This window comes from Niabella pedocola, from assembly GCF_021044425.1.
Taxonomy (GTDB): domain Bacteria; phylum Bacteroidota; class Bacteroidia; order Chitinophagales; family Chitinophagaceae; genus Niabella; species Niabella pedocola.
In genome coordinates this window covers 518870-634212 of record NZ_JAJNEC010000007.1, presented here as the reverse complement: position 1 = coordinate 634212, position 115343 = coordinate 518870, and the positions used below count along the sequence as shown (strand labels likewise).

Genomic DNA, 115343 nt, shown 5'->3' with positions numbered 1-115343 from the left:
GGATCCGATATTGAGAAGAAGGCAGATTGCAGCCGGTACGCCTGCAGGTGAGGCCATTGGCTTCAGTGATCCGCGAAGGATTTTGTGGCCCGTAAACCGGAGTGTGTTAAATGCCAACAAAAAACTGGTTCAAAACCCGGGCTACGGCGGATAAACAATCTGAAAATGGCCATGGGGTGCAGATGACGCCTGGTCTTTGACAATAATCAAAACATCAACAGATGAAAATATTCAAAATTACAATCAATAGCATCCTGCTATTTGCAGCGATCGCAACTGTTCTTCCCGGGTGTAAAAAACTGCTGGGACTGGAACGGCAAAAGAATTATGATTATCAAAAGAAAACACTCGATCCGAATATCAACATGAGTGCTAAGGAGTTCTTGTTAAAAAGAGCCGACGGCACACCGGAAGCGCCCAATGATACCGTATTCCGGTGGATGAAGAAGGGCCTGGATTATTGCGGTTTTGACCTTTCGGAATATGAAAAGCAGGGTAGAACATTTATATTCCTGCATAATGATGCGGTACGGGGCTTTAACAGCTCGGGGGTAATGGATAAAGGCCTGTTCTTTACATTTCCGATCGTAGTCCTCGATGGAAGTGGAAACCCGGTCATCAACCCGACCACAGGGTTGCCGCAAACCCGTCCTGCTACGCAATGGGAAGATTATTCAAAACAAACGGTGAAGAATTTTTTCTTGTATCTGATCGGAGAGGGCATATTCAATTATTACGATCTGGGGGCTGATAGTAAATCCCTGCAGTCCTTGTTACCGCCCAATAGCGTTACCACAAAGGAATCGCTGCTGGGATATTGGGATCCTTCCCTGCCCGGATTTAACGCGGCAGGAGGCAATGGATTTGACCCGCAGGGGAAATTTACATTACGTATTCAAAACAACGCGGATATTGCACCCATCGTATTCAATGAACGCAGTAACAGCCGTTCGATCGGTTTTGTGGCCACCAATGGCGTGATTCATGTGTATGGAACAGCGTTGTATCCATCCAAATAATGTTTTGGCAGCATGCTTTTTTTAAGAGAGAAAAGGTTTATGTTTATAACGAAGTGTAAAGGTCTAATAACGGGTTGCCGGGCGCTTTTACCGGTGTATATGGCCATCGCAGTACTTTGCAGTACCAGTGCCACTGCCCAGCAACGTACCCGGCTAACCAATCAATGGCAGTTTTTAAAGCAGGACCTGGGCGGTGTATGGGAAGCCGTTCGGCCGGTGAAAGAAGGAAACCCGGAAAGTGTTCCGTTGTGGACAAATGTTACATTGCCGCATTGCGTGAATGCCCGGGATGCGGTGGACCCCGATGAAAATTATTACCAGGGCCCTGCCTGGTACCGCACACAGCTTGTTGTTAAGAATCCTTATCCCAGGGGGCGCACCCTGCTGCATTTTGAAGGTGCCGGGCAAAAAACGGAAGTGTATGTGTATACAACCCGGGTGGCTACCCACGTAGGAGGATATGATGAATGGGCGGCCGACATTACGGAGGCCGTAAATGCCTTTATGAAGCAGGATAGCCTGGTAAAGCAATTTAAAGGAAAGGTACCGGTAGCGATCCGCTGCGATAATTCGCGCGACCTGGAAATGATCCCTTCCGATCTTTCGGATTTTAATCTTTACGGAGGCTTGTACCGGTATCTGAACCTGGTATATACACCGGAGGTTTCCCTGGACAAGGTCTTTGCAGAAGCGGTAACAGGCAAAGATGGTAAATCCGGTAGCGTAAATGTGCGCACCCGCTTGTACAACCCCTCGTCCGTGAATGGTGGTGCGGAAATGACCCTGCAGCTGCTGGATCCGAACGGAAAGGAACTGCAGCAGATCCGTAAAAAAGGCGTTATCGACAATGCGTACCGCTTTGACGAATTGAAAGTGAACCGGCTTCAATTGTGGTCGCCCGAAGCACCCGCATTGTATACATTGGTTACTACCATCCGTACGGCGGGTGGTGCTTGTGAGGAGCGAACCAAAATAGGCTTCCGGAATGTTGAATTTGTAAAACACGGGCCGTTCCTGCTGAATGGTAAACGGTTGTTGCTACGAGGTACGCACCGGCATGAAGATCACGCCGGCGTAGCCGCCGCTATGACGGAAGAGATGATGCGTGATGAAATGATTTCCATGAAAGAGATGGGAGTGAATTTTATCCGGCTGGGCCATTACCAGCAATCGCGGATCATTCTGAATTTATGCGACAGCCTGGGAATCCTGGTATGGGAAGAAATTCCCTGGTGCCGGGGTGGTTTAGGCGGAGATGTATATAAGGATCAGGCGCGGCGCATGCTCACCAATATGATCGAACAGCATTATAACCACCCTTCGGTGATCATCTGGGGGCTGGGTAATGAAAATGACTGGCCGGGTGATTTCCCTGAATTTGATAAGGAAAAGATCCGGCAGTTTATGAAGGAGCTGAACGACCTTTCGCATCGCCTGGATCCATCCCGTAAAACGGCCATTCGTCGTTGCGATTTTTGTAAGGATATAGTAGATGTGTACTCTCCGTCGATCTGGGCTGGCTGGTACCGGGGTATCTATACAGAGTATAAGGAAGTAACCAAAGCTGAGTTTGATAATGTAGATCATTTCCTGCATGTGGAATGGGGCGGCGATAGTCATGCCGGAAGACATTCTGAAAATCCGGATAAGTCTTTACAGAATATTAAGGCCGCCGGCGCTGCCGATGAACGTGCAGGAGATGCCTCGTTATACGGCGGTGCCGCCCGTGCATCCAAAGACGGCGATTGGAGTGAAACCTATCTTTGCAACCTGGTAGACTGGCATCTTAAAGAACAGGAAACCATGCCCTGGCTCACCGGTACGGCACAGTGGCCGTTCAAAGATTTTTCAACACCGGTACGTCCGGATAATCCCATTCCGTATATGAATCAGAAAGGCGTGGTGGAACGGGATCTTACTAAAAAAGAAGCCTATTATGTGTTTCAGTCTTACTGGACCAACAAGCCCATGGCGCATATTTATGGACATAGCTGGCCGGTGCGCTGGGGCAACGAGGATGAAGAAAAAATGATCAAGGTGTATTCCAATTGTGATGTTGCGGAACTGTTTGTGAACGGCAGATCGCTGGGCACAAAAAAACGGAACAGCCAGGATTTCCCTGCCGCCGGTCTGCGCTGGAATGTGTTGTTGAAAAAAGGACAGTATGAGGTTAAGGTAGTGGCCAAAAAAGGAAAGGAAACGGTTACCGATGAGATCCGCTTTGAATACCAGACCGAGAAATGGACAAAGCCCGCGCGTTTGGAGCTGAAGAAAATAAAAGAAGCGGGCGGTATCGTTACCCTTCAGGCGCAACTCCTGGATGATAAAGGTGTACGCTGCCTGGATGCAACGGACTGGATTCGTTTTGGATTAACGGGAGATGGCCGTTTGCTGGATGACCTGGGCACCGCTTCAGGATCCAGATATGTACAGTTTTATAACGGCCGGGCACTTATCAGTATAGAAAAAGGGAAGGAGCGGGTAGTGGTAAACGCCAGATCGGGTAAGTTGCCCATGGCTTTCTTGGATCTGTAGCACAAACATAGTTTTTATACAACCGTTAAGAAGGAACGTTTCGTTCGGCCGGATATGATGCGATGGTGCTTCATGTACCTTCTGTCTTAATGGTTGGGTTATATTGAATACAATGAAAAAAATTTTGATCTTTTTGTCAATGGCGATGCCGGGGTGGACCCTGAATGCGCAAACCGGCAGCTCCGGAAATGCCCTCAAACTCTGGTATACCCAACCCGCTACTATTTGGGAGGAAGCACTGCCATTGGGCAATGCAAAAACCGGTGCCATGGTGTTTGGAGGTGTTGTAAAGGAACGCTACCAGTTAAATGACAATACGCTTTGGTCCGGTGCGCCTAACCCGGGCAATCAGCCGGAAGGCCCGGCGATACTGGAAAAGGTAAGGCGGCTTGTCGCTGCCGGTAACTATGATAGTGCAGCGGTTGTATGGAAAAAGATGCATGGTCCTTATTCGGCCCGCTACCTGCCGCTGGCAGATCTCTGGCTCAATCTTTCATTAAAAGATACACAGGCCGCGGAATATTACCGGGATCTGGACCTGGCCAATGCTACAGCCACGGTGCGTTATAAAGCCGGCGGCGTGCAGTATACAAGGGAAACCTTTATCAGTCATCCGGATAAGATCATGATGATCCGCATTACGGCGGATAAAAAAAATGCCATCAGTTTTCAGGCGGGGCTGACCAGTAAACTGAAATACCGTACGGAAAATGGCGGCAAGGACCTGCTGGTGCTGAAAGGAAAAGCTCCGAAGTTTGTGGCGAATCGCGAGTATGAACCGCAGCAGGTTGTATACGACGACTGGAATGGGGAAGGTATGAATTTTGAAGTGCGCGCAAAAATTATCACCGAAGGCGGATCTGTAAACCGCAGGGATACCGCCCTGGTGGTATCCGGGGCCAATGCCGTGACCATTTATCTTTCGGAAGCAACCAGTTTTAACGGCTTCGATAAATCGCCGGGAAAGGAGGGCAAAGATCCATCTGTTGAGGCAACGGCTAATCTGAATAAAGCCTTGCAAAAGAAATATGCAGCGTTGCGGGCTGCTCATATAAACGATTATCAATCCTTGTTTAACCGGGTGTCGATCAACCTGGGTGCCGATGCCGCCAGGCTGAATATGCCCACAGACGAACGGTTGAAGCGCTTTGCAAAAGCGCCGGATGATTTTGCGCTGCAGAGCCTGTATTACCAGTTTGGACGCTACCTTATGATTGCGGCTTCCCGCCCGGGCGCGCGGCCCACCAATCTCCAGGGCATCTGGAATGATCATGTGCAGCCGCCCTGGGGCAGTAACTATACCACCAATATCAACACAGAGATGAACTATTGGCTGGCGGAGAATACCAATCTATCTGAATGCCATCAGCCCTTGTTTGATTTTATGAAGGAACTGGCGGTAAATGGTGCCGTTACAGCAAAAACGAATTATGGCATTACAGAAGGCTGGGTAACACATCATAATTCGGATCTCTGGGCTAAAACCTCACCGCCCGGCGGGCAGGGATGGGATGACCCGCGGGGAATGCCACGCTGGAGTTGCTGGCCCATGGCAGGCGGTTGGTTCTCCACCCATTTGTGGGAACATTATCTTTTTACCGGAGATAAACAATTCCTCCAAAAAGAGGCATACCCCCTGATGAAAGGGGCGGCCCAATTCTTACTGCACTGGCTGGTGAAAGACCCGGCTTCGGGCTATTGGGTTACCAACCCGTCCACATCGCCGGAAAATACCATAAAAATAAAAGAAAAAGAATACCAGCTGACGATGGCCAGTACTATGGACATGTCTATTATACGCGAACTGTTTACGGCGGTGATCAAATCTGCAAAGATACTGGGCACGGATGCTGCGTTTGCAAAAGAGCTGGAAGCGGTAACGCACCAACTATACCCTTATCATATTGGTCAGTATGGCCAGTTGCAGGAGTGGTTTAAAGACTGGGATGATCCCAAAGATAAGCACCGGCATTTATCGCACCTGTTCGGATTGTATCCCGGCAGCCAGATCAATGTAGGTGAGACGCCGGAACTGGCTGCTGCTGCCAAACAATCATTAATTTTCAGGGGCGATGTAAGCACCGGCTGGAGCATGGCCTGGAAGATCAATTGGTGGGCACGGCTGCAGGATGGGGATCATGCCTATAAGATACTCAGCGATGCGTTTACCTATATTGATCCCAGGCAATCAAGAGAAACCATGGGCGGAGGCGGTACCTACCCCAACCTGTTTGATGCCCATCCTCCGTTTCAGATCGATGGCAATTTTGGAGCTACAGCCGGCATCACCGAGATGTTGTTGCAAAGTCATGACGGATCGATCGCGTTATTACCGGCATTGCCTGCTGTTTGGGAAAAAGGATCGATAAAGGGTATCAAGGCCCGCGGAAACTTTCAATGGAATATTGAATGGGCCGGTGGCCGCCTTGTGCAGGCCACGGTAATCTCCGGATCCGGTGGCGCCTGCCGGGTACGCACATCGATTCCTGTAAGAGTAGCGGAAGTAAAAGCTGCAGCTGCAGCGGATGTCGATTCCAACCCTTTGCTTACCGCTTATGGTCAACCGCCCTATAAAAAAAATCAGGAAGCGAAGCTGGCAGACCTGCCTGCGGAAAAAGGCTACACCATCGATTTTAAAACGGTTAAAGGAAAACAATACACACTTGTACCATTATAAACGAGTTATGTTCTATAGACTAATCAATCTTTTGCTGCTGGTTGCAGTATGGAATGGAGTGGCAGCACAATCCATTCGCTGGAGCGCTGTGGCGCCCGGGGTGTGGAAAGGTGTGGTGGGCAGGCCAGAAGCCTATGATCTTTTAAAAGCATCCGGCGCAACACCGGCGCCCGCTCTGAAAACGATGAGTGAGCAGCCATTCCCCTTTTCAGAGGACGAAGTTTCCGGTACGGTTACCGATGGTAAAACCAACCTGCGCTTTCCGCTGGAAAAGGACGAACAGTTATTTGGTTTCGGGCTGAATTTTCAAACGGTACATCAGCGGGGTAAAATACTGCAATTGCATATGGATCATTACGGCGGTAAGGACAATGGCCGTACCCATGCCCCGGTGCCTTTTTATGTATCTTCCAAAGGCTATGGCGTGTTTGTAAATGCGGCACGGTATATCAATGTTTACGCAGGTACCGGCGTGCGTAAGGACAGCAAATATCCGCCGGTGGAGAAGGACCGGAATACTGACAAAAGCTGGAGCTCCCGTCCCTATTCGGATGCGGTGGAGTTGCTGGTGCCGGCGCCGGGTACAGAGGTATATGTTTTTGCAGGCCCCACTGCGCTGGATGCGGTGCGCCGTTACAACCTGTTTAACGGTGGAGGAGTATTGCCGCCGCGTTGGGGACTGGGTTTTACACAACGGGTGCGTTCGTTGTTTAAGGCGGATGAAGTAAAACAGGAAGCCGATTCCTTTTCTGTAAAGGGATATCCGCTCGATTTTATCGGACTGGAACCTGGCTGGCAAAGCCGTTCTTACCCGGGTACCTTTGAATGGGACAAGAGCCGGTATCCTGATCCTGCGGCGTTTGTAAAAGAGATGCTGAATAAGCAGATCCGGCTGAATCTTTGGATCAACCCCTATGTATCAAAATCGGCCCCCTTTTACAAGGCGATCACACCTTACACCGGCTCCCATACGGTTTGGACGGGAGAAGTACCGGATTTTACCATTCCAAAAGCCCGGGATATTTTCTTCGGCCAGTTAAAGAAGGACCAGGTGGATATTGGTGTAAGCGGGTATAAGATCGATGAAGTGGACGGATATGATTATTACCTGTGGCCGGACGTAGCCACTTTTCCGTCTGGACTTTCGGGAGAGCAGATGCGTCAGACCTATGGTGTACTGGCAATGAAAAACAGTATCGATCTGTTTAAAAATAAAAACCAGCGCACCTATGGCCTGGTGAGGGCTTCCAATGCCGGAGCCAATAGTTACCCGTATGTGTTGTACAATGATTATTATAACCACGAGGACTTCATCACGGCCCTGATCAATAGCGGGTATATCGGGGTGTTGTGGACTCCGGAGGTACGCGCTTCAAAAACTGCAGAAGAATGGCTGCGCCGTTTCCAGACAGTGGTCTTTTCTCCAATGGCCATGATCAATGCCTGGTCAAGCGGTACCAAACCCTGGTCGTACCCGGAGGTGGCAGCACAGGTAAAAGAGCTGTCATTGCTGCGGATGCGGATGATGCCCTACTGGTATTCGGAATTTGCCAAATATCATTTTGAAGGCACACCGGTTTTTCGCGGAATGAGCCTGGAACCTGGATACCAGGTGAACAGTAGTAGCGCTGTAAAAAACAACCTGGAAGATAATCCTTACCTGGAAGCCGTAACCCGGGAGGTAAAGGATCAGTATATGGGAGGGGAATACCTGCTGGTAGCGCCTTTGTTTGCCGGTCAAACATCAAGAAAAGTAGTATTGCCGAAAGGACGCTGGTATGATTTCTATACAGGTGCCTTTGCCGGCGACGGGGAAGTGATTACGGTTACGCCAGGATTGGATAAGATCCCGGTATATGTAAAAGACGGAGGTGTAATTCCAATGATGCCGCCGTTGCTGCATGCGCCGAGGGCGGGTGAAAAAGTAGACCTTGAGATCCGCGTGTATGGCGAAAAAGCTGGCAGTTATCGGTTGTATGATGATGACGGGGAGACCTTTGATTATGAAAAAGGAAACTACGACTGGCGATCCATTCGCATAGAAAAAGATGCCAGCGGAAAATTAAAGGGCAGCATTGAACCTCCGCATAAAAAAGCAGTCCAATCATATGGTAAGATCACATGGAAGTTTATGACGGAGAAATAAAAGATGTTGCTTGGCGTATTGGTGCCTTACGAAAGACCCACGAAGACAGGAAGGCACGAAGACCCGCGAAGAATAGTGTTTTAGATGGATCATTGAAAAATCTTGGTGTTACTTAGCGTCTTGGTGCCTTTGTGGCGAAAGGAACCAAGAAGACAGGAAGGCACGAAGACCCACGAAGGACTGGATTGTATGAAAAGCCAACGACACAAAGAGCAGGGGGTGTTAAAAAAATCTTAGTGCTACTTAGTGCTTTAGCGTCTTGGTGGCCAATTAAAAAATAACAAATATGAAGTTCTTATTGTCATATATCACGTTGCTGCTCCTTATAACGACAGCACAGCTTCATGCCCAGGATATCGGCCAGGTAAAAATAGCTTTAAAAAAACAGGTGCTTCAAAAAGCGGCCTGGGCCCTGCAACAACAACCGGAAACCGTAACGGCACACCGGGCATCCCGCAGTGCCGGCGGAATACATGATTTTTACAGTGAGGGCGATTACTGGTGGCCGAACCCCGCCAGTGTGGATAGTCCGTATATTCAAAAAGACGGACAAACAAATCCGGACAATTTTGTGGCGCACCGGCATGCGATGATTCGCTTCAGCCAGATCGTAGGCGCCCTGGCATCGGCATACCGGATCCGTCCGCAGCAGTCATATGTAAAACAGGTGCTCGCCCATTGCAAAGCCTGGTTTGCAGATACTGCCACGCGGATGAATCCGGATTTATTGTATGCACAAGCCATAAAAGGAAGGGCCACCGGGCGTGGCATCGGCATTATCGATGCCATACAGCTGATGGAAGTGGTACAGGGTATATCCGTGATGGAAAAGGATGCGGCAATGGACCCGGAAGTATTGGCGGCGACAAAAAAATGGTTTGCCGGCTTTTTGCAATGGCTCACCACCCATTCCTATGGTAAAGATGAAATGAATGCCGCCAATAACCACGGCACCTGCTGGGTAATGCAGGTAGCGGTTTTTGCAAAATTTACCGGTAACAGGGAACTCATGCAATTTTGCAGCAACCGGTATAAAACGGTATTGCTGCCCAATCAGATGGCTCCGGATGGAAGTTTTCCCAAGGAACTGGCACGCACCAAGCCTTATGGATATTCGTTGTTTAATTTAGATGCGATGACAACCATCTGCCAGGTATTGTCCACAAAATCGGATGATCTGTGGAACTATCAAACCCCGGATGGGCGTTCCATAAAAAAAGGCATCGCCTTTCTTTATCCGTTCATCGCCGATAAACAGAAATGGCCTTACAAACAGGATGTAATGTACTGGGATAACTGGCCTGTGGCCCAGCCGGCGCTGGTGTTTGGCGCCGTTGAATTCAAAAAAATGGATTGGCTCAATACCTGGAAAAAGCTGGATCATGCACCGGAAACGGAGGAAGTGATCCGCAACCTTCCGGTTAGAAATCCATTGATCTGGATGAACCGGTAAAACGAATAGCGATCAAACCCCGGGGGGGTAACAGGATTATAGCCGGATTATGCACAAATGCACAAGTGTGCGACGCAACGAAGATGCCATTTGTATTGCAGTTGGATTAATAAAATGAAATGAAACGATTTTTTATTTATGTATTGTTTTGTACGGCCACCGCTACGGCGGCCGCACAGGTAACGGGAGACGAGGACAAGGACATGTACAATAAAGGGCAGCAGCGCGATCAGCAGACCATTGATGAAGCGGTAAACGGCTGGTGGACGCAGTCTATGAAAACACATGAAGCGCGGATTGCATGGTGGCAACAGGCTAAGTTTGGGATGTTCATCCACTGGGGCGTGTATTCCCTGCCCGGCGGCGAATGGAAGGGACAGAAAGTAGGGGGGTATGCAGAGCACCTGATGCGTGTGAAAAAGATCACCCGCAGCGAATACCTGCAACTGGCACACGGCTTTAACCCGGTGTTGTTTAATGCAGACGAATGGGCCCGTACGGCCCGTGATGCCGGTATGCGTTACATGATCATTACGGCCAAGCATCACGATGGATTTGCCATATATCCATCCGCTGTTTCAGATTTTAATATCCATGATCAAACACCCTTTAAACGCGATCCCCTGGCAGCGTTGTCTGCCGCCTGCAAAAAATATGGCATCAAATTCGGGTTCTATTATTCGCATGCATTTGACTGGGAGCACCCGGATGCGCCGGGAAACGACTGGGAATACAACAACCCGGGCGGTGATAAGAACCTGTTTGGCGGACGCGAATGGTTTGATCACCACCCCGAACTGCTGCCAAAGGCCGTGAAATATGTCAACGAAAAAGCCATCCCGCAAATAAAAGAGTTACTTACAAAATATCACCCGGATATTATCTGGTTTGATACGCCGCATAAGCTGCCCTTTTCGGAGAACCTGCGCATTTTAAAAGCGATACGGGAAACGGATCCCAATGTAGTGGTGAACGGCCGTCTGGCAAGAAATGCGACCCGCAACTATGGCGATTACCTGAATACGGCGGACCGTCCCGCAGAGTTTGCACCGGTTCCGGGTACCCCTGGAAGTACAGACTGGGAAGCGATCCCCACCACCAATGAAAGCTATGGCTATTCCCGCTACGACAATAGTCACAAGTCTGTTCCTTTTTTCATACAGCTGCTGGCCAAAGCGGCTTCAAAAGGGGGCAACCTGTTGATGAATATTGGTCCGAAAGGGGATGGCGCTATTGATACAAGGGACCTTGCCATTTTGAAAGGGATCGGTAGCTGGATCCGTCAAAACGGTGAAAGTATTTATGGGGTAAAACAAAGCCCGCTGCCCCTGCAGAACTGGGGTGTAATCACGATGCGGGAAAATAAGGTCTATCTGCATGTATTTAACTTCCCGGCTGACCGGAAACTATACGTAGGCGGGTTACAGGCTGCTGTGGGCAAGGCCTACACCCTGGCCGGTAAAAAAATGCTGAACACAAAACGTATGGGACCGGATGATGTGCAGATCGATTTGACGGGTGTTGCCGAAGATGCTGCGAATACCGTAGTGGTGCTGGAAGTAGAAGAGCAACCAAAGGCCGGTCAGGCATTCTTTGTGGCGCCGAATATACCCATCACCCGGCTATTGGCTTTTGATGCGCAGTTACAGGGAAAAGGGTTTGGTTTTGGAGACGGAAAGGCCGACCGGTATTATGTGGATGGCTGGAAGTTGCCGGCACAGCAATTGGTATGGAACCTGCGCACAATGGAGGCGCGCAGCTATGATGTGGTGATCAAATATGTGACAGGGACGGAATGCGGCGGTAATTATAAATTATTGCTGAATCATGCTGCCGCGATTGAGGGAAAGGTACAGCAAACGAAAGGGGGTGTAATTACAGAAAAAATTGGTGAGCTGAAGCTGAAACAGGGCCTGAATACCCTGCAACTTAGCCCGGTAACCATTACCGGTACGGAACTCATGAAATTGCTGGAGGTACAGCTGGTATTGCCGGCAACAGGCAAATAAATAAGGGACTATCGGAGGTTGATAGTAGGGCGTAATCAGATCCGGGATGTGGCAGCAGTCATGGTACATGCTGGTTGATGACGGCCGGAACATTGGGATCACAGGGAGGGGCGTCAGACTTTTTGCTATTACCGGGTATCGATCGCAGAAGAATAAATTATTTAACCCCCAAAAGGGGGAACCATTTTATAAATCATGAAGAAAACAGGAATCATCATCGCTATTATTGCCGGCACATTAACGGGTGCTGCGCAAAAAACAAATATGCCGGCAGCGGTAAAAGATGCGGAGCGCCAAACAGCCGTGATGCTGCGGGAAATTGCAGCAGCAAAGCAAACGGATAAGAAAGGCGTGTCTCCGAGAACGCTGGAAGATGGCAAATTAAAACTGGTGGCTTCCCGCGACTGGACCAGCGGGTTCTTTCCCGGTGAACTCTGGTACCTGTATGATCTTTCCGGGAATAAAAAATGGGAAACCACCGCGCGGGCATATACGGCAGATATCGAGCAGGAAAAGACCAATGGTACCACACACGACATGGGATTCAAAGTGTATTGCAGCGTGGGGAATGGCTACCGGCTCACAAAAGACCCGCACTATAAAGACGTGATCATCCAGGCGGCAAAAACCTTGAGTAAACGGTTCAACCCGGTTGCAGGCGTATTGCGGTCCTGGGACCATAGCAAGAATAAATGGGATTTTCCGGTGATCATCGATAATATGATGAACCTGGAATTGTTATTTGAAGCGTACAAACTTTCCGGCGACCGGTCGCTGTACCAGGTTGCGGTAAGTCATGCAGACCAAACGATGAAAAACCATTTCCGCCCGGACTACAGCTCTTACCACGTAGTGGATTATGATACCGTTACCGGAAAAGTAAATAAGAAAACAACCCACCAGGGCTATGCCAATGAATCTGCCTGGTCGCGCGGGCAATCCTGGGGATTATATGGTTATACGCTATGCTACCGTGAAACAAAGGATCTGAAATATTTAAAGATGGCGGAAAACATTGCCGGCTTTATCCTCAATCATCCTAACCTGCCCAAAGACGGTGTGCCTTACTGGGATTTCAATGCACCGGGTATTCCGGACGAGCCCAGGGATGCTTCCGCTGCCGCCGTCATTGCATCGGCTTTATATGAATTGAGTACGTATAGCAAAAATGCAAAAACGTACCGGGCTGCGGCCGACCGCATCCTGGGCAGTCTTACCAAAAGTTACCGGGCTCCCCTTGGTACCGCAAGTGGTTTTTTGCTGCTGCACAGTACAGGTACAAAACTCACCAATACTGAAGTAGATGAACCGCTGAGTTATGCCGATTATTATTACCTGGAAGCCCTACAGCGGCTGAAAAGATTACAGTCTGGTAAAAAGTTATTCTAACGGACCGGTTTTAAACAGGACACCGGCTTATTAAATGCATTTGGGGAGGTATGGATGATGCTGAAACCTGTTCAAAAATAACCTGTTTGTAAAGCAATTGTTGAATCATTGCCGCAGAATCGGTTAAAATCGCTGAACAGAAAGCAAATTCAAGGCAGTTGGTTTTTAAAATAATGTGGGTTATTTGTAAATAGCCATCAGCATGTACTTTAAAAAATGCGTATGAAAAAAATTAAAAAGTCGGCGATCGCATTGATTCCTTTGGCGCTATTGGTAATCGCCTGCACTACCCGTAATGGCGTACAGGAACCCGAGAAGGGAGCTCCTTCCAAAACGGGAACGCAGGAACCGGCCAATGAGTATCAGCAAACCGCCGCCCTGGATGCATCCGCATCATTAACGGGGAAAGCATACGAAGATATTAATACCTATATGAAAACCTATGGGTTTGATTATTCTGAACATGCCAACTGCAACGGCGGTTATGGCGGACACCCGGATGGTGTCCATTGTACGGTGGAGCTGGATCCGTATTTTAATAAACAGGTTTTCCGCTTCACCATACATATAGATCCGGTGATTGACGGCGACCGTTGTAATGAAAGTACAGTAGACCGGCAGCGGAATGAAATGAAATCTGCTACCAATAATACTACCTGGGCCAAGGTTCAGGGCAACTGGGATGAATGGCAGGTACTGGAATGGAAATTCAGATTACCGAAAGGCTTTCAGCCCACTTCCAGCTTTTGCCATATCCATCAGTTAAAAGCGCAGGACGGGCCCAATAACGGAAGCCCGCTGATCACCATCACGCCGCGTGCCAGCAGCAATGGCGGCAATAAAAGGATACAGATCATTCACACGGTAGACGGCGCCAGTACGGGTAAGGGCACCATTGTTGACAATATACCACTGGCAGATTTTGAAGACGAATGGGTGCAGGTACGGGAGGAAATGCATTATACCCATACGGGATATTATGCCTGCAAAATAACCCGGGTAAGGGATGGCAAGGTTCTGTTGGATTTTAAAGACGAAAATATTGACATGTGGCGGACCGGTAGTTCGTATATCCGCAACAAATATGGTATTTACCGGAGTCTTGCAGGTGGGCAGCTGGATCATACCCCGGTTGGGCAAAGTCCGTTGTTAAAGAATGAATCGCTGTGGCTGACGGATTTTAAAGTGTACGAGAAACATCCGAACCCGAACCCGGGGCAGGCACATGATTAGCAGTAGCATCAATGATTTAAAACAGATAAAGATGAAAAAGTATATACTGGTGTTGGTATTGTTACAGTTTTCGATGCGGATCTGGGCCGGTACGGTTACGGTTGCATCCATTGAAGCGCTGCAAAACGCCATCGACCGGGCGGCTCCCGGTGATGTGATCATTCTCAAAAACGGTGTTTATAAAACCACCGGCGACATCCGGGTCGCGCAGCAGGGCACAGCCCAACATCCCATCACCATCCGTGCGGAAAGTACCGGTGGTGCTGAAATAGGCGGAAGCGGGGGTGTCAGTATAGTAAGTCCAGCAGCGTATATCATTATTGCCGGATTTAAGTTTACACATACGGCATCAAAGGCCCGTTCAGGTGCCGGTACACGGTTTTGCCGCTGGACGCATAATATTTTTGAAACACCGGGCAAAGGAGAATACCTCACCATTGCAGGAAACGATCATGAAATTGACTACAATACCTTCCAGAATAAAACTGAAATGGGACGTATCCTGGCGATTCGCGGAGAAGGAAAACAGATCGCCGAGCGCCTGCACATCCATCACAATTACTTTTACAATTTTCCCGATCAGGGTGGGGCCAATGGTGCGGAAACATTTCAGTTTGGTTTAAGCGGATTTAGTTTGTCTACCAGCAACAGCATCGTGGAGTATAACCTTTTTGAAAAATGTCATGGCGAAAATGAACTCATTTCAGTAAAGGCCTCGGGTGTAACGTTGCGGTATAATACCATCCGCGATTGCCCGGCGCAGTTCACGTTGCGGCATGGTAATAAATGCGAAGTGTATGGCAATTATTTTTTCAATACACCAGGGATCCGCATTTTTGGAGATGATCATTCCATTTTCAGTAACTATTTTGAAAACTGTGCGCAGGCCATAACGGTGGGCAACGGTGGCGGGGAAGTAGCAGATGGGGCCGCACTTACCGAGCATGACCGGCCAGACCGGGTGCTGATCGCGTTTAATACAATGGTGAACAATAAGAAGAATATTGAACAACCAGGAAGGAAGAACGGATTGGGTGCCACGGCTATCGCCATTGTTAATAATATCATCCAGGGCGGAGATGTAGCTGCATCTATTGCCGGACCTTATACGTCACCACAATGGAAAGGGAATATTATTTTTAAAACAAAGGGGGCGGGTGATATGCCTGCAACCGGGTACCGGGAGCTGGATCCCATGCTGGTAAAAAGCGCAGACGGAATCTGGCATTTGGAAAAAAACAGCCCGGCCATTGGTGCCGGCGAAAGTAGCTACCCGGTGGTACAGGTAGATATGGACGGCCAGGCACGCAGCGGGAAATGGGATACGGGTGCCGATCAGTACAGCACGGCAAAAGCGACCGCTCATGCATTAAAGGCGGATGAAGTAGGCGCGCTGGCAAAATGAAAGGGAAGTATGTGAAGCGGGATGCTTCGCATAACAAAGGGACGCTTCGCATAATAAGGGGCATGGCAAAATAACCGTGCGCTCCGTCAGGAGCGCCCCATTTGTAGAACAGGATTACCGGAGGATGAAGGGAGTGACACAACCGGTGCTGATGGTAACCCTGAAGCCCGTAACATAAAAAAGAACCACATATAAAACAGATATGAAAAGAATCGGAATTGTACTATTTATATGCCTGCTTACAGGCATGGCAAATGGCCAGTCGGCAGACAAGGATACCCGCATGAAATGGTGGCGGGAAGCCCGTTTTGGGATGTTCATCCACTGGGGCGTGTATGCGCAATGGGGCGGTGTATATCACGGCCATCAGCAGGCAAGAGGTGGTGCGGAGTGGATCATGAACCGAAGTAAGATACCGGTAGCCGAGTACCAGGAACGCGCCAAATCTTTTAACCCGGTAAAATATGATCCGGATGCCTGGGTAAAAATGGCGAAGGATGCAGGGATGAAATACATCATCATTACATCCAAGCACCACGATGGGTTTGCGTTGTTTAAATCCAATGCCAGTAAATGGAATGTGGCGGATGCCACGGTTTATGGTAAGGACCTCTTAAAACCACTGGCGGATGCTTGTCGCAAATACGGGATAAAACTGGGCTTTTATTATTCCCAGGCACAGGACTGGAATAACCCGGGCGGATCGGCTGCGCGTAAGGAAATGCGGGAGGGCTGGGCCAACCCGGACTCTGCAAAGATCGATGCATATACCCTGGCGCATAAGGGGCATTGGGATCCGGTACAGGAAACAAAAACCTTTGACCAGTATATTAAGGATGTATCGGTGCCGCAGGTAAAAGAAATTTTATCCAACTATGGCGATATCGCTGTATTGTGGTGGGATACACCAACCAATATGACCGATGAGGCGGCACAGCAACTGCAGGATGCATTGAAACTGCAGCCGAATATCATCACCAACGACCGGTTAAAACGTCCGAACTTCCCGGGCGATACCAAAACGCCGGAGCAAAAGATTCCCACACAGGCGGAACTGGACGGGCTGGATTGGGAAACCTGTATGACCATGAACGGTAGCTGGGGTTATAAGAGCTGGGATCATAACTGGAAGCCAACCGAGACGCTGATCCGGAACCTGGTAGATATTGCTTCCAAGGGAGGCAACTACCTGCTGAACATCGGCCCAAAGGATGATGGATCGGTACCGGAGGAAAGCATTGAACGCCTGGCCCAGATCGGCAAATGGATGAAAGTGAACAGCAGTGCCGTATACGCTACACATGCCAGCCCGTTACAGGATCTGCCCTGGGGAAGATGTACCATGAAGCCGGCGGGCGGCAATACCGTACTGAACCTGTTTGTATTCGACTGGCCGAAGGATGGGAAGCTGGTGGTGCCTGGTCTTTCCAACAAAGTGATCAATGCCGTACTCCTGGCCGGAAATAAAGTGGTAAAGGCACGCAATCAAAACGGGACCGTTGTAATCGATGTGCCCGCAGCTGCTCCGGATGCCATTGCTTCCGTGATCCGGCTGCAGGTAAAAGGCACGGTCGCCAATGTAAATACCAAGGGCGGTAAGAAGATGAAGACGGGTGAGCTGGATTAGGAAGGGGTTACTTCACGCAGCGATTATTGACAAACGCTTGGTGCTTTGCGTTCTTAGCGGTTAAATTTCGCGCAGCGATGCGGAGGAGCGGCGGACGCAGTGATTATGAGTACGTGCTTTAATCCTTGCGGCCTTAGCGGTTGAATTGCCCACAGCAAAAAGGACAGTGATTACGAATAGGAGCATATGTGCTTTACGTTCTTAGCGGTTAAATTTCACGCAGTGGTGCGGAGGAGCGGCGGACGCAGTGATCATGAGTACGTGCTTTACTCCTTGCGGCCTTAGCGGTTAAATTGCACTCAGCAATAAGGACAGTGATTACGAATAGGAGCATATGTGCTTTGCGTTCTTAGCGGTTAAATTTCGCACAGCGGTGCGGAGGAGCGGCGGACGCAGTGATCATGAGTAAACACTTTACTCCTTGCGTTCTTAGCGGTTAAATTTCGCGCAGCGGTGCGGAGGAGCGGCGGACGCAGTGATCTGAGTAAACACTTTACTCCTTGCGTTCTTAGCGGTTAAATTTCGCGCAGCGGTGCGGGGGAGCAGCGGACACAGCGATCATGAGTAAACGCTTTATTCCTTGCGTTCTTAGCGGTTAAATTTCGCGCAGCGGTGCGGAGGAGCAGTGGACACAGCGATCATGAGTAAACGCTTTACTCCTTGCGTTCTTAGCGGTTAAATTTCGCGCAGCGGTGCGGAGGAGCAGTGGACACAGCGATCATGAGTAAACGCTTTACTCCTTGCGTTCTTAGCGGTTAAATTTCACGCGGCGGTGCGGAGGAGCAGCGGACACAGCGATCATGAGTAAACGCTTTACTCCTTGCGTTCTTAGCGGTTAAATTTCGCGCAGCGGTGCGGAGGAGCGGCGGACACAGCGATCATGAGTAAACGCTTTACTCCTTGCGTTCTTAGCGGTTAAATTTCACGCAGCGGTGCGGAGGAGCAGTGGACACAGCGATCATGAGTAAACGCTTTACTCCTTGCGTTCTTAGCGGTTAAATTTCGCGCAGCGGTGCGGAGGAGCAGTGGACACAGCGATCATGAGTAAACGCTTTACTCCTTGCGTTCTTAGCGGTTAAATTTCACGCAGCGATGCCGGGGAGCTGCGAGCATAGCAAGCAAGGCCGGGGGGCCTGCAACAACAGTCAACAATCAGGGTTAAAAAAACTTACCGGAGATGCAACATACGATCCTTTATAAGAACGCGGCAACACTGCTGGCGCTGGTACTGTTTACAGGTACCGCCGGCGCCCAGAAAACAACACAGGCGGTGCCGGGCAACAATAAAAGTCACTGGGTACAGATGAATACCCGCGAACAACTGGAGTACACAACTACATCGCGGGGCGACCGGATCATGGATTTTTCTTATGCGGGATATGAAGGAGGGGGCGTAAAGCTGCCGGAGGTGAAGGTTGCTGCCAGGGTTTATCCTGTTGCAGGAGATAACACGCCCAATATTCAAAAAGCCATTGATTCGGTAGCAAAACTGCCGCTTGAAAATGGCTTCAGGGGCGCGGTAGTACTGGCTGCCGGTGATTTTGAATGCATGCAAACCATTAGCATTGCGCATAGCGGTATCGTGCTACGCGGCAGTGGCATTGCTACAAGGATCCGGATGACCGGGGCTCCGCATGTAGCCATCCGGCTGGAAGCCCCGGTACAAACAAGGCCCATGAGCAGCAAGGTGCCGGTTACGGATGTCTATATCCCATCAGGAACGGATGTAATGACGGTGGCCGATGACAAAGAATTTACAGCAGGAGATCTTGTCGTCATCACAAAACCGGTAACCCCGGAATGGGTACAGTTCATGGGAATGGATCGCCTGGTGCGCGATGGCAAAAAACAAACCTGGATCACCGGCGAGCTGTCGCTAGAGCGGACTGTAAAAACGGTGAGGGGAAACAGGATAACCATTGATGTGCCGTTTACGGATAACTATGATGCGGCGTTTACAAAACCGGCAGTCACTGTGCAAAAGATCGTAAAAACCGGCGGGCTTCAACATGCGGGTGTGGAAGATTTGCTGATCGATGCACCGGAACAGTCCGTTACCATCAGCCAGGGGCATCATTCGGCCATACGAACGCGCGGTTTAACCGATGGCTGGATCCGCAATGTACAGATCCGGAATACGGTGAACAGTGTAGGTATCGGGGGGCGGCGGATCACGGTTGCAGACCTTGATATCCGGCATACCGTACCAACGGTCGGTGCTGCCAAACCAGCGGATCTTTCGGCCGATGGGGCACAATTGTTATTTAACCGCTGCGCTATCCAGGGCGATAACGTTTTTTTCCTGGCAACAGGTGCAAAAGTGAGTGGCCCCATTGTGTTGCTGCATTGTACGTTTACCGGAAACGGCTGGATACAGCCGCACCAGCGCTGGGCTACCGGTTTGCTGGTCGATGGTTGCAATGTGCCCGACGGTGGCATTGACTTTATGAACCGGGGTGAAATGGGATCGGGGCACGGTTGGGCCATCGGCTGGGCCGTAGCATGGAACTGCAGGGCAAAAACGTATCTGAACCAGCAGCCGCCAGGTGCGTATAATTGGGTCATCGGCTGTGTGGGCCTGCCGCAGCAGCGTGCAATGCCGTTTGATAAAGAACCGCTGCTGCCCGAAGGCATCTATGATGCGCACGGAGCTGCCGTTATTCCGGCAAGTTTGTACCTGGCACAGTTAAAAAGCCGGCTTGGCGGGCAGGCAACGGAAGCTACCGGTTATACCGGCACAAAATGATAATCCGGTTGAGCATTTTGCAAATAAAGCATACAATTTTTAACGTTCTTTGTGGTTATGTATAAGGGCCTGAGGTGCAGCAACGCATAAGATATAAGCGCTCCGGGCAACGATCAATAGTTTGCACATATGAGCGATATGATAAAAGAATGGCTGGAGCAAACCGCGGCAAATGACTGCCATGCGTCCTTTGAAAAATTATACCTGCATTTTGCGCCGGGAATGCAGTCTTTTGCGTTATCCATGGTAGGCGACAAAGAGGTGGCCCTGGACCTGGTACAAGATCTTTTTGTAACCCTCTGGTCAAACCGCAAAAGCATGGCGGCCATCGAGCATCCGGCAAATTATCTTTACTGTGCGTTGAAGAATAATGCAGTTCATTACCTGAAATCCCGTAAACGCGTAACGCCATTTGTGGAAGCAGAAAACGAACGCATCACGCTTGTGGGGGAAGGTCCGGAAGCCGATGTGGCTGCCAAAGAAATAAAACAGCTGCTGGAAACCGCCATCAACGGTTTGCCCTACAAATGCCGGCTGGTTTTCCGGCTCATTAAGGACGATGGCCTTCGGTACAAAGAAGTAGCGCACCTGCTGGATATTTCCATTAAAACGGTAGAAGCCCATATGCGGCTGGCCTACACCCGTATCGTGGAATGCCTGGAAGCCGTACTGCCGCAGCACACAACGGTTTACAAGCCGGGGAAACGTTCCGGCATATAATTATAATATGGTGCCTGTATTAAGTGATAGGAAACCGCCCCGCCATCATGCGCAGCAACTGCCTCTAAAAATTGCTGATTTTTTTAATCCTGCTAAGGGTTTTTACCGGTAAGGCCCTCTTTATTTTAAGCGCAGGCTTTATGAAAAGAAACAGGCTTAGTGAGCTTCAAAGAGCGGCTTCTGATGTGATCGTAACAAACAAGGGCGCGCATATCAATCATATGCTGCCCAACGGGAGCAAGGTGTGGGTAAATGTAAGCAGCCGGCTTACGTATGATCATACGTCTGACGCAAAAAAATAAGAACGGGGTATTGATCAGGGAAGCTTATTTTGAAGGAGTGAAAGACAGGAAGCATCCTTTACAACTACCATGATAATTCCTGAAATAAATGAATCGGTATGAGAAAAATGACTATGGTAATAATCGGGTTGGCTTTCTTTTTGGTGGCTCAAAGCCAGGGAGCAATCCATCCGCCGGCTACAATGTTTAAGGTGGGTTATCAAAAACTGGTTTCAAGGGCCGACCTGGTATATGACCGGCCGGCATCCCGGAGCGAAGCCGGGCAACCCATCGGCAACGGACGCATGGGAAGCCTGGTATGGACCACGCCTTCCCAGCTAAGCATGCAGATCAACCGGGTGGATGTATTTGCCAGTAACTCGGCTTCCAATAATTTTTTTGAACGGAACACGGACTATTGCGGGGGTACCGGTTATGTAGATCTCGATTTCGGAGCGCCGGTATTTGAAGGAAAAGATTTCCGGCAGCAGTTGTCCTGTTTCAATGCCATATCAACGATATCCGGTAAAGCCGTGCAGGCACGGGTACTGGCCTGGAATGAAGCCGATGTGATGGCCGTAGATGTAAAAGACCAGCGGGCTATGGCAAGGCCGTTGCTGGTAAACCTGCGAATGTTGCGAATGCCGGTTTCGCTAAGGGGCAATCATTCGGCCGTTTCCACCATCGAAACCCTGGGAGACCGCATCCTGTTGAAACAGGTGTTTAAAGAAGATAAGTATTATTGCAGTTCAGCTGTGGTGATCGGACTTACAGGCGGCAAGGCGATTGCGGAAAAAATAAATACTTCTGCGGTGCGTTTAAACATTGTCCCGGGTACGGAGCATTCCAGCATTTTTATTGCAAGTGCCGCTTCTTTTGATTCAACAGCCGATGTGGTGGCAGCGGCCATGAGGAAGCTGGAAGCAGCGCAGCAAAAAGGGTATGATGGCATCGAAGCATCCAACCGGCAATGGTGGAGCAATTTCTGGCAACAGTCTTTTATACACCTGGGCAGTAGGGATGGAGTAGCGGATGAAATTGAAAAGAATTATACCTATTTCCTGTATGTGATGGGATCCAGTTCCCGCGGCGATTTTCCGACCAAGTTTAATGGTATGCTATGGACCACCGGTGGCGATGCACGTCAATGGGGCGGGGCGTTCTGGGGCGCCAATCAAAGTTGTTATTATGAGGCCCTGTATCCGACCAACCACCCGGAGTTGATGGATCCCCTTTTCAGGATGTATACCCATGCGTATCCGACATTTGAGCAGGCGGCTGTACAGCAATGGGGATCAAAGGGCATCTTTATACCGGAAACAGTGGGGTTCGACGGTGTTCCGGCCTTGCCCGAGGACATCGCTGCAGAAATGCGCGACCTCTACCTGATCCGGAAGCCCTGGGAACAGCGCTCAAAAAAATTTATGGACTATGCATTTGCCAAACAACCCTTTCTCAGCCGGTGGAACTGGAAACACACCGGCAGATGGAAAGCAGGATTGTGGACGTATACAGAGCGCGGCGACGGGCCTTACGGACCGGTGAATCACATCTTCTCACGCGGCGCCAAGATCGCCTACCAGTACTGGCAGAAGTATGAATATACAAAGGACCTCAACTGGCTGCGCGAGAAAGCGTATCCCATGTTAAAAGGTATGGCGGAGTTCTACCGCAACTTTCCGAATGTAAAAAAGGAAAAGGACGGGAAGTATCATATCCGGCATGTAAATGACAATGAATCTATCTGGGGTGGTCATAATACCGTGGAAGAGATTTCGTCGATGATGGGTATTTTCCCGGTGGTGATCAAAGCCTCGGAACTATTGAATACCGATGCCGGCATGCGGCCTGTATGGAAGGAATTTATCAGCAATCTTTCACCGCTGACCACCACAAAAGATTATCCGGATATGGCCCTGCAACCGGAAGCCTGGCTAGGGTCACTGCCACCCACCAGCCCGGTACGCGGAAATGGGAAACGCCTTCCGGACGGCAATACCATGCCGGTATGGTTCTTCGACCTTTGCAATCCCGGAGGTAACCCCTCGATGCTGGCCATTGCCAACAATACCTTTAACGGGTACTTCCGGAATACCTCTTTTGAAGAAACCTTTCCGCACGTATTGTCGAAGATACCGGCAGCAGCGGCCGTACTTGGCAGGGCCGATGCCGTTCGCTTTTTAATCCCCAACCAGCTGAAGGGTGCACCGCGGAACCCCATCCTTGAAAACCGGATGGATCTGAGCGAGGGGTTTTACACCACCAATATCCAGCGCATCGGCCGGGCTTCAGATGCCCTGCACCTGGCCTTGTGCCAGAGCGCTCCATCCGCTCCGGGTGAAGATCCCGTCATCCGGGTGTTTCCGGCCTGGCCCAAAAACTGGGACGCACAATTTACTTTGCTGTGCCGCGGAAATGTTATGACTTCGGCTTCGGTAAAGAGCGGGCATATAGAATTTGTAGCATTGGTATCAAACGCAGGGGAAACCTGCCGGGTGCAGAACCCATGGCCGGGGCAGGCAGTTACTGTTTATAAAAACGGGCGGCGGAGCCAAACGGTAAAAGAACCGGTGTTGGTTATCCCAACAAAGACAACGGATCGGATCCTGCTGATACCTTCCGGTGTAGACCCGGCAAAGCTTGCCCTGGATGTGTTGTGAGAAAATACAAACGGAGCACAAAACCCCGGAAGCGGTTGCATACAGCGGGGAATGAAAAAATAGTTTACAGGAATGCCAAAAACGATCAATGAAATCCCGCAATCATCAAGGGTAGTGTGTAAAACTTCGTTTATTTTGTAACGCGCTTGACTTGATCTTGCCGGAATAAATGCTGTGCATGAAATATAAAAAATGGTTGTTGCTGTTGTTTGCCGCCGGAATCGGCTTGTGTAAAGGCGGCGCCCAAACCATTACCGACCTGAAGGAAGTTACCTGGAAAGGATTTAAACGGCTCACCTTTAAGCTGGATGGTAATGAAGCCTGGTATACGGTGCCTCCCGTACCGCTGGAAGGTAAACCATGGGTATGGCGTGCTTATTTTCCGGAATGGCATACAGATATGGACAGTTTGTTATTGCAGCGCGGCGTGCATATTGCATACATCAATGCCAGCGACCGTTTCGGGCATGCCAGTGCCATGAACCGGTGGGATGATCTGTATCATTATCTCACAACACAACTGCATTTTGCCGCCAGGCCGGCATTGGAGGCGGTAAGCCGCGGCGGATTATATGCGTATGGCTGGGCAAAACGGAACCCTTCAAAAGTAAGCTGCATTTATGCGGAGGCTCCGGTTTGCGATTTTACCAGCTGGCCTGCGGGAAAAGGCAAGGGCAAAGGCGCCCCTGCAGAATGGCAGAAATTACTGAAGGTATACTGCCTTACAGAAACTGAGGCCTTGCAATATGCCGATCAGCCGAAGGACAATCTTGAAGCACTGGCAGCGTACAAGGTTCCTATTGTGCATGTGATCGGGCTGCAGGACCAGATCGTTCCGGCGGAAGAAAATACGCTGGTGCTGGTTCAAAACTATATACGCAAGGGCGGGCCGGCTACCGTTATCCCCATGACCCGTGGCAGGCAGGACCTGGAAGGGCACCATTTCCCTATAGAAAACACAGCGGCCCTCGCAGATTTTATTTATGAAAATGTGCGGAAGCAGCCAACGCCATTGCCCGCAGATAGTTTTATCCATACTTATGGAAAACTGGAGAACCTGTTGTTCCGCATCCGGCATAAAAAAGAAGTGACCGTGGCATTCCTGGGCGGATCCATTACCAATATGACGGGCTGGCGCAATAAGGTGGAACAATATTTCGCGGAGCGGTACCCCGAAACACATTTTCGCTTTTTAAATGCCGGTATTCCCTCTCTGGGAAGTCTGCCTCATGCATTCCGCTTACAGAATGATGTACTGGATCGGGGGCGGGTAGACCTGCTCTTTATTGAAGCGGCGGTGAACGACCGGGTAAACGGCACACCGGAAATGCAGCAGCAACGGGCACTGGAAGGCATTGTGCGGCATGCGCTAAACAGCAATCCGGCCATGGACATCGTATTGATGGGCTTTGCCGACGAGTTCAAACTGGCCGATCTTCAGGCCGATCATATTCCTGCGGAAATTGCCGTACATGATGCCGTAGCCCGGCATTACCGGTTACCCTTTATCAACCTGGCAGCAGAAGTACATGCAAGGATCGCGCATAAAGAATTTAACTGGGAATACGACTTCAAGAACCTGCATCCCTCGCCATTCGGTCAGGAAATATATTTTAATAGTATAAAGACCTTGCTGCAAACACAGCTGGGTGGCAACCAACCCAAAGCGATGGTTGTAAAAAAAATGCCGGAGGCCATGGATCCGCTTCATTATGGCGGCGGAAGGTATGTTCCGGTAAAAGAAGCTTCGGTTAAAAATGGCTTTGTGTTACATCCATCCTGGCAACCGGCAGATGGCATTGGCACCCGCCCGGGCTTTGTAAAAGTGCCGGTACTGGAAGGTATAACTGCGGGTGCCTCAACCAATCTTTCATTCCAGGGGAGCGCAGTAGGGATTGCGGTCGTTTCGGGTCCGGATGCCGGCGTGATCCGTTATTCGATCGATGGCGGGCCCGAAAAGACGGTGGATCTATATACCCAATGGAGCAAGGGGCTGCACCTGCCCTGGTACCTGTTATTGGGCGACGGGTTAAAAAAAGGAAGGCATCTGCTGAGCATTACCATCGCAGATCAGCAGCATCCGCAATCAAAAGGTCATGCCGTGCGGATCGTATATTTTTTAGTGAATGGAAAATAGGTGTGTGACAGGGATTTTTTTTAGTTCTTTAAATAATAAAGGTATAGAGCTGTACACGGCTATCACGTTGTATAAAAAAGGCGAAGGAAGTTCTTATACACAATGCGATCTGTGATTGCCCGTCTTTTAATATCCGATTCATCTTCGCTATTAAAAGCTGCGGAGCAGCGTTGATGTCGTTAGTAAACAGTGGCAATGGTAAAGAAGGTGCAGCGCACCGGTAATAGAAAAACGTTGTACAGGCCCGGTGTATGGGATTGCAGCCCTGCTGCTGGTCAGTCTTTATGAATAAATCGCATTAATATAAATAGAAATGAAATTACGTTTAGCAGTGCTTGCTTTAGCAATAACCGGTTATTGCTATGCACAGCAGGGAATGGAGGAAATGTGGGATAAGTCGTCCATGGCCAAGGAACATCCCAATATTCAATGGTTCAAAGAAGCCAAGTTCGGATTGTTCATCCACTGGGGACTGTATTCCCAGCTGGCCGGTACCTGGGATGGAAAGCATTATTATGGCAGCGGGGAATGGATCATGCACCAGGCTAAGATCCCCGTAAATCGCTATCGCGAAGTGGCCGGAAGCTTCAATCCCGTAAATTTTAACGCTGATGAATGGGCGCAGCTCGCAAAGGATGCCGGTATAAAATATATGGTGATCACGGCCAAGCATCATGAGGGCTTTTCGATGTTTGATTCCAGGGTAACCGATTTTGATATTATGGATGCAACCCCATATAAAAAAGATCCCATGAAGGCGCTGGCGGCAGCAACCAGGAAGCGCGGGATACAATTCGGATTTTACTATTCGCAGTTCCAGGATTGGTATGAGCCCAACGGCGGAAGGAATACCTGGGATTTTGATGAATCGAAAAAAGATTACCAGCAGTACTACCGTCAAAAAGCCATACCCCAGCTAAAGGAACTGCTGACCAATTACGGACCGCTGGGGATCGTTTGGTTTGATACGCCGGGCGGTATGACAAAGGAACAGACACAAGCCTTTATTGATGAATTGCGGGTACTACAGCCGCAAAGTTTGTTTAGCAGCAGGGTGGGGCAGGGCCTGGGTGATTACAAGGATTTTGGGGATTCGGAAGTGCCGCCGGTGCCCATCAAAGGTGCCTGGGAATCGATCTATACGCATAATGATTCCTGGGGATATATTGCGCATGATATGAATTTTAAATCCGCGCATGAAATCATCCGTTTGCTTTCCAATGTAGCGTCTAAAGGCGGTAACCTGATGCTGAATGTAGGACCGGACGGGAAAGGAAACATTCCTTATTATTCGATAAAGTACCTCAAGGAAACCGGTGTGTGGCTTCAGAAAAACGGGGAAAGCATTTATGCTTCTACCGCGGGCTGGATACCGGCGCAACCCTGGGGCGTAACTACTTCCAAGCCAGGCAAGCTGTTCCTGCATGTATGGGACCGTCCGGAAAACGAGCTGTTGCTGGTGCCGGGCTTTTCCAATGCCATCACCAAAGTATATGCGTTAACGGATAAGAAGCCCCTTTCCTTTCAGCAGCGGGACGGTGACCTGATCGTAAATATGAACGCGCTCCCGGAAACACATACACCCGATAAGGTACTGGTGGTAGAATACAAGGGAACACCGCCGGCTTATAATGCTGCAGCACCGGTAACCGTTTCAGCACAGTATGCGGCAAATAACGTTGAAGCCATATTTGCAAAAACAGGCGGTGCATCAAAAATAGAGTCGCTTACCTATAGCCATTACTTTGGCGACTGGAAACATACTACCTGTGTTACCGGTATGCAATCACCGGAAGATGCGGCCACGTTTACGGTACGGATTGCCGACCCCGGCGATTACAAACTGATCCTGGAATACGCCTGCCCGCAGGAAAGCGCCAAACAGGAGGGGCGGCTGGAGGTAGATGGGGAAACGTATATGTTCCGCACATTAAGAACTTCGGAATTTGATAAATCGGCACCGCTGCTGTTTATCAAACACCCCGTTACGATTTTCAGGGCAAAAAAAGCGGGTGTGTATACCATCAGGGTTAGTCCGTACCGGCAGGGAAAGGAATTGTTTAAACTGAAGGGGATGATTGCGGAGCCGCTGAAATGAAAAAATCCTAAGTTCCATAGGAGCGCAATATTTGTAAATGGTATCATCAATGAAAAAGAAATCTGTTTTTTATCTGCTGTTCTTATGCGTCAGCAGTAGCATAAATGCGGCTGTAAAACTACCGGCGGTGATTGCCGATCACATGGTGTTGCAGCAAAAAACAACCGTAGCGTTATGGGGATGGGCAAATGCGGGAGAACGGATTACCATCCAATGCAGCTGGAACCGGAAGCCGGTTACGGTTACCGCCGGTGCCGACGGACGCTGGCTGACCCATGTAAAAACCATCGCGGCAGGAGGCCCGTATCGTATCCGTTTCAATGGTACAAATACCATCGAGGTAAGTGATGTGTTGTTGGGAGAAGTTTGGCTTTGCTCGGGTCAATCGAATATGGAATTTCCGATGGCCAAACAAAAGGCCTGGCGTACCGGTGTCATCGATTATGAAAAAGAAGTGGCAAAAGCTACAGATCCGCGCCTGCGCCTCTTTACCGTACGGCAGCAAGTGGCCGCAACACCACAGCCGGATGTACAAGGAAACTGGGCTGCCTGTACGCCTGCAACAGCGGCCACCTTTTCGGCAGTGGCTTATTATTTTGGCAAAGAGATCCGGGAGGCAACAGGTGTACCGGTAGGATTGATCCATTCTTCCTGGGGCGGAACACCCGCAGAATCCTGGACGCGCAGGGAAGTGCTGGATACCAGCAGGGAATTTCGCCGGATACTCGATCGTTATGAAACGGCTGTAAAAACATACCCGGAGGACCTGGCGAAATACGAACAGGAACTGGATCAATGGTTGAAAGATTCGGCCGCCCGTTCTGAGGGACTCCGTAAAAAACCGGCACGTCCCGTGGAGCCTGAACAGAATTCCAAATCGCCCACAAAACTCTACAACGCCATGATCCACCCCCTCATCCCGTTTACACTGAAAGGCGTGATCTGGTACCAGGGAGAATCCAATGCCGGAAGGGCTTACCAGTACCGTGAGCTGTTTCCGGCCATGATCCGCAGCTGGAGAACGGAGTGGAAGGCGGATTTCCCTTTTTATTTTGTGCAGATCGCACCGCATTACCAGCAAAGTCCGGAGATCCGGGAAGCACAGCTGCTCACCTATAAAACAGTGCCCGGTACCGGTATGGCGGTAATCACCGATGCGGGTGATTCGCTCGACATCCATCCCCGGGGCAAGGCCGTGGTAGGGCACCGGCTGGCTTTATGGGCGCTGGCTAAAAATTATGGAAAACAGCACCTGGTTTATTCCGGTCCCCTTTATCAATCGGCCCAACAGGAGGGCAATCAAATGCGCATCCGGTTTTCTTTTGCGGATAACGGACTGGTTGCAAAAGATGGCCTGTTAACCGGTTTTACTATCGCCGGTGCCAACCGGCAGTTTGTTCCCGCCAGGGCCAAAATAGAAGGAAATTCCATTGTGGTGATGAGCGATGCTGTAACACAGCCGGTAGCTGTACGGTTTGGCTGGAGCACAGTGCCTCACGCAGTATTGTTTAATAACGCGGGTTTGCCGGCATCACCCTTCCGCACTGATAACTGGCCGGGCGAAACCATTAACAACCATTAAAAAAATAAAAACGTTTCAATGAAATCTATTTTTCTTTTATCTGCAACGGCTGCTGTACTGTTCTTGAGCACCGGCACTTATGCGCAACCCAAAAACGCGGCGGCTGATTTTAAAAACTGGCCGGCGGGTAGCGCACCCGGGGATATTGGTAATATCATTGCCAACCGGTTTGTGGCCACACCGCATACCAACTTTAACCGCCCGGGCCCGCCCAAGGTTATTACCTACCCGGAAACCTGTACCTGGTACGGAGCCCTGACGTTTGCAAAAGTGACGGGAAATAAAAAGCTCACACAGCAACTGGCCGCCCGTTTTGAGCCGCTGCTGGGAAGCCGCGACACCCTGGTGCCTATACCCGATCATGTAGACTATACCGTGTTTGGATCAGTGCCGTTTGAATTGTATATGCAAACAAAGGATGCCCGCTATCTGAAGCTGGGACAACATTTTGCCGATAAACAATGGGGCCCGCCCGAAGGGAAAAGGGTAACGGCGGAATCACACCGCTTTTATAACAAAGGGCTTACCTGGCAAACCCGCTTATGGATCGATGATATGTTTATGATCACGGCGGTACAGTCGCAGGCCTATCGTGCTACGGGCGACCGCAGGTATATTGATAAGGCGGCGAATGAAATGGTGTTTTACCTGGATTCCTTACAACAACCCAACGGATTGTTTTATCACGCGCCGGATGTACCCTATTTCTGGGGCCGGGGCGATGGATGGATGGCGGTTGGCATGAGCGAACTGCTGCGCTCGCTTCCGAAAGACAATCCTAACAGATCCCGCATTATGAACGGGTATAAAAAGATGATGGCCACGCTGCTGAAGTACCAGGCCGAAGACGGTATGTGGCGCCAATTGATCGATGATCCGGCATCCTGGAAGGAAACCTCCTGCACCGGCATGTTCACCTGTGCATTTATTACCGGTGTAAAAGAGGGATGGCTGGATCCAAAAGTGTACGGACCTGCTGCGCGGAAGGCCTGGTTATCCCTTATTAAATACATCAATGCCGATGGCGATATTACGGATGTATGCGAAGGTACCAATAAGAAAAATGACCACCAGTATTACCTGGACCGTAAAAGGAATACCGGTGACCTTCATGGTCAGGCGCCGCTGCTTTGGTGCGCTACGGCGTTATTGCGGTAGGCTGGTATGGCAACCCATATACAGGCGCTCAGGTCCGTAGTGTAAATATCCGGATCTTTGCGCCTGTATTTATGCGTGACCATACCTATCATCTTTTGCAGGAGCACATTCAAAAACATATTTCGGTAACACCGGATGAGCTGAGTTTTTTCCTGATGTTGCTGAAACGGGTTACCTATCACAAAAACCAGGTGCTGCTGCGCGAGGGAGAAAACTGTCTCAATTTTGCATTCATATTGAGCGGCTGCATCAAAAGTTATCTGATCGATAAAAAAGGAGAGGAGCACATTCTTACCATTGCTCCCGAAGGCTGGTGGGTGGCGGATGTAAAAAGTTTTATTACCAATGAAGCCGGCAACCTCTTTTTAGAAGCCATCGAACCCACACAGGCTGCGCTGCTTTCCCGGGCCAACCAGGCATTGCTTTTAGAGAAAACTCCCAGATTTGAACGTTATTTCCGGGTACTTACCGAACGTGCTTTTGCCATGAGCCAGCAACGGATCCTGGATGCGATGAGCCTCACGGCCTCGGAACGGTTTGATAAATTCCGGCTACAATACCCCTCTTTAACCAACCGGCTCACCCATCGCCAGATTGCTTCCTATATCGGCGTAACGCCCTCTTTTTTCAGCCGCATGCTGAAACAGCGAAAATAACCCCCGGCAATTTTAACATCCGGATTGACCTATGTCATTGGCAAGGGGCGCAGGGCGCTGCAATTTTGCGTTTAACAGGATCCGTTTAAAACAAGTATATGAAAAGAAACTACATGCTCCTTTTGGTGCTCATCGTATTTTTTATGAAAACAAATGCACAACAAAAACAAAATTCAAATCAAATGAAAGAAGGATTGATCATTATTGATGTTCAGCAAGACTATTTTAAAGGCGGACGTATGGAGCTTTCCGGAGCAAGGGAAGCTGCAGATAACGCCGGCCGTATCCTCGACCATTTCCGGCAGAAGCAACTGCCCGTTATTCATGTCCGGCATATTGCAAATGATCCGGCTGCCGGTTTCTTCCTGCCCGGTACAACGGGTATTGAAATAGACCCGCGGGTAAAACCGGCACACGGTGAAAAATTGATTACCAAGCATTATCCCAACAGTTTCCGGGAAACGGACCTGCGCGACTACTTGCAGCAGCACCACATTACAAAGCTGGTGGTTACAGGAATGATGACCCATGTATGTGTGGATGCCACGGTAAAAGCTGCAAAGGATTATGGCATCGAGTGCGTAGTAATTACCGATGCTACCGCTACGCGCGATCTTGAGGTGCAGGGGAAAAAGGTTGCTGCGGCAAATGTTCAGACCGCTCTGCTGGGAGCAATGGGATTTTATTACGCGGAGCTGAAGAGCACAGCTGCCTTCCTGGATGGGTCATCGGGCAATAAGAAAACCGGTCAGTGATGAAGACCGGTTTGTTTTTTTCGCGGGGTCTCTCGCAGAGGACCCTGCGTATGGAGATCATTCAAATCCCGGCGTCCCTTTCAGGAGACACCGGGATGAAGGGATAATTGTTCTTCTGTGATCTGTTCAGATAACGACTGTATATGTGTAAGGTTAGTGTTGTCGTCAGAAGCTGCAGCGCAGTATTAATCCTGCTAGCCAACGACAATAAATGACATGGTGGTGCAGCGCACCGGTAACCGTGCAGGGTTGATGAAGGAAGCGTGAAATATTACCGCCGCTCTGCGGCTGAGAAGATCTTTACGCATTTCTGGTTATGGAGAGGAGCGGCGCGCTGCGCCTTTTTTCCGCGGGGTCTCTCGCAGAGGGCCCTGCGGATGGAGATCATTTAAATCCCGGCGCCCCTTTCAGGAGACTCCGGGATGAAGGGGATAGCCTGTTTTTGTTGTGATAAAAAAATGTAATGTTTTTCGTTTTCCGCGATCGCACATGGGTTAAGTTAATATTGTCATTAGAAGCTGCAGGGCAGCGTTAATCCTGCTAGCCAACGGCAGTAAATGCCCGTGGAGGTGCAGCGCACCGGTAACCGTGCAGGGTTGATGAGGGCAGCGTAAAATATTACCGCCGCGCTGCGGCTGGAAAGCCTTCACGCATTCCAGGTTATAGAGAGGAGCGGCGCGCTGCGCCTTTTCTCCGCGAGGGTCTCTCGCAGAGGACCCTGCGTATGAAGATCATTTAAGTCCCGGCTCCCCTTTCAGGAAACACGGGGATGAAGGGTAAATTGTTCTTCTGTGATCTGTTCAGATAACGACTGTATATGTGTAAGGTTAGTGTTGTCGCCAGAAGCTGCAGGGCAGCGTTAATCCCGCCAGCCAACGGCAGTAAATGCCCGTGGAGGTGCAGCGCACCGGTAACCGTGCAAGATGGTGAAGAAGATCCCCTGTTCCTTTTGTAATAAAAAATTTGTAATATTTTTTTTAATCACAAAATCTTTATTACAATTTGTAATAATTAATCTGTGATATTTTTTCTTATTACAAATAAATTATCACAAAAACTGTCAGGCAGGGATCAACGCTGTTACCGGGGAGGGCTTTGATCCGGTGCATCACTGTTAATGGATGCCTGATGTCCAGCGGGTTAGGGGTGCTGTATCCCCCGCGCTTTAAGTTGTGCCATATAAAGAGAAGCTGGTTCAAGGCCCGGTTTGTTTTGGCCTTCCCACTCGCCGTCCGGACGCTGTGAAAGTCTTCCTGTTGATTTTTCGCCTTTTAACCCGATACAGTAATTTTTGCCGGATACCCAGGGGCTTTGTACGGTAGCGCGTTTTGCAGTACAATTCCATACAACCTGGTTTACGCCAGACCAGCCATGGCCGCTTCCCCAGTTGCCGCGGTCCTGTATATTGATTTCGCCGTCGGTGGTAATATTGTCGTATAAAGTGCCCATGGCCCAGCGGTGGTGCGGTCCGATATCTGCATGTGTGCGCACTGCCGTACAATTGTAAAAGACATTGGGCCCGCATACCCGGGCCCCGGTTACATAGTCATGACGGCCGTCGCTGGCCGCGCAATTCATAAACAGGTTCATTTGCCCGGTATTGTTAAACGAATAGCGGCGTCCGCCGGTGATAATGGATTTATGATCGGAGATGGAACAACCGAGCACGGAGATGTTGCGGGATAAAGCGCCCAGGTTTACACAGGAATAAGCAAAATACCGGGCATTTACGTTGCGCACCCATCCGTTTTCGATCCGGTTGAATGCCACGGCATCCCAGGAATGATCCTCTGCCGTATCGGAGGTGTATGCAGATGCACAGCTTAGATGCTCCACGCCTACATTTGAGATCCTGCCGGGGAAGCTGTATATATAAACTTCTGCTGTATTGTACCTGGGTTCCATTGCCATTACTACAGGGTTATCAATAAAGAGCGTGTTGCCTTCAATGCGGGTAATGGTCCGCTGAAATTTGAGGTCGTATTCTTTGGTCCGCCACTGTTTGGTACCGGGCCGTTCAACGATCTGGTTCATCTTCAGGTCTTCGATCCATTGATCTTTAGCCATCCAGTGAATGATCACCGCGTCGCCTGGTTTAAATGCTGCGGCAGATTTTACGGGAATGGACCTGCTGCCTACCGGCACATAATCAGCGGTAACCGGGGTGCGGGTTCCTTTTACCTCTGTGGGTTCGCCGGTTCCGGATACATCGATCAGGGCCCGTTTATCCGTACCTTCTGCTATCAGTAGCGTTTCGCTGCCTTCGCCCCGTAGTACGATTCCGCCGGCATTGATCCGGATATTATGTTGAATGGGATACCGGCCCTTTTTTAACAGGATAGCACCCCGGAAACCGTTTTTATCCGGGGCCTTTCCGGCCACGGCATCAATGGCCTTTTGAATGGTTTGTTCTGCATCCGCACCGGGGCTGATGGTTTGCACCACCGGCACCTCGGGGATCGGCACGTTGCCCGTGCGGTAGCCCACATTGCTGAAATCGGGAATGGTATTCCCTTTTTCATCGGCCTTATACGTTAGTGTTCCGTTGCTGTTCAGCACTACAAGGGAAGATGGCCAGTACTGAATGGCTTTAAAGGAAACGGCGATGAAACAAACGGCCAGTAAACTAAAGGAAACGGCTCTCAATTGCATATGCATCGTATTTTATGAAGTATAAAATTCATAAAAAAAGAAAGATGATGATGGCAGAGGGTAAAATAACTGAGTACTTGGGTAAAAGGGGATACCCTTCGGGAATGTAAAATATCCAATGCGAAATATAAAATGTAAAAGTGAGGTACCGTTACTGCTTCATGATCTGTCCTTCGATCAGGATGTTATGGAAACCGGGAGCTGTACACCTTATATCACGTGCAATGCGGATCTGATCTGAAACGTTGAACCTTGAACGTGAAATCCTTCGCTACACGTCGTACGAATGACCGATCTCCGGGATCAGTAATGTTTTTCCGGCTTCTTTAAAAAGATTCACTGCTGCTGCATGGTCGATCTTAATATACCCGAAAGTGTCGAAATGTACCCCGATGATCTGATTGCATTGAATAAAATCGCTGGCTTTTACAGCATCGCGGACATTCATGGTAAAGTTGCCGCCAATGGGTAAAATGGCGGTATCGATGGTTGCATAATGGGGCACCAGTTGCATATCCAGCATCAGGCTGGTATCACCGCTGTAATAAAAGTTATACCGGGGCGATGCAAAAATAAAACCACCCGCGGCACCTGCATAACTGCCATCCGGAAAACTGCTGGAATGTAACGCCTGCATATAGGTGAGCGTACCGAAATCAAAGTCATAGCTTCCGAAATTCATCGGGTGCACATGGTTGATGCCCTGTTGCTGTAACCAGCTGATGATTTCGAAATTGCTGATCACCAGTGCACCGGTTCGCCGGGCAATGGGTATCAGGTCTGCGGTATGATCACCATGACCATGGCTTACCAGGATGTAGTCCGCCTCGATGGTATGGATGTCGATATTTTTCGCCAGTTCATTCCCCGTAATAAACGGATCAAACAGGAATTTTTTCCCGTTGATCTCAATCAAAAAGCAGGACTGGCCATAAAATGTAAATTTCATGATAAGGATTTTTAACAAAAATAATCATATCAACCCGGCACGCAAAATCTCGTGGAACTCAATAGAATGAGCCGTTTAGGAAAGAGCACAGGGGCTGTTTTCTCATATATCGATCTTGTAAAAAATGTTAAAACAAAATCGTATATCCATAGTTTGGCATTGTGCTTGTCTTACATGATATGTAATTTTTTTTAACCTTATAAAACTGAGATTCTATGAAGCAACTTTTGAAATTTTTAAGCCTTATGCTGATTGCAGGAACGGTAGTGCTGGCTTCTTGTAGCAAGAATGACAACCCCGCTGATAATGATCTGTTTGCAGGTACGTACAAAGGAAATGTTTCTTATCATGGGGATAAGGATGTAACAAATTCCAATGGTTCTGTATTTGTGACAAAAGTGGGTGACCGTTATGATTTTAAATTTTCAGACAATATTCCCACCATCTCAAATGTACAGATCTCTAAAGGAGACCAGGGGTATATTGGGACGGTAAACGGGTATACAGGCTTTATCCGTTTCAATGCTAATAACCTAAATATTGCAGTAGCTAAAGATGGTAATACTTGGTCGGCTGACTGTAACCGATAGGATTGCAGTTGACCAGTTTAGAAGGGCATCTCAAAAAACGGGTTTGATTTCATACAGGTGTTCAGATATATTTATTTAGGTCACGAATAACAGGGAACTGTATACCGCGAATAATAAGCTGAATCCTAAACGGCAAACCTGCCCGGCGTATGTTGGGAATAGATTTTTGAGATGCCCTCTTTTTATTACAACACGGGATGCATTTTAAATTCCTTTTCCCGGTCGAAATTATAACGGTAGGTGGTCAACCTCCGGCTCTTATACGTGCCTAAGGCTTCTGCCACATTGATCATTTTGGGATTGAACTCACCGATCCATTGCATTTCATATTGGTCATAGATAGGCTTCCCTATCCGGTATTCACCGTTTTCTATGGTTAGTCGCTGTATTTGCTTGCAACCTTCTACGATCATATACGCATCGGCACCTTTGCCCTGAAATTCCGGCACAATACCAAATACCAGACCTACAAATTTGTTACAGGGCTTTGTTTTTTTATACCAGAGAAATTTTAGTTTATCCAGTAACCCGAATTTGCCATTCAGCAATTTGAACCACTGGTTCAGATCGGGCAGGTTCATCCAAACGCCGATCGGTTCTTTTTTATAATAGATCAGCCAGCAGATGCGCTCATCCAGTACGGCCTTCATGCTCTGGAACATCTTGCGTGCCACTTTTTCTTCCATTTGCTTGAGTCCGCCATGCCCGGCCCAGGCTTTGTTATAAACAATCGTAAATTCCCTTGCGTATTTATCAAGATTATTCTTTTTGATATTGTCTGATGAATAATCCGGATCAGCGGCAAGTGCTTTATGCCGTTCATAAAATTTTTCCTGTACGCGATCTTTAACCCGGAGGGAAAAACAGGCCTGGTAGAAAAACGGCTTAAAGCCGTAGGTTTCGAACAGCTCCTTATAATAAGGCTGGTTATAGTTCATGCAATATAACGGCGGTTCAAAGCCTTCAGACAACAGGCCCCACCATTTGTCGCGTTCGCCAAAATTAATGGGCCCGTCCATTGCGGTCATGCCGCGGGCTTCCAGCCATTGCTTTGCCGTATCCAGCAGCAGGTTGGCAGCTTCCTGGTTATGGATGCAATCAAAAAAGCCCAGGCCGCCTACCGGTCCGTCATCCCCTTTGGTTTTATATTTTTTATTTATAAAAGCGGCAACACGCCCGATCAGGTTGCCTTGCGGATCTTTCAGTATCCAGCGGATGGCTTCCCCGAAACGGAAGGCCTTATTTTTGGATGGATCAAAAACTTCTTCAACGTCCTTATCCAGTGGCCGCACATAGTTGGGGTCGTTCTGATTAATGTGTACATTAACTGCTAAAAAAGCCTTCGCCTGTGCCGCCGTGGTTACTTCTTCCAGTATCATCCGGCAAAATTAATGAATAGTGAATAGTTAATGGTTAATAGTCAATGGTGTTGAAACAATGGCGTTTCCTTAAGCAATTTTTATAATTGCTACTGATACGCTGATTGTGTCTTTGGAGCCTTTTCTGCGATATTATTTGAGTACGATTAAAGCGGGTGCTAAATCTGCGAATCTGCGGCTTTATGGAAATGATATTATAATAATTGAGTAAGCCCCGGGTCCGGAACGTTAAACCTGAAACCTACACCTTCGCCCGTTTCAAACTGTCTTGCTTCAGCTTCTCCTTTCGTTCCAGTTCCTTTTTCTTTACCGAATCTTTGATCTGCTGCAAACTGTCCCGTATCGCCTTTTGGCGGCTCCAGGTAGTGCCTACGCTGTTCAGGAACATTTTTTTGGCAATAATGGCGTCGTGGCCATAAATGTCTTCGCGGAAATTGAGCCGGTCGGTATCATCTACCCAGGCCGTAAAATAGGTAATGAGCACCGGTATGGGACGCTTCACCCGCACAAATTTTTCCTTACCGCTGTTCATCGCGGAGTCAATTTTCTGCGCATTCCATTTGGCGGTATCATCCAGTACATATAATGCAAATTTCGCAGGATCTTTCAACCGGATGCATCCATGGCTGAAGCTGCGTTTGTCTTTATTGAACAAACTTTTTGCCGGCGAGTCGTGAAAATAAATGTCGTAGCTGTTGGGAAACAGGAATTTCACCTGGCCCAATGAATTCCAGGGACCGGGTTTCTGCCGCACCTGGCCGTTTACGATCTCCATATGGTTACGATCGAGGTAGGCCTGGCTGGGGCGGCCACCCATTTCTTTTTTTACAATGCTTGTAGGTACGTTCCAGTAGGGGCTGAATACCACGGTTTTCAATACACCGGTAAACACGGTGGTATTGTTGCTTTCTTTTCCAACCACCACGTTCATATCCCAGGCGGGATGCCCGTTTTCATACACATGCATTTTATATTCGGGGATATTTACCATAATGGCCCGGCCGGAGTCCCGGGTTTCAATGGGGATCCAGCGCATCCGCTCCATATTGATCAGGATCTGCTGAATGCGCTCATCCACCGATACATTCAGGTCTTTAAGAAAGGTTTTTCCTGCTTTGCCGTCGGGTTTGTAACCGTATACCTCTTTTACAGCGTTTATGGCTTCCGCCAGGGCGGTGTCGTACACGTTGGTAAACGTACTGTCTTCCCCTTCCAGGAATCCTTCGGTTTTCAGGCGTTTTTTTAATGTGAGTACAGCGGCATCCTTGTAGCCTGTTTTCATTTCCTCCACCTTGCTGTTCACCCGGGGCCATCCACCGGCATCCTTAATAGCTTTATATTGCTGGAGCTTTTTCCGGAGTGCGGTATATTGGGGATTGCGGGGGGCATAAGCCTCTGAAAATTGTCCCTTGGCTGCTATTACCGAGTCGAGCATGGCTTCCAGGGTAAGCTTCTTCTTGGGAATATACCATTCGAGGGTCTTCATATCGAAGCCGGCATCATAGGCATATTCATGATCGGCATATAAATAAAAATACTTGGTCAGGGAAAGCTCCAGGTACTGGAAGGTGGAGTCGTTTTTAACTTTTACCGATTCACGGGAAGTGATCAGGGCCTCCATTTTGGCGGTCAGGGCCTTATTGTAAACCGAAGAGTCTTTCGAATAATTCAGGTAGTTTTTCAGCAGGTTCCAGAACGACATGGTATGTTCCGGGATCCCTTCGGGTGAAAACCAGGCATACTGGTAATTCCGGCTGTTGTAAAAGCTCCGGATACGGTTTACCAGGGTATCGCTCAGGCTGTCTGCCGCAAGAAAACCGTTTACGAGGCTGCTATCGATAAACAGCTGGTTAAACGCGTTACTGGTATCGATGGTAATATCTACCTTGGTTACCGGTTTTTCTACACGGATAACCTTTTTCCGCTCTTTCTTTTCAACATTTTTACAGGAAATAACGCCCAGCAGCATTAAAAATGTCAGGGGAAGCACAAGTTTTCTGATAGTCATCGGATCAATCAATTTAAAAGCGCTAGTAATTTACAAAACTTATGGAATGCTTGTTGCGGGAAAAGGAGTTGAAAGCAAAAAGAAGCACCGCGAAACCTGCTGAGGCTCCTTACCGGGCAATGTTTTTCATCATTCTCAATAAGTTTAATGTGTTTATATCCCGCAAAAATACGTGCCGGGTTCCGATAAAACCGTTTTTTCCACAGGTTATTAATAATTCTTTCGGTCTGCGTTATTTATTATATGGATAAACCTTACTTTTGCAGCCTCAAATAAATCCTTATATTTCAATATTGATATGGCAAACGTAGGTAAAGTAAAACAGGTGATCGGCGCGGTAATCGACGTTCAGTTTGATGGTACGCTTCCCGAAATTTATAACGCATTGGAACTCACGAAAGAAAATGGTGATACCCTGGTGTTAGAGGTGCAGCAGCACCTGGGAGAAGACAGCGTGCGTACTATTGCAATGGACGGTACGGAAGGCCTCGTTCGGGGTACCGAAGTACGGGATACCGGAAAAGGAATTACCATGCCTACGGGTGACGCCATTAAAGGACGCCTGTTCAATGTAACCGGCGATGCGATCGACGGGTTGCCAGCTGTTTCCAAAGCCAACGGCCGTTCGATCCATGCAATGCCGCCGGCTTTTGAAAACCTGAGCACCGCTACGGAAGTACTGTTTACAGGGATCAAGGTAATCGATCTGATCGAACCTTATGCAAAAGGAGGTAAAATTGGTTTATTTGGTGGTGCCGGAGTAGGCAAAACGGTATTGATCCAGGAGTTGATCAACAATATTGCGAAAGGACACGGTGGTTTATCTGTATTTGCCGGTGTGGGAGAGCGTACACGTGAGGGAAATGACCTGATGCGTGAGATGATTGAGGCGGGCATTATGAAATATGGTGAAGCATTCAAACACAGTATGGAAGAAGGCGGCTGGGACCTGAGCAAGGTAAACCAGGAAGAGCTGGCCGATTCCAAAGCTACATTCGTATTCGGACAAATGAACGAACCCCCGGGTGCACGTGCGCGCGTGGCCCTGAGCGGTTTAACCATTGCCGAGTATTTCCGGGATGGAGATGGCGAAGGAAAAGGAAAGGACATCCTGTTCTTCGTGGATAATATCTTCCGTTTCACACAGGCCGGCTCTGAGGTATCGGCACTGCTGGGACGGATGCCTTCAGCGGTAGGATACCAGCCAACACTGGCTACCGAAATGGGATTGATGCAGGAGCGCATCACTTCTACAAAAAGCGGTTCTATTACCTCCGTACAGGCGGTTTACGTACCTGCGGATGACCTTACGGATCCGGCGCCGGCAACAACCTTTGCCCACCTGGATGCCACAACCGTATTAAGCCGTAAAATTGCGGATCTGGGTATTTATCCGGCCGTGGATCCCCTGGATTCTACTTCCCGTATCCTGATGCCGCAGGTAGTAGGGGATGCCCATTACGAATGCGCCAACCGTGTAAAACGGATCTTACAGCGTTATAAAGAATTGCAGGATATCATCGCCATTCTGGGTATGGATGAGCTGAGTGACGAAGATAAAATGACCGTATCCCGCGCCCGTAAGGTACAGCGTTTTCTGTCGCAGCCGTTCCACGTGGCAGAAGCCTTTACCGGTTTGAAAGGCGTACTGGTGCCCATCGACGAAACCATCCGCGGATTCAACATGATCATGGACGGTGAGGTAGACGAATATCCTGAAGCAGCATTTAACCTTGTAGGTAATATTGATGATGCTATCGAAAAAGGGAAAAAATTACTGGCGCAAGCGTAATTTGAAGATTTGAAAGTGTACTAATTTGAAAATTATTAGTGCAGAACGTCTGAATTTTCAAATTTTCAAATTTATAAATTTCCAAATTGTATGCAATTAGAAATATTAACTCCGGAGAAAAAGGTCTACAGCGGTGATGTTTACGGTGTACAAATGCCCGGAATTTCCGGTTCATTTGAGATCCTGGACAAGCATGCGCCAATGATTGCTGCATTGCAGGAAGGTAAACTGAAGATCTTAAAGGACCGTAACAACAGCTCCAGCTATTTCCAGATCCAGAGCGGATTTGTGGAAGTACTGAATAATAAGGTAACCGTTCTTATCGAAGGAGCCCTTCCATTATAACGGATATTTATTTATAAATATTTTATACAGAGCCCGTTCTATAGAGCGGGCTTTTTTTATATGATCGCTGAAAATCACCGGATTGACCTTCCGGACGTTCAGGATCCGGAAGTCCGAAATATTCAGTATCGCCAGTTTTTCAGTCATTTATAATCGTTATCTAATAAAAAGCAGGGTGTGCGGTGCTTTCCGGGTGTCTGCAAAGCATACCCTGTTTGGGGTATAATTCGGGTTTTGTAATGGCGTTGCTAAAAAAACTTTCCTTTTTTTTGTAAAAGAGGTTTAATTTGCTCAGATTCTGGCAGACATTTTGCGAATCTAAAGTTTTTAAACCTAAATCTTCCCATGAGGAATCATCTTCTATTTTTCATTATTGCATCCTTCCTGTGTTTTCAATCATATTCTCAGAAAAGCGTTAGTTTAAGAAAAGTTGTGGGTAAGAAGTCCGAAATCGGCGCTACACTGCCGATGTCGGTAGTGGAGATCCCCACCGGAACCTTTATCATGGGAAATCATGGCGACTCTACTTCGCCTACCAGTCAGGATCAGCAGCGCCCGGTGCTCATCAGTGGGTTCTACATGTCGGCAACGGAGGTTACCAATGCCCAGTACCATGAATTTGTGGCCTGGGTACGGGATTCAATTGCGGCAAAGCGCCTTGGCGGGCAGTACGTAACCATTGTAGGGAATGACAGCGCCGTTAACTGGAAAATGGCTTCCCGGATCAACTACTCCGATCCGGCCATCCTTTCACAACTGGGCGACCTGGTGCTGGATCCCTCTAAAACGATTAGTCAGAAGCGCATGCTGGATCCGGATAAGCTGATCTATGCGCTGGAAGGATTTAATTACCAGGAAGCAGCAAAGAAGGAAAACAAAGGCCGGGATGCCAAGGATTTTGTATATCGTTATACGGTTCAGGTATATCCCGATACACTCGCCTGGATGCGGGATTTTGGATACTCGAACAACGAGCAGATGGCAGTGAATTATTTCAGCAGTCCCAAATACCAGAATTACCCTGTTGTAGGGGTAAGCTGGAAGCAGGCCAGCGCCTATTGCGACTGGATGACCAAGCATAAGATCATGGCACAACAATCCCGGAACCGCGGAAATGCCGGAGGAAAGGCAAGGCTCCCTACAGAAGCGGAATGGGAATATGCTGCCAGTTTGAACAATAAAGGCTCGGTGAAAAAGGAAAGCGGGCCAAAGGAAACGGGCAATGACGAAATCGGCAATAATACAAAGACCGCTATACCCGGGGAGGGAAAGATATTCCCGGTATATGTAAAGGGGGCTAAAAAAGGCGATTTCGGCTTGTTCAATCTTGCGGATAACGTATCTGAATGGACCACTACCTCTTATTATGAGGGCGGGGAAAACTTTCAGAACCGGTTTAACCCCGATATCCAATGGGGTACGCCTGAATCGGAATCCAGGGCACAGCGGCGGAAGGTGATCCGGGGCGGCAGCTGGAAAGATACGCCCACGTTTATGACCGCAGAGAACCGCTCTTTTGAAGATCTGGATGCATCGCATTCTTACCTCGGGTTTCGCATTGTGGTGAACCTGCCTGAATAATCAATTTGTATTTCATCAAACAATTTATCAATAAAAATTAGCGTGTATGGCTGTTGAAAAAGTTCGCCCGATAGACCGTTACCTGGAAATCTTTTATTCCCTGGGTGCGGTTCCTGTATTGCTGGGGGTGTTGTTTAAACTTACCGGTACTTCCCCGTTCGGAGATCCCAATGTGTGGCTTCAGATCGGTTTGTATACCGAGGTGCTGGTATTCCTGAGCTTTGGTTTGATGTACCTGTTCAATCCTCCGCAAAAAGTAGATGAGATGGGCAATCCGGCCGGGGCAGAAGACACCGTAGTGGTGAAAAAAACAATGGCAAAGGACAGCGCCCTGGTTTCTGTTGATGAAATGCTGAAGGCCGCCGATATTACACCCGAGAACCTGGGCAGACTGAGCACCGGTTTTAAAAGCCTGGAGGCCAATATTACCCGGATCAGTCATGCTTCTGAAAGTATCGTGGACACCGAGGAGTACGCCCGGCAGATCAAACAGGCCAGCGCCTCCATCAGCCAGATGAATATGTATTATAAAAAACTGGCGGAAACTTCAGATGCCCTGGTAAACAGCGCGGAAGATGCAAAGAACACGCAAAAAGAGATTGCAGATCTTTCAAAGAATCTTGCCCGGTTAAACCAGATGTACAGCGGCATGATCGCCGCCATGCAAATGAAGAACGGATAATCCGTTGATCCTGTAATTTATCAAAATCACGTAAAGGAATTCTATTATGGCTTTACCACGAGAGCCGAGGCAGAAGATGATCAACCTGATGTATTTGGTGCTGACAGCATTGCTGGCGCTGAATGTATCATCGGAGGTGTTGAATGCATTTAAGACGATCGATAAGAGCTTGACAAATGCCAATGAAACCATCGACAAGAAGAATAAGACCATTTTCGTTTCGCTGGAAGAAAAAGCAAATGACCCTAAAACCCAGGAACTGGCGCATATATGGATGCCGAAGGCAGAAAAAGCCCGCCAGCTTTCAGATGACCTTGTTACCTATATCGAATCATTAAAGACGCAGATCAAAACGGCATCCGGGTTGAATGCAAAAACAGGTGCCTACAAGGAAAGTAACCTGGATGTGCCCACCCGGATCATGGTAGATAAAAAACAGGGGGACGACCTGTTGAAAAAACTGACCGGATATAAAACCGCGGTCTTATCGATCGATCCGGAAATCAACAACGAATTTCAGCATGCCCTGCCCCTGGATCTGAGCATGCCAGAAGTAAAAAACAGCAACAATAAAACCTGGTCCGCCGCCTATTTCAGAAGCACGCCTTCTGTTGCGGCTATTACCATTCTTTCTAAATTCCAGAACGATATTAAGAATGCCGAATCCCAGGTGATCGAGTTTTGTCACAATAAGATAGGAGCCGTAAAAGTGGTGTATGACGAGTTTCAGGCCCTGGCAACGGCCAATGCGCAGTACCTGCTGCCGGGCCAGGAATTTAATATCACCGCCGGGGTGGGGGCGTTTAGTAAAAATGCACGTCCCACCGTAACCATCGATGGCGCGGCAGTGCCGCTCAATGCAAACGGGCTGGCCGAATATAAAACCGTTGCAGGAGGTCCGGGCACCTACACCAAAAAGGTAAATATCTCTTTTGTAAAGCCGGATGGAACTACTTCGGTGATTACCCGGGATATTACCTACACGGTGGCCTCTCCAACCGGGCTAACGGTGAGTGCCGATGCGGTAAAGGTATTGTATGTAGGATTGGATAACCCGATTTCCGTAGGTGGCGGAAGTGGTACCAGTGCAGATCAGCTGCGGGTTTCCATCAGCCAGGGCAGTATTTCCGGTGCGCGTGGAAAATACACGGCGCGGGTAAGCACACCGGGAACCGCTACGGTTTCGGTAAACGATGGTAAACACACCAGTAATTTTGAATTCCGGGTAAAATCGGTACCCTCGCCTACGGCAATGGTAGGTGCCAGCAAAGGCGGCCGTATACGGGTAAACGATTTCAAGGCGCAAGCCGGCGTGCGTGCAGAACTGGAGAATTTTGTGTTTGAAGGCGTAAAGTTCACCGTGTCCAGCTATACCATGACCTTTGCAGGAGCGGGGTATCCCGAATTTATGCATAAGGCCGTATCCGGCAACTCGTTTAATGCCGCCCGGTCGCTCATCGAGCGGGCCCAACCCGGAAGCACCATCACAATTGATGAAATAAAGGCTACAGGTCCCGGAGGCACAAGAACCTTACCGCCGATAGCGTTTAACTTATATTAATGGATCGTTTTCCGGGATTGTTCCGGAGGCAAAAAATATACTGATGAAATTGAACATGTTTATAGCCGCTTGTCTGACAACAGGATTGCTTTCTGTTTCAGAATACAGCTTTTCTCAAAGGAGTGCGTATGATACGCCCGTTTCATCCTACGAAAAAAAGCCGGCGGCTCCCAAAGCCAACACGCCTAAAGGCGCCACAAAACCAGGGCAGCCGGATCCGGATAAATCACCGGTAACGGACAGCATCCAGGCCCATCTTCCCATTGAAGTGGTGGAAGAAGCACAGGGGGGAGGGCTGTTTAGCGGATCGTCGAAATCATTGCGTAAAGACAATGTGCTGGAAGATGATATGTCGGACAGTACGGCCACGCCGCTGCCGTATACGGCCCTGTATGCATCTGATGCCTTGTACCGGGTAAGGGTATGGCGTACCATTGATGCGCGTACACAAAAGAATGCCCGCTATTTCTTTAATAAAGCGATCGACGGCGATGAAAATGCCCGGTTAATCAACATTATGCTGAAGGCAGTTAAAGATAACGGGGTTCAGGCATTTAGTAATATCGACGACCGCTTTACCACACCCATCAGCTACGATGATGTGGTAGCTTCCTTTGGTGGCGGAAAGGATACGGCCGCCAAGTATGATATGGATGGAAATATTGTTGGCTACCAGGTAAGAAGCCGGATGGTATCTGGCGATTCGGTATATAAATTCCGGATCAAGGAAGAATGGGTGTTTAATAAAAGAGACGGTAAAACCTATATCCGTATCCTGGGTATTGCACCGCTGTCTTCCTATACCACTTCCGATGGTTATACCGTAGAAAATAGCGAGCACGCCCTGTTTTGGCTGTATTATCCTGATTTGAGAAAAACGCTTGTCAGAAGCAATATCGTAAACCCGTTGGATATGGGGGGGCGCATTACCTGGGAGGAAGTGTTTGAAAACCGCCTGTTCGACAGCAAGGTGATCAAATCTTCACTGGATGCAGAGAACGGATTTAATGAAAACCCGCTTACGGAGGCGCATTCAACGGAAATTCAGCAACAGCTGAATAACCTGAGCCGGCGTATGTGGGGCAAATAAAAATAACTATGAAAGTAAAAGATTGGTTCCTGTTTGCAGGATTTGTTGGCAGCAGTTTGTGTACAGTAGCCCAAAGCAACGGGCAAAAAGATTACCGTGCCCATAAAAGCCATGTAGGTATTACGGCGGGAGCCCTGGGTTATGCCGGCCGGTATGCCGTAAAAACGCCGCTGGGTACGCATACCTCTTATGCCGTTTCGGCCTTCTATGATCACAGCATGATCCTGCCTTCTCAATTATTTGTAAGAGGGGAGTTGTTATTTGGCGGATTGCGGGGAAATAACCTGGATGAGGATGTAAGCGGTCCCCAGGGAAAGTTTAATGCCAATATATTGGAGGCTACGGTAAAAGCAGAGTACGATATCCTGAACGATGCGGTAACCCGGTGGTCGCCCTATATCCTGGCCGGTGCCGGCGCTTACGGATTATTTAACTACAGTTCTAGCAAGGGCAGTAAAGACCGTTCAGACAAAATGGGTTTTATTCTTCCGGTAGGTGGGGGTGTTAAATACCAGGTAAGTAACCGCGGGCGCATTTTCCTGGAAGGCAATGTGCGGTTCCTGTCGAAAAACCTGGATAATCATAATCCGGACGGAACCAATAATCCCAATAAATATTATTCACTGGGGCTGGGCTTCTCTTATTCTTTGCAGAAGAGCAACCAGTTGTGGTAGCGATAAAGCGTTGTAATAATGAACAAATAAAGTCGGGAAAATCCCGACTTTATTATTTAACGGAACTGATAGCACCGTCTGTTTTAAACTTCAATCATTGAAGCATCTATGTCCTTTGATAGCGGTTCAGAAGATAATGGTGGATCCTTATTTTTTTACCACCAGCGTGCCGGCTAGTTTATCGTGTAAGCCCTGTCTTTTATCGTCCCATAATACCATCAGGTATCCGATAAGCAGGATGATAGCCGAAAGGATCTTTCCAAAGTAGCGCCCCGTAGCATTAAGAAAACTGATGCGCTGGCCGTTCATACCGGTTACTTTTAATCCAAGCGCCATTTTGCCTAGGGTTGCCTGCTTGGCGCTGGATTCCATCAGCGCAAAATAAAGCCATTGAACGATCAGCGGAACGCTGTTACCTTTGAAATAGGAGGCCTGGAATATTCCGGAGTCGGTCATATAAAGCGTTTCCCTGGAAACGCCCAGACCGAAGATATTGTTGAGGACGGCACCCGCTACCCCGATGATCAATCCGTCGATCAGGATAGCAGCCAGTCGTTCCCAAAAGGTTCCATATACCGTTGGCAGTTCTTCGTTAAAAAGATTTGATTGTGGCTGACCGGTATAGTCAGACGGACGGTAGTTGGGATTGTTTTCGTTCATAAGTATTGATTTAGGAGTTGTTAAACATACCGTTTATCAGCTGACGAGGTTGCACTATTGCGCACCCCTCAGCCGCATTTGCTGATCGGCATACCCGAACACCCGTTTTAACAGGTCCGTTTTGCGGAATGCCAGGTTGGTACGGATCTTTTCTTCTTCATTGCCTACATAAAGAAACATACCATCAATGGCCCGGGCCGCTATAAAGTCGTTCAGGCTGGGTTCCAGTTTCTTTCCAAGGAAAGGAATGGCATTGTAGGCCTTGGCAACCGATTGATAATCCCGGTCGGCGCCGCTGGTACGTACCGTGTTGTCTACAATCGGCCGGAATTTGGTCATCAGCTCAGGCGACATCTGTGTTTTGAAAAAGTCGGTGGCTGCATGCCGGTTATTGGTCAGCAAAATGGAAGCGGCATCCGTAATGCTCATATTTTTAACGGCATTTACAAATACCGGTTTGGCCTCCGTAACCGCCTGGCCCATTGCATTGGTAAATTTAGAGGTCATCTGGTTTACCAATGAGCTCAGCCCAAGGTCGCGCAGGGTTTTCTCAATTTTTGCGGCATCACCGGGAAAAGCAAAGCGAACCAGCGGGTTGCCCTGGTTAGGATTTGCAAAAGCTTCAAAGCCGCTGAAGAGCCCCTGGGTAAGCGCTGCACGAAGGCCGTTGGCCATCTCCAGTTGTGAAAGGCCGCCGGCTACAGATTGCAGGGTATCACAGCCGGAAAAACAAACAGACACCCCTAGTGCAATGGAAAATAATAAACGTTTCATGGATATGGATTGAGATTTGAGATTTGAGATTTGAGATTTGAGATTTGAGATTTGAGATTTGAGATCGCAACCTGTTAAGGTACGAAGAATACGTGAATGCGTAACAGCAAACTAGGTATGAGAACACCCGGATAGCGCTCGTAGAAAACTAATTCAACCGGGGATCGATCGGTGCGTTAATAATAAGCTTATAGTCTCCGCCGAGATGCGTAAGAATGTTTTTCCAGAGCGCTGTTTCATCGTCGCTGAACAGGAATTCCCGGGTAGCTTTTGCTACGATCCAGGTTTTTTCCTCCATTTCAAAATTCAGCTGGCCTTCTCCCCATCCGCTATAGCCCAGGAAAAACCGAACTTTTTGAGGCTCAATGCGGCCTTCGGATAAAAGGCCGGCCAGTATTTCAAAATCCCCGCCCCAGTAAACGCCATCCAGTACTTCCTTGCCACCGGGAATCGCTTCCGGATACTGGTGTAAAAAATGCAGGTTATCCAGTCCAACAGGCCCACCCTCATATACGGGGAAATCAAAACCTTCAAAATCAGGCACCAGGTCGCCGATGGTATGACCGGTTTTCCGGTTCATGACAAAACCTACCGTTCCGGTAGCATCATGTTCGCAAAGGAACACAACGGTCCGTACAAAATTCGGGTCGTTCAAATGAGGATTGGCTATCAAAAAACTGCCGCTTTCCGGTTCCATTAGTTGCTTCAATTATATAATGATAACATTGAATGCTTCTATAAAAGCACGTTAAAGTATAAAGGTAAACAGATTTATGGTTTTTACAGATGCGGATCGATGATTATATTTGCTTTTACCCAGTTTTTAAGTTTGTGAAAAAATTATTTGTACTCATAACTGTTCTGATCTCACTTTCTCTTTTGGGGATTATTCTTTTCCAGGTTTCCTGGCTGAAGAATGCCGCTATTTTGCGGGAGGACCAGGTGCGGCAACGGATCGACAATGCCGTGAATGAAGTGGGACTGGAACTGATCCAGTTTAAAACGCAGTACAGTACGCCTTATAATAACGATATCCCGTTGTTTCCGAGGTCTGCGCATGATTTTTTTAAGCGCAATACCATTCATGCCAAGATGAGCCACCAGAAATTGTACGACCGGATCCGGAAGGCGTTCGACCGTGCGGGCCTGGAAGACCTGGGGTTTGAGTTTATGCTGATGCTGAGGAGCGATCAGCCTTTTGACCCGGTTGAAAAGCAGACACCCAACTATGTTCAGGCAAATGCAGATACCATTCATAATTATTCTGCAAAAGGCGTGGGGATCGTGGTATCGAGCGGATCAGCATTTGAAAACCCGGATGAGGCCTTGTTTGTGGTGGCCCTCGATTATAAAAAACTGGTACTGCGGTCGCTTACCGGAAACATCCTGCTGGCGATCCTGTTTACACTGGTAATTATCGCCGCTTTCTTTGTAACGGTGTATACCATGTTGCGTCAAAAGAAACTGGGTGAAATCAAGAATGATTTTATCAATAACATGACCCACGAGTTTAAGACGCCGATCGCCACGATTTCGCTGGCGGTAGATGCGCTCAAAAACGAAAAGGTAATGTCGAGCCGGGAGCGGATGTCCTACTTCAGCGGCATCATCAAGGAGGAAAACCAGCGGATGAACAAGCAGGTGGAAGCCATTCTAAAAGCTTCCCAGTTCGAAAAACAGGAAGTGGATCTGGACAAAGGTCCGGTACATGTGCATGAAATTATAAAGCTGGTAGCAGATAAATTCCTGTTGCAACTGCAGGAAAAAAATGGCCGGGCAGAGCTGGCTTTAGGCGCTTCCAATGATTTGATTAAAGGCGATGAGGTGCATTTTACCAACCTGGTCAATAACCTGATCGATAATGCGGTAAAGTACTCAAAGGAACATGTTCCCATTCATTTAAAGATCAGCTCATTTAATTCGGGCGATAAGCTCATCCTGAAATTTGAAGACAATGGTATCGGGATGACACGGGAAACGCAAAAAAGGGTTTTTGAAAAATTTTACCGGGCACATACCGGCAACCTGCATAATGTAAAGGGCTTTGGCCTGGGATTGAATTACGTTAAATCGGTCACCCAGTCACACAACGGATCGATAAAGGTTGAAAGCACGCTTGGCCGGGGAAGTATTTTTACATTGGAATTTCCTTTGGAAACGGATGCACGCTGACGAGGCGGGGGAATGTTGTTGAATGAATGCAGGTCCCCGAAGGCATCCTTACACCAAATGAGTAAACAAAACCGGGATGAAAATCATATATATTATACTGGCCTGCTGTATCACCGGCTGTATTGCGGAAGATAGTAAACACCGGCCGGATAAAGATTCAACGGTCTACTCGTATGCACCGTCTGCGGTTCCGGATTCCGGGCAGCCGCACAGCCTGGATACCGTCGTAATCGCAGGTACTTATTCGGGACTGCTGCCCTGTGCAAGCTGTGAGGGTATTGAAACAGCCATTACCCTGTATGCAGACCGCTCGTTCCTGATGAAGGAAGTCTATAAAGGGGAACAGCCCGATTCATTTATCAACAAAGGTAAATATGAAATAAAGGAGCGGGTACTTTACTTAAAAATGGACGGTGCGGGTGTGGAACGTCCGGTCATGTACACGGTAACACCCAATGCCCTCACCCAGCTGGATATGAATGGCAACGAGATACAGGGCGCGTTTGCCGGGCATTACCGGCTGATCAAAAATTAAAGCAGGGTTTGATGATCCGGATGCCAGATACTGCTGAAATCCCCGATGATGGCCTGATTGTTTTTAAAAGAGTGGCGTTCAATTTTTAGGAGTGCTATATCTTCCTTCCGTACCCTGCGGTAAATAGGAAACAGGGTGCCACCTTTGGCGCCTGCCGGCTGATCGGGCTCATACTGATAAATGGAATCTACCAGCGTGCCACGCGGATACATGATGCCCGGAACACCCTTGCCCCGGAAGTCGAGATCAACAGGATGCTCCAGCCCCAGGGTATGCCCGTATTCATGCGCAGCGGTGGTAGAGCCTTTATACAGGTTTTCCAGTTTAAAATACCCGGTATTGCAACCCAGTCCATCCACAAAGGAAATATTACCATGGGCATATTCCTCGATCCTGAAATAATTATTCAGCGGATTGTCATTGCCCAGTATTTCTTCGGGGGCAATCTCAGGCGCATAGGCTGCGGTAATACGGAACTGTACCCGTCGCTCGGTTCCCTCCAGCCAAACAGTTCCCTGTGGTTCATTCCACATGGTTTCGATCTCTTCCCTGATCTGCTCGGTAAGCGCAGTGTCGGCCGCATTGCCATATGTAATAATATGCGAAAGGATCTGTACGGTGTTGTTATTGCATTCAATAATACCCATGGAGGAAAGTTAAGGCAAATTTCCGGGATGAAGCCACTGCGGTACAGAAACACAGGTTCTTTTAATGCTACAACCTTGGTCGCTGTTTTTTTAATTTAGAAGAGCCAGAGGCTTTAGTATTTCATTGCCTCAGTGGCAATAGGCCATATCCCCGTATTTTTGTAGGTTTGTTTCATGACAAAGAAAGAACGCTATCAGTTTGTAGTCAATTATTTCCAGGAGCATATGCCCAATCCCGAAACGGAACTGGTATATGATAATCCTTACCAGCTGCTGGTGGCGGTGATCCTTTCCGCGCAATGTACGGATAAGCGGGTGAATATGACCACCCCGTTTATTTTTGAAAGATACCCCGATCTGTCCAGTTTAAGCAAGACCAGCTTTGACGAACTGTTTCCGTTGATCCGTAGCATTTCATACCCCAATAATAAAACCAAACACCTGATCGGCATGGCCCAGAAGGTGATGCAGGATTATGGCGGGGAAATACCCATGACCGTTGCGGAGCTGATCACCCTTCCGGGAGTGGGACGAAAAACAGCGAATGTAATAACCTCGGTTGTAGAGCAACAACCCAATATGGCGGTAGACACACATGTATTCCGTGTAAGCAAACGCCTGGGGCTGGTTGCTCAGAAGCTCACTACTCCGCTGGCCGTTGAAAAAGAGCTGGTGAAGAACATTCCTCCCGGGTTGATTCATAAAGCGCATCACTGGCTCATCCTTCATGGAAGGTATACCTGCCTGGCAAGAAATCCTAAATGCCGGGAGTGCGGGCTCCAGCAGATCTGCCCCTATTTTCATCAGTTACTGAAACAGGGAAACTGATTGGTTACAGCAGATACGGATAGATCCGTTCTGCGCACAGACGGTTATTAAGGATCAGATCGATCTTGGTTAACTTTTGAAAAGTGTCCTTGCTTTATCAGGTTTGTTTGTGGATAAAAGAATGCATTTGTTTGAGGCAATTGGTCAATATAAAATGTATTGGCATACAGATTGCTGTAATAATAATGATTTTGCAATAACGTTTTAGCGAACCTTATTGAAGCGCATATGTAACCTTTGTTGCGGCCATGAATCAGATATAATTTTTTTTAAATGGATCCGCATCCGTGTGCCGGGGTTGAACAACCCGCATAGCGGTTGTGTATGTTTGCAAAAGCAACAGTTCGGCGTAAATACGCTCATTGTTGCCGGTACTATTTTACAGCCCTGGATGGCCTTTAAACCTGTAAAAAGTAGAACGTTGTTGCAGAGCACGTTGAGTGTTTAAATCATTTTTTAATATATATGAGAAATCGTAAACTCTTGCCTGGGTTGATCTCGGGTGTATGCACAAGAGCGAGAGGGTATATTGTTGCAACCGTCATAGGGGGGCTGGTCCCCGCGATAACGGCAACAGCAATGCCGGCTATCGCAATTCAGCAAACAAAAGTAACTGTAACCGGAAAGGTTATCGACGACAAGGGAGGTGCCTTACCGGGAGCCACCGTTCAGGTAAAAGGCACGCAGACGGCCGTGGTAACCGACGACACCGGTACATTTACCATCAACCTGGATAATGCCAACGCCACATTGGTATTTAGCGCCGTTGGCTACGCGAACCGCGAAGAACAGGTGAACGGGCGCACCGACCTGGGAACCATAACGCTGCAGCCATCCAAGACCACGGCTTTGGATGAAGTTGTAGTGATTGGTTATGGTACGGCCAGGAAATCGGATCTTACGGGGGCTGTAGCCACGTTAAAATCAGATAAACTGATGGATGCGCCGGTACCCAATATTACCCAGGCATTGCAGGGAAAGGTTGCGGGTGTAGAAGTAAGCGTAAATAACAATGCACCGGGAGCCGGCGCCAAAGTACGTATCAGGGGATTGGGTTCTATTAACTCCAGCCTCGATCCGCTGTATGTGGTGGATGGGGTAGTGGGTGTAGACGCCAATACGTTAAATCCCAATGATATCGCATCAATGGAAATACTGAAGGATGCGTCTTCTACCGCCATTTATGGCGCACGCGGCGCCAACGGAGTAGTAATGATCACAACGAAGCGAGGCCGCCGCGGAGGAACACAGGTATCCTATGAAGGCAATGTGAATGTATCGCAGTTATCCCGGCATCTGCGGTCGTTAAATGCTGCTGAATTCATGAAAGTATATAACGATGCCATGGCAAATGCAAATAAGTTTAACCCCGATCCGGTAAACAGTCCCTATACACCGCCGCCGGCACTCAACCATCAAAACTATCCTGAGTTGTTTGATGCAAACGATCAGCCCCTTTATAATACCAACTGGGAGTCTGAAGTGTATAAACCTGCCGTATCAACCAGTCATCAGTTAAATTTCCAGGGAGGGAATGAAAAAACAACCTTCGGGCTTTCATTGGGTTATCTGAATCAGAATGGTATTATGGCCCAGTCCTGGTTTAAGCGTTATTCAGCCCGGTTTACGCTGGATAATGAAGTGAACAAGTGGTTAAAGGTGGGCGGAAGCATCGGCGTTGTAAAAGGATTGCAGCGCATGGTATCTGATGGTAACGGAGGCTTGAATGTGCCCCGGATGGTGGCCGAAGCATTGCCGATCCTGCCCGTTAAATATTCCAACGGGGTATGGGCAGGCAATAGCGATATCGCAGGAATGGAAGGAGGGGCTAATCCGGTTCATATAGCCAATAACCGGTATTCGCTGAATAATACGATCCAGGCCCTGGGAAACACCTACTTGTTGTTCCGCCTGGCTAAGGGATTGGAATTTAAATCAGACTTCGGGTACAACCTTAATAATCTGAAAAATAATTTCTATTCGGCAATGGATCTGCATAACCTGTCGATGGATGCAGGGGGCGAGGCAAATTTAAATACCTATCAAAATGTATACTGGCAGTCTGAAAACTACCTGACCTGGAATAAAGAATTTTCATCCGGACACCGGATGACGGCTATGTTGGGAGCTTCCTGGCAAAAGTATAATCAGGAGCGCCTCCGGGCAGATAACCAGCAATTTATTGATGATATTTTCCAATGGCATTATTTACAGGCAGGAGCCGTAAGGAATGCTTCAGAATCGGAGGACTATCAGTGGGCCATGAATTCCTATTACGCAAGGGTAACCTACAATATACAGAATAAATATTTGTTTACGGCTACAGGTCGTTATGATGGTTCCTCCAAATTTGGAAAGAATAATAAATATGCATTCTTCCCGTCGCTTGGTGTTGCCTGGCGGGCATCTGAAGAAGATTTCCTGAAGAACAGCAATGTTGTCAGCGATCTGAAAATCAGGGCAAGCTATGGGGCGGCCGGTAACCAGGAAATTGATCCGTATACTTCTTTACAGAAGATCCAGCCGGGCTCAACGGTACTGAGAGGCAGTCAGGCAACCACCCTTGTTCCTACCAATATGGGAAACCCCGATCTAAAATGGGAGGTATCCTGGCAGGGCGATGCCGGTGTTGAAATGGGACTCTGGAATAACCGCGTATACCTGACGGCTGATGTGTATTCACGTACCACAAAAGACCTGTTATTGCAAACACCGATTCCCTGGTCTGCAGGATTTGATCAGGCCTTTGTATATCGAAATATCGGATCGGTAAGAAATACGGGCCTGGAGTTGAGTCTGAATACGGTTAATATAGATCACCCGGATTTTAAATGGTCGACCAACTTTATTTTTTCTACCAACCGCAACCGCATCTTACAATTGAACGATGGCAATGCGGATATTTTCCCCGGACCTAATTTTTTAGGTCAAACCAATATTTTGCGGGTAGGCGAGGCGATCGGTACATTTTGGGGAAGAACCCGTTTGGGCACGTATAGTGAGGATGAAGCCGCCCTTGCAGCCACACAGGGACTTAAACCCGGTGACCGGAAATACCTTTTGGATGCGGATGGCTCCGAGCACTACGGGGTAATCGGCAGGGCTAACCCCAAGTGGACCGGAACTTTTTCAAGTACGATTAATTATAAAAATTTTGATTTCTCTTTTGATATCCGGTTCGTTCAGGGCATGAATACCGCAGCTACTTTTAAACATTCTACGGAAGACCGTCAGACAATTGCCAACAGCCTGGCAACCGTACTGGATGCCTGGACTCCGGATCATCAGAATACCATGATCTCTCAGGTAAGGCCGTATAAGTTTGCCCAGGATTCTAAATTTGATACCTGGTGGGTGGAAGATGGTTCCTATATACGCGGCCAGAATTTTATACTGGGATATTCCATCCCCAAAAAAACAACGGATCGCTGGAACATTCAAAAGTTAAGAGTTTATGCGAGTGTTCAGAACCTGTTCCTGAGTACCAAGTATACCGGCTATGATCCCGAAGTAGATACCTATAATACAAGGGTTGGCAGCAATGGTACATTTTCACAAAATCTCGATTTCTTTTCTTATCCACGTCCACGTGTATGGAACCTGGGTGTGAGCCTTGTCTTCTAACAAAAAAATGTAAAAATGAAAAATAGAAAATATATATCAGGTGCCGTACTAATACTGTTGTTGGCATCCTGTTCCAAATTCCTGGAAGAAAAGCCTACTTCCTTTATTACACCCGATTCTAAGTTAACCAGTGGTAAGGTGGCGCGGGCCTTTGCGGACGGCTGTTATCAGAATTTAAGTAAAGCCGTACTGGGTGGCCAGCCTTCTTCCTACGGGGGTAATACCTGGAACCTGATGGAGTATATGACCGGAAAGTCTGGAAGCGACCTGGGGCAAACCAACTATACCATGTTTCAGAGCCTTGCCTATAATAATACGTCGTTTTATTTTGATACCTGGTGGCAGTATTTATATAAAGGTATTGGCGCCTGCAATGAAGCCCTTGTTTCGATTCCGAAGATTGTAGCTGCTGACTTAAGCGATGAATCGAAAACCAATATGTTGGCGGAGGCCCATACATTAAGGGCGCTCTATTATTTTTACCTGGTTCGTATGTACGGAGCGGTTCCGAAAGTTACGGAGCTTGCTACAAATTTTGACCAGTTAAAATTGCCGAGAACACCTGCCAAAGCTATTTATGACAGTGTGATCATACCGGATCTGCTTATTGCAGAGAAATCTACCCTGGGCTGGAGAAGCAGTACCGGTGCCATTTCGATGGGCGCTGTGAAAGCCATCCTTGCGGATGTTTATTTGACATATGCCGGTGCGGCTATTAATGGCGGTAACACTTTTTATGCAGAATCCGCAAAACGTTCCCTGGAAGTAATTAATAACGGAGGATATACCCTGTTTTCGGAATATACCGATATGATTAACCCGGCGAATAAGAACACGAAGGAGTTTATATTGCAGGTACAGTATTCGGCTGCGGCCAACCAGAACAATCCATTGACGCCGCTGACCATTCCGAATTATTCAGGGATCTCAAAGTATTCGGATGAATACGGATCCGTATATCCAACCAAACAGTTCATCGCTTCGTTCCCGGATGGAGATAAACGGGCAAAAGAGCGCCAGTTCTTTTACAGCAGTTACCCCAGCAGTAAAGATGGTAAGCTGGTTACTTTTTCGCATCCGTACCTGTATAAATGGTTTGATGTAAATGCAGTAACCAATACGGTCAAATCTGATTTAAACTACACCCTTTATCGGTATGCAGATGTATTGCTGATGTATGCAGAGGCGTCGAACCGTGCCGAGGGTGCTCCAAACGCAGTGGCCCGGAAAGCGTTGAATGATATACGTAGCCGCGCTCAGCTGACTCCGTTTACCAGCACGAACCAGGATGCTTTTGAAAAGGAGGTTTGGTTACAACGTTATTTTGAATTGTGTTTTGAAAATAAAATGTGGTTTGATATGCTGCGGACCAGGAAGGTGCACAATGATGTTACCGGTAACTGGGATAATTTTGTTGGACATAGAACGGTATTCAATGCAACGTTCACAGAAAAGCAATTGCTGTTCCCGGTTCCCAAACAGGAAACCGATGTAAACCCGAACCTGTTGCCCAATAATACCGGGTTTTAAGAAAATACCGAGGGGTTGAATATAAAAGCCGTTTCCTGTGCATGAAGTGCCTGCAGGAAACGGCTTCTTTTTGAGAGTATCAGCTTACAAATAACGCAGGTTTGTTTTAGGCGTTAATGCCAGCAAGGTTTCATACATCAACCGGATGGTATTTTCAATGTCTTTTTTATGAATCATTTCCACGGTTGTATGCATATACCGCAGCGGCATGGAAATGAGTACAGACGGGCAGCCGTCATTCGCATAAGCGAAAGAATCGGTATCCGTACCGGTGCTGCGGCTCAACGCCCGCCATTGTACCGGTATATTGTTTTCTGCTGCAACAGTTTCAACAAACCCCAGCAACTTGTTATGCACCGCCGGCGCGTAAGCCAGTGACGGACCGTTACCGCACAATACATCGCCTTCAATATTTTTATTGATCATCGGGGTGTTGGTATCATGCGTAACGTCGGTTACGATCGCAACATCGGGTTTGATCCGGCGGGCGATCATTTCTGCGCCCCGCAACCCGATTTCTTCCTGTACGGCATTTACCACATATAAGCTATAGGGTAACGTTTTCTTATTTTCTTTCAGCAAACGGGCTACTTCTGCAATCATAAATCCGCCGATCCGGTTATCAAAAGCACGACCCACCAAGTGATCGCCTGCCAGCTCATCAAACCCATCCTGGTATGTAATAACGGCTCCTACATGTATGCCCAGCGCTTCAATTTCCTTTTTGCTGCGGGCGCCGCAATCCAGCCATATATTTTCCGTTTTGGGTTGGGTTTCACTTTCCTTGCCAATGCGGGTATGAATGGCCGGCCATCCAAACACTGCTTTTACGGCCCCCTTTTTACCATGGATCAATACCCGCTGCGCAGGTGCAATCTGGTGATCGGCGCCCCCGTTCCTTTTTACATAGATCAGGCCTTTGTCGGTGATATAGTTTACAAACCATCCGATTTCATCGGCATGCGCTTCAATCACCACCTTAAAAGGCTGCTCTGGGTTAATGATCCCAACAGCGGTTCCGTAAGGGTCTACAAACTGTGTATCAATATAGGGCTTCAGATAGGCGAGCCATAATTTCTGTCCCCAGGATTCAAATCCAACCGGGGAAGCATTGTTAATATAGTTCCTGAGGAACTGCATTGATTCGTCTGTGACGATCGATTTGGGAGCTTTATTTTTTTTCCCCTTTTCCTTTGTCGTTGATTTTGCCATAGTGATCATTTAAGATCCTCAAACGTACATAAATTTTATTAAGAATCGGCGGGCAGCAGTCGGTTATCGGTTTTCAGCGATCGGCTGATAGGGAGTGTGCGCTAAACCTTCTGCATCTGGCATTAACCGGTAAGCACGCTGATCCGATCATCGGTCTTCAGTTATCTGTCCTGGCCGGTAGCGCAAGGCATCAAAGATCAACCAGACACCGGTATCAAACGGAACGCAATCTTAAACTTGAAACCTGGAGCCTGAAACTAAAGCCACTACGGTACATTAATGTACTTGTGAATTTGCAGGCTCAGTTCCCATTTCGGGTGTTCTTTGATGTAGTCGATAATAAGCGGGGTCATGGCTGCGGCCTTGCTCCATTCCGGCTGCAGATATAGCTTGCAGTGAGGTGCAACCTGCGCCGCAAACTGTTCGCCCCAGGCAAAATCACTTTTATTATATACGATGATCTTTAATTCGTTGGCCAGTGGGAGGATTTCTGGTAGCGGCTGTTTAAATTTTTTAGGCGAAAGGCATATCCAGTCCCAGGCACCGGAAAGGGAGGCGGAACCCGATGTTTCGATATTGGTAGCAATACCGTTTTCCCGGAGCGCCGTGGTCAGTGCATCCAGCGGGTGCAGGAGCGGTTCTCCGCCGGTGATCACCGCAATGGGGGCCGGTGTGTTTTTTATGGCCTCCACAATAGATGCTATAGCCCAATGCGGGTGCGCATCGAAGGACCAGCTTTCCTTTACATCGCACCAGGTGCAGCCCACATCACATCCACCCAGGCGAACAAAATACGCCGCCTTTCCCTGGTGATAGCCTTCGCCCTGGATGGTATAAAAGTGCTCCATAACAGGGTAACTGCCGTTAAATGTTGCCGGAGCGGTATTTGCTATCTGGGATTTGATGTTTAAAATTTAGAAATTAGTATTTAGAATTTGGAGCCCATTTAGTTCCGGTCGTCACAGGCCTTAAATGTATTCTTCATCAACGCGGCAATGGTCATGGGACCTACGCCTCCCGGAACCGGGGTAATAAAGCTTGTTTTAGGTGCTACACCTTTAAATTCCACATCGCCCACCAAACGGTGCCCCGATTTTTTAGTGGCATCTTTAATGCGGGTGATACCCACGTCTATTACTACAGCGCCTTCCTTCACCATGTCGGCGGTAACAAACTCGGGGATGCCGATGGCTGCAACAATAATATCGGCCTGCAGGCAGAGCTCCTTCAGGTTTGTTGTTTTGGAATGACAAAGTGTTACGGTGCAATTACCGGGGTTGGAATTATTGCTCAGCAAAATGCTCATCGGGCGGCCCACAATATGGCTCCGGCCGATCACCACCGCATGCTTTCCTTTGGTTTCGATCTTATGATGTTCCAAAAGCAGCATGATACCGTAGGGCGTAGCTGAAATAAAGGCATCTTTTTCTCCCAGGGTCATATTGCCGATATTTACCGGGTGAAACCCGTCAACATCTTTGGCCGGATCGATGGTCTCAATCACCTTTTTTTCAGAAATATGTGCGGGAAGCGGCAGTTGTACAAGGATGCCGTCTACATCCATATCTTCATTAAGTTCCTCAATTTTTTCCAGTAGTTTCAGTTCGGTTACATCTTCCTCAAAATGAATAAGGGTAGATACAAAACCGATCTCATTACAGGCCTTTACTTTGGAAGCCACATAGGTTTCGCTGGCCCCGTTGTTTCCCACAAGAACAGCCGCCAGATGCGGCACTTTTTTGCCGGTGGCTGCGCGCTGCGCTACATCGATCTCAAGGGAGTCCAGGATCACTTTTGCTGTTTCTTTTCCGTTCAGTAGTTGCATAGGCTGCAAACCTACATAAAGTTTAGGAGGGGTAAGAAAAATTTTGGATGGAACAGGGAAATGAAGAAAATCTTGTATGGAATTAATTTTTTTCTAAAAAAATGGTTGATTTAAATCAATTTGTTGAAAATTGTTTAAATTATTGACTATGCTGTAAATTGATGAAAATCAATTTTAAAGATGGGATTAACAACTATTTGTTTTATTTAATGGTAAAGAAAAGTTAAAGAAAAATAAATTAAGTGTTAAAAAAATGTATTTTCATCTTTGAGGAATGTTTGAATAATCGCGGCAACCCTCGCTGATTGTTCAATACAATCCGGCTTGGAATAAATCAAAAACGTAACAAAAAAAATTACATGAGAAAAATTGTGCTATTGTTAGCCATCTTTATGTCTATTTGCGTCCCGGGATTTTCCCAAACCAAAACGGCAAAAGGCAGGGTGGTGGATCAGGCAGGTAATCCTGTATCAAATGCTTCTGTACTGGTAAAAGGTTTGGATCTAGGAACGATAACAGATCCTGAAGGCTTCTTCTCCCTGAATGTACCTGTTAATCGTAATACGCTTGTGGTCTCCGCTGTGGGAATGAATAAAGTGCTTGTTGAAATAAAATCGGATGATCCGCTGCATGTCGTATTAACACCTTCAGAAGCCTCGATGGATGAAGTTGTGGTTATTGCTTATGGAAAAACAACAAAAGAAGCGTTAACGGGTTCCGTCGGGATCATAAAGGCTGGCGATATTGAAAAGAGGCCGGTTGCCAATATTATGAAAACGATTGAAGGTGCGGTTCCCGGTGTGATCGCTACCACCGGCAGCGGGCAGCCCGGATCAACTCCGGCCATACGGATAAGGGGATTTGGTTCGATCAATGCAACTTCTGAACCTCTCTTTGTAGTTGACGGGGTACCGTATGATGGGGGTATTTCAAATATCAACCCGGATGACGTGGCATCGGTTACGGTTTTAAAAGATGCTGCATCCACTGCACTTTTTGGTTCCAGGGGGGCTAACGGCGTAATCATGATCACGACCAAAAGGGGACGGAAAGACCGGAATCAACTGTCTTTTAAAATAGCTCAGGGTTTTTCTAACAGGGGCATACCGGAATATGAAAGAATTGGTGCGCTTCAGTACTACCCCATCATGTGGCAGGCATACAGGAATTCCCTGGTCTATCCCAGCTCGGGCTCGGGTATTTCCCTCGATTCTGCTAACCGGGTGGCTTCTGGTTTAACTTCAAGAAATGGTATTGCAGACCTGCTGTCTTATAACCCTTTTAATACGGCAAGAAATGCAATAGTAGGCGTTGACGGAATGTTGAATCCTTCGGCGCAGTTGTTGTACGGAGATGATCTGGATTGGGAACGGTTCTTTATGCGCAAGGGTACCCGCAAGGATTATGGTGTGGATTTTAGCGGAGGGTCAGAGAAAAGTGATTATTATATGTCACTTGGATATTTGAAGGAAGACGGATTTACAAAGCAAACAGGGTTTGAAAGATATACCGCCCGGATAAACGTAAATGCACAGCCAAAAAAATGGATTAAAACCAACCTGAATATTTCGGGCAACTATTCCACATTCAATAATTCAAATGAAGATGGCGCCATTGCAAACCCATATTCCTGGTCCAGAAATTTAGGCCCCATATACCCGGTTTACGTGCACGATTCCGCAACCGGCAAATATGTATTGGATGAAAACGGAGAAAAACTGCCGGATCTGGGGAGTTATGCAAACACGCCGCTTGGGTTACAATACGGATTAAAGAACCGTGTAGGTACTTCCTATGCCGGAAGAAGCGGTCCGCTTGAATTGCTGCTTAATGAAAATACATCTGTCAGAACCAATGTGAGCGGTCGCTCGAGCACGGATTTTATGATCCTCAGAGGACTCGTATTCACAAACAACCTGTCGGTGGATCTCCAGAGCCAGCGGGAGTCGAGGTATGAAAATAAAATAATCGGCGATGGAGCCGGCGTAGGGCGCAGCAGAAAAGTATATGGTTCTAATAGCATATTTCAGGCAACACAATTATTGACCTATGATACAGAACTGGCAATGCGACACCATTTTAATGTATTGGCCGGTCATGAAAGTTACAGCCAGATGCTGACAGATCTAAATGGATTCAGACAGGTACAAACTGTTTTGGGCAATACTGAATTTCCCAACTTTACAACTACCAACAGCTTAACCTCTTCTGTTGATAAGTACCGGATCGAAAGCTATTTCTCCAGGTTGATTTATGATTTTGACGGGAGATACAATTTTACAGCAAGCTTAAGAACGGATGGAAACTCCCGGTTCTCCCGGAAATCAAGATGGGGTACGTTTGGTTCTGTAGGCGCGGGCTGGAATATTCATAAAGAAAACTTTATGTCTGCCGTTACCTGGGTTGATCAATTAAAGTTAAGAAGTTCTTATGGTGTAGTTGGAGTAGCAGATGGCATCGGTTATTATGCTTATCAAGGCTTATATAATTTTTCAAACAATGCAAGTGAGCCCGGTATCGTGCAAAGCCAATCCGCCTTTTTTAACGAAGATCTGACTTGGGAAAAGAATAAAGCTTTTGATGTAGGCCTTGAGTTTTCATTATTCAAAAGCAGGATCAGGGGGCAGATAGAATATTATTACAGAGTATCGGAAGATCTTCTTTTTGAAGTTCCGGCGCCTCTTTCAAGCGGACTGCTTACCACCAATCAGAACACTGCTACCATGTACAATAAAGGCGTTGAATTGCAGTTAAGCGGTGATTTACTCCGTACGTCGGATTGGCTGATCAATACAGAGATCAATCTTTCAACTGTAAAGAACCAGATAACAAAAATGCCGGAAAAAGTGAGTGAGTTTGTTACCGGTACAAAAAAATATTCAGAAGGACATTCTATTTACGATTATTGGTTACGGCAATACTACGGTGTACATCCAACGGATGGTGCGGCGCTGTACCTGGCCGCCAATACGCAGGCCTCATCGGGTATCCGATATATGGTTAATAAGAATGGGGGAGTAGACACGCTTACAACAAGCCTGAGCAATGCCAAATATGCCTATAGCGGATCTGTTATTCCCGATTTTTATGGCAGCCTTACCCAAAAGATTTCCTATAAAGGCATTTCGTTAAGTGCGCTGTTCACCTTTCAGAAAGGAGGAAAAATATATGATGGAGAATATGCCGGGTTAATGTCTGTAGGAACCTACGGTGCAGCATTGCATACAGATATCCTGAATGCCTGGCAAAAACCGGGCGACATAACAAATGTACCCCGGATGGATAACGGCCGGACAGGCGATTTTAATGCAGGAACATCAACCCGTTGGTTAACGGATGCTTCTTTTATCAATATACGGACTATAACGCTGGCCTATCAATTGCCCGGCTCTGTTTCAAACATGCTTAGGATAGCGAATGCACAGGTTTATGCTGCCGGAGAAAATCTTCAGCTTTTTAGTGCAAGAAAAGGAATGAACCCGCAGAATGCGTTTTCGGGGGTAACGGGGAGCGGCTATCCGCCGGCGCGCGTTATTACATTTGGTATAAAGGCTAGTTTATAATTATTAAAATTGTTGAAATGATAAGAAATATATCTATACTATTGATTTTTTTCACACTTTTTGCAGCAAGTTCCTGCAAAAAGGAATTCCTGGATACCTTTCCTACGGGCTCTGTATCCGATGCCGACGCTGTTAAGTCAACCGATAATGCATGGGCAGCTCTAAATGGTATTCACCGGGCATTAACGGCTCAATACGATGCACAACCTCAGGGAGGAGAAGCCGGTGCTATGAGTATCCGAGACGTAATGGGAGAGGATCTGATTTATACCATCGCTTCCGGCAGGCTCGATTTTAGTACGGTATTGCGTTGGCTGGGACATCGGAACATTGCAGATGCCCAGGTTAAATTTATATATCGGTATTACTACAGAATCATCTCAAATGCCAATATACTGATCAGCGGAATTGACCAGGCTACAGGGCCGGAAGCGGATAAAAAGTTTATTAAGGGGCAGGCATTGGCCTACAGGGCCTGGGCACATTTCAACCTGGTACAGTTATGGGCCGAACGATATGATGCCGCCGGTGCCAATGATGGGTTAGGAATACCGCTGTTAACGGTTAACACCCTGGAAGGCCAGCCAAGAGCAACCGTAAAAGCAGTATACGATCAGATCAACAAAGATCTGGATGATGCAATAGTGCTTTTGGACGGTTATTCAAGATCGGGGTCGGCGGCAAAATCAAATATCAACAGAAGTGTAGCCTACGGTTTTAAAGCACGGGTGGCGCTAACGCAACAGAATTGGGACGTAGCAGCTACAAATGCGGCACAGGCAAGAGCCGGATTATCACTCATGTCCAATACCGATTATTTGTCCGGGTTTAACGATATCAATAATACCGAATGGATGTGGGGTAGCCGCATCATCACAGAAACCACTCCTTTTTTCTACCAGTTTCATGCCTTTATGGCCACTAACTACAATAGCTCGGCGGTTAAAACCCAGCCAAAAGCAATTAACTCCAGCCTTTGGGAAGCGCTTTCAGTAACTGATGTCCGTAAGAAGTGCTGGATTAAAGCGGGTTCTGCTGCAACGGTTCAGGCGGGAATTCCCTGGAACTCAGGATCGGCCGGCACAGGGTATAGTTATATTCCATATCATATGAAAAAGTTCTGGATCTCGAACCTGTCCGGAAGTATTGGCGATGTTCCGATGATGCGGGTGGGAGAAATGTATTTGATAGAGGCCGAGGCCCGGGCCAGGCAGGGAGGGCACGATGTTGAAGCCAGAACCGCTTTGTTTGATTTAATGTCTAACCGTGATCCGGGGTATATTCTGTCAATCAAATCCGGCCAGGCCTTAATTGATGAAATAATGTTGCATCGGCGGGTGGAGCTTTGGGGAGAAGGATTCAGATTTACAGATTTAAAGCGAACCAATAGTGCATTGAACAGAACAATCGCGCCCAATACCAATACAGCTATTTCTGTAACCATGGAAGTACCTGCGGGAGACAAACTATGGGTATGGCTGTTCCCCCAGGACGAAATCAATAATAACCCGGCAATCGTACAAAATCCGTTATAAGGATTTTATAGTATTGACCAGTGTGGCTATAAATCATAAAAAGAATGAGAATGAAAAAAATTGTTATACTTTGTCTAATTGTTTCGTCGGTTTTCACATCCTGTACGAAGGAGCTTAAAATAGATTACCCGGCAAAACCGTTTATTGAGTTTGATGCCAATATCTTTAATGCGCCTGTGGCTCCGTACCAGTATACAGTGGTAACCCGGAATGTTCCTTTCGGGTATGCATCGGCATCGGCATATCCGTTAATCACCCGGTCATCCGGTACAATCAAACTGCGGGTCAATTTGGTAGGAGCAGTGGCAAAAGGTAAAGAGCAAACGATAAGTTATAAAGTACTTACAACGCCCGTACCGGCTTCGCCAAATGCGTTGGCAGAAAATGGCGTCCACTTTGCAACCGGCGGAACTTTGAAAATACCTGCCGACAGTATTTATGGAATCCTGGAGATCAATGTTCTCAACACCGGCGTTAGTAGTACTACCCCGCGGGAGGTACACCTGGAGCTGGAAGGCAACAGCGATCTTATGGTTACCGGCGTTTCCAATAAAGTGGCGGTAAGGATCTCCCAGCAGTAAAGCCGTTTTTCTAAAATAATAAAATGTAAGCAACCATCATTCAGGTGTATTTGATGGTTGCTTTATTTTTTTGCTTAGAAGGATGCTAACGATTGAAGAAAATAAAAGTGTTGGATACTGTTAATCTGGAAAAGGCCAAGAAAACAAGTAAAGCTACAGGTATACAGCTGGAGAGAGCTATTCTCAAATGTTAAAAAGCGGACCGCCTGATTGTACCCGGCTTTAACAAAAATAAGTACCTGTGTCAGCACTCTGGTCACGTTGGAGGGGGTAATAAGAGGGGGATACAGCGTTTCAGCCTCCCAAGAACCCTGATTTTTTTCTAAAAAAACGCTTGACTCAGATCAAATTTTTTAATTTTTTCGAAGAAACACCTTCTTTCCCCAATTTATTGTAAATCAATTTAGAACGTTAGCTATGCAACTATTTCAGACATTAATTAACGGTTGTTAGTTTTTCCAGAAGGTTAAAAAAACATCAACAATTTGTTAAAACGTTGTACTTTGCACGGGCTGTCTTGACTGACTTTGTTGGTTATGTATTGACTTTATGATTGACTATTTTTTCTTTTAACAAAAAAAAATTCATGAGAAAACTTGTATTGCTACTAGCACTCGTGACCTGTTCCATGTTGGTTTTTGCGCAGACAAGGACCATAACAGGTACCGTTAAGGACGAATCAGGGAACGTAATTCCCTTTGCCACCGTTTCAGAAAAAGGCGCGAAAAATGCCGTTTCTGCAGACGCCGATGGAAACTTTACAATGCATGTTAAAGATGGGGCTACGATAACGATTTCAGCAGCCGGATTTAACTCTGTTGACAAAAGCACATTGGAGAATCTGAAAGAGATCGTATTAAACAAAGAAGGTAAAGAAACCATAGAAGAGGTTGTGGTTACCGCGGTGGGTGTACGGCGTGCCGAGCGGTCACTGGGTTACGCCTCTACGCAGGTAAATGCCGAGGAGCTTACTGCTACAGGTAACAGAAGCGCTTTGAATGCCTTACAAGGAAAAGTACCCGGGGTTGAAATTACCTCAGGATCCGGTGCGCCCGGAGCTTCAACACGGATCATTATGCGTGGCTTTAGCTCGCTGGGTGGATCCAATCAGCCGCTGTTTGTGGTTGATGGTGTACCGGTTAGTAATGGTCAGGTTGGTTCAACAGATCTGAATGGCGGGCTTGATTTCGGTAACAGGGGCAATGATATCAATCCTAATGATATTGAGTCAATCAACATTCTTCAAGGTGGATCTGCAACAGCGTTGTATGGATCCAGGGCCGCGTCGGGGGTTGTGCTGATCACTACAAAAAACGGATCAAAATCCAATGGCAAGGCCAGCGTGGATATTGCATCTGCAACTTCGTTCGAAACGCCGCTCCGGTTACCGTTTATGCAGAATGAGTTCGGACAGGGCTGGTATAACCGCAGCACAGCAGAAGGAGGCGATTTGGCCGAAAATGGTAGCTGGGGACCCCGGTTTGACGGCGTAAATCGTCCGTGGGGATTTGTGGTAGATAACCAACAGCTGGTTAAGCCCTTTTCTGCATTAAAGACAAATGTGCGGGACTTTTTTGAAGTGGGTAAAACGTTAAATAATTCCATTGCTATTAAAAATGGCGACGAAAACAAAAGCTATTATGTTTCCTATGGTAACATTTTGGCCGATGGGATTATGCCGACAGATGCCGATTCTTACAAAAGACATAACGTAGCCTTGCGGGGAAATACAAAGTTTTTAAAGATCTTTAATGCAAGCGCTTCCGTAAACTATGTAAACAAGTCTTCAAAATTTGTATTAACCGGCCAGGATCAATCGGTGCTCGATGGTTTGTGGCAGGCTCCAAGGGATATCAGTTTTGTAGATCAGAAAGATTATCATAACAAGTTTTACAATGTAGATAACTATTATACATTGTACGCACAGAACCCCTATTATGTACTGAATGAGCATGGTAACCGGTTTGAAGAAAACCGCGTATTCGGAAATTTGTCTTTGGACGCAAAAGTAACCCCCTGGTTAACGGCCACTTTTAAAGCGGGTAATGATGTTTCCGGCAGTACTTCAAAAAGCTGGAGGGCGATTACAAAATCGGCCCGGTCCGCCAGTAATGATGACGTGGGACGTGTAACAGAATCTTCTTACTCTTCTTCTGAGTTTAATACAGACTTTTTCCTGAATATCAAACCTACAATCAATCATGATCTTACCCTGGATGCGATCGTAGGGCATAACTTTAACCAGCGGGACGCAAGAACACATAGCTCCCAGGTGATCGGCCTGGATATTCCGTTCTTCTATAGCTTATCGAACAGTTCCGCTACACCTTCCACATCGGCTACGTTATCAAAACGCCGCTTGGTTGGGGTATATGGTAGTGCGAATCTTGGCTTCAAGAATATGCTTTTCCTGAACATCACCGGTAGAAACGATTGGTCGTCCACACTGCCGGCATCCAACAGGTCGTTTTTCTATCCCGGAGCAAGCCTTAGCTTTGTGTTTTCCGAATTATTACAGAATAAAGATGTGTTGTCCTTTGGTAAAATCAGAATGGGTGCGGCCAGAACCGGTAAGGATGCGGATCCGTACCAGATCTTTGCGGTGTTGAACCAAACAGCTTTAACTGATGGATACCGGGGCTTTAATTTTCCTTTAGCAGGAGGCATCAATGGTTTTACGGTATCGAACCTGATCGGTAATCAGGCCCTGCAACCGGAAATATCCACCGATTATGAAATAGGTACTGATCTTAAGTTTCTCAAGAACAGGATTGGTTTAAATTTTACGGCGTACAATAAAATTATCACCAACCTGATCTGGACCTCCACCATCCCTTCAAGTACCGGATTTACTGCCCAAACGCAAAATCTGGGTAAGATCACCAACAAGGGGGTTGAAATTGCGCTGAATCTGGTTCCTGTACAGACCAACGACTGGAACTGGGAGGTATTTGCGAACTATTCACGTAACAAAAACAAACTGGAGGAGTTAGTGGCAGGCCTCGATCAGATTTCTCTGGGAGGTACCGGGTCTATTGGCTTCGTTGCCCGTCCCGGATATCCGCTTGGTTTATTTGAAGGAACGGTTGTAGAAACGGATCCTCAAGGTAGAGTAGTGGTAAATGCGCAAGGATTACCCAATATGAAAGCAGAAAAGGAAGTATTGGGATCTTCTCAAAACAAATTCAGAATTGGTGGTGGAACAACCCTGAGCTACAAGAACTGGAGCATGCGGCTTGTGGGTGATTACCGGAATGGTGGCCTGATGTACTCCCGTACGGCCGAGATGATGTACTTCACCGGTAATGCCATCCAAACAACCTTCAACGACCGGCAGCCGTTTATTGTGCCCAATTCTGTGCAGAAAGTTGGAAATGCCTATGTAGAAAATACAACGCCCATCGCCGGGTTTGATCATAATTTAAATGCATATTTTAATCAAACCAATAATGCAGGCGTTGGGTCTTCCTATGTGCTGATGTCAAAGACTTTTTTCAAATTAAGAGAATTTAGTTTGTACTATTCATTCCCGAAAGAGTGGATCTCCAGATCGTTTATCCGTTCTGTGGATCTGGGACTTATTGGTACCAATTTACTGTTGTGGACTCCTACATCGAATCCTTTTACAGATCCGGAGCAAACTACATTTGGTAACGATATGGCTGCCGACTATGGGGACTATGGTGCTGCGCCAACTACCAGGAGTATTGGATTTAACTTAAAACTCGGTTTTTAGAGATTCGCTAAACACTAAAATGAAAGAAATGAATATTAAAAATTATATATTAACTCTTGCTACCGTTGGCTTATTGACAACTGGTTGTAAAAAGGGCTTTTTCGATATCAATGTGAGCCCCAATAACCCGGCAGAGGCAACGCCCGCACTGGTTTTGCCAAGTGCAGTAGCCGGCTCCGCATTTGTTTTTGGTGGATATTACCAGGCTGTGGGCGCGTATTGGACCCAGCAATATGCGCAATCTGCAGGCGCCTCCCAGTGGGCAGATTGGGAATCTTATAACTTAACGGATAATGATTTCGACCGCCAGTTTACCACATTATATGCAGGAGCGCTTTATGACTATAAATATGTAAAGGATAAGGCGAGTGCAGCAAGCAGCTGGAAATTTTATGCCATCGCCGGTTTAATGCAGGCCTATACCTTCCAGGTGCTTGCAGATCTGTATGATAAAATTCCGTTTACGGAAGCGCTTAATGGTACGGGTACCCTTCAGCCCAAATATGATGATGGACAAGCGGTTTATGACGGATTACTTGCGATGATCGACGATGCATTGTCCAAGGACCTGTCTTCTGCCAGTGTACCGAATCCTGGTACAACAGACGTGATATTTGGAGGAGATATGGGCAAATGGCGCCAGTTTGCAAATACACTGAAACTGAAGATCTATTTGCGCTATGTAAATGTGGATGCCAACAAGTACAGCACCCAGATTAAAGCATTGCTGGCAGAGAATAATTTTCTGACGAGCGACGCGGCATTTACCTCTTTCAAGGCGGAGCAAACCGGAGCCAATCCTTTCTATAATACGTTTGTAGATCGTTTGGCGGGTAACGTAATAGCAAATACAACCCTGATGAGCTGGTTAACGGAACATAGTGACCCCAGAAGAAATGGTATCTACAAGGCTTCTGAAACAGGCAGTACCTGGGCTTCTTTAAATTCAGGTCAGTATCTTACAGCTACGGGAACCATTAAAAGCTTTGCAACACCAAACATCGGCTCTACCTACCCGGTGTACTTTTTTACAAAGGAAGAAGTATTGTTCCTGATTGCGGAAGCCGAAGCCCGTTACGGATCTGCAGCAAATGCCAAAACAGCATTTGATGCCGGTGTAAAAGCCTCTTTTGACAGCTACTCGCTGGGAGGAAGTGCAATTGTTTATCCCTACAACGGTGTGCCATCGATCATTGAGCAGAAATGGGTAGCTTCAACCAATAAAAGATCATTGGAAGCCTTTTTTGACTATAACAGAACAGGCTATCCTGCAGGTATCTTTACCCGGCCTCCTACGTCTATCTGGTCTGGCAACGACCGACCCAAGCGGTTCTTTTTTGCAGCAAGCGAACGAAAATCTAATTCCAATACACCCCAAAGAGTTGATTTAAATGTGCCGGTTTGGTGGGCTAAACAGTAAAATTTAAAAAAATGAATAAGATATTAAATATAACAGCATTTTTATTTCTATGTATCGTTACCGCTACATCCTGTAAAAAGGACTCGAAAGGCGTATCTTTTGTGACCACATATGCGGAAGTTGAATTAGATGGAGCCGGTACTGTTTTCTCACAAATCGGACAACCGTTTACAGATCCCGGTTATTCGGCAAAAGAGGGTGATAAAGATATAACAAGCGCCGTTGTGGTGAAATCGAATATCGATATTACGAAAGCGGGTATTTATTCCGTTTCCTACGCTGCTACAAACTCCGACGGATTTACTTCAGCAGCAACCCGCACGGTAGTTGTTTGTGATAAAACAGCACCCCTGAATGGTTATTACAGATCAAACATCTTCCGTGATAACAATGGTACTACTTCCAGCCGCGGACCTTATACGGTTTTAGTATTTGGTACAGGAAATGATCAGTATTATGTGCAGGATCTGCTGGGCCGTTGGTATGATGTAGGAAGCGCATATGGCGCTGCATATGCCGGATCGGGGATTGTAAAATTAAATGGTGATAATACGTTTACACTGGTTTCGTCAAACGCTTTAGGGTTTGGACCTACTTCTGCACCAAAGATTGAAACCGTTTCTACGTACACACCGGCTACTAAAACAATTGTTTTAAATACAATTATGGGTGATACGCCTACCATGCATTTTAAAGTAACCCTGTCAAATCCTCAACCCTTAAATTGATAGAATAAACTACAGATTATGAAAAATAAAGTGATTTATATACTTAGCGGCGTATTTGCCTTATCTGTGATCCTGCTCTCCTGTCAGAAGAAGATCGAAAAGGAATATAACTGGGCATATCCTGTCGCCGGAGACTGGACTTTAAAAGCATCGGTAGACGGTGAAGAAGTAGCCGGGCCTTTTGAATTAAAGGTTTATAATACTTCTTTTGGGCAGGATTCCATTTGGCTTGATGACTACAATGGAAACTTTTACCAGATAAAATTCAAAGCTAAAGTGGATATGTCCAACCTGACATTTCAAACAGGGGGGTCCAAGAACGCGATATCGGGTTATGGAATCAATGTTAAATTAACGGAGGGTAGGATTATTAACAAGGATAGTATTGCATTTAAGGTAGAATTTTCTGATGATCCCGGGACTCTTTATGAACTTTCCGGACACCGGACTACCTCCTACGAGGAATACATGCAGCAATAATTCAACCGCTGTGTTGATCGCATCTGATCCGGATGATATAAATAAAAATCGCTCCTAAGGAGCGATTTTTATTTATATGGGGTTTAACGCATTGCTTAAAAACCGCCTTTAATATTATATGAAGTGCGCATATTTGAACAGTAAGTTTGGCTGGTTATAACGAGCCCTGGGTTTTTAATGCAGGAGAACAACGATCCTGCGAACTGGTAATAAACCTTTGCGTAACACAATTTTGGGGTCATACCGGGTACTCCCCGCATGCAGCCTGTAGATACCGGGTTCTTTTATTACCTTCGCTCCAAATACAAGAAATGAGCGAACAACAACAGAACCAGTTAAATATAGAAATTTCGGAAGAGGTAGCGGAGGGTACGTATGCCAATCTGGCCATCATCACCCATTCCATGGCGGAATTTGTGATCGACTTTGTAAATGTAATGCCGGGAACACCCAAAAGCAAAGTGAAATCCAGGATCGTATTTACCCCGCAACATGCCAAGCGTTTTATGAAGGCACTGATCGATAATATTGAGAAATTTGAAGCATCGCAGGGCGTGATTAAAGATCTGGATGAAATGCAGGTGCCGGTAAACTTTGGAGGACCTACAGCACAGGCCTAAGCTTTTGTTTCAGGTTTAAAAGTTTAAAGTTTCAGGTTGGATGCTTCGTTTGGAGATCGTTGCACAAAAAAACTAGGGAGAAGAATAAGTTGGTGCCGGGCCGGCCTCTTAGATCCGTGCTGCAATACGCTGCATCATATCATCATGATCATGTAGCAAAACCGATCTGACGCGGAACGTTCAACCTATCGCCTTCTTCCACGGCGGGGCGTTTCGGCTTCATATGCCGGCAGGGGCGGATCAGGCTTTTGTTTGATCCAGATAACCGTGTTTTTTGTCATCCTGGGATTGCTTTTCAATGCAACGGTGATCGACACTTTTTCAGCTGAAGGCGCATCTGGTAATACGAGGCTGTTACCCTCAAATTTACCATAGTCGGTGGTAAACCGCAGTTGTTTATCGGTAAGGGGCTGCCAGCTACCATCACTCATTTTACCATCTACATTAATATAATTGTGCGTGCCCTTTTTCAGGCTATCTGTATACAGGTGAAAATGAATGCTTTCAATTTGCTGAGCCCTTGCTGCCATCGCTACAAACATCAATAAAAAGAAAACACCGGTCTGCTTCATTTTTTTACAACTGGTTTCCTTAAAGGACGCAGAAAAAAGGCAAAAGGTTGTTATGCGGCCAGCGCACCGGCGGATTTTAGCAACGCTGCTATTTTGGGATACTCCAGTTGCTGCGCATGGGCCAGCGGGGTAACGCCTTTTTTGTCGGGAAGATTTACATCGCAGCCGCCGGCAATAAGAGCCGCTACAACAGGCGCATGTGTTTCGTCTCCTTCTCCCAGGATAATCGCTTCCAGCAGGGCGGTCCAGCCCAGGTTATTTACATGATCAACCGGAAACCCCGGAGCCTTTACCAGCAACTGTACCACTTCCAGGTGAGCCTTTTCTGCGGCGGGTATGAGCGCCGTTCCCCCATAGCGGTTAAAAATATTAAAATCGGCGCCGTGCTCCAGGCAGGCAGCAACCACAGTGGCAAATCCCTGCGCTCCGGCATATAAAAACGGTGTGTAAAGCACGGTATCCTGGGCGTTTACATTGGCTCCATGCGTAATCAGTAGCAGGGCTGTTGGTAGCTGTTTTTTGTATAAGGCATATAGCAGGGGTGTTTGTCCTTCCGGATTACTCCTTTCAAGATTGGCATTGCGGGTAAGCGCTTCTTTTATATATCCGGTGTTGCCATCGTCAATACACCGGAATAGATCAATGGTTCCTGTCATCCTGTTTTGTTAAACCTGTTTATGATTGTTACCGCGGCATTGCTGCGTTCCACAATAATAAGTTGTTTTCAGGATATAACGGCAAATAGCTTTCGAACGTTCGTTTTATTTAATGGGATGTTTTTTTAGTTTTTTATTGCGAACTTTGAGTTATGCGGGTATCCCAAAAAGACGCAGAAATAATTTATAATGCCATTGACCGGTGGGAGGAGGAAAAGGTGGTTGATACAGAAAAAGCGAACCAGTTGCGAAACGCTGTTACTGTATATAAAGACGACCTGGGTTCCTTTACCTTTTATGCTTTTGTAGCCGCCGTTTCCTGCGCGATTCTTGCGTTTGGAGCCATTGTACTGGATGAAAAATGGATCGAGCGGCTCCGCCGTTTTTTTGCATTTTCGGAAGTATTGATCGGTGGTATTTTTTTAATGCTCTCCGTTGTATTGGTGTGGTTTGCCCGGAAGCGGAAACAAAAACATCCGGATGCTGCGCTGAGTAACGAAAGCTTTAATATACTAACAGTATTAAGCCTGGGAATTGCCATTACCTACCTGACCCGCGGTTTGGGAGACGGATACCGGTTTTATGGGTTGGTGGTTTTTGCACTGGCGGTCAGTTATGGTTTTGTAGCGAAGTACCTGCAATCAAAGCTGATATGGATTTGTGCCTTACTGGCGCTTGTTGTAAGTTGGTGTATTCAAACCTGGATCTGGTCGGCACCGGAACATTTGTATTTTAAGGGAATGAATTACCCGCTGCGGATGACCGTTTTCTGCGCCGTTTTACTGGCGGCTGCCGGTTTTTTGCGCAGACAGCTGCAAGCGGTGCAGCTTCCATTTTATGAGATCACGATTTATTTCTTTTGGATCTTCTTTCTGCTTTCGGGTTTGTTCCTGTCCGTATCCGGAAACCTGAGTTATGATGTATGGAGCAATATCCGCCAGGGGCGTCTTTTTCCATGGGCACTGGGTTATACGCTGTTGTTGTGTGGCCTTATCGCGTACGCCTACCGGTTAAAGGATGAGTTGTTCCGTGACCTGGTGTTGCTGTTCTTTTTACTGAATATTTACACCCGGTACTTTGAATATTTCTGGGATAAAACCAATAAAGGGATCTTTTTTGCGATACTGGCGCTTTCTTTTTGGCTGATCGGTCGTAAAACAGAACAGATGCGCAGGCGTTTTATGAAAGGGTAGTAGTGGCCGGCTGACAGCTATCGGGTTTCAGCCATACCCGTTGATAGAAGCTGATCGCTGACAGCGGATCACTGCCCGTTAAAACATCAACCCCAACCCCAATGTTCCGCCGGCAACCGTATGATCACCGTAGCGCTGGGCTTTAAAATTCAGGGAGGGGACCAGGGAGAACAGGTCGCTCAGGTAGAACTTATAAGCAGCTCCCAGTTTGATGAAGGGTCCCCCGTTAAAAAACGGTTTGTGGTCCTTATTACTGGCTTGTAATGCAGGTGCATACCCTGCATTTACCAGAAACATCGTTCCGTTGATGCTGTTCCTGGGATAATACCGGAAATCGGCAAAAATGGGAAGCGAACTGATCCGGGCTCCGTGGAATTGCAGGGTGTCAACGGCTGTGGCGGTTGAGGCGTAATATTTGTAATGCGAGAACTGCAGACCAACACCCAGGCCAATGGAAAACTGGGGATTTACAAAATATCCGTTGATGGTCTGCATCTCAAAGCCTGCTTTAAACCGGGCATTGCCTTCGTTCAGCATGGCCGAATCAATGGACCACATCACCTGGACTTCCGCAGGGGTAGTAATGTTGAAATAGCCTTTTTCCTGTTTCGTTTTTAAAAATTGTCCCTGCGTAACAAGGGTTACGGCAAGGAGCAGTGGTAACAGCAGCACGCGGCTGGCAAACTGTAGCATGGTCAATCGTTTAATGGTTGGTGAAGGAAAAAGAAGGCTCCAATACCGTCAACAACTGTGTCCCGGCCGCGCATTCACAATGCACCCGTGTATTTAAAAACAGTCTGTTATAAGTTTGATAACCCGTTATTAAAATTACATTATAGTTTTCTTTAATCAAAATAATGCGGCAAAAACATTGCATTTTTGCACCCTAAAATTCAAAAACGATGGTTACTGGTTGCTGGGCCCGGAAGGGTATTCTTTTTCTTTTGTTTGGCATGAGCTTTTTACTGGGCATGGCTCAGGACACGGATTCGCTTCAGTTTGTAAAAACAGTCTGGAAAAAAGAGCGGTTGGGTGCGGGTGTCCGGCTATACACCCGTCAGTTTACCAATAAGGAGCTTTTTGCATCCAACCAGTTTATCGCTTACGCGGTTGTAAAAAACCGGGGCGGAAGAAAGCGGTTTCATATTGCTGCCGAAAAAAAGTTATTAAAGCCCGTATCTGTTTTTGCAAAAGAAGAAGGTGCCATCGTTGCGGTGAACGGTAATTTCTTTAACACCAAAGACGGCGGTTCCGTTGACTACGTAAAAACAGATGGCCGCCTGGTAAGCAAAAACCTGGTGGGTGCTCATGAAAAGCTGAGTGCACACCAGCAATCCGCTGTGGCCATACAAAAAGGCAAACTGTTTGTTGTAACAGGGAATGATAAGCCGGATTGGCCCGAGGATATTGCCGCCACTTCGGTTTTAGCCAATGGCCCGTTACTAACGCTGGATGCCGTGGATCGGGTAATGGACCGATCCGCTTTCTCGCAGAACCGGCACCCGCGCACAGCGGTTGGTGTAACTAAAAAAGGAAAAGTGATCCTGCTGGTAGCCGACGGACGGCATGCGAACGCGGCTGGTTTAAGCCTCAATGAGTTACAAAAAATCATGCGCTGGCTGAACTGTAGCTCCGCCATCAATTTCGATGGTGGCGGCTCCTCCACTTTATGGACGCGAAAAAGAGGGGTAGTGAACCATCCTACCGATAATAAAAAATGGGATCACGAAGGGGAACGGGCGGTTGCTAATGTATTGTATTACAGTAAGTAGCCGGTTCCAGGTACGGATTTATCCGACCTTTTTCCACATGGTATCCAATTTACCGCTTCCAGATATGGAAATCTGGCAATTAGCGCTTACTTTTGCGCCTTAAAATCACGGATATTCAGCATTAAAACAGTCAGAAAACTATGGCAGGTCAGTTAAAAGAGGTTCGGAATCGCATCAGTTCGGTACAAAGTATGCAGCAGATTACCAAGGCAATGAAAATGGTAAGTGCCGCAAAATTCCGCCGTGCACAGGATGCCATCCTTCAAATGCGGCCTTATGCGCAGAAGCTGCAGGAAATGCTGAGCAATATTGTAAGTAACAATGACGGGGATACCGAAATGGCGCTGGCAGCAGAAAGACCTGTTGAAAAAGTACTGGTGATCGCCATCACCAGTGATCGTGGACTGGCCGGAGCCTTTAACGCCAATGTGGTGAAACTAACCAGAGCCCTGATCCGCGAAAAATATCAGCGCCAGTCTGAAAAAGGTAATGTAACCATCTGGAACCTGGGTAAAAAAGGATATGAGGCACTCACAAAGGCCGGGTACAAAACGGATGATACCTATAAGGATATTTTTCTGCAGCTCTCTTTTGAGAACGTGCAGAAGATTGCTACCGAAGCCATGAAGGCTTTTGAAGAAAAGAAATTTGATGCAGTAGAGATCGTATACAGCCAGTTCAGAAATGCAGCGACGCAGATCTTTACGGTTGAACCCTTTTTACCGATCCCGAAAGTGGAGAAGAAAGAAGGGGTTGCTAAAGCCGATTTTATTTTTGATCCCAATAAAGAAGAATTGGTTGCTGAGCTGATGCCCAAGATCCTGAATACACAGTTATTCAAGGCGGTGCTGGACTCCAATGCTTCGGAACACGGTGCACGGATGACCTCCATGGATAAAGCATCAGAGAACGCAAATGAAATGCTGCGGAATCTGAAACTTTCCTACAACCGGGCACGGCAGGCGGCCATTACTACAGAGCTGACCGAGATCGTAAGCGGTGCCGCAGCTTTACAGGGATAAAATTTTGTTTCAGGTTTCAGGTTTGTGTTCCGCGTTAACCCTGAAGCCCTGAACGTTAAACCTCGAAGTTTCTCATGGACATAACCGGATTGATTCCACATATTGAAGCGCTGATCTTCGCAAGCGATAAACCGCTTACCCCGCTGGAGTTGACAGACCTGCTGAATAATGCATTCGGGTTCATGGAAGATAAGATCACATTGGATCAGGTGGAAGCATCCATTGAGGGGGTTGTGGAAAAATACCGTTCGGAGTTTTACCCGTTTGAAGTACGTGAAAGCGGTGGGGGCTGGCAGTTTCTTACCAAAAAAGATTATCATAAAACAGTAGCGCAGATCAATGGCGATAAGTTTATGAAACGCCTGTCGCCGGCGGCCCTGGAAACCTTATCGATCATTGCTTACAAGCAACCTGTTACCAAGGGAGAGATCGAAGCCATCCGGGGGGTTAGTGCAGATTACGCTATTCAGAAGTTGCTGGAAAAGGAACTGGTGATCATCAGTGGCCGTAATGAAAAATTACCCGGGCATCCCCTGGTATATTCCACTTCAAAAACATTTATGGATTATTTCGGGATCAATTCGGCTGAAGAATTGCCCAAGATAAAGGAGGTGCTGGCAGAACAGGAGATCCTGCCTACACCGGTTGATGAGGATGGAAATGCCATTGCACCGGATGCTACAGTTGATGGAGCAGCTCTTCCGCTGGAGGTTGCTGAAAATGGCGAACTGATTGAAGTTCCGCATGCGGATGAGGCGGCAGCAGCGGCTGATTCCGTAGACCCGGAGGTTTTGGATGAAACAGCCGATGAAGAATTGCAGGAAACGGAAGACGCGGAAGCCGTAGTGCCGGAGACGGAGGTATCTGAAGTGGAAGCCCCATTGCAGCAGGACGATGCTACAACGGATGCCGATACAGAAGATACAGCGGGAGACGATGAAGATCAAACAGACAACGACTCAAAGAAGCCGGAAGAAGAGTAACTGCTGCCCGGCATATTATTTTTATGTAGCAGTAGTTTTACTGCTTTTTTTGTAAATACCAATATGAGCGAACAATTAACAAACGAACAGCTGATCCAGATTGCGCAGGAATTCGGAACCCCTGTATATGTATATAATGCGGATAAAATTGAAAAGCAGTACCAGCGCCTGCGCACGGCCTTTGATGGAGGGCGCGTAAAAATATTTTACGCCGCAAAGGCATTGACCAATTTGAGCGTGCTTCGTTTTATTCATAAACTGGGCGCCAATGTGGACTGTAGTTCCATTAATGAAGTAAAACTGGCCCTGCAGGCTGGTTTTGAACCTTCCCGGGTATTGTATACCAGCAACGGAATTCATTTTTCTGAAATTGAAGAGGCGTTGAAGCTGGGCGTATTTGTAAACATCGATAGTCTTTATAATCTTCAGAAATTAGGTGAAACCTATGGAGGACAGTACCCGGTTGGGGTGCGGCTGCGTCCGAATATCATGGCCGGCGGCAACCTTAAAATATCCACCGGCCACGACCGGAGTAAATTTGGTATCCCGGTAGAGCAGCTGGCGCAGCTGCAGGATCTTGTAAAGACCTATGGCATCCGGATCCAGAACCTGCACATACACACCGGAAGTGATATTAAGGACGCCGATATTTTTATAAAAGGAATTGATGTATTGTTTGACATTATTCCGCATTTCCCGGAGCTGAAGTCCATTGATCTGGGAGGCGGGTTTAAAGTAGCATATAAAGAAGGTGACCCGGTTATTAATATTGAAGAGCTTTCTCAAAAAGTACTGGCGGCTTTTGATGCGCATGAAGCGGCACGTAACCTGGAGATATGGTTTGAACCGGGTAAATTTATGGTAAGCGAATGCGGATACCTGATTACTTCGGTTAACCTGCTTAAGGAAACATCGGCCACTACTTTTGTAAGCATCAACAGTGGGTTCAATCACCTGATCCGGCCCATGTTTTATGATGCCTACCACCGGATCGAAAATCTGAGCAATCCTGATGCTGCTTCCCAACCTTATTCGATTGTTGGGAACATTTGTGAAACGGACACATTTGCCTGGGACAGGCCATTGCCGGAAGTACGGGAGGGGGATCTGCTGGTGTTTTATAATGCCGGAGCGTACGGGTATGAAATGGCCTCCACATTCAATTCCAGATTCCGTCCGGCAGAAGTGATTGTGCGGAATGGAAAGGCACAACTGATCCGGAAAAGGGACACGCTGGAAGATCTGACGCGTAACCAGGTAGTGGTGGAGCTTTAACCGCATATCGCTGCAAAGCGCGATGGCGGGGTGAATGGAATGTAACGGAAGGTTCCTATGTCACCCCTCCGGGGTTTAGATTCCTTCAATCACTCGGTGCCAGGATCATTACATCCCTTCGGGATTGTGAAAATACGGGGATCGTACTTAGAAACATATATATTAACGCCGCCATAAATTAGGCGAAATACATTTGAAAATTATTTGTCTGCAAGATTGTTGCGATTATAACTGGTAATGCGGGACCCGCAATGCAGAGAAGGGCGTGGGTGTCACCCCTCCGGGTTTAGAATCCTCCAATCACTCGGTGTTATCATCATTATTATATCCCTTCGGGATAAGGATGCAAGAAATATTGCCTTAGAAGTATATGTATTCTCCTCTCTCTAAACTAAAGCACACACATCCAGGTTGTTGTTCGCCTGGAAGGCCACTGCTATCACCCTTTTCTGATTTAAGTCCGTCAAATGTTGGGTGTAATCCTTATTCACTCCTGTAAACCTGGTGTTTCAAAGAGCCCCGCAGCATACGAAACGGACAATCCCGAAGGGATGCCATCATTATAACGCAGCTACAAATGGTGCGGGAACCCCGGAGGGGTGACATAAATCATCAACGTATTGATCGCTCTGATCCCATTGGATAAAATCAGGATGGTTATAGCATCAGCGAACCTGTTATGCCGGATGTGCATGTCATTAAGAAAAGGGCTTGCCCGGCCATCAGGTATGCGCCGCAGGACAGCCATCATTCAGAGCAACGGTACTATTGCCGGTCCGTAAAATTATACATTAAACCGGAAATGCATGATGTCGCCATCTTTTACCGGGTATTCTTTTCCTTCGATGCGCAGCTTGCCGGCATCCCGTGCACCGGCTTCGGATTTGTATTGTACAAAATCATTGTAAGCGATCACCTCGGCCTTGATAAAGCCTTTTTCAAAATCGGTATGGATCACGCCGGCACATTGTGGGGCTTTCCAGCCGTTGTGGAAGGTCCACGCACGTACTTCCTGCACACCCGCAGTGAAATAGGTATTTAATCCGAGTAATTTGTAGGCCGAGCGGATCAGACGGTCCAGGGCGGGCTCGGTCATTTTATATTCGTCCATAAACAACGCTTTGTCATCCGGATCTTCCAGTTCAGAGATCTGCGCTTCAATGGAGTTGTTCATTACAATCATTTCGGCATTTTCGCTTTTGATCGCTTCCTTCAGCGCTTCAGAAAAGCGGTTGCCGGTATGCATCGAAGGCTCATCCACGTTGGCCACATACAAAACCGGCTTGTCGGTAAGCAGGAACAGGTCGGCGACGGTCTCTTTCTCTTCCTTGCTCAGGTCTAAAGAGCGGATGCTTTTACCCTGCTCCAGGTGTGCCTTGCATTGCTGCAACACGTCGAGCTCTACTTTTGCCTTTGGATCTGTTTTAGCCTGCTTTTCCTTTTTCTGGATCTGTTTTTCCACGCTGTCCAGGTCTTTCAGCTGCAATTCCGTATCAATGATCTCCTTATCACCCACGGGGTTGATCGCTCCTTCATCCCGTAAAATATTCTCATCTTCAAAACAGCGGATCACGTGGATGATGGCATCTACTTCCCGGATATTGGCCAGGAACTTATTGCCCAATCCTTCACCCTTGCTGGCACCCCGTACCAGACCGGCGATGTCTACAATTTCGATCTGGGTAGGAACCACGCGTTCCGGCTGCACCAGCTGCGTAAGCACGCTCAGGCGTTCATCGGGTACGTTTACAAGCCCTACATTGGGCTCAATAGTACAAAAGCGGTAATTGCTCGCCTGTGCTTTTGCGCTGTTACTAACTGCGTTAAATAACGTTGATTTTCCTACATTGGGTAATCCCACGATGCCTGCCTGTAATGCCATTAGGTGATAAGTTACAAATACTAAAATTCAAATTCTAAATCTCAAACCTCTGATCTCTGATCTCTGATCTCTGATCTCTGATCTCGATTTTCCGGCCGCAAAGGTACAAATTCTCCGCCGCAATTCTCAAATAAAGCCTAACTTCCCGCTTTCGATTTAAAATCATAATCTGACGCATTATGGCATTGAGCAGGATCTGGTCGGCATTTATCATTATCGCTATTCTGGTTGCCGCCTTCAAGTGCTTTTTTCTGGGAGAAACGCAGCTTTTCAGCTACATGATCAGTGGTAAGGCCAGTGATCCGGCTAACCCGCTGAAACTGGATGGCGTGATCGAAACCTGCTGGGTGGCCGTAGAGATCTGTTTAAAACTGATCGGGGTACTCTGCCTTTTTATGGGCTTTATGAGCATTGCCGAGCGGGCGGGGGGGATCCGGTTCTTATCGCGCATCATCGGTCCCTTCTTTTCAAAGATCTTCCCGGATGTGCCAAAGGATCATCCGGCCATGGGGCATATGGTCATGAATTTTTCTGCTAATTTTCTCGGACTCGATAATGCCGCTACACCCTTCGGACTAAAGGCCATGGAAAGTTTGCAGGAACTGAATCCCAAAAAAGATGTGGCTTCCAATGCCCAGATCATGTTCCTCTGTTTGCATGCGGCAGGGTTTAATTTAATACCGGTAAGTGTGATTGCCATCCGGGCGGCGCAGAATGCTTCCGATCCTACGGATGTATTCATTCCCTGTATGATCGTAACCTTTGTGGGCACCCTGGTAGCGCTCATCATTGTTTCACTCCGGCAAAAAGTAAACCTGTTCCAGCCGGTGATCCTGGTCTGGCTCTTAGGAATATCAGCCGCAGTAGTGGCATTGGTGCTCTATGTGTCTTCATTGAACGCGGCTTCGATACAATCATTTTCCGGTGTGCTGAGCAATGGACTGATCCTGTTGGTATTTATCCTCATTGTACTGGGAGGTATCTATAAGAAGATCGATGTGTTCAGCGCATTCATCGATGGTGCGCGGGGTGGCTTTGATACCGCGATAAAGATCATTCCGTATATATTGGGCATTCTGGTTGCCGTAAGCATGCTGCGGACCAGCGGCACATTTGATATGGTCATCAACGGGATGAAATATATGTTTCACGCGCTGGGTGCAGATACGCGTTTTGTAGATGCCCTGCCCACCGCCCTGATCCGTCCGCTGAGCGGAGGTGCGGCCAGGGGCATGATGGTAAGCACCATGACTACTTTTGGTCCGGATTCTTTTGCCAGCAAACTTTCCGGCGTTTTCCAGGGCGCTGCAGACACCACTTTTTATGTGGTAGCGGTGTATTTTGGAGCCGTAGGCATTAAAAATACACGATACTCCATCGGTACGATGCTGCTGGCTGATCTGGCCGGTGTAATAACAGCCATCGGTATCAGTTACCTGTTTTTTACCTGAACCTTTTGCCTGTTTTCCTGTTTTAAAACATTATGGAAACGCCTTCCCGTTACCAGGTTAATACGGCCTCCTTTGATCATTACTGGAAAAAAGGAGCCGGTCGCTTATTACTGCAGCAACTGGGATACACCCCCGATATCCGGAATGCGGATTCTTTTAAAAAATACTTACTGGAATGGGACCGGGATGGTGATGCGGTGGTGCACGAGCTTTATAACCAGGTGGGCTTTGCAACGGCACATGCGGCGCTGCAAGCTTATTTGACCAATGGTTCCATAACCGGTACAGCAAAACAGGTTTTTGATAGGTTCTTCGGCACTTTTGAAATACGGCCGTCCTGGCTGGATCATGATAAAATCGATAAAGGCATTGAATTGAGTCAGCGCTCCGGCATTCCCGGTCTGCTGGTATTGCGCAATTATTGTTTAATGGGCGGCTATGAATCTGCGGCCATTAACAAACCACTGATCTATACGGGGGCATTAAAAAAGGGAGCTGCAAAACGCCTTACGGAAACGACGCTTTTCTGGATCGGTATCACCCGTACAGGCGCTTTTAAAGAAGGGGGCGGCGGATTACTCCAGGTGCTTGGTACCCGTTTTATTCATTCGTATTCCCGGGTGAACATCCTGGAAAAAACAGATTGGGATACCCGGCAGTGGGGCGTGCCGCTCAATACCTGGGATATGCTGGCCACCCAGCTGGGCTTCTCGCTCGTTTTTCTTACGGGCCTGCGGCGCATGGGGTTCCGGCCTTCAGCCGAAGAAACGGAGGGCCTTTTTCATCTGTGGAAATATATCGGTTATCTTTTGGGCATCCCGTTGAAACTGCTGCCGGCGAACGAAGCGGAAGCGATCGAAGCCCTGTACTACTGGACCATGACACAGTCGAAGGGGGATGCAGATTCTGTTGCCCTGGCACAGGCACTGATCAGTGAAACCGTCACTTCGGGTTTTCCGAAATCGATATGGGCACGTAAGCTGATGCAACAGCTCCACCTGTTTTACAACTATTTTTTCCTGGGAACGTATTCCTGCCGGTTATTACAGATTCCCAAGCCGGTAGTGGGAAATATCGCCTACTTCTTTTTATGGCGCCTCAGGAGACTGGAACGAAAGATGACCCAACCGGCATTGCGCGGGAAGGCGATCCGGGATGGCGGGGCACGCCAGGCCCGTGCACTGGAAATTTACCTGAAATATAAACGGTTCTAAACGGCTGGCTTTGGAAAGCCTGCCCCTGTTAAATAAATTTTACACACCATGCTTATCTTAAAAAAATAGAGCAAGGCCGCTTCTGTGGCGAACGGGGTGTGAGTGAAAATTGTAATGCACAGTCCTGCTACATTCCGGGAGATGCATCTTAATCAGTCCTGGTTTTGTAGCTGAAATAATGTCAGTCGGAGCAGGTATAAGTAGTATACGTCCGGGCGCCGCCTTTTTCTTTTTCCATCGTGTATACTTTTCTGAAATTGCCGTCGGCGTCTTTTTTTAATAAGGCCACACCCGTATTGTATTTCTGAAGGATTAACGCCATCGCGGTTTCCTCTGTGGCTCCGTGCCAGCCTTTTAGTTGATTGATCTCTTCCACCAATGCTTTGGGAAATGTAGGCTGGTACTGCATTTGGTCAAGGGTATTGCGGATGCCCCGTACCCTTGGGAAACGGATGTTGAAAGCTTCCGCGGCTGTTGCATCGACGAGTACCAGCGCATATTGGGTTCCATTGGGCAGCACTATAAATTTCTGGTATTGCCCGTTGTTTGCTTTTGCCTGGTCGATAAAATGATAGAAGTCGCCGCTGGAAGGAGGGCGGTCTTCCGGATGATTGTGCAGGTCGGCAAAACGATGTGCAATAACGGGAACGGTGGCTGTATTTACAGCGCCGTTACTAACGGTTGAGTAAATGACGCTGTCGTTGGACATGCAGCCGAAGGATACCGCGTGTTCCTTTTTATCGGTCGCGGCTCTGGTAATGGCCGCCAGTGCACTGGTGTAAGGAACTTGTTTTGCAAAATGCGTGGCCTTTTCGGCAAGAGCTTTTACTTCCTTACACGGATCCTGCACTGCTGGTGCTGAAGCCGTGGACAGGTGCAGGCAACCTGTAATAAAAGAAAGTGCAGTAATCAGAACGGACAGTAAGGTGCATCTTTTTATGCCGGTGTTATAACCCGTCATACCGACTGCTGGTTTTTCTGCATGTATTCTGCAATATAGCGTTCACTGCTGTCCGGGCTTTGTACAAGTGTTTGAATGATCTTTTCCTGTTCTGCTGTTGTTTTGTTTTGACTGAGCTTTTGTTTGGCCTGGATATCCGTGGCCCGTATCTTAAACGCCACAATACCCTGGCTCATTTTAAATTTAAAATCCTGCGGGAGCTGGTCGTACCGGGTTTTGTAGGCCGCTTCGTAATGCGCAACGGTTTCGTCGAGTATTTGAAAAACCGCCTCTTGTTCGGTGATGAGGCTACCCTTTCCGTAAACATGAACCGATATATAATTCCAGGTAGGTACATTCAGCTCTTTTTCATAATGAAACGGGGAAATATAGGCATGCGGTTCCTGGAATAGCACCAGTACCTGCGCATTGTTCTCAATTTGTTTCCACTGGGGATTGGCTTTGGCAAAATGTGAAATCAATACCAGCGCATCCTGCTCCTGCTTCACAAGAAAGGGCAGTTGTGTGGCAACCGGTAATCCATCCGGGGCAGTTGTAACAATGGTTCCGAATGAAAACCGTTCTATAAAAGAGCGGATGTCACTGTTGCTGGTCATGCGGTTGATCGAAGGAATATACACTGCAGTAAAAAGTTATTGTTGAATAATCGGTAAGGGGTACTGGAACGCCCTTCCCTCAAAGGTAAAGGCTTTCTTTGAATACGGATCTGTTGTGCAGGTGCCGGGGAAATGATTAATTTAGCGCTATGGGTGCACCATGCTACAGGGCCGGAAGTGTATATATAAAGGGCTGCTGTATGCGATGGTTTAAATTTTTATTATGGAACGGCAACATTATTTAGAAGTGCATTATATCAACCGGAGCGGATGGCTGCGTGCTGCGGTGCTGGGGGCCAATGACGGTATCCTGTCTACATCAAGCCTCGTGATCGGTATTGCTGCGGCTACCGACCTGCGCAACCCGATTGTACTGGCGGCGCTGGCGGGTATTGTGGCGGGGGCCTTCTCCATGGCGGCGGGTGAATATGTGTCTGTAAGCTCGCAGTCGGATATTGAAACAGCCGATCTGAAAAGAGAGGAGCAAGAGCTGGCCACGATGCCGGATATCGAATTAAAGGAGCTGGCAAAAATATACGAGGGCCGGGGGCTGGCGCCGGAACTGGCCATGGAGGTGGCGCAGGCACTTACAAATCATAATGCGCTGGAGGCGCATGCGAAGGATGAACTGGGCATCAATGAAATAACGCAGGCCAGGCCCTTCCAGGCGGCCATGGCTTCCGGAGCTTCTTTTATAGCTGGTGGTTTGCTGCCCCTGCTGGTAGCCATTTTTGCACCGGTGAAATACATGGTGGTCAGCGAGTATGTAAGCGCCATCCTGTTCCTGGCCATTGCAGGCATGGTGGCTGCCCGTGCGGGTGGATCCAGTGTTATCAAAGGGATCGTAAGGGTTTGTTTCTGGGGTACGGTAGCGATGGGCGCTGCGGCGCTGGTGGGGTATTTGTTTGGAGTGCAAACGGGATAGAAGGCCGGTTTAATGTTCAATGTTTAAGTTCCAGGTTGGCTACCGTTTTATACCAGATGTCTATTGACCATTCATCATACACCCTTGCCTTTTGGGGACAGGGAGACCAGGGTGATCAAGGAATTTATCAAATATGCAAAACGATTCACCGCCTACGGGTGCTGAAAACTGAACACCGTTCCTGGTTTCAGGTTCAATGTTTCAGGTTAAATCCGTTTTATACCTGATGCGAGCGAACAAATCTGTGATTCCGGACGCAATCTACTGAAGGCTGATTGCTGACCGCTGAAAGCTGAAGCCTATTCCCTCATTTTCACATTTTCAAATTTTCAAATCCCCTAAACCGGGGTTAATCTTTTCCTAATTCGGCTTTGAGGAATCAAATTACGGGATGCTCCCGGTTATTTTTGCTCATAACTAAAATGAGCAACCGATGTCTATGAAAAAATTAACGCTTTTTCTTTTGTGGATGTTTTGTTCCACCGCATTGTTTTCGCAGGTATATAAACTGGAAACGGTGTTTTCCGACAGGGGGCGCACCGATTACCTTTCTTACTGGAAACCGCTTGAAGGCGGGGCACACCAGGAAAAAAAGGATACGTTTTCACTTTGGGGATATCATCTGTATCACGACAACTGGGCAACCGGTGCGTATGAAGTTGAATATTTTAAAGGAAGCGCTGCTGAAATGTATCACCTGTTACAGGAAGTTGCTGCGTTTTCGGAGAAATATGGTAACGAGGATAAAGTGATTACCGAAATCAAAGGCTTGCGTGTTAAAACAGTTAATCAATTAGGCTTCAAGTATACACTGGTGTTTGATAAAGAACGTAAGGTGGCCTGCCAGTTTACCCAGAAGCAATGGAAAAATATCCTGGATCTGTTTGCATCTTATTGCAAAACCAACCAGATCGGTTACAGCAGTAGTTGATGTTTACAATTTGCAGAGGATTTCGGTGGCGGCATTCAGGATATCGTCATTTTTTGCAAAGCTTAACCGCACCTGTTTTATTCCAGGCGGTTTCCGGTAAAAGGCACTCAACGGAATGGTGGCTACCTTGTGTGCTGTGGCCAGCCAGCGGGCAAAGGTTACATCGTCCATATCGCTGATGGCGCTATAATCAAATAGCTGGAAGTAAGTGCCTTTTGACAGGGCATTGAGCCGGAACCGGGAGGGCTGCATCCTGGTTAAAAGCAGGTCCCGTTTGGCCTGCAACATTACCGAAGCGGGCTCCTGGTGCGGCAATAACAGGTATTTAGCGAGGGCGTACTGCGCCGGAGTGTTTACACTAAAACTCAGGTATTGATGAATAGAGCGGAACGCCTCGGTGAGTGCGGGTGCCGCGATTAAAAAACCAACCTTCCAGCCGGTAATATGATACATTTTTCCAAAGGAATATACCGACAGTACTTTGCCTTCAAGCCCCTTTTGAAGAAATCCCGGAAGGTGTTGCTGCCCGTCGTATACAATGGTATCATAGACCTCATCCGATATGACGTAGATCTCCCTGTTGCCAATGATCGAGGCCAGCTGATCCCAATCTGACTGCGTCCATACCCTGCCGGTTGGGTTATGCGGAGTGTTGATGATAATCGCTCTTGTACGCGCCGTAATCGCATCGCTGATCTGTTGCCAGGCGATCTCAAAATGATTCTCTTCCTCAAGCCGGATACAAACCGGAATTCCGCCGTTGATCTCAATAGCCGGTACATAACAATCAAAGGCCGGTTCAAGATAAATCACTTCATCACCTTTGTTGAGTACCGTTGCCAGCGCCGTAAAAATACCATAGGTCGCCCCCGGAGTAACGGTTACCGTGTCCGGAGTGCAAAAATCCGTACGGTACCTGTTGTTAAATACCGTGGCAATGTTTTCCCGCAATTCCAGCAGTCCGGGCATGGGCGCATACTGGTTGAATCCTGCAATGGTGGCTTCTTTCAGCAAATCACTTAAAGCCGGAAATACGGGAAAGTCGGGCAGGCCCTGGGAAAGATTGTAAGCATTTTCTTTCCGGGCCAGCGACGACATGGTGGTAAATATGTTGAGGGCTGCAGCCGTGTGTTTGGGTATAATTGCCATGCTGTTGTTTTAATAAGGAGCTGATCCGTTTACGCCATTCCATTCCTGGTAAAACTGTTCCACAAAGGTTTCCATGAACCGGTGCCGGTCTTCGGCCATTTGTTTACCTGTTGCGGTGTTCATTTTGTCTTTTAACAGGAACAGTTTTTCGTAAAAATGATTGATGGTGGGCGCTTCATTGCTTTTGTATTGTTCCTTGGTGGCATACTGTGCCGGCTTTATAGCAGGATCGTATAATTTCCGGTTCTTAAAACCGCCATAGTTAAACGCCCGCGCAATACCGATGGCGCCCAATGCATCCAGCCGGTCGGCATCCTGTACAATGTCCAGCTCAATGGTTTTATAGTTTTCGGATGTATAGCTTCCCTTAAAGGAAATATGCCGGATGATGTTTTCTACCGCAGTAATAACCGCTGCTGCTACCTGTTCCTTTTCCAGGAATTCCCGGGCAATACGCGGACCCAGGGTTTCATCACCGTTATGGAATTTGGCATCGGCAATATCATGCAGCAGGGCGCCCAGCTCCACTACCAGCAAGTTGGATGTTTCCTGCGCTGCAATATGTTTTGCGGTTTTCCAGACCCGTTCAATATGAAACCAGTCGTGCCCGGCCTCTGCGCCCTGCAGTTGCCGTTGAACAAAAACACGTGTCTTTTCAATTATTTCGTTGTGTGGTGTCATACTAATAAAAATTCCGGAGCAAAGATATTTATTTCGGAACAAGCCCGTGCAAGGCCGGTGCATCTTAATTGTTCATTAAGCAGGGCCACCGATGGTTTGCCGTTGGTACCACTGGTTTCTATGCAGGATTTTGCTGATCTTTTGTACAAGGATCTGCGGTTCTGTATATGCACGCACCCTTAATCCAGAAGGGGTGTAACGCTTACGACATCGGGAGATTGGAGGAATCTAAACCCAGGAGGGTGACATCAGCGATTTTCCCGGTATTTTTCAAATTCCGTATTCCGATTCATAATGCCTGCTGTCTTTCAGGCAAATAATTTAGTTGCGTTTCCCCGGTAATTTAAGGCAGGTGTGTTAATTTTACCCCTTTGCGGGCATAACGGTTATACAACCATAAATACATCATTTCAAAATGGATCTAAAAGAAACGGTAAAAGCTGCCGCAGCGGCAATTAAAGAAGAAGTGACTGGTTTCCGGAGATATCTGCATCAGCACCCGGAACTGTCTTTTAAAGAATTCCGCACTTCGGCATTTATAAAGGAGGCGCTGGATGAGATGGGCATTGCCTGGAAGCCCATTGCAGGAACGGGTGTGCTGGCCGTTATCAAAGGTGCAGGTCCTTCTGAAAAAGTGATTGCGCTGCGGGCTGATATCGATGCATTACCCATCACAGAAGCCAATGCAGTAGCTTACCGGTCGGTGAATGATGGAGTCATGCACGCCTGCGGTCACGATGCACACACCGCATCCCTGCTGGGTGTGGCCCGTATTCTGGAATCGATGAAAGCCAGTTTTTCCGGTACCGTTAAGCTGATCTTTCAGCCGGGAGAAGAAGTGCTGCCGGGTGGTGCGCGGCAGGTGATTGAAGAAGGCGGACTGACCGATCCGCAGGCAGATGTGGTATTGGGGCAGCATGTGATGCCGGCGATTCCTGCAGGAAAGGTAGGCCTGCGCACCGGTTTGTTTATGGCTTCCATGGACGAAATAAAAATAGAAGTATATGGGAAGGGAGGCCATGGAGCGGAACCGCATAAAGGGGTGGATCCGGTGATGATCACCTGTTCCCTGTTGCAGGCATTGCAGCAGGTGGTAAGCCGCAATGCACCGCCGTTGATGCCAACGGTGCTGTCCTTCGGAAAGCTGAAAGCAGATGGTGCGATCAATATCATTCCCGATATGGTGCTTATTGAAGGCACCTTCCGGACACTGGACGAGACCTGGCGCGAACAGGCGCATATCCGGATCAAAGAACTGGCGCATACGCTGGTATCGGGCATGGGCGGCCGGTGCGAGATCGAGATCCGGAAAGGATACCCACACCTGAAGAATGATGAAGCTCTGGGTATGCAGGTGCGTACATTCTTTGAGGAATATGCCGGCCGGGAACAGATCCTTCCCCAGGATATCTGGATGGCGTCCGAGGATTTTGCCTATTACAGCCAGGAGTTGCCGTCCTTTTTCTATCTGCTGGGGGTGCGCAATGAAGAGCGGGATATTTGTTCTGCATTGCATACACCTACCTTCAATATTGATGAGGAGGCCCTGGAGCTGGGAATGGGAGTGATGGCCTATGCTGCACTCCGTTGGCTGGAAACCAAGCAGGATTAATTATTCCAATAACAGGCCCATAAGCAGATTATCTGTAAACCGGCCGTCCGGCTCTTTTATATAATATGGTTGCCGTCCGGCTTCCCTGAATCCCATTTTTCGATAAAGCGCAATGGCGTGTTCATTGGTAGCGTGTACATGCAGCCAGATCGTTTTAAGCGCGCCCTTGGTCCGGGCCCAGTTGATGGCGGTATGCATCAGGGCGGTACCCAGCCCGATTGCCTGCCACTGTTTCCGGATGGCAATTCCCAGCAGGGCATTGTGCCGGATCTTACTGCGGGGTTCCCCACGCAACTGAATATTTCCAATGATCTTATTATTGTACAGTGCAACCAATAGCAGGCTGTTGTCGCTTTCGTTCAGAGAGCGGATCCAGGCCTGCTCCTGTGGCTTTGTAAAATTGAATTCATTAACAGTGGTAATAAAGTGCGGGCTTTCCTGTAAATAACGCCATCCTGCATCCAGCATTCCTGCTGCATCTGCTTTTACCGCCGCTCTTATGGTGACGGTTACGTTATTCTTCAGTGTTACGGTAACCGGATCGATTTTCATACTCAAAATTAATAAGAGCAGGGGTAGGATCATACATTTAATATGATACATTTGTTTGTATGAAATGGCTGATATGGATACGTACGTACAGAACCTGGGTGTTGCTTGGAGCAGTGGCAATCTTTATCAAACTGGTGTCCCTGTTCCCAGGATTTGTTGAAACATATTATACGCGCGGGTTTTATATAATTGTTTCAAAAACCCAGCGGTTCCTGTTCGGATGGATCCCTTTTAGTATCGGGGATATCCTGTATGCCGTTCTGATCCTTTTTTTGATATTTGCCGTTGTCCGCGGCATCCGCAGGCTCTTCCGCCGGCGTAAGCAGGCGATCAAATGGGGCGCTGGTTTTCGCAAGGTATGTTTTGCTATCCTGCTGCTTTATGTTGTTTTCTATGCAGCCTGGGGCCTCAACTACAGCCGCCAGGGAATTGCCGTTCAGTTTGGTCTTCCGGATAAGAAGGTAACGGTGCAGGACCTGGACACGCTGGTGCAGCTGCTGCATAACCGCATGAATCACGACGTAACCTTGTTGCGGGTACAGGACCGGGATTCACTTGCCGATCAGCGATATCTTTTTAAGCAGGCGGAGGAGGCCTATCGCCTTACGCGGAAAGTATATCCTTTTTTAGACAGCCGGCCGGTATCGGTAAAGGGATCGCTTTTTGGCCGGCTAATGAATTATACGGGCGTACAGGGCTATTACAACCCGTTTTCCGGTGAGGCGCAGGTGAATATGACCATCCCGGATTTTCTCCTGCCCTCCGTGGTAACCCATGAAATCGGTCACCAGGCGGGGTATGGAATGGAAAGTGAAGCCAATTTTTTGAGTTTTTTAACCAGCCGGCAACATCCATCCATCCACTTTCAGTATGCCACAGATTTTGTCATGTATGTGTATGCGCGGCGTATGTTATATATGGCGGATTCTGCAAGAGTAAAACAATATGACAGTACCCTGCACCCACAGGTATTGCGGGATATGGCCGCTTATCGCGCCTTTTACGAAAAATACCAGGGAAAGGTAGAGGCCCTCACCAGTTGGGTATACGCCAATTACCTGAAGATCAACAATCAGCCGGCAGGATCCTATGCCTACGATGAAGTAGTGATCTGGCTGGTGGGCTGGTATAAAAAATACGGGAAGCATGCTATATGAAGTTGCAATTGCCGGTAACCGGATGGCCGGGTACATACCCGGGACCTGTTTTTAACGTTTACGCATGCCGGCGAACTGGTTAATCGGCGCCGGTATTTGCCTGGAAACTAGGCGTTGTTTCGTAGTTCTAAAATTTCGCAAAGATTTACCGGCCCTCTTTGATTACGCGGTTCGTTTCTTTAAATTTGATAAAATTTCAGATCAATGGACGTATTGATTCGGAAAGAGCATAGTGCAGATGTAACGGCCATCTCTGCGGTAAACGAAGAAGCTTTTGGGAGGGCAGACGAAGCAAACCTGGTAGATCTTCTCAGAAACAGCAGTGCTTTTGTTCCGGAACTATCGCTGGTAGCAGAAACGAACGGCGCAATCGTTGGACATGTGCTTTTTACCAAAATAAAGATTATTGACAGCTTCAATCATCGCTTTGAGAGCCTGGCGTTGGCCCCCATAGCGGTTCGCAGCTCCTTTCAGCGAAAGGGCATTGGCGCGGCCCTTATACAGGCAGGATTGAATAAGGCCCGGGAAATCGGGTATCTTTCGGTTATTGTACTGGGGCATGAAACCTATTATCCGAAATTTGGGTTTCAACCAGCTTCACGCTGGAATATACAGCCGCCATTTGACGTTCCGGATGAGGCTTTTATGGCCGTGGAACTGGTAGAGTGTGGCTTGAAACAGGTATCGGGTATTGTGGTGTATGCAAAAGAATTTGAGGCCGTTTAACAGGAACGGAGCAGTTACGTTAAAAAGGTACTGCTTCATGAGAAAAGTATGGATATGAAACGCTTGATTGTAGACATGGATGGCGTGCTGGCCGATGTATACAGCCAGTTCAGGAAATATGAGCAGTTAGACCTGGGTATAACGCAGGATGAAGCATCCCTTATCGGAAAAACAGAAAGAGAAGCCTTTCAGCATGTAAGAACCTATGTGAATACCCCTGGTTTTTTTCTGGAAGCGCCGGTAATGCCGGGAAGCATAGAAGTGATGCGGCAGCTAAACCAGCAATACGATCTGTATATTGTTTCTTCGGCCATGGAGTTTCCTCTGAGTTTGTATGAAAAATATCAATGGCTGCAGCAGCATTTTTCTTTTTTGATCTGGGAACAACTGGTGCTTTGTGGTTCTAAAAAGATCGTTTATGGCGATATTATGCTGGATGACCATTTTAAAAACCTCGATCATTTTGATGGAAAAACCCTGCTGTTTTCCCAACCGCATAATATGAAACGCGACCCGGGAAAACATCAGCGGGTGGCGAACTGGCAGGAGGTACAGCTGGTTTTGCTATAAAGCCGGATCTGCTTCCAGGTCGAGGATCACCCGGCGCAATAGTAAAAGTGCCTGCATCGTAGTGATCTCTATATTCTGTTCGCGGTCAAAACGGAGTTGTAGTAATTTGGTAACAACCCGGTCCTGGTTGCCCGCTGCAATCCAGATGGTTCCTACCGGTTTATCCGGGGTGCCGCCGTCCGGCCCGGCAATGCCGGAAGTAGCAACCGCATAGTCGGCGCCCAGCTGTTGTAAAGCACCTTTTACCATGGCTTCTACGGTTTCGCTGCTTACGGCTCCCTGCCTGCGCAGTGTTCCGGAGGGCACTGCTAGCAAGGCTTCTTTAACAAGATTGGAATACGATACGATGCTTCCGTTGTAGTAAGCAGATGCACCGGGTATGCGGGTGATCCAGTGGGCCACATTGCCACCGGTACAGCTCTCTGCAGTGGCCATCGTTTTTTTCCGGTGCAGGAGCAACTGGCCGATGATCTTTTCGATGGGCTCATCTGCCTTTGAAACAAGAATATCGCTCAGCAGGGCCGTCAGCTGATCAAACTGAAAGTTGATTTGTTCGGTTAGTTGTTCCTCCTGCTGTCCCTGTGCGGTGAGCCGCAGTTTTACGGCACCGTAGCTGGGCAGGTAAGCGAGTTTTATATGCCGGGGCAGGGCAGCTTCAAAATCAATCAGCCGCTCGGCCACCATCGATTCACCCAGGCCGGCGGTAAGCGCCGTGCGGTGAATGATAAACGGAAATTTAAAATACTTCAACAGCCGGGGGATCACTTCTTCTACTAATAGTCCTTTCATTTCATGCGGCACACCGGGTAATGAAACAAATACCACATTCCGGCCCTTTACCGTTTTCTCGAACCACATGCCCGGTGCAGATCCGCGGGCATTGTGCAGCACTTTGGCCACGTCCGGTACTTCCGCCTGTTTTTTATTGCGTTCGGCAATCGGTCCGGGCTTGCGGTATACCTCCCGGAACAGGTACTCGATATGTTCGGCTACTTTGGGATCGATCACCATTTTGCCCCCGAAATAGTTGTTTAAAAGCGGCTTGGTGATATCATCAGCTGTAGGTCCCAGTCCGCCGGTAAGTATAACGATCTGTGCCTGCAGAGACTCTTCATCCAGTGCCTTTTCAATGTCTTCGGCCACATCACCCACGGCTACGCGTCTTTTTACCCAGATGCCCTTTTTGTTGAATTCCTGTGCTATAAAAGCACTGTTTGTATCGATGGTTTGTCCGATCAGTAATTCATCCCCGATTGTAATGATAGACGCATTCATAAATTTCTGAGCATTTAGGTTGCAAATATCATCATTCTTCTGTTACCGCATTAAAAACATTGTGCCGCTCTCAGGACCTCCGGTTTGTGTCATCAGCAATCCGTCTTCAGATTCGAGCATGTCGTTTCTTAAGCGATTCTTTTATCATTGCAGCAGATACGCTGATTGTGCCTGTGGTGCTTTGCAGCCATATTTTTAGGCACGATCAGCGCCTGTACCAGGTCTGTACATCTGTGGCCTTAACGAAGCGAAGTTGACGCGCGCATCGGAACCTGAAATATCATACCGGGTACAAACGGGCTCTTTAAATTCCAAATCTGAAGCAACTGGGATAACGCTAACAAGGCTCCGTCATTTCGATCGCAACCTGGCGAAGCGGGTTATTTTAATTGCTTCAATTGTATATTCCTGAAGTCGATGGGCTGTCCTTCGCTTTGCAACGCGATATAGCCCGAGGTCAGGGCCTTGCCATCGATCTTCTGTGCGGGCGCGTACCGGTTTACCACCGGGCCGCCGATCTGGGGTTTTGAATATTGCATCACCGTATCGCCTTCGATGATATGTGTAATCAGTGAGTCGCCGTGTACGATCAGCTCGCCCTTTACCCAAACGCCGGGCGGAAAGGTTTTGGAGGAAGAATTGATACAATGCCGGGTATCCAGTTTACCCTGGTAAAAAATATGGGTGCCCGGGGAACACATATTACCGGTAGTTCTGGGCTGGCCGTCTGCCAAACCAGCCAGTAACTGCATTTCAATGGAGATGGGCCAGTCCTGTTCTTTAGGCATGGTGCGCGGGTCCTGGGAGTGATACATGATGCCGCTGTTTTCAATGGTATATTCGGGCGCATCTGTTCTCCATTCGGATTGCGGAAGGAACCGGTATTCAAATTTCAGGTGATAATGGGACAGGGGTATTTTATAATACAGGTGTCCGTAGCGCTCATTAAAATGATCATAACCATCATAGCGTACCTTGATCATGCCGTCTTCTGCCCGGAATGTGTTGGCATAGTTATCGCCGGTTTCATGATGATGGATCTTTACGATCCAGTTGCTGAGATCTTTGCCATTGAACAGACTGATCCAGCCGTCTTGTTCCGCTGTGCGGCGTGAGCTGGTGCAGCCGTAGAAAAAAACAACTGCAAGAACGAAAAAAGCAAGGGTGGACAAATACTGTTTGGAAAACATACAATGATTTGGATAAAGATAGGGAATTGTATAAAAAAAAGCAGCTGTCTGTGTGCGTAGAGACCCCCCCGCTGCGTTGGGATGTTGCCGGTTATTCTTCCCGGGATGACGGTGATGGGCTATGCATTGAAGCCGCAGTGAGTGACACAAGTAAAGCCGACAGGAGCACCGCCGCCGGTGCTATAAAAATCAGTATTCAAATTTCCGGAGTGTAGGTGCCTTCAGCCAGGCGGTAACCACCACAATGAGGGTCATGCCACCACCAAAGATCACGGAAGGGATGACCCCTAATGCCCGCGACATTACACCGCTTTCAAACTGTCCGAGCTCATTGCTGCTGGTAACAAACATGCTGCTGACGCTGCTGACCCGCCCGCGCATATGATCCGGCGTTAATAATTGCATAACGGTGCCTCTTACCACTACGCTGATGCCATCAAGGATGCCGGATATGAGCAACGCAAAAAATGAAAGCAGGAACCATTTGGAGAGTCCGAATAAAATAATACAAATACCATAACCCGCAACTGCGATCAGCATTTTTTTGCCCTGAGCTTTTTTCATGGGGGCAAAAGTGAGGATCAGTACAATGATAATAGACCCGATATCGGAGGCGGCATTCAGCCAGCCATATCCCACAGGACCGATCTTTAAAATATCGGAAGCAAACACCGGGATCAGTGCTACTGCACCTCCGAAAAGTACGGCAAACATATCCAGTGCCATGGCCGCCAGCAGGGCCTTGGTGCGGAATACGAACCGTAATCCTTCCTGCACACTTTCCCAGGTTTTCTTTTCAATATTTCCTTTATGGGGTGGTTTGGGTTTTAGCTGTGTAAGGATGAGCAGGGCTATAAATATCAGTGCGGCGATCACGATCAGGGTATGGGTGATGCCGGTAAGCGCAATCAGAAAACCTCCCACAGCGTGCCCGGTTACCGAAGCGGAGAGCCAGGTGCCCTGGTTCCAGGTAGTGGCGTTCTGAAGGAGGTGGCGGGGAACAATGGTGGCAATCATCGAATTCAGGGAGGGGCCGGCAAAGGACCGGAGGATGCCTGTAAAAAAGAAGGTGCCGTAAATAAACCAGGTGATATGCCGGATATGCAGCGAATGTTGCGCCGTATCGGTGGAAAGAAATAAGAGAAAACAGGCCGCCAGGAAATAGCCGGTGATCGATTGCAGCAATAGTTTCTTTTTATCGCTGACATCTACTTTATGTCCGGAATACAGCGCCAGGCTCAGTGCGGGGATTACTTCCGAAAGCCCAATCAGGCCGATGGCCAGCGGATCCCTGGTGAGCTGATAAATCCACCAGCCCACAACGGTAGTGATCATACGCATGGCGCATACAAATAAAAAGCGCCCGGTCATCAGGCTCCGGTATTCGGGAATGCGTACCGCTCCAAAGGGGTCATCGGTCACCTGAACGACAGGTTGTTGCTCGTTTTCCATTGCGGTTGCAAAGGTAAGGAAGGGGGGATATTAAATTTTAAATACTAAATTCCAAATATGAACATTCCTATCTCAATTACTAAATTTTATAGATTAGGGGCAGCCATATTCAGGGCATCATGCAAATCGCTAAAAAGCAACCGGAGCTGAAAGCTTCCGTTGCGAGTTTTACGTTTTAACGTCTGATTTTACCGGATAGGTGAAACCCTTTTGGGTGCTTTAAACAGGAAGCTCCGAATGGGTACACACCTGGCCCGGAACTTGAAACCTCCAACTCTTAACAAAACACCGGGCCTGCTCAAGGCTGCAGCGCGATCGGGTGCATTCCCGCAGGATACGGCTTTTCGAGTGCCGCGCGGATAATATCCAGGTGCACCTGGTTGGTAATAAAGTCGGCATGGGAGGCGTCTACAAATAAAATCGGCAACGGCAGCAGTTTAATATACTGCAGGTAGGTTTCCTGGATCCGTTGCAGGTATGCGTCCGGAATTTTCTGCTCATAGCTGCGCTGTCTTTTTTTGATGTTTTCCTGTAATTTTCGAACCGGTGCATGCAGGTAAATCAGCAGCTGCGGTTGTATCAGCTGTTGCTGTACGATCTCAAACAGGCGCTGGTAAAGCTTGTACTCGTCGTCGGAAAGCGTAACCCGGGCAAACAGTAGTGATTTTGTAAACAGGTAATCGCTGATCGTGAGTTGCTGGAACATATTTTTTTGCACGAGCAGCTCCTGCAATTGCTTATACCGCTCGGCCATGAAGAACAATTCCAGCGGAAAGGCAAACTGCTGCGGGTTTTCATAGAACTTTGGCAAAAAGGGGTTGTCGGCAAATTCTTCCAGCACCAGGCGGGCATTGTATGTTTTGCTCAATGCCGTGGCAAGGGTTGTTTTCCCCGCACCAATATTTCCTTCAATAGTGATAAAATCGTACTGCATGTAACTGGCTGCAAAGTAAGTACAATTTCGAAACCTTATATTTTTTTTACGGCGGAATCATCGCTGACGGTATCAAGCAATTGGCGGATGGTCTGATGCAGTACCGGGTGTTGCAGTTCCGGAGCAATCTCGTTCAGCGGTGCCAATACAAAGCGGCGCTCCTGCATCCGGGGATGGGGCAGGGTTACCCGGGGTGATGTGCAAATAAGGTCGTTGTACAATAAAATATCGATATCGATCACCCGGGGGCCGTACCGTTCGTTCCGGATGCGACCCATATCTGCCTCGATCGTTAAGATCATTTGCATCAGCGGCTCCGGCTGCAATGCCGTGGAAACTTCGAGTGCCTGGTTGTAAAAGTCCGGCTGATGCACCAATCCCCATGCGGCGGTTTCATAAAGGGCAGAGGCTTTCCGGATAGGGCCGATAGAACGGCCAATGAGGGCACGGGCCTGTGCCAGATGGGCGGTACGGTCGCCCAGGTTTCCTCCTATTAATAAATATACCTGGTTCATCCTTTGTGTAAAATAAGATATGCTATTTTTTGTACACGGCCCTTTTACTGCTTAAGCCGGAACCGCAGTGCTTTCGCAGTACTGTATTGCAGCCGCGCCCGCCTCTTTTAATCTCCGCTTTAATAAAAAGGTTATGCATCCCTGCCAAATATCTTTAATTTTGGCATTTCATCAAAAGAAGATTTGTTTTTAAAATTATTATAATGCGTTCCTTTTTTAAAATATTCCTGGCATCCTTCCTGGCGCTGCTTGTTTTTTGCGCCATCGGCTTTTTCTTTTTTATGGGAATGGCCAGCAACGCGGTTTCCAGCTCCATGCCGGTGATCACAGACCCCTCCGTGCTGAAAATTAACCTGGCAGAGCCGTTCACAGAGATCTCTTCCAAGGATGTGCAATCCATGGTGCAGGCAAAATCGCTGGAGGAAACGCCCTCCTTGTATGATGTGATCCGGCTGATCAGGAAGGCGAAAACCGATGACCGGATCAAGGCGATTTACCTGGAGGCGAACGGAAATGCAAACGGATTTGCATCCAGCGACGAGATCCGGACGGCACTGGCGGATTTCAAAAGTTCAGGAAAAGAAATTATCGCGTTTGGAAATACCATGACCCAAAAGGCGTATGCAGTGGCCAATATCGCCAATAAAGTATATGTAAGTCCTTCCGGGGATTTTGAATGGGTGGGATACCGGGTAAGTTACCTGTTTTTAAAAGGGGCGCTGGACCGGTTGCAGATCAATCCCCAGATCTTTTATGCAGGGAAGTTTAAAAGTGCTACGGAGCCGCTGCGCGCGGAGAAGATGACGGAGGCCAACCAGTTGCAGACAAGCGTTTGGTTGAACGATCTCTATGCGGATCTTTTGCAAAAGACGGCAGCGGAACGGAAGCTGGATACAGCGGTTTTGCACCAATGGGCGAATGAGGGCGTCATCGTTACTCCCCGACTGGCCGTGGAGCACAAATTGATCGACGGCGTTCGTTATGATGATGAATTGCAGTCGGAGATTAAGCGGCAGCTGAAAATAGACAGCACGGATAAAATAAATTTTGTAAGTATCAGTCAGTATGCGCAGGTAAATAAAGACCTGGGTGGCAGCGGCGAGAAAATAGCGCTGATCTATGCCGCCGGAAATATTGTGGATGGAAAGGAAGAAGAAGGTGTGATCAGTGACGGTATGTATGTAGATCTGTTGCGAAAGGCGCGGATGGATCCCTCTATCAAGGCCATCGTGGTGCGCGTGAACTCGGGCGGCGGCAGCGCGCTGGCCAGTGATCACATATGGCGGGAAATGAAACTGGCCCGGGCCGTGAAACCCTTGATGGTAAGTTTTGGAGATGTGGCGGCATCCGGAGGATATTATATGGCCTGTGCGGCAGACAGTATTTTTGCGTTGCCCGGCACGCTTACCGGGTCCATCGGTGTATTTGGCGTGATACCGGATATGAGTGCATTCCTGAAAAATAAACTGGGTGTAACGTTTGACGGTGTGAGTACGGGCCCGCTGGCCAATGCCGGCTCCATCGATCATCCCATGACAGAGCAGGAGAAGAAGATCGTGCAGGGCAGCATCGAACGGGTGTATGATCAGTTTAAACAGCGGGTAGCGGAAGGCCGTAAGAAGGATACTGCCTATATAGAAACGATAGCCCAGGGCCGTGTGTGGACGGGGTTACGGGCAAAGGAAATTGGCCTGGTAGACAGTTATGGCGGTTTACAGGATGCCATCAATGCGGCTGCAAAAAAAGCCGGTCTGAAAGAGTTTGCAGTAAAAGAGTATCCGAGGTATGGCAATTTGCTGGAGCGCATCCTGGGCTTTAATAAGAGCAGCAGTGCGGAAACAATGGTGAAGCAGGAGCTGGGTCCGGAATATGCAAAGGTATACCAGCAGCTGAAATCCGTAAAACAAATGACCAACAGCGTGCAGGCCCGGTTGCCGTTTGAATTTTTTGTTCAGTAGGCAGAAGGGATGAGTAAATTATATTGAATGGAACAAATGAAGGATCGTAAAGATGTATTGAATTAATCGGGCATTAACGAATAGAAATGAAGTATCGTCAGTCACGGGCTCTTTGGGCCATTACGAAGGCAAGTTTTAAAGCCATATTCAGCCAGCCTTCTTCGCTTTTTTTTAGTTTGCTGTTCCCGATTGTATTCATCCTCATCTTCGGCGCTTTTACCGACAGGCCGCCGGCTGCAAGAAGTGTGGCGATTGATCCGCTGGGGGATACCACCAGTGCTTTTTTAGACAGTCTTGTAAGCAGCGGATTTATAAAAGTGGTTTCTTATAAAGATACTGCCACCCGCAATGCCGATCTGAGTAAGGGAAAGCTGGATGCCGTATTGCAGATCAGGAGTACTGCCGATACAGCCGGAACGCAGGTATTACTCCGGACCAGCGAAGCGGGGGCCGCGGCCTTGCCGGCATTGATACGTACCATTGATTATGCAGCGCTCCGCATGCAGCTGCATACCGCACATATAAAAAAGAACTATTCCATTCAAACGGAGATCGTGCCGGGGAAAAAGTACCGTTCTATCGACTTTGTACTGCCGGGACAGTTGGGTTTTTCCGTATTGTTTGCGACCTTATTTGGCATCGCCTTTATCTTTTTCAACCTCCGGGAACAACTGGTATTAAAGCGATTCTACGCATCACCGGTAAAAAAACTCAATATCCTGATCGGGATCGGCGTCAGCCGGCTTTTTTTCCAGCTGATGAATGTGGTGGTACTGATCCTGTTCGGTCACTTCTTCTTACACTTTACACTGGTGCATGGAGCGCTCACGTTTGTAGAGATGTTGCTGTTATCCGTGGTGATGTTGTTCCTGCTGATGGGTGTAGGCCTGATCATCAGCAGTATTGCAAAAAATGATACGGTCATCCCGTTAATGATCAATGTTTTCGGATTTCCGCAGATCCTGCTTTCCGGAACCTTTTTCCCTGTGGATGTATTTCCGAAATGGATGCAGCGCCTTTGTGAGCTGCTGCCGCTTACGCAGTTCAATAATGCCATGCGCAAAGTGTCGTTTGAAGGGCTCCATCTTTACGACTGCTGGAAGGAACTGGGATACCTGGGCATCTGGATCGTGGTTATTTATTTCACCGTTTCGCGGATCATGCGATGGGAGTAGGGGTTTGTGCATATACTACTTAGGTATAACAGGCGGCATGTGTTATTCAATTTACATGGTCCATTATCCGGTGATGGCGTTTGTTATGAACAAATTGCAGCTATTGTCTCCCTTTTTCAGCAATCAGTACACCGATTTTTTTGTGAAGCTGCTGCTTTGTTTGCTGGCAGTGGGCCTGGCAAGTGTAACGTATTTTATTGCGATTGAAAAGCCTTTTATGAAATGGAAAATAAAAACGGCGCGCCGGGATCAATAAAAGGTTTGATATTTTATGCTAATATTGCCGGATAAATTTACCATTCAGGACGTTGATTTTTAGTACATGAAATATATAAAGCTTTTCATTTTCAGTGCAGTGGTCCTTTTGCTGGCCATTACCGGCGTAACGCTTTTGCTGCCTTCACATGTACGGGTATCGCGGGCGGTAAATCTGTATGCCGGAAACGACTCGGTGCTGAACCAGGTAAAGGACCTGGCTCAATGGAAAAACTGGTATCCGGGATTTGATACACTGGAACTGAAGGACGCCGTAGTTGCCAACGGAAGGGTGATCAGCGCCTCTGTTAAGAATGTGCAGTTGTGGGTGATCAATAGTTCGGATTCGCTGGTAACTGTTCAAATGAAGAAAGGGGAGCAGCCGGTGCGCAACAGCTGGAAACTGATCCGCTATGCCCATTCGGATTCGCTGACCCTTCAGAATTATATGGAGTTTGACTTTAAATGGTATCCCTGGGAGCGTTTTTCGGGCCTGTTGCTGGACGGCTCCTATGGCCGCATCATGGAACAGGGGCTCAGGCAGCTGAAGGAGCAGGCACACAAATAGCTGGTGCCACAAAGACCCTAAGCCACAAAGTATCACAAAGAAGTAGGAATAGGATGCTTCGCGTTTCTTGGCGTCTTGGTGCCTTTGCGGCCCAAATCTTATCATCAATTTTTGATAAACTCCAGGTTGCGCTGAATACCCTTAAGTTTGGTACGTTTGATTGGCGAGTGTTTGAATACTTTCCGGAATTGTTCTTCCGAAAATGCTTCCCATTCCCTGGTGGATAAGTTCAGGATCTCCGGAAGCGGTGCAAAGGCTTCCTGCTGATGGGGTTTACTGAACCGGTTCCAGGGGCAAACATCCTGGCAGGCGTCGCAACCAAATACCCAGTCCTGGAACTGTCCCTTTACTTCATCCGGTATCAGTGCTTCTTTTAATTCAATTGTAAAATAGGAAATACATTTGCTGCCGTCCACCACTTTCCCGGGAAGGATGGCACCGGTTGGGCAGGCGTCGAGGCATTTGGTGCAACTACCACAAAAATCGTTGCTGTAAGGATCGTCATATTGCAGTGGCAGGTCTGTAATAAGGGTGGCAATAAAGTAAAAGGAACCGGCCCCTTTTACCAGCAGGTTCCCATTCTTCCCGATCCATCCCAGTCCGCTTCTCCGGGCCCAGGTCCGTTCCAGCACCGGCGCAGAATCTACAAAGCCGCGTCCGTTAACCTCACCGATCTGCTCCCGGATATATTGCAGCAGCGCATTCAACCGTGCGCGGATTACTTCATGATAATCCTGTCCGTAAGCATATTTGGAAACCCGGGGGCCATCGGTTTGCTGCAGTTGCGGGGGATAATAATTCATCAGCAGGGTGATCACAGAGCGGGCACCGGGTACCAGCCTGGCAGGGTCGATCCTCAGGTCGAAATGATTTTCCATGTATTGCATTCCGCCGTGCATGCCCTTTGACAGCCATTGTTCCAGCTTTCGGGCATCATCTTCCAGCTGTACCGCTTTTGCGATACCACAGTAGTCGAAGCCCAGCTGCCTGCTGTAATGTTTAATGAGCTGTGTATGCTGTTCGATCGGATTCACCGCGGTAAAATTATTAAATAAACCGGTAAATCTGGTCTGGTTAAAACGGCCCCGGTCGCATCGGCATAATGTGTTATTGGTAAACACCCATGTTTTTTGACCAACCTGCTAAAGAAAGGGCTGCGGGTACCGGAACGGGCCGGGATGCTTCCCTGCTAAAATTTCATAAAATGTTTATTTTGACTGCATTATAGTCAGTTTTTAGTCGACTTTCCTGACAAAATTTCCATAAAAACCGGCTTGGAGTTTGATTTGCTATCACAATACCGGTTACAACGGCCTGATCCTGGATGCGCAGGCATTCAGAATCCAAAATCAGGTAACTTGTGATCATTAACATATATATAAATTATGAATCTGGGAAATTTTACAATTAAAGCAGCGGAGGCATTTCAACAGGCCCAGCAATTGGCCTTTAATGCTAAAAATCCGAATATAGAAGTAGAGCATATCCTGAAGGCGTTACTGGACCAGGAAGATTCACCCGTTGAATATCTTTTAAAGAAAAACAACGTAACCCTGAACCTGGTACATACCAAGTTGGATGAGCTCATTAAAAAACTACCTGTTACCAATGGGGAGCCGGCACAGCAAATCAGCCGCGATGCCAACAATGTTGTTTTAAGGGCGGGGGCTTCATTAAAGCAATTCGACGATGAATTTATTACCCCCGAACACCTGTTACTGGCCATTGTGCAGGGCAACGATGCCACGGCAAAATTGCTGAAAAATGCCGGTCTTACAGAGAAAGGACTGGTTACGGCCATTAAAGATCTGCGGAAAGGAGGAACGGTTTCATCCCAAACACAGTCGCAGGAGTTCAATGCATTGAATAAATATGCGAAGAACCTGAATGAGCTGGCCCGTCAGGGTAAACTGGATCCGGTTATCGGTCGTGATGAAGAGATCCGGCGTACACTGCATATCCTAAGCCGCCGTACCAAAAATAATCCGATCCTTGTAGGAGAACCGGGGGTGGGTAAAACCGCCATCGTAGAAGGCCTGGCCCACCGGATCATCAATGGGGATGTACCGGAAAACCTGAAGTCGAAAGTGATCTATGCGCTGGATATGGGCCTGCTGATTGCAGGTGCCAAGTATAAGGGCGAGTTTGAAGAACGCCTGAAGGGCGTGGTAAAAGAGGTTAGTGGGAGCGACGGGGAGATCATCTTGTTTATTGATGAAATCCATACCCTCGTGGGCGCAGGAGGCGGGGAAGGCGCCATGGACGCGGCCAATATCCTGAAGCCGGCATTGGCGCGTGGCGAACTGCGTGCTGTGGGTGCCACTACATTAAATGAATACCAGAAGTTTTTTGAGAAAGACAAGGCGCTGGAACGGCGTTTTCAAAAAGTGATCGTGGATGAGCCTTCGGTTGAAGATGCCATTTCTATTTTGCGCGGCTTAAAAGATAAATACGAAACCCACCATCACGTGCGCATTAAGGACGAAGCCATCATTGCGGCAGTGGAATTATCGCACCGGTATATTACCGATCGCTACCTGCCGGATAAAGCCATTGATCTGGTGGATGAGAGTGCCGCTAAATTACGGTTGGAAATGAATTCCATGCCGGAGGAGCTGGACCGGCTGAACCGGCATATCCGTCAGCTGGAAATAGAACGCGAAGCCATCAAACGTGAGAATGACGACGAAAAACTAAAACAGCTTAATACCGATATCGCCAACCTGTCTGTAGAACGGGATACGCTGAAGGCCAAATGGCAGGAAGAAAAAGAACTGGTGGAGAAGATACAGTCTGGTAAGTCGAAGATCGAAGATTATAAGATCGAAGCCGAAAAAGCGGAACGCAATGGCGACTATGGCCGGGTGGCAGAGATCCGCTATGGTAAAATAAAAGAGGAAGAGGAAAACATCAACCGGTTTACAAAGGAGCTGAATGACACCGCTGAAAGCCGCTTACTGAAAGAAGAAGTAGACGCAGAGGATATTGCCGAAAGCATCGCTAAGGCTACCGGTATCCCGGTTACCAAAATGTTGCAGAGTGATAAGGAGCGGTTGTTAAATCTGGAAGCGCACCTGCATCAGCGGGTGGTTGGCCAGGATGAGGCCATCATTGCCGTTGCGGATGCCGTGCGCAGAAGCCGGGCCGGTTTACAGGATCCCCGTAAACCCATCGGGTCCTTTATTTTCCTGGGTACTACCGGTGTGGGTAAAACAGAGTTGGCAAAAGCCCTGGCGGAATTCCTTTTTGACGATGAAAGTATGATGACCCGCATCGACATGAGCGAATACCAGGAAAAGCATACGGTAAGCCGTCTGGTGGGAGCACCTCCCGGGTATGTAGGATATGATGAAGGGGGCCAGTTAACCGAAGCCGTACGCCGTAAACCTTACAGCGTGGTGTTGCTGGATGAAATTGAAAAAGCACACCCGGATGTGTGGAATGTGTTGCTGCAGGTGCTGGACGACGGACGTTTGACGGATAATAAAGGCCGGGTGGTAAACTTTAAGAACACCATCATCATTATGACCAGCAATATCGGCAGTCATTTGATCCAGCATGCTTTTGAAGATGTTACTGAAAAGACCGTGGAGGAGGCTACAGAAAAAGCAAAAACAGAGGTGATGAGTTTATTAAGGGAAACCATCCGCCCCGAATTTCTGAACCGGGTAGATGAGATCATCATGTTCCATCCACTGTTGAAAAAAGACATTGTAGATATTGTGAAGATACAGCTGGAGGCCCTGAAGAAGCTCGTAGCCCAGAACGGTATCCAGCTGGAGTTTAGCAATTATGCACTGGAATTTCTTGCAGAGCAGGGGTATGATCCCCAATTTGGAGCCCGGCCGCTGAAACGGCTGATCCAGAAAGAAATTGTCAACCAGCTGAGCAAACGGATCCTGCAGGGAGACCTGGACCGGACCAAACCGGTACTGGTGGATGTATTTGATAATATGGTTGTTTTCAGGAACGAGAAATAGTCCCGGTGGAAGAGGAGATGAATCCCCGCAATTGCGGGGATTTTTTTTTGAAAACCGGGGATGCTCAGGGTGTACATACAAACGATTGATCGTGTTTTGGGTGCCTCGGTTATAGGGCTTTCAGAGGAACGGCTGTTATTCAAAAACGGGAAAGACTAAAATGAATTCAGCGATGCTTTTTATACATTCATAATCAGTTAATTGTGTATGGTTATTTCTTGCCTCAAAGAAAAAATTTGTAACAAGAAAAAAAAAATTATCTTCAACCGCTTTTTTGAGATATTTGTTGTATTTATGTATTGATTTTTAAAAACTTAAAAATCGACGCCGCCCCTTCCAAACCAGAAAAATTTTAAAATTGTATGAGTCTGAAGAAAGAATCTGAAGAAATTATTGAGCCGAAGGACATATTTGTGGGCAAAAAAGAAGCGCCTGTAGTATTGATGGAATTTGGAGAATATGAAAGCGAGGAGTGTGCCCGGGCCAATGAAATTGTAAAACAGATTTTGGAAAATTATGATGGCAAAGTGAAGCTTAATTTTCGCCATTTTCCTCAAACAAGAATTCATCAGAGAAGTTTGAAGGCGGCTGAGTCTGCCATTGCTGCTGCGCAGGAGGGAAAGTTTTGGGAAATGCACAATGTGTTGTTTCAAAACAGAAGGAACCTTGGCACCACAAGCTTAAAATTACATTCCAAGGAAGCAGGCGTAAATAATAAAAACTTTTTAGAAGAACTGGTAAACGGAACCTATGGATGGCAGGTACAGGATGATCTGAAATATGGTATCGACCTGGGGGTAAAAGAAGTACCTACCTTTTTTGTAAACGGCCAGATGGTAAAGGGTAAAACAACCTATGCACTCCTGAGCCAGGCCATTGATGAAGCCCTCAAAGGGGTGAAGAAAAAGCCTGTTGATAAGGCTAAGGCAAAGCCCAAAGCGGAGCCTAAGCCAGAGCCCAAACCAGAACCCAAAGCACCGGTGAAAACAGCGGCAAAAGCGCCCGTAAAAACAAAGACAAAAGCCAAATAATTTTTTTACTATATTCCGCGCTTCGGACGGCTTTGATGCCTGCGGGCGCTATGGATGCCTGGGAGCAACGGAATAGTGAAAAAGAACATCAAAAGGCTGAAACCCTTTACTGTAAAGGGTTTCAGCCTTTTTGGCAGAAATGAGGGGCGCTTAATTGTTAAGCAGCCTGAAGGGCCGGGGCCTTTATTGTTGAAGCGCGGTTGTTTATATTTTTAGGGGTTTGGTTGAAAAAAATTCAAGAAACAAACGGAAAAAATTTTTTTTGTGCGATACGTAAAAAAAATAGAAGATTAAATTTTTTTTATGTTGAATAAATGTGGATATTCGCTGTCCCGCGAAACTTTTTTTATCGTTATGAGAAGATGGTTTTTTGCTGGACTTTTAGGAGAAACATTATCGTAAATGCATCAATAAACTTGGTAACTTCTGATGGAGAAAAATGTCGAAAAAATCTGGTCGAATTGTTTAAAGATTATTAAAGACATTGTGGAGTGGCAGCACTATAAAACCTGGTTTGAACCGATTAAGGCAATTTCATTAAAAAATAACGTGTTGGTGATCCAGGTCCCCAGCCAATTCTTTTTTGAGTATCTTGAAGAACATTACGTAAATTTATTGGCAAAGACATTGAAGCGTGAGTTGGGGAAAGAAGCCCGCCTTGAATATCGCATTATGGTCGACAGCGGAAACAGCAAGAACAAACCGCTGACGATGGATGTTACAGGTACGGGGTATAAAACCTATTCCAATAACGAAATGGATTTTCCACTCGTGATCAATAATCCTGTAAAAAATCCGTTTGTCATCCCGGGCATTAAAAAGATGCAGATCGATCCTCAACTGAACATCAACTATACGTTTGATGCATATATTGAGGGCGACTGTAACCGTGTTGCCCGCCGTGCCGGCAAAACCGTAGCGGAAAAACCCGGAGCCAACTCCTTTAATCCACTGGTGGTATATGGCGGTGTAGGGTTGGGGAAAACACACCTGGTGCAGGCCATCGGTAATGAAGTAAAGAAAACACATCCCAATAAGATCGTACTTTATGTAAGTTCGGAAAAGTTCATCAACCAGTTTATGGACCATAGCCGTAACAATGCGATCAATGATTTTATCCATTTTTATCAATTGATCGATGTACTGATCGTGGATGATGTGCAGTTCTTCAGCAAAGCCGAAAAATCGCAGGACGCTTTTTTTGCCATCTTCAACCACCTGCATCAGTCGGGAAAGCAGCTGATCCTTACTTCGGATAAGTCGCCCAAGGACCTCGAAGGCGTACAGGAACGGCTGCTGAGCCGCTTCCGGTGGGGGTTGAGCGCAGATCTCCAGATCCCTGATTATGAAACCCGTATCGAGATCCTCGAGCGGAAAATGAAGGCCGATGGTTTAGAAATGCCCAAGGAAGTGGTCAAATACATCGCTTATAATATCAACAGCAATGTGCGGGAACTGGAAGGTGCGCTGATTTCATTGCTGGCCCAATCTTCCCTGAACCGGCGGGAGATCGACCTGGATCTGGCAAAAAAAGTATTACGGAACTTTATCAAATCTTCCAGCAAGGAAATCACCATCGATACCATCCAGAAGATGGTATGCGATTATTTTAATGTGCCTTACGATAAGCTGCTGCAAAAGACCCGTAAACGGGAAATTGTACAGGCCCGTCAGATTACTATGTACCTGGCTAAATCCTTTACCAAGAATAGTCTGAAGACTATCGGGGAGCATTTTGGCGGAAGGGATCATACTACAGTTATCCATTCCTGCCAGACGGTTAAGGACCTGATGGATACCGACGCTGTTTTCCGTGAAAATGTGCTGGAGCTGCATCAGAAAGTGCAGTTGGCCGCCATGTAAAGTGTCAAAAATCTTTTTGATATTTTTTCATGAATTTGCACACAATTTTTAGTTTATATAGTTGAGTTTCTATATTTTTGCAACCCCTGTAAGGGATCAGCCCCGGTGAGGTGGATGAGTGGCTGAAATCAGTAGTTTGCTAAACTGCCGTACGGGTTAAACTGTACCGCGGGTTCGAATCCCGCCCTCACCGCAACTAAGATTATTAAATCTTTATAAAGGCCCGGAAATATAATGTTTCCGGGCTTTTTGTTTCCAGCGTTGCCAGAAACTGTATAAAAAATCTGTATGCTACTGCATAATTCGTGATCCTTGATGGGAGCAAACATCAACTTTGCTGATTCGGCTGAAACCCCTCCTGTTAAGGAGTACAGATAAGGGTTCCCCCTAGATCGTTAATGGTCGATTTGCGGCGTACTCAATTATCGCCCTGAGTCATTAGGGGCACCTTCCCAGGTACTGGTGTCGTGGGCATCGTGTTGCTGTATGCCGGGTGTTGTAGTGCTGCTATCCGGTGTTGTAACCGTTCCGTTCAGACGATCCGTTTCTCCGGGGGCTTCATTTGATGGTGCGTTGCAGCTTCCAAACAGGATTACCGCTATCATCATTACAGGGATCTTCATAAAAAATGTTTTGAGGTATTTCAATAATCAGCCAAATACCATACCGGGAAATTTACTTCATCGATGCGTTGCCGCCGCCTGTTGTTTTAAAAAAGAGGCATTGGTATACCCGCTTTCAAAAGTGGTATTGTTAAAATAAATAAACGCATCTTTTTTTATCTGCAGGTCCTGATGCAAGCGGGTTAATTCTTTTTCGGAGTAAGGCGATTTAAATAATTCGGGCACGCCATGCATGCGACGGTATAAAAAATCACCGGTGATGATGTTATCATCGGGAAGACCGGGGTAGCTGACGCTACAGAAGTTAATGCGATGTTTTGTAAGAAGATCAAATACCTCCGCCTGCCACCAGGATACATGCCGGAATTCAATAACATTCCGTTTGTCGGATGACAACTGTTCCACCACATCCGTTAATCGCGCTTCTGAAAAGGCATACGAAGGTGGCATCTGGTAAAGGATGCAGCTTAATTTGTGTCCCAGTCCTTCCTGTACTATCTCTATAAATTCCAGTATCTTATCCTTTACACCCACCAACCGTTTGGTGTGTGTAAGGATCTTATGCGCTTTCACTGAAAAGCAAAAATCAGCGGGCGTCCGGCTTGCTGATCTTTTTAAAGGCCCAACGGTTGGAAACCTGTAGAAGGTATTGTTCAGTTCAAGTGTATTAAATTGCGTGGCATAATACTCCAGCCATCCGGACGCCGGTAATTTATCCGGATAAAACCTGCCCTTCCAATAAGGATAACTGTAGCCCGATGTGCCAATGTAAAGCATCGTTACAGGATTGTATAATGACCGGATTCAGCACGAACGATGGATGTGCTAAGCCCTGGTTTTGAAAAATTGATTTGATATACGTACAGGATGCATTCTATCATCAAGGGGATCTTCTTTTTCCCATAAAAAAGGACAGTACAAACAGTACCAGGAAAATAACGAATAATACTTTGGCGATACCTGCGAAGGCAACGGCAACACCGGTAAAGCCTAATACGGCTGCAATAACCGCAATGATTAAAAAAGTAATGGTCCAACGTAACATAAAATGTATTTTAAATAAGAAAATATGTTATATAGAAGGCGCTGATAACAAATCCGTTTTAGTAAAAAACAAGAACGATGCCAAGGGTAAACACTTGTTTTAATCTTCCGTGTGGCATCCTGGTCAGTTAGTACATGCCGTATGCGGTCGATTATATATGAGGTAATGTACGATATACGGTTGATTTTGCAGATGGGGAATTTTTGACGCAATGGGGAATAACGGCAACACCAGAAATCAGTACGAAGGCAACCCGGATCTTCCGGCTCCCGGCGTTCCGCTGCAATAACCGGTTTTATATCACAAAAATGCTAACGGCCAGGGCTGCTGAAATCCTTTAATGATAAGTTCTGGTTGGTACTTTCACTAAAGCCTGCCGGGTATTTGTATAATTGATATAAAATATTATTTTTGGTTACCGTGCAACAAAAAAGGAAACAAAAATCCAGTACCTGCCAGGGTTAAACAAAAAGGGCGGTTGTCTTAACAATAGCTCTTTAAATGGCACCGGTAATAGAGGGTATGTTCTCCGGATCTTTGCCGGCAGGCACAATGATATCCGTATTAATGGAAACTTTATAATACAATGTACAGAGACAGGCTTTTAAAAACTGAAACTATTGAGTTCTAGTCGTACCTATACGGAGGCGGAGCTGTTTTCCCTGATTGCCGAAGGTAATGAGGCCGCCTTTAATGAATTTTATGATACGCTGTTGCCGGATTTCACAGCGTATATTTTCAAGCTGGTCAAGTCGGAGGATGCGGTAAAGGAAGTGGTTCAGGAAGCATTGATACGCTTCTGGATGCACCGGGATCAGCTGCCGGAGATCCGGCATCCGCGTGCCTGGTTTTTTAGGATCGTGTCAAATGAATGCTACCGCTATCTGCGAAAATCCGGGATTCAGTTAAGTACCTCAAGCCTGGAGGAACAGCCTGCCGGTTTGCTGGAAGGCCCTACAGAAAATCCGGAACCCTATCTGTCTTTCCGGGAAACCCAGCGTATAATACAAAGAGTAGTGGCCGGACTTTCATCAAGGCAACAGATCATCTACCGCATGAGCCGGGAAGAAGGAATGAGTCTTGCCGAGATCGCCGCAGCACTGGACCTCTCACGCGACTATGTAAAGAAAGTGCTGATGACGGCTTTGCAGCTTGTACGGAAGAAGCTGATCGCGGAGGGCCGGCTTCCGGTTATTCTTGTTTTCCTGTTATTAAAATAATTTTTTTTAACCAATGGTCCCTAAATGAACGTTGCGGGGTCTGTATAGATATGCGATGGAAAAAGAACGTCTGATATACCTAATCGGGCAATACACGAATGATGCCGCTACTGCCGCTGAAAGAACGGAACTACAGCACTTCCTGGATTCCGGTACCGACCAGGAGCTGTTTACGGAAGTGGTGACTGCGTTAATGATTGCCCATCAGGACGAAGCCTTCGACAATAGCCCATATGCAGGATTGTCGGCGAAGGTGTTGCAAATTGACAAGGGCGGTATTTATCCGCTAAGAAGAAGGCGGTGGCACTGGATCGCAGCAG

93 protein-coding genes and 1 tRNA gene (2 of these 94 running past the window's edge) are annotated in these 115343 nt (G+C 47.6%); 65 read left to right on the top strand and 29 right to left on the bottom strand.

Going from position 1 to position 115343, the window contains the following annotated elements; genetic code table 11:
* From LQ567_RS23545 to LQ567_RS23445, 21 genes are all read left to right on the top strand, one after another.
* Window positions 1-154, top strand: the 3' end of a protein-coding gene (locus tag LQ567_RS23545; RefSeq protein ID WP_231008353.1) for a RagB/SusD family nutrient uptake outer membrane protein. The gene continues 1421 nt to the left of window position 1, outside the view; the window shows 154 of its 1575 coding nt (coding positions 1422-1575); the start codon falls outside the window, past its left edge; the stop codon is at window positions 152-154.
* Window positions 155-221: 67 nt separating this feature from the next.
* Complete coding sequence (locus LQ567_RS23540; RefSeq protein WP_231008352.1) at window positions 222-1019, top strand: hypothetical protein; 798 nt, start codon at window positions 222-224, stop codon at window positions 1017-1019.
* Window positions 1020-1118: 99 nt separating this feature from the next.
* On the top strand, window positions 1119-3554 hold the full coding sequence (locus LQ567_RS23535) for a glycoside hydrolase family 2 TIM barrel-domain containing protein (protein WP_231008351.1): 2436 nt from the start codon (window positions 1119-1121) through the stop codon (window positions 3552-3554).
* Between the two features lie 112 nt (window positions 3555-3666).
* Window positions 3667-6231 carry a glycoside hydrolase family 95 protein gene (locus LQ567_RS23530; protein WP_231008350.1) on the top strand — a complete coding sequence of 855 codons (2565 nt, stop codon included), beginning with the start codon at window positions 3667-3669 and terminating at the stop codon, window positions 6229-6231.
* A gap of 7 nt (window positions 6232-6238) precedes the next feature.
* Window positions 6239-8377: a glycoside hydrolase family 31 protein gene (locus LQ567_RS23525; RefSeq protein WP_231008349.1), complete on the top strand. Its 2139-nt coding sequence runs from the start codon at window positions 6239-6241 to the stop codon at window positions 8375-8377.
* Window positions 8378-8663: 286 nt separating this feature from the next.
* Window positions 8664-9830 (top strand): alginate lyase family protein, encoded by a 1167-nt coding sequence (locus LQ567_RS23520; protein ID WP_231008348.1) that lies wholly within the window; start codon window positions 8664-8666, stop codon window positions 9828-9830.
* Between the two features lie 119 nt (window positions 9831-9949).
* On the top strand, window positions 9950-11839 hold the full coding sequence (locus LQ567_RS23515) for an alpha-L-fucosidase (protein WP_231008347.1): 1890 nt from the start codon (window positions 9950-9952) through the stop codon (window positions 11837-11839).
* A gap of 195 nt (window positions 11840-12034) precedes the next feature.
* A complete protein-coding gene (locus tag LQ567_RS23510; protein WP_231008346.1) occupies window positions 12035-13228 on the top strand; it encodes a glycoside hydrolase family 88 protein in 1194 nt (397 codons plus the stop codon).
* A gap of 222 nt (window positions 13229-13450) precedes the next feature.
* Window positions 13451-14461 (top strand): polysaccharide lyase, encoded by a 1011-nt coding sequence (locus LQ567_RS23505; protein ID WP_231008345.1) that lies wholly within the window; start codon window positions 13451-13453, stop codon window positions 14459-14461.
* A 31-nt stretch (window positions 14462-14492) separates the two neighbouring features.
* On the top strand, window positions 14493-15866 hold the full coding sequence (locus tag LQ567_RS23500) for a polysaccharide lyase 6 family protein (protein WP_231008344.1): 1374 nt from the start codon (window positions 14493-14495) through the stop codon (window positions 15864-15866).
* Between the two features lie 202 nt (window positions 15867-16068).
* On the top strand, window positions 16069-17493 hold the full coding sequence (locus LQ567_RS23495; protein WP_231008343.1) for an alpha-L-fucosidase: 1425 nt from the start codon (window positions 16069-16071) through the stop codon (window positions 17491-17493).
* Between the two features lie 1177 nt (window positions 17494-18670).
* Entirely contained in the window at window positions 18671-20239 is a 1569-nt protein-coding gene (locus LQ567_RS23490) for a hypothetical protein (protein ID WP_231008342.1), read from the top strand.
* A 129-nt stretch (window positions 20240-20368) separates the two neighbouring features.
* Complete coding sequence (locus LQ567_RS23485; protein ID WP_231008341.1) at window positions 20369-20959, top strand: RNA polymerase sigma factor; 591 nt, start codon at window positions 20369-20371, stop codon at window positions 20957-20959.
* Window positions 20960-21099: 140 nt separating this feature from the next.
* Window positions 21100-21261 (top strand): FecR family protein, encoded by a 162-nt coding sequence (locus LQ567_RS23480; RefSeq protein ID WP_231008340.1) that lies wholly within the window; start codon window positions 21100-21102, stop codon window positions 21259-21261.
* Window positions 21262-21359: 98 nt separating this feature from the next.
* Window positions 21360-23900: a glycosyl hydrolase family 95 catalytic domain-containing protein gene (locus tag LQ567_RS23475; RefSeq protein WP_231008338.1), complete on the top strand. Its 2541-nt coding sequence runs from the start codon at window positions 21360-21362 to the stop codon at window positions 23898-23900.
* Window positions 23901-24078: 178 nt separating this feature from the next.
* A complete protein-coding gene (locus LQ567_RS23470; protein ID WP_231008337.1) occupies window positions 24079-26037 on the top strand; it encodes an SGNH/GDSL hydrolase family protein in 1959 nt (652 codons plus the stop codon).
* Between the two features lie 313 nt (window positions 26038-26350).
* Window positions 26351-28135 carry an alpha-L-fucosidase gene (locus LQ567_RS23465; RefSeq protein ID WP_231008336.1) on the top strand — a complete coding sequence of 595 codons (1785 nt, stop codon included), beginning with the start codon at window positions 26351-26353 and terminating at the stop codon, window positions 28133-28135.
* Between the two features lie 49 nt (window positions 28136-28184).
* On the top strand, window positions 28185-29717 hold the full coding sequence (locus LQ567_RS23460; protein ID WP_231008335.1) for a sialate O-acetylesterase: 1533 nt from the start codon (window positions 28185-28187) through the stop codon (window positions 29715-29717).
* Between the two features lie 18 nt (window positions 29718-29735).
* A complete protein-coding gene (locus LQ567_RS23455; protein WP_231008334.1) occupies window positions 29736-30875 on the top strand; it encodes a glycoside hydrolase family 88/105 protein in 1140 nt (379 codons plus the stop codon).
* A gap of 71 nt (window positions 30876-30946) precedes the next feature.
* Window positions 30947-31531 (top strand): Crp/Fnr family transcriptional regulator, encoded by a 585-nt coding sequence (locus LQ567_RS23450; protein ID WP_231008333.1) that lies wholly within the window; start codon window positions 30947-30949, stop codon window positions 31529-31531.
* A 98-nt stretch (window positions 31532-31629) separates the two neighbouring features.
* Window positions 31630-32286 carry a cysteine hydrolase family protein gene (locus tag LQ567_RS23445; RefSeq protein ID WP_231008332.1) on the top strand — a complete coding sequence of 219 codons (657 nt, stop codon included), beginning with the start codon at window positions 31630-31632 and terminating at the stop codon, window positions 32284-32286.
* A gap of 1140 nt (window positions 32287-33426) precedes the next feature.
* On the opposite strand, the gene LQ567_RS23440 is transcribed toward LQ567_RS23445, so the two are convergent.
* Both LQ567_RS23440 and LQ567_RS23435 read right to left on the bottom strand, forming a co-directional pair.
* Window positions 33427-34938 carry a hypothetical protein gene (locus tag LQ567_RS23440; RefSeq protein ID WP_231008331.1) on the bottom strand — a complete coding sequence of 504 codons (1512 nt, stop codon included), beginning with the start codon at window positions 34936-34938 and terminating at the stop codon, window positions 33427-33429.
* 271 nt (window positions 34939-35209) lie between these two features.
* Window positions 35210-35887: a metal-dependent hydrolase gene (locus tag LQ567_RS23435; RefSeq protein WP_231008329.1), complete on the bottom strand. Its 678-nt coding sequence runs from the start codon at window positions 35885-35887 to the stop codon at window positions 35210-35212.
* 215 nt (window positions 35888-36102) lie between these two features.
* Here LQ567_RS23435 and LQ567_RS23430 point away from each other — a divergent pair, with 215 nt between their 5' ends.
* Window positions 36103-36477, top strand: a complete 375-nt coding sequence (locus LQ567_RS23430; RefSeq protein ID WP_231008327.1) for a hypothetical protein — start codon at window positions 36103-36105, stop codon at window positions 36475-36477.
* 185 nt (window positions 36478-36662) lie between these two features.
* On the opposite strand, the gene LQ567_RS23425 is transcribed toward LQ567_RS23430, so the two are convergent.
* Together LQ567_RS23425 and LQ567_RS23420 are read right to left on the bottom strand one after the other, a co-directional pair.
* The gene (locus LQ567_RS23425; protein ID WP_231008325.1) at window positions 36663-37856 is read right to left on the bottom strand and encodes a hypothetical protein; all 1194 of its coding nucleotides are present in this window, start codon (window positions 37854-37856) and stop codon (window positions 36663-36665) included.
* A gap of 241 nt (window positions 37857-38097) precedes the next feature.
* Window positions 38098-39864, bottom strand: coding sequence for a L,D-transpeptidase family protein (locus LQ567_RS23420; protein ID WP_231008323.1), 1767 nt, complete (start codon window positions 39862-39864; stop codon window positions 38098-38100).
* A gap of 298 nt (window positions 39865-40162) precedes the next feature.
* Between LQ567_RS23420 and atpD the strand changes: the two genes are divergently transcribed.
* From atpD to LQ567_RS23385, 7 genes are all read left to right on the top strand, one after another.
* The gene (gene atpD, locus LQ567_RS23415; protein ID WP_231008322.1) at window positions 40163-41656 is read left to right on the top strand and encodes a F0F1 ATP synthase subunit beta; all 1494 of its coding nucleotides are present in this window, start codon (window positions 40163-40165) and stop codon (window positions 41654-41656) included.
* A 90-nt stretch (window positions 41657-41746) separates the two neighbouring features.
* Entirely contained in the window at window positions 41747-42001 is a 255-nt protein-coding gene (gene atpC / locus LQ567_RS23410; RefSeq protein WP_231008320.1) for an ATP synthase F1 subunit epsilon, read from the top strand.
* A 345-nt stretch (window positions 42002-42346) separates the two neighbouring features.
* Entirely contained in the window at window positions 42347-43582 is a 1236-nt protein-coding gene (gene porK, locus LQ567_RS23405; RefSeq protein WP_449586258.1) for a type IX secretion system lipoprotein PorK/GldK, read from the top strand.
* 46 nt (window positions 43583-43628) lie between these two features.
* A complete protein-coding gene (locus LQ567_RS23400; protein ID WP_231008317.1) occupies window positions 43629-44264 on the top strand; it encodes a GldL-related protein in 636 nt (211 codons plus the stop codon).
* Window positions 44265-44310: 46 nt separating this feature from the next.
* Window positions 44311-45825 carry a type IX secretion system motor protein PorM/GldM gene (porM, locus tag LQ567_RS23395; RefSeq protein ID WP_231008316.1) on the top strand — a complete coding sequence of 505 codons (1515 nt, stop codon included), beginning with the start codon at window positions 44311-44313 and terminating at the stop codon, window positions 45823-45825.
* A gap of 43 nt (window positions 45826-45868) precedes the next feature.
* A complete protein-coding gene (gene porN, locus LQ567_RS23390) occupies window positions 45869-46915 on the top strand; it encodes a type IX secretion system ring subunit PorN/GldN (protein WP_231008315.1) in 1047 nt (348 codons plus the stop codon).
* An 8-nt stretch (window positions 46916-46923) separates the two neighbouring features.
* Window positions 46924-47589 (top strand): outer membrane protein, encoded by a 666-nt coding sequence (locus LQ567_RS23385; RefSeq protein WP_231008314.1) that lies wholly within the window; start codon window positions 46924-46926, stop codon window positions 47587-47589.
* A 147-nt stretch (window positions 47590-47736) separates the two neighbouring features.
* Here LQ567_RS23385 and LQ567_RS23380 read toward each other — a convergent pair whose 3' ends face one another.
* The 3 genes from LQ567_RS23380 to LQ567_RS23370 form a co-directional block, all read right to left on the bottom strand.
* Complete coding sequence (locus tag LQ567_RS23380) at window positions 47737-48249, bottom strand: RDD family protein (RefSeq protein ID WP_231008313.1); 513 nt, start codon at window positions 48247-48249, stop codon at window positions 47737-47739.
* A 54-nt stretch (window positions 48250-48303) separates the two neighbouring features.
* A complete protein-coding gene (locus LQ567_RS23375) occupies window positions 48304-49023 on the bottom strand; it encodes a DUF4197 domain-containing protein (protein WP_231008312.1) in 720 nt (239 codons plus the stop codon).
* Window positions 49024-49171: 148 nt separating this feature from the next.
* Window positions 49172-49732, bottom strand: a complete 561-nt coding sequence (locus LQ567_RS23370) for a YqgE/AlgH family protein (RefSeq protein ID WP_231008311.1) — start codon at window positions 49730-49732, stop codon at window positions 49172-49174.
* A gap of 122 nt (window positions 49733-49854) precedes the next feature.
* Between LQ567_RS23370 and LQ567_RS23365 the strand changes: the two genes are divergently transcribed.
* Both LQ567_RS23365 and LQ567_RS23360 read left to right on the top strand, forming a co-directional pair.
* The gene (locus LQ567_RS23365) at window positions 49855-51195 is read left to right on the top strand and encodes a sensor histidine kinase (RefSeq protein ID WP_231008308.1); all 1341 of its coding nucleotides are present in this window, start codon (window positions 49855-49857) and stop codon (window positions 51193-51195) included.
* Between the two features lie 76 nt (window positions 51196-51271).
* A complete protein-coding gene (locus LQ567_RS23360; protein ID WP_231008307.1) occupies window positions 51272-51730 on the top strand; it encodes a copper resistance protein NlpE in 459 nt (152 codons plus the stop codon).
* Here the strand turns inward: LQ567_RS23360 and LQ567_RS23355 are convergent.
* Window positions 51727-52377, bottom strand: a complete 651-nt coding sequence (locus LQ567_RS23355; protein ID WP_231008305.1) for a M10 family metallopeptidase domain-containing protein — start codon at window positions 52375-52377, stop codon at window positions 51727-51729. The genes LQ567_RS23360 and LQ567_RS23355 overlap by 4 nt on opposite strands.
* 174 nt (window positions 52378-52551) lie before the next feature.
* On the opposite strand from LQ567_RS23355, the gene nth reads away from it, so the two are divergent.
* The 3 genes from nth to LQ567_RS23340 all read left to right on the top strand — a co-directional run bounded on the left by nth (window position 52552) and on the right by LQ567_RS23340 (window position 58359).
* Window positions 52552-53205: an endonuclease III gene (gene nth / locus LQ567_RS23350; protein ID WP_231008304.1), complete on the top strand. Its 654-nt coding sequence runs from the start codon at window positions 52552-52554 to the stop codon at window positions 53203-53205.
* 579 nt (window positions 53206-53784) lie between these two features.
* Window positions 53785-56829 carry a SusC/RagA family TonB-linked outer membrane protein gene (locus LQ567_RS23345; protein WP_231008303.1) on the top strand — a complete coding sequence of 1015 codons (3045 nt, stop codon included), beginning with the start codon at window positions 53785-53787 and terminating at the stop codon, window positions 56827-56829.
* Window positions 56830-56844: 15 nt separating this feature from the next.
* The gene (locus LQ567_RS23340; protein WP_231008302.1) at window positions 56845-58359 is read left to right on the top strand and encodes a RagB/SusD family nutrient uptake outer membrane protein; all 1515 of its coding nucleotides are present in this window, start codon (window positions 56845-56847) and stop codon (window positions 58357-58359) included.
* 84 nt (window positions 58360-58443) lie between these two features.
* Here LQ567_RS23340 and LQ567_RS23335 read toward each other — a convergent pair whose 3' ends face one another.
* The 3 genes from LQ567_RS23335 to LQ567_RS23325 form a co-directional block, all read right to left on the bottom strand.
* A complete protein-coding gene (locus LQ567_RS23335; protein ID WP_231008301.1) occupies window positions 58444-59571 on the bottom strand; it encodes a M42 family metallopeptidase in 1128 nt (375 codons plus the stop codon).
* Between the two features lie 266 nt (window positions 59572-59837).
* Window positions 59838-60419 (bottom strand): 7-carboxy-7-deazaguanine synthase QueE, encoded by a 582-nt coding sequence (locus tag LQ567_RS23330; protein WP_231008300.1) that lies wholly within the window; start codon window positions 60417-60419, stop codon window positions 59838-59840.
* Between the two features lie 98 nt (window positions 60420-60517).
* Complete coding sequence (locus tag LQ567_RS23325; RefSeq protein WP_231008299.1) at window positions 60518-61396, bottom strand: bifunctional 5,10-methylenetetrahydrofolate dehydrogenase/5,10-methenyltetrahydrofolate cyclohydrolase; 879 nt, start codon at window positions 61394-61396, stop codon at window positions 60518-60520.
* Window positions 61397-61755: 359 nt separating this feature from the next.
* Here LQ567_RS23325 and LQ567_RS23320 point away from each other — a divergent pair, with 359 nt between their 5' ends.
* The 8 genes from LQ567_RS23320 (at window position 61756) to LQ567_RS23285 (ending at window position 74059) form a co-directional block, all read left to right on the top strand.
* On the top strand, window positions 61756-64959 hold the full coding sequence (locus LQ567_RS23320) for a SusC/RagA family TonB-linked outer membrane protein (RefSeq protein ID WP_231008298.1): 3204 nt from the start codon (window positions 61756-61758) through the stop codon (window positions 64957-64959).
* 17 nt (window positions 64960-64976) lie between these two features.
* On the top strand, window positions 64977-66494 hold the full coding sequence (locus tag LQ567_RS23315; RefSeq protein WP_231008297.1) for a RagB/SusD family nutrient uptake outer membrane protein: 1518 nt from the start codon (window positions 64977-64979) through the stop codon (window positions 66492-66494).
* 50 nt (window positions 66495-66544) lie between these two features.
* Window positions 66545-67075 carry a hypothetical protein gene (locus tag LQ567_RS23310; RefSeq protein WP_231008296.1) on the top strand — a complete coding sequence of 177 codons (531 nt, stop codon included), beginning with the start codon at window positions 66545-66547 and terminating at the stop codon, window positions 67073-67075.
* 586 nt (window positions 67076-67661) lie between these two features.
* Window positions 67662-70811, top strand: a complete 3150-nt coding sequence (locus tag LQ567_RS23305; RefSeq protein WP_231008295.1) for a SusC/RagA family TonB-linked outer membrane protein — start codon at window positions 67662-67664, stop codon at window positions 70809-70811.
* Window positions 70812-70839: 28 nt separating this feature from the next.
* Window positions 70840-72231, top strand: coding sequence for a SusD/RagB family nutrient-binding outer membrane lipoprotein (locus tag LQ567_RS23300; RefSeq protein ID WP_231008294.1), 1392 nt, complete (start codon window positions 70840-70842; stop codon window positions 72229-72231).
* An 11-nt stretch (window positions 72232-72242) separates the two neighbouring features.
* Window positions 72243-72959, top strand: a complete 717-nt coding sequence (locus LQ567_RS23295; RefSeq protein ID WP_231008293.1) for a BT_2262 family domain-containing protein — start codon at window positions 72243-72245, stop codon at window positions 72957-72959.
* Between the two features lie 18 nt (window positions 72960-72977).
* The gene (locus LQ567_RS23290; protein WP_231008292.1) at window positions 72978-73439 is read left to right on the top strand and encodes a lipid-binding protein; all 462 of its coding nucleotides are present in this window, start codon (window positions 72978-72980) and stop codon (window positions 73437-73439) included.
* A 311-nt stretch (window positions 73440-73750) separates the two neighbouring features.
* Window positions 73751-74059 carry a DUF3467 domain-containing protein gene (locus LQ567_RS23285; RefSeq protein WP_231008291.1) on the top strand — a complete coding sequence of 103 codons (309 nt, stop codon included), beginning with the start codon at window positions 73751-73753 and terminating at the stop codon, window positions 74057-74059.
* Between the two features lie 185 nt (window positions 74060-74244).
* On the opposite strand, the gene LQ567_RS23280 is transcribed toward LQ567_RS23285, so the two are convergent.
* On the bottom strand, window positions 74245-74631 hold the full coding sequence (locus LQ567_RS23280) for a hypothetical protein (protein ID WP_231008289.1): 387 nt from the start codon (window positions 74629-74631) through the stop codon (window positions 74245-74247).
* A 50-nt stretch (window positions 74632-74681) separates the two neighbouring features.
* Window positions 74682-75287 (bottom strand): ankyrin repeat domain-containing protein, encoded by a 606-nt coding sequence (locus tag LQ567_RS23275; RefSeq protein WP_231008288.1) that lies wholly within the window; start codon window positions 75285-75287, stop codon window positions 74682-74684.
* Window positions 75288-75439: 152 nt separating this feature from the next.
* Between LQ567_RS23275 and LQ567_RS23270 the strand changes: the two genes are divergently transcribed.
* A complete protein-coding gene (locus LQ567_RS23270) occupies window positions 75440-76480 on the top strand; it encodes a hypothetical protein (RefSeq protein ID WP_231008286.1) in 1041 nt (346 codons plus the stop codon).
* 78 nt (window positions 76481-76558) lie between these two features.
* On the opposite strand, the gene LQ567_RS23265 is transcribed toward LQ567_RS23270, so the two are convergent.
* Window positions 76559-77173: a hypothetical protein gene (locus LQ567_RS23265; RefSeq protein ID WP_231008285.1), complete on the bottom strand. Its 615-nt coding sequence runs from the start codon at window positions 77171-77173 to the stop codon at window positions 76559-76561.
* 209 nt (window positions 77174-77382) lie between these two features.
* Between LQ567_RS23265 and LQ567_RS23260 the strand changes: the two genes are divergently transcribed.
* The 4 genes from LQ567_RS23260 to lysA all read left to right on the top strand — a co-directional run bounded on the left by LQ567_RS23260 (window position 77383) and on the right by lysA (window position 81532).
* Window positions 77383-78252, top strand: a complete 870-nt coding sequence (locus LQ567_RS23260) for a phosphodiester glycosidase family protein (RefSeq protein ID WP_231008284.1) — start codon at window positions 77383-77385, stop codon at window positions 78250-78252.
* A 140-nt stretch (window positions 78253-78392) separates the two neighbouring features.
* Window positions 78393-79274: an ATP synthase F1 subunit gamma gene (gene atpG / locus LQ567_RS23255; protein WP_231008283.1), complete on the top strand. Its 882-nt coding sequence runs from the start codon at window positions 78393-78395 to the stop codon at window positions 79272-79274.
* A 74-nt stretch (window positions 79275-79348) separates the two neighbouring features.
* Entirely contained in the window at window positions 79349-80257 is a 909-nt protein-coding gene (scpB, locus tag LQ567_RS23250; protein WP_231008282.1) for an SMC-Scp complex subunit ScpB, read from the top strand.
* 63 nt (window positions 80258-80320) lie between these two features.
* Window positions 80321-81532: a diaminopimelate decarboxylase gene (lysA, locus tag LQ567_RS23245; protein ID WP_231008281.1), complete on the top strand. Its 1212-nt coding sequence runs from the start codon at window positions 80321-80323 to the stop codon at window positions 81530-81532.
* A 784-nt stretch (window positions 81533-82316) separates the two neighbouring features.
* Here the strand turns inward: lysA and ychF are convergent.
* Window positions 82317-83414 (bottom strand): redox-regulated ATPase YchF, encoded by a 1098-nt coding sequence (gene ychF / locus LQ567_RS23240; protein ID WP_231008280.1) that lies wholly within the window; start codon window positions 83412-83414, stop codon window positions 82317-82319.
* A gap of 179 nt (window positions 83415-83593) precedes the next feature.
* Between ychF and LQ567_RS23235 the strand changes: the two genes are divergently transcribed.
* Together LQ567_RS23235 and LQ567_RS23230 are read left to right on the top strand one after the other, a co-directional pair.
* Window positions 83594-84865: a nucleoside recognition domain-containing protein gene (locus tag LQ567_RS23235; RefSeq protein WP_231008279.1), complete on the top strand. Its 1272-nt coding sequence runs from the start codon at window positions 83594-83596 to the stop codon at window positions 84863-84865.
* A gap of 32 nt (window positions 84866-84897) precedes the next feature.
* Window positions 84898-86079, top strand: coding sequence for an oxygenase MpaB family protein (locus tag LQ567_RS23230; RefSeq protein ID WP_231008278.1), 1182 nt, complete (start codon window positions 84898-84900; stop codon window positions 86077-86079).
* A gap of 181 nt (window positions 86080-86260) precedes the next feature.
* On the opposite strand, the gene LQ567_RS23225 is transcribed toward LQ567_RS23230, so the two are convergent.
* The gene (locus tag LQ567_RS23225; protein ID WP_231008276.1) at window positions 86261-87040 is read right to left on the bottom strand and encodes a hypothetical protein; all 780 of its coding nucleotides are present in this window, start codon (window positions 87038-87040) and stop codon (window positions 86261-86263) included.
* Window positions 87037-87660, bottom strand: a complete 624-nt coding sequence (locus tag LQ567_RS23220) for an FMN-binding negative transcriptional regulator (RefSeq protein WP_231008274.1) — start codon at window positions 87658-87660, stop codon at window positions 87037-87039. The genes LQ567_RS23225 and LQ567_RS23220 overlap by 4 nt, the downstream gene beginning before the upstream one ends.
* 199 nt (window positions 87661-87859) lie before the next feature.
* Between LQ567_RS23220 and LQ567_RS23215 the strand changes: the two genes are divergently transcribed.
* Window positions 87860-88561: a VIT1/CCC1 transporter family protein gene (locus LQ567_RS23215; protein ID WP_231008273.1), complete on the top strand. Its 702-nt coding sequence runs from the start codon at window positions 87860-87862 to the stop codon at window positions 88559-88561.
* A gap of 433 nt (window positions 88562-88994) precedes the next feature.
* Window positions 88995-89492, top strand: a complete 498-nt coding sequence (locus LQ567_RS23210; RefSeq protein WP_231008271.1) for a hypothetical protein — start codon at window positions 88995-88997, stop codon at window positions 89490-89492.
* A gap of 3 nt (window positions 89493-89495) precedes the next feature.
* On the opposite strand, the gene LQ567_RS23205 is transcribed toward LQ567_RS23210, so the two are convergent.
* On the bottom strand, window positions 89496-90641 hold the full coding sequence (locus tag LQ567_RS23205) for a methionine aminotransferase (RefSeq protein WP_231008269.1): 1146 nt from the start codon (window positions 90639-90641) through the stop codon (window positions 89496-89498).
* Window positions 90642-90650: 9 nt separating this feature from the next.
* A complete protein-coding gene (locus tag LQ567_RS23200; RefSeq protein WP_231008267.1) occupies window positions 90651-91322 on the bottom strand; it encodes an HD domain-containing protein in 672 nt (223 codons plus the stop codon).
* 415 nt (window positions 91323-91737) lie between these two features.
* On the opposite strand from LQ567_RS23200, the gene LQ567_RS23195 reads away from it, so the two are divergent.
* The gene (locus LQ567_RS23195; RefSeq protein ID WP_231008266.1) at window positions 91738-92934 is read left to right on the top strand and encodes a M20 metallopeptidase family protein; all 1197 of its coding nucleotides are present in this window, start codon (window positions 91738-91740) and stop codon (window positions 92932-92934) included.
* On the opposite strand, the gene LQ567_RS23190 is transcribed toward LQ567_RS23195, so the two are convergent.
* Window positions 92935-93486: a GNAT family N-acetyltransferase gene (locus LQ567_RS23190; protein WP_231008265.1), complete on the bottom strand. Its 552-nt coding sequence runs from the start codon at window positions 93484-93486 to the stop codon at window positions 92935-92937. It lies immediately after the preceding gene.
* Between the two features lie 59 nt (window positions 93487-93545).
* On the opposite strand from LQ567_RS23190, the gene LQ567_RS23185 reads away from it, so the two are divergent.
* From LQ567_RS23185 to LQ567_RS23175, 3 genes are all read left to right on the top strand, one after another.
* The gene (locus LQ567_RS23185) at window positions 93546-94643 is read left to right on the top strand and encodes a DUF3810 domain-containing protein (RefSeq protein ID WP_231008264.1); all 1098 of its coding nucleotides are present in this window, start codon (window positions 93546-93548) and stop codon (window positions 94641-94643) included.
* Window positions 94644-94847: 204 nt separating this feature from the next.
* On the top strand, window positions 94848-95369 hold the full coding sequence (locus LQ567_RS23180; protein WP_231008263.1) for a GNAT family N-acetyltransferase: 522 nt from the start codon (window positions 94848-94850) through the stop codon (window positions 95367-95369).
* Window positions 95370-95423: 54 nt separating this feature from the next.
* On the top strand, window positions 95424-95939 hold the full coding sequence (locus tag LQ567_RS23175; protein ID WP_231008262.1) for a 5' nucleotidase, NT5C type: 516 nt from the start codon (window positions 95424-95426) through the stop codon (window positions 95937-95939).
* Here LQ567_RS23175 and LQ567_RS23170 read toward each other — a convergent pair.
* The 5 genes from LQ567_RS23170 to folK all read right to left on the bottom strand — a co-directional run bounded on the left by LQ567_RS23170 (window position 95934) and on the right by folK (window position 101305).
* Entirely contained in the window at window positions 95934-97214 is a 1281-nt protein-coding gene (locus LQ567_RS23170) for a CinA family nicotinamide mononucleotide deamidase-related protein (RefSeq protein WP_231008261.1), read from the bottom strand. The two genes, LQ567_RS23175 and LQ567_RS23170, sit on opposite strands and share 6 nt — an antisense overlap.
* 380 nt (window positions 97215-97594) lie before the next feature.
* A complete protein-coding gene (locus LQ567_RS23165) occupies window positions 97595-98404 on the bottom strand; it encodes a 3-keto-disaccharide hydrolase (RefSeq protein WP_231008259.1) in 810 nt (269 codons plus the stop codon).
* Between the two features lie 189 nt (window positions 98405-98593).
* A complete protein-coding gene (locus tag LQ567_RS23160) occupies window positions 98594-99856 on the bottom strand; it encodes an MFS transporter (RefSeq protein ID WP_231008257.1) in 1263 nt (420 codons plus the stop codon).
* A gap of 298 nt (window positions 99857-100154) precedes the next feature.
* The gene (locus LQ567_RS23155) at window positions 100155-100790 is read right to left on the bottom strand and encodes a deoxynucleoside kinase (protein WP_231008255.1); all 636 of its coding nucleotides are present in this window, start codon (window positions 100788-100790) and stop codon (window positions 100155-100157) included.
* Window positions 100791-100825: 35 nt separating this feature from the next.
* Window positions 100826-101305 carry a 2-amino-4-hydroxy-6-hydroxymethyldihydropteridine diphosphokinase gene (gene folK / locus LQ567_RS23150; protein ID WP_231008253.1) on the bottom strand — a complete coding sequence of 160 codons (480 nt, stop codon included), beginning with the start codon at window positions 101303-101305 and terminating at the stop codon, window positions 100826-100828.
* Window positions 101306-101508: 203 nt separating this feature from the next.
* On the opposite strand from folK, the gene sppA reads away from it, so the two are divergent.
* The 4 genes from sppA (at window position 101509) to LQ567_RS23130 (ending at window position 105261) form a co-directional block, all read left to right on the top strand.
* Entirely contained in the window at window positions 101509-103263 is a 1755-nt protein-coding gene (gene sppA, locus LQ567_RS23145; protein WP_231008252.1) for a signal peptide peptidase SppA, read from the top strand.
* A gap of 86 nt (window positions 103264-103349) precedes the next feature.
* Window positions 103350-104438, top strand: coding sequence for an ABC transporter permease (locus LQ567_RS23140; protein ID WP_231008251.1), 1089 nt, complete (start codon window positions 103350-103352; stop codon window positions 104436-104438).
* Between the two features lie 37 nt (window positions 104439-104475).
* A complete protein-coding gene (locus tag LQ567_RS23135) occupies window positions 104476-104694 on the top strand; it encodes an acyltransferase family protein (protein WP_231008250.1) in 219 nt (72 codons plus the stop codon).
* Between the two features lie 66 nt (window positions 104695-104760).
* Window positions 104761-105261 (top strand): SRPBCC family protein, encoded by a 501-nt coding sequence (locus LQ567_RS23130; RefSeq protein WP_231008249.1) that lies wholly within the window; start codon window positions 104761-104763, stop codon window positions 105259-105261.
* A gap of 104 nt (window positions 105262-105365) precedes the next feature.
* Here the strand turns inward: LQ567_RS23130 and queG are convergent, their stop codons facing one another.
* A complete protein-coding gene (gene queG, locus LQ567_RS23125) occupies window positions 105366-106295 on the bottom strand; it encodes a tRNA epoxyqueuosine(34) reductase QueG (protein WP_231008248.1) in 930 nt (309 codons plus the stop codon).
* Between the two features lie 351 nt (window positions 106296-106646).
* On the opposite strand from queG, the gene clpB reads away from it, so the two are divergent.
* The 4 genes from clpB to LQ567_RS23105 all read left to right on the top strand — a co-directional run bounded on the left by clpB (window position 106647) and on the right by LQ567_RS23105 (window position 112328).
* Window positions 106647-109241, top strand: a complete 2595-nt coding sequence (clpB, locus tag LQ567_RS23120) for an ATP-dependent chaperone ClpB (RefSeq protein ID WP_231008247.1) — start codon at window positions 106647-106649, stop codon at window positions 109239-109241.
* 362 nt (window positions 109242-109603) lie between these two features.
* On the top strand, window positions 109604-110272 hold the full coding sequence (locus LQ567_RS23115; RefSeq protein WP_231008246.1) for a DsbA family protein: 669 nt from the start codon (window positions 109604-109606) through the stop codon (window positions 110270-110272).
* Window positions 110273-110701: 429 nt separating this feature from the next.
* Window positions 110702-112135 carry a chromosomal replication initiator protein DnaA gene (dnaA, locus tag LQ567_RS23110; RefSeq protein ID WP_018625847.1) on the top strand — a complete coding sequence of 478 codons (1434 nt, stop codon included), beginning with the start codon at window positions 110702-110704 and terminating at the stop codon, window positions 112133-112135.
* A 104-nt stretch (window positions 112136-112239) separates the two neighbouring features.
* Window positions 112240-112328 (top strand) — tRNA-Ser (locus LQ567_RS23105).
* Between the two features lie 229 nt (window positions 112329-112557).
* On the opposite strand, the gene LQ567_RS23100 is transcribed toward LQ567_RS23105, so the two are convergent.
* The 3 genes from LQ567_RS23100 to LQ567_RS23090 form a co-directional block, all read right to left on the bottom strand.
* A complete protein-coding gene (locus LQ567_RS23100) occupies window positions 112558-112758 on the bottom strand; it encodes a hypothetical protein (RefSeq protein WP_231008245.1) in 201 nt (66 codons plus the stop codon).
* Between the two features lie 57 nt (window positions 112759-112815).
* The gene (locus LQ567_RS23095) at window positions 112816-113535 is read right to left on the bottom strand and encodes a DUF72 domain-containing protein (protein ID WP_231008244.1); all 720 of its coding nucleotides are present in this window, start codon (window positions 113533-113535) and stop codon (window positions 112816-112818) included.
* A gap of 103 nt (window positions 113536-113638) precedes the next feature.
* On the bottom strand, window positions 113639-113803 hold the full coding sequence (locus tag LQ567_RS23090; RefSeq protein ID WP_231008242.1) for a DUF1328 domain-containing protein: 165 nt from the start codon (window positions 113801-113803) through the stop codon (window positions 113639-113641).
* Window positions 113804-114423: 620 nt separating this feature from the next.
* Between LQ567_RS23090 and LQ567_RS23085 the strand changes: the two genes are divergently transcribed.
* A complete protein-coding gene (locus LQ567_RS23085; protein WP_231008241.1) occupies window positions 114424-115023 on the top strand; it encodes an RNA polymerase sigma factor in 600 nt (199 codons plus the stop codon).
* A 55-nt stretch (window positions 115024-115078) separates the two neighbouring features.
* A protein-coding gene (locus tag LQ567_RS23080) for a FecR family protein (protein WP_231008240.1) crosses the window boundary here: on the top strand, window positions 115079-115343 show its start. The gene runs 896 nt beyond the window's last position; the window shows 265 of its 1161 coding nt (coding positions 1-265); the start codon lies at window positions 115079-115081; the stop codon falls past the right edge of the window.

Coding starts and splice junctions, on each gene's coding strand:
- LQ567_RS23540 (WP_231008352.1), top strand. CDS start 222: ATGAAAATATTCAAAATTACAATCAATAGCATCCTGCTATTTGCAGCG.
- LQ567_RS23535 (WP_231008351.1), top strand. CDS start 1,119: ATGGCCATCGCAGTACTTTGCAGTACCAGTGCCACTGCCCAGCAACGT.
- LQ567_RS23530 (WP_231008350.1), top strand. CDS start 3,667: ATGAAAAAAATTTTGATCTTTTTGTCAATGGCGATGCCGGGGTGGACC.
- LQ567_RS23525 (WP_231008349.1), top strand. CDS start 6,239: ATGTTCTATAGACTAATCAATCTTTTGCTGCTGGTTGCAGTATGGAAT.
- LQ567_RS23520 (WP_231008348.1), top strand. CDS start 8,664: ATGAAGTTCTTATTGTCATATATCACGTTGCTGCTCCTTATAACGACA.
- LQ567_RS23515 (WP_231008347.1), top strand. CDS start 9,950: ATGAAACGATTTTTTATTTATGTATTGTTTTGTACGGCCACCGCTACG.
- LQ567_RS23510 (WP_231008346.1), top strand. CDS start 12,035: ATGAAGAAAACAGGAATCATCATCGCTATTATTGCCGGCACATTAACG.
- LQ567_RS23505 (WP_231008345.1), top strand. CDS start 13,451: ATGAAAAAAATTAAAAAGTCGGCGATCGCATTGATTCCTTTGGCGCTA.
- LQ567_RS23500 (WP_231008344.1), top strand. CDS start 14,493: ATGAAAAAGTATATACTGGTGTTGGTATTGTTACAGTTTTCGATGCGG.
- LQ567_RS23495 (WP_231008343.1), top strand. CDS start 16,069: ATGAAAAGAATCGGAATTGTACTATTTATATGCCTGCTTACAGGCATG.
- LQ567_RS23490 (WP_231008342.1), top strand. CDS start 18,671: ATGCAACATACGATCCTTTATAAGAACGCGGCAACACTGCTGGCGCTG.
- LQ567_RS23485 (WP_231008341.1), top strand. CDS start 20,369: ATGAGCGATATGATAAAAGAATGGCTGGAGCAAACCGCGGCAAATGAC.
- LQ567_RS23480 (WP_231008340.1), top strand. CDS start 21,100: ATGAAAAGAAACAGGCTTAGTGAGCTTCAAAGAGCGGCTTCTGATGTG.
- LQ567_RS23475 (WP_231008338.1), top strand. CDS start 21,360: ATGAGAAAAATGACTATGGTAATAATCGGGTTGGCTTTCTTTTTGGTG.
- LQ567_RS23470 (WP_231008337.1), top strand. CDS start 24,079: ATGAAATATAAAAAATGGTTGTTGCTGTTGTTTGCCGCCGGAATCGGC.
- LQ567_RS23465 (WP_231008336.1), top strand. CDS start 26,351: ATGAAATTACGTTTAGCAGTGCTTGCTTTAGCAATAACCGGTTATTGC.
- LQ567_RS23460 (WP_231008335.1), top strand. CDS start 28,185: ATGAAAAAGAAATCTGTTTTTTATCTGCTGTTCTTATGCGTCAGCAGT.
- LQ567_RS23455 (WP_231008334.1), top strand. CDS start 29,736: ATGAAATCTATTTTTCTTTTATCTGCAACGGCTGCTGTACTGTTCTTG.
- LQ567_RS23450 (WP_231008333.1), top strand. CDS start 30,947: ATGCGTGACCATACCTATCATCTTTTGCAGGAGCACATTCAAAAACAT.
- LQ567_RS23445 (WP_231008332.1), top strand. CDS start 31,630: ATGAAAAGAAACTACATGCTCCTTTTGGTGCTCATCGTATTTTTTATG.
- LQ567_RS23440 (WP_231008331.1), bottom strand. CDS start 34,938: ATGCAATTGAGAGCCGTTTCCTTTAGTTTACTGGCCGTTTGTTTCATC.
- LQ567_RS23435 (WP_231008329.1), bottom strand. CDS start 35,887: ATGAAATTTACATTTTATGGCCAGTCCTGCTTTTTGATTGAGATCAAC.
- LQ567_RS23430 (WP_231008327.1), top strand. CDS start 36,103: ATGAAGCAACTTTTGAAATTTTTAAGCCTTATGCTGATTGCAGGAACG.
- LQ567_RS23425 (WP_231008325.1), bottom strand. CDS start 37,856: ATGATACTGGAAGAAGTAACCACGGCGGCACAGGCGAAGGCTTTTTTA.
- LQ567_RS23420 (WP_231008323.1), bottom strand. CDS start 39,864: ATGACTATCAGAAAACTTGTGCTTCCCCTGACATTTTTAATGCTGCTG.
- atpD (WP_231008322.1), top strand. CDS start 40,163: ATGGCAAACGTAGGTAAAGTAAAACAGGTGATCGGCGCGGTAATCGAC.
- atpC (WP_231008320.1), top strand. CDS start 41,747: ATGCAATTAGAAATATTAACTCCGGAGAAAAAGGTCTACAGCGGTGAT.
- porK (WP_449586258.1), top strand. CDS start 42,347: ATGAGGAATCATCTTCTATTTTTCATTATTGCATCCTTCCTGTGTTTT.
- LQ567_RS23400 (WP_231008317.1), top strand. CDS start 43,629: ATGGCTGTTGAAAAAGTTCGCCCGATAGACCGTTACCTGGAAATCTTT.
- porM (WP_231008316.1), top strand. CDS start 44,311: ATGGCTTTACCACGAGAGCCGAGGCAGAAGATGATCAACCTGATGTAT.
- porN (WP_231008315.1), top strand. CDS start 45,869: ATGAAATTGAACATGTTTATAGCCGCTTGTCTGACAACAGGATTGCTT.
- LQ567_RS23385 (WP_231008314.1), top strand. CDS start 46,924: ATGAAAGTAAAAGATTGGTTCCTGTTTGCAGGATTTGTTGGCAGCAGT.
- LQ567_RS23380 (WP_231008313.1), bottom strand. CDS start 48,249: ATGAACGAAAACAATCCCAACTACCGTCCGTCTGACTATACCGGTCAG.
- LQ567_RS23375 (WP_231008312.1), bottom strand. CDS start 49,023: ATGAAACGTTTATTATTTTCCATTGCACTAGGGGTGTCTGTTTGTTTT.
- LQ567_RS23360 (WP_231008307.1), top strand. CDS start 51,272: ATGAAAATCATATATATTATACTGGCCTGCTGTATCACCGGCTGTATT.
- LQ567_RS23355 (WP_231008305.1), bottom strand. CDS start 52,377: ATGGGTATTATTGAATGCAATAACAACACCGTACAGATCCTTTCGCAT.
- nth (WP_231008304.1), top strand. CDS start 52,552: ATGACAAAGAAAGAACGCTATCAGTTTGTAGTCAATTATTTCCAGGAG.
- LQ567_RS23345 (WP_231008303.1), top strand. CDS start 53,785: ATGCCGGCTATCGCAATTCAGCAAACAAAAGTAACTGTAACCGGAAAG.
- LQ567_RS23340 (WP_231008302.1), top strand. CDS start 56,845: ATGAAAAATAGAAAATATATATCAGGTGCCGTACTAATACTGTTGTTG.
- LQ567_RS23335 (WP_231008301.1), bottom strand. CDS start 59,571: ATGGCAAAATCAACGACAAAGGAAAAGGGGAAAAAAAATAAAGCTCCC.
- LQ567_RS23330 (WP_231008300.1), bottom strand. CDS start 60,419: ATGGAGCACTTTTATACCATCCAGGGCGAAGGCTATCACCAGGGAAAG.
- LQ567_RS23325 (WP_231008299.1), bottom strand. CDS start 61,396: ATGCAACTACTGAACGGAAAAGAAACAGCAAAAGTGATCCTGGACTCC.
- LQ567_RS23320 (WP_231008298.1), top strand. CDS start 61,756: ATGAGAAAAATTGTGCTATTGTTAGCCATCTTTATGTCTATTTGCGTC.
- LQ567_RS23315 (WP_231008297.1), top strand. CDS start 64,977: ATGATAAGAAATATATCTATACTATTGATTTTTTTCACACTTTTTGCA.
- LQ567_RS23310 (WP_231008296.1), top strand. CDS start 66,545: ATGAAAAAAATTGTTATACTTTGTCTAATTGTTTCGTCGGTTTTCACA.
- LQ567_RS23305 (WP_231008295.1), top strand. CDS start 67,662: ATGAGAAAACTTGTATTGCTACTAGCACTCGTGACCTGTTCCATGTTG.
- LQ567_RS23300 (WP_231008294.1), top strand. CDS start 70,840: ATGAATATTAAAAATTATATATTAACTCTTGCTACCGTTGGCTTATTG.
- LQ567_RS23295 (WP_231008293.1), top strand. CDS start 72,243: ATGAATAAGATATTAAATATAACAGCATTTTTATTTCTATGTATCGTT.
- LQ567_RS23290 (WP_231008292.1), top strand. CDS start 72,978: ATGAAAAATAAAGTGATTTATATACTTAGCGGCGTATTTGCCTTATCT.
- LQ567_RS23285 (WP_231008291.1), top strand. CDS start 73,751: ATGAGCGAACAACAACAGAACCAGTTAAATATAGAAATTTCGGAAGAG.
- LQ567_RS23280 (WP_231008289.1), bottom strand. CDS start 74,631: ATGAAGCAGACCGGTGTTTTCTTTTTATTGATGTTTGTAGCGATGGCA.
- LQ567_RS23275 (WP_231008288.1), bottom strand. CDS start 75,287: ATGACAGGAACCATTGATCTATTCCGGTGTATTGACGATGGCAACACC.
- LQ567_RS23270 (WP_231008286.1), top strand. CDS start 75,440: ATGCGGGTATCCCAAAAAGACGCAGAAATAATTTATAATGCCATTGAC.
- LQ567_RS23265 (WP_231008285.1), bottom strand. CDS start 77,173: ATGCTACAGTTTGCCAGCCGCGTGCTGCTGTTACCACTGCTCCTTGCC.
- LQ567_RS23260 (WP_231008284.1), top strand. CDS start 77,383: ATGGTTACTGGTTGCTGGGCCCGGAAGGGTATTCTTTTTCTTTTGTTT.
- atpG (WP_231008283.1), top strand. CDS start 78,393: ATGGCAGGTCAGTTAAAAGAGGTTCGGAATCGCATCAGTTCGGTACAA.
- scpB (WP_231008282.1), top strand. CDS start 79,349: ATGGACATAACCGGATTGATTCCACATATTGAAGCGCTGATCTTCGCA.
- lysA (WP_231008281.1), top strand. CDS start 80,321: ATGAGCGAACAATTAACAAACGAACAGCTGATCCAGATTGCGCAGGAA.
- ychF (WP_231008280.1), bottom strand. CDS start 83,414: ATGGCATTACAGGCAGGCATCGTGGGATTACCCAATGTAGGAAAATCA.
- LQ567_RS23235 (WP_231008279.1), top strand. CDS start 83,594: ATGGCATTGAGCAGGATCTGGTCGGCATTTATCATTATCGCTATTCTG.
- LQ567_RS23230 (WP_231008278.1), top strand. CDS start 84,898: ATGGAAACGCCTTCCCGTTACCAGGTTAATACGGCCTCCTTTGATCAT.
- LQ567_RS23225 (WP_231008276.1), bottom strand. CDS start 87,040: ATGACGGGTTATAACACCGGCATAAAAAGATGCACCTTACTGTCCGTT.
- LQ567_RS23215 (WP_231008273.1), top strand. CDS start 87,860: ATGGAACGGCAACATTATTTAGAAGTGCATTATATCAACCGGAGCGGA.
- LQ567_RS23210 (WP_231008271.1), top strand. CDS start 88,995: ATGTCTATGAAAAAATTAACGCTTTTTCTTTTGTGGATGTTTTGTTCC.
- LQ567_RS23205 (WP_231008269.1), bottom strand. CDS start 90,641: ATGGCAATTATACCCAAACACACGGCTGCAGCCCTCAACATATTTACC.
- LQ567_RS23200 (WP_231008267.1), bottom strand. CDS start 91,322: ATGACACCACACAACGAAATAATTGAAAAGACACGTGTTTTTGTTCAA.
- LQ567_RS23195 (WP_231008266.1), top strand. CDS start 91,738: ATGGATCTAAAAGAAACGGTAAAAGCTGCCGCAGCGGCAATTAAAGAA.
- LQ567_RS23190 (WP_231008265.1), bottom strand. CDS start 93,486: ATGAAAATCGATCCGGTTACCGTAACACTGAAGAATAACGTAACCGTC.
- LQ567_RS23185 (WP_231008264.1), top strand. CDS start 93,546: ATGAAATGGCTGATATGGATACGTACGTACAGAACCTGGGTGTTGCTT.
- LQ567_RS23180 (WP_231008263.1), top strand. CDS start 94,848: ATGGACGTATTGATTCGGAAAGAGCATAGTGCAGATGTAACGGCCATC.
- LQ567_RS23175 (WP_231008262.1), top strand. CDS start 95,424: ATGAAACGCTTGATTGTAGACATGGATGGCGTGCTGGCCGATGTATAC.
- LQ567_RS23170 (WP_231008261.1), bottom strand. CDS start 97,214: ATGAATGCGTCTATCATTACAATCGGGGATGAATTACTGATCGGACAA.
- LQ567_RS23165 (WP_231008259.1), bottom strand. CDS start 98,404: ATGTTTTCCAAACAGTATTTGTCCACCCTTGCTTTTTTCGTTCTTGCA.
- LQ567_RS23160 (WP_231008257.1), bottom strand. CDS start 99,856: ATGGAAAACGAGCAACAACCTGTCGTTCAGGTGACCGATGACCCCTTT.
- LQ567_RS23155 (WP_231008255.1), bottom strand. CDS start 100,790: ATGCAGTACGATTTTATCACTATTGAAGGAAATATTGGTGCGGGGAAA.
- folK (WP_231008253.1), bottom strand. CDS start 101,305: ATGAACCAGGTATATTTATTAATAGGAGGAAACCTGGGCGACCGTACC.
- sppA (WP_231008252.1), top strand. CDS start 101,509: ATGCGTTCCTTTTTTAAAATATTCCTGGCATCCTTCCTGGCGCTGCTT.
- LQ567_RS23140 (WP_231008251.1), top strand. CDS start 103,350: ATGAAGTATCGTCAGTCACGGGCTCTTTGGGCCATTACGAAGGCAAGT.
- LQ567_RS23135 (WP_231008250.1), top strand. CDS start 104,476: ATGTGTTATTCAATTTACATGGTCCATTATCCGGTGATGGCGTTTGTT.
- LQ567_RS23130 (WP_231008249.1), top strand. CDS start 104,761: ATGAAATATATAAAGCTTTTCATTTTCAGTGCAGTGGTCCTTTTGCTG.
- clpB (WP_231008247.1), top strand. CDS start 106,647: ATGAATCTGGGAAATTTTACAATTAAAGCAGCGGAGGCATTTCAACAG.
- LQ567_RS23115 (WP_231008246.1), top strand. CDS start 109,604: ATGAGTCTGAAGAAAGAATCTGAAGAAATTATTGAGCCGAAGGACATA.
- dnaA (WP_018625847.1), top strand. CDS start 110,702: ATGGAGAAAAATGTCGAAAAAATCTGGTCGAATTGTTTAAAGATTATT.
- LQ567_RS23100 (WP_231008245.1), bottom strand. CDS start 112,758: ATGAAGATCCCTGTAATGATGATAGCGGTAATCCTGTTTGGAAGCTGC.
- LQ567_RS23095 (WP_231008244.1), bottom strand. CDS start 113,535: ATGCTTTACATTGGCACATCGGGCTACAGTTATCCTTATTGGAAGGGC.
- LQ567_RS23090 (WP_231008242.1), bottom strand. CDS start 113,803: ATGTTACGTTGGACCATTACTTTTTTAATCATTGCGGTTATTGCAGCC.